This is a genomic window from Streptomyces sp. NPDC049585 (assembly GCF_040675615.1).
Taxonomy (GTDB): domain Bacteria; phylum Actinomycetota; class Actinomycetes; order Streptomycetales; family Streptomycetaceae; genus Streptomyces; species Streptomyces luteosporeus.
The window spans coordinates 1-112,093 of sequence record NZ_JBFAPE010000011.1 but is presented as its reverse complement, the minus strand read 5'-3'; the positions used below and the strand labels follow the sequence as shown (position 1 = coordinate 112,093).

Here is a 112,093-nt window from a genome sequence, read left to right as displayed (position 1 = left end):
CTGCGCACTCGCCACCGGCGAACGCAGCGCGCCGACGCGCACCCGCCCGCCCAGCAGCCGCAGCGACGTGTCCAACTCCAGGCACACCCGCACCTCTTCGCGCCCCGTACGGGCCGCCTCCATCCATGTGAGCTGCGCCGGATCGTCCACCATCACCGTCACCGCGCCCGCCAGCTTCGCATCGCCCGTCAGCTCCGCGAACCCGGCGCGATCGGCGGACGGATAGGCCACCAGCACGTCCTCGACGCCCGAACGCGCCAGCCACAGCGCCTCCGCGAGCGTGTACGCCATCACCCCGGCGAACCCCTCGCGCGCCAGCACCCGCTCCAGCAGCGCCCGGCAGCGCACCGACTTGCTCGCCACCCGCACCGGCTTCCCACCGGCCCGGCGCACCAGATCGGCGGCATTCGCGTCGAACGCCCGCAGATCCACCACCGCGAGCGGAGCGTCCAGATGCGCGGTGGCCTTGTCGAGACGTGCTCGCTCGGACGACATGGCGCGCAGCCTGCCAGAGCACGCCGGGCCTGGGTAGAGGCGGCGCCTCGGGTGAATGGCAGGCCCCGCACCGGGCACCGTAAAGTGGCGCGCACGCCGCGGCCTTGCCAGGCCGGGGCGCATGTCCGGCATAGGGCGGTTCAGTACTCATTTCAGGGGTTGCGACGAGCCGGCTGACGAGGGGAAGCGCAGGGTGAGCACCGAAGCGGAGCCGTCTGCCGTGCCGTCTGCCACTGGGCTTCCCGTACGACCGGCACCGGTGCCGCGCCGGCCGGCCGCCGCGCCGGTGACGCCCGAGCTGCCGCCCCAGCCGACGGCGGCGCACGCGGCTGCGCCGGTGGCGCCAGCCCCGGGGCGCCCCCTTGGAACGCCGGCTCCGCCGGCGGCTTCGGCCGCGACGGCCACGTACCCGACGGCGCCGGTGACGCCACCGCCAGGGCGGCTGCCCGGAGCACCGGTTCCGCCGGCGACGCACGCGACTGCGCCGGGGACCGCGACGCCCGGGAGTTCGGCCGCGACGGCCACGCAGCCGGGGGCGCACGCGTCTGGGCCGGGACGAGCAACGCCCGGGAGTTCGGCCGCGACGGCCACGCAGCCGGCTGTGCCGGGACGGGTCCCCGGTGCCGTTCAGGCGGTTGTCCCGGCCTCGTCGTGCACGGTCGCACGCGAACCGGTTCCGCACGCTGCCGCGCCGGCGTCCACGACGCCGAGCCCGGCTGGGCCGCACCCTGTTGCATCGCCAGCCGCGCCGCCTGCGGCCGTGCCGTCTGCCGCTGGGCTTCCTGTACGACCGGAACCGGGCCAGCGCCGGCCCGCCGTCCCGCCGTCGGCGCGGGCCGCTTCGGCCGCGACGGCCACGCACCCGGCTGCGCCGGTGGCGCCATCTCCAGGGCGGCCCCCTGGACCGCCGGCTCCGCCCGCGGCCATGGCCGCGCGGCCGGGCCACCCCCAAGGGGTGCCCGGCGCCGTGGTGCCGCCGCAGCCCGCCGTCCCGCCCGCGGCCGCGCTCCCCGCGTACGGGAAGCCGCAACCCGAAGCCGCTCTCGCCCCGCCCCCCGCAGGGGATCGGCGGCGGGGAGTTCTCGGGGTCGCCCTGTGTCTCGTGCTCGGACTGGGGCTCATCGCCGGGGCCGTCGCCGGGAGTTGCCTGGCCGCCGACGACATGGGCGGCTCGGCCGAGGAGCAGGCGTATGCACGAGGGGCCACCGTCTGGCGCGACGTGCCCGTCGACCGGCTCTTCCCGCCCGCCGTGCACGCCGAGGCGGCCGGGCCCGGCGGGGCCCCGCGCGACTGGAACCGCGTGGGCGTCGCCCCCGACAGCGGCTGCGCCAAGGCCTTCGACCCCCTGCTCGCCAAGGCCCTCGCGCCCGTCGGCTGCAAGCGGCTGCTGCGCGCGACGTACGCCGACGCCACGTCGTCGACCGTCACCACGGTCGGCGTGCTGGTCACCGAGGCCGACGCGCCGACCATGAACGCACTGCGCGACCGCTTCGCCGGCGAGCACCTGGACCGGCGCGCGGACCTGATGCCCCGCCCGTACGCCGTACCGGGCACGCCGGCCGCCGGGTTCGCGGACGGACAGCGGGCCAGCTGGCACATCAGCGTCCTGACGGACGTCCCGGCCGTCGTCTACGCCGTCTCGGGTTTCGCCGACGCCCGCACGGGCGTGGTGCCGCAGCCGGCGGCCGGGGCCGTCGAGCCCGGCGCCACCGAGGTCCCGGCCCAGGCGGGCCTGGGACACGACGCGCGCGCCCTGGCGGACGCGGCCGAACGCGCCTTCCGCGACGCGGCCCACGGGCGCGAGCCGGAGAGCCGGTGACCGCCCGCCGCCGCGCCCTCGCGGCCCTCGCCGGCACGCTCGCCGTGGCCGTGCTGGCCGCACCACCCGCGCGGGCCGATGCGATACGCACGCAGGAGTGGGCACTGGACTCGCTGCGCGTGCAGGACGCATGGCGCACCACCAAGGGCGCCGGCATCACCGTGGCCGTCCTGGACACCGGTGTCGACGAGACCCACCCCGACCTGCGCGGCCGGGTGCTGCCCGGCAAGGACCTGGTCGGCTTCGGAGCCGAGCCGGGCGAGCGGGCCTGGGCACGGCACGGCACGGCCATGGCCGGCATCATCGCCGGCCGCGGGCACGGCGACGGGGACGCCGACGGCGTCGTCGGGGTGGCGCCGCAGGCCCGGATCCTGCCGGTGCGGGTGATCCTCGAGGACGGCGACCCGGCCCGCTCACGGGCCCGCGGGGCCCGCGGCAGCGCCCTGGCCGACGGCATCCGCTGGGCCGCCGACCACGGCGCCGACGTCATCAACCTCTCCCTCGGCGACGACAGCGACACCGCCCACCCCGAGCCGCGCGAGGACGCCGCCGTGCAGTACGCCCTGCGCAAGGGCGCCGTGGTCGTCGCCTCGGCGGGCAACGGCGGCGAGAACGGCGACCACGTCTCGTACCCGGCGGCCTACCCCGGCGTGATCGCGGTGGCCGCCGTCGACCGCTACGGCAACCGCGCCCCCTTCTCCACCCGCCGCTGGTACGCCACCGTCAGCGCCCCCGGCGTCGACGTCGTGATCGCCGATCCGGACCGCCGCTACTACGAGGGCTGGGGCACGAGCGCGGCGGCCGCGTTCGTCTCCGGGACGGTGGCCCTTCTCAAGGCGGCGCGCCCCGGCCTGACGGCGGCCCAGGTGCGGCGCGTTTTGACGGCGACGGCCAAGGACGCGCCCGAGGGAGGCCGCAGCGACGACCTGGGGGCGGGCCTGATCGATCCGGCGGCCGCCCTGGCGCGTGCCCGCGCCCTGCCCGCGGACCCGCCCCCGCCGCCCACCCCCCGCTACTTCGCCGACGGCCCCCACGCCGCCCGCCCCACGACCTCGGCGTTCCGCCTGACGGCGCCGGCGCTCGCGGCCGGCACGGCGGGTGTGCTCCTGCTGTGCACGGCGGGCCTGCTGTGGCGCCGCCGCCGCGCGTAGGCCGTGTCCGGCGGATCTTTGTTACGCGGCCACTACGGCGCCCCGTAGGGGCGCGGGGCGGTGTCGATCTGCGGCTGCCGCCGCGTGGGCGCGATCGGCCCCGGCCGGCCTGCAGCCGACTGGCCACGGTAGCCACCTGCGGGTGCGTCGTGGCTTGTCGCGCAGTTCCCCGCGCCCCTACGGGCCGCAACCGCCGCACGACGGCGGCCCCGTCAGGGGCGCGGGGAACTGCGCGATCAGCCGCCGACGGCCCGCAGTCGACATGGCACCCCGGCATCCCGGGCGAAGCACGGCAATCGCACCGGATACCCTCGGCACGTGGCGCTCAAGAACATTCCCGATCCCGGTTTCTCCGACGACGACGGCTCCGCCGATCCCGCACTGGCCGCGGCGCTGGCCGCCTGGGGGGCCGAGCGTGGTCCGGGGGCCGAGGGGCGGGTGCTGGGGGCGTTGCGGGGGGCGCGGCTGCTGGTGCCCGTGGTGGCGGTGCTCGGGGAGGTCGAGGAGGGCCCGGACGGGCTGAAGCGGGAGAAGACCAGCGACATGGCCGTGCCGACGCTGCAGGCGCCGGACGGCCGACGGGCGCTGCCCGCGTTCACCTCGATGGAGACGCTCCGGCGGTGGCGCGCGGACGCCCGGCCCGTGGCGGTGCCGCTGCACCAGGCGCTGCAGGCCGCCGCGCACGAGAAGGCGGACACGATCGTCCTCGACCTGGCCGGCCCCGTCGCCTACCCGCTGACCGGCCCGGCGCTGCTGGCGCTGGCCGAGGGCCGGGAGAGCGCCGATCCGCTGGCGGACCCGGCCGTGGCCACGGCGCTGCGCGCGGTGCTGGCGGCGTGCCCGGGCGTGCTGCGCGCGTTCCTGGTGGCCTCGGCGGAGGCGGACGGCACGCTGGCCGTCGAGACGGATCCGCAGGCGGCCGCGCCGGAGGTGCTGCGGGCCGTCGCCGAGGGCCTGGCGGCGGACGAGGTGCTGCGCGCCCGGCTCGTACGGGGCCTGGACCTGGCGCTGCTGCCGCCGGGGGCCGGCGGGGCCGGGGAGGCGTTCTACCGCCGCTGAGCGGGCAGGTCTCGGCAGGCGCCCGGAAGGGGATCGTCCGACAATGCGAGGTGGACGGTCCACGAGATCCTCGGGAGGACGCCATGGACGCCCTGAAGAACGTGAAACCGGCCTTTGAGCGCCTCGACCCGGTCACGACCCGCACGATCAGCGCCGAATTCCTCGGTACGGCGCTGCTGGTCTTCTTCGCCGTCGGATCGGTGGTCCTCGCCGCCGACTACATCGGCGTGCTCGGCATCGCGCTGGCCTTCGGCTTCACTCTTCTGGCCCTCGCGTACGCCCTCGGCCCGGTCTCGGGCTGTCACCTGAACCCGTCCGTGACGCTGGGGATGCTGCTGCAGCGCCGGATCTCCCTGCACACGGCGATCGAGTACTGGATCGCGCAGCTGGTGGGCGGGATCGTGGGCGCGGCGGTGCTCTTCCTGCTGGCCAAGCAGGTGCCGGGGCTCAAGACGGACGGCGCCTTCGGCAGCAACGGCTACGGGGACCGCTCGGCGGTGCACCTGGGCGCCGGGGGAGCGTTCCTGGCGGAGGTCGTGATGACCTTCCTGTTCGTCTTCGTGTGGCTGTCGGTGACCCACCGGGTGGCCATGGTGGGCTTCGACGGGCTGGCCGTCGGCTTCGCCCTGGGCGTGGTGCACATCGTGGGCGTGCCGCTGACGGGCACCTCGGTGAACCTGGCCCGCAGCCTGGGGCCGGCGCTCTTCGCGGGCGGCGCGGCGCTCTCGCAGCTGTGGCTGTTCATCGTCGCCCCGCTGATCGGTGCGGCGCTGGCCGCGGGCGCGAACCGGGTGACGCACCCGCCGCACGGCCGGGCCAACGTCGCGGACGACGTCGCCGAGCCGGAGCCGCTGGCCGGCCCGGGGGAGGGGCGGCCGGACCGCCCGCACTTCGGCGGGCGGGCCAATGACGAGGGCGGCCCGGCGACCGGGTCCGGGGGCAACCGCGGTCAGGCGTAGACCGGGCCGGTGAACTTCTCGCCGGGGCCCTGGCCCGGCTCGTCCGGGACGACGGAGGCCTCGCGGAAGGCCAGCTGCAGCGACTTCAGGCCGTCGCGCAGCGGGGCCGCGTGGAAGTTGCTGACCTCGGTGGCGCTGGCGGTGACCAGCCCGGCGAGGGCGGTGATCAGCTTGCGGGCCTCGTCGAGGTCCTTGTGGTCCTCGCCCTCCTCGGCGAGTCCGAGGTTGACCGCCGCCGCGCTCATCAGGTGCACGGCGACCGTGGTGATCACCTCGACGGCGGGCACGTCCGCGATGTCGCGGGTCATGGCGTCGAAGTCGGGGGCCGTGTCCTGTGCCGTGGGCTCGTCGTGGTTACCCGTGGGGCCGGTGGGCGTCGTGTCGCTCATGGGCGACACGATACGTCCCGTAGCCGGATCGGTTCGCCACTGGTTCGCACGCCCGCTCACCAGCTGATAGAGTTGTGCAACGACCGGCTGGACACGTGTGTGACCCACACGGGCCCGGCCCACAAGTGGAGCTCCGATCTCCCACCTCGCCGACCACGGGTCGGCAGGTCTTCCGGTCAGACGGCCGCCATCGTTCCGTACGGACGATGGAGCCGTCCGATGCGCCCCGCGGCATGCCGTGGCGGTGTTCCGGTTTCATGGAGCCCCGCCTGTGCCCGTCGGGGCATTTTTGTTGTGCCGACGCGGTTGGTCTACGTAAAGACGTGACGTGGCTCCCGCGAGGGCGCCGCGTGGTGCTACCGAGGAGGCCCCATCAGCGCCGAGCCCCGCATCAACGACCGGATCCGCGTCCCCGAGGTGCGACTTGTCGGTCCCAGTGGTGAGCAGGTCGGCATCGTGCCGCTTGCCAAGGCACTGGAGCTTGCGCAGGAGTACGACCTCGACCTGGTCGAGGTGGCGGCGAACGCACGCCCGCCGGTCTGCAAGCTCATGGACTACGGGAAGTTCAAGTACGAGTCGGCCATGAAGGCCCGTGAGGCGCGCAAGAACCAGGCGCACACGGTCATCAAGGAGATGAAGCTCCGGCCGAAGATCGACCCGCACGACTACGACACCAAGAAGGGTCACGTCGTCCGGTTCCTCAAGCAGGGCGACAAGGTCAAGATCACGATCATGTTCCGTGGCCGTGAGCAGTCCCGCCCCGAGCTGGGCTACCGACTGCTGCAGCGTCTCGCGGAGGACGTCCAGGACCTGGGTTTCGTCGAGTCGAACCCCAAGCAGGACGGGCGCAACATGATCATGGTCCTCGGTCCGCACAAGAAGAAGACCGAGGCGATGGCCGAGGCCCGCGAGGCGCAGGCCGCCCGCAAGGCGGAGCGCCAGGGCGGTTCCGCCGAGGAGCCCGCAGACGCAGAGGCGTGATCCCGGGGCCGGTTTTTCGGCCCCGGATCGCCCCGGGGTGGTAACGCTCCGGGAAGCAACCCGAACAAGATGACGCTCCAGTGCGCCCCCACCCGGGCCCGGGAGTGCCACCGACGAGGAGAGAACGGCGCTATGCCGAAGAACAAGACGCACAGCGGTGCCAAGAAGCGCTTCAAGGTCACCGGCTCCGGCAAGGTGCTGCGTGAGCGCGCTGGCAAGCGCCACCTGCTCGAGCACAAGTCGTCCCGCCTGACGCGTCGCCTCACGGGCAACGCCGAGATGGCCCCGGCCGACGCCGCGAAGATCAAGAAGCTTCTCGGCAAGTGACGTCCGGCGCCACGGCGCCTGAACGACACACCGGGACCCAATCGTTTCCGGGCCGTGTGAGAACGCACCACGGCCCCGCTACAAGGAGTTAATCAAGTGGCACGCGTCAAGCGCGCAGTCAACGCGCACAAGAAGCGTCGGGCGATCCTCGAGCAGGCCAGCGGCTACCGCGGTCAGCGCTCCCGCCTGTACCGCAAGGCCAAGGAGCAGGTCACCCACTCGCTGGTCTACAACTACAACGACCGCAAGAAGCGCAAGGGCGACTTCCGTCAGCTGTGGATCCAGCGCATCAACGCCGCTGCCCGCCAGAACGGCATGACGTACAACCGCCTCATCCAGGGTCTGAAGGCCGCCAACATCGAGATCGACCGCAAGATGCTGGCCGAGCTCGCTGTCAACGACATGAACGCGTTCGCCGCGCTCGTCGAGGTGGCCCAGAAGGCGCTGCCGGCCGACGTCAACGCCCCGAAGGCCGCCGCCTGATCCGGCGCCCGCGAGGCGTCCAGCGGACCCGCAGGCCCCCGCGGCCTGCGGGTCCGCTGGCGTTCGGCCCCTTTCCGTACCCCGTTCGTCCCAGTGAAGTGAGCCGCCGCCCATGGGCACCCCCGAGCTGATCTCCCCGCGCTCCCCCCGCGTCGTCGCCGCGCGCAAGCTGGCCAAGCGCAGTTCCCGGGTCAAGGAGCGCCGGTTCATCGCCGAGGGCCCGCAGGCGGTGCGCGAGGCCATCGCCCACACCAGCGGTGGCGAGCCGACCCTCGTCGAGCTCTTCGCCACCGTCGAGGCCGCCGAGCGCCACACCGAGATCGTCGAGGCCGCCCGCGCCGCCGGGGTGCGCTTCCACCTCGCCTGCGACGACGTGATCGCCGACCTGTCGCAGACCGTCACCCCCCAGGGCCTGGTCGGCGTCTGCCGCTTCCTGGACTCGCCCTTCGACGAGATCCTCGCCGCCCGCCCCCGCCTGGTGGCCGTCCTGGCCCACGTGCGCGACCCCGGCAACGCCGGCACCGTGCTGCGCTGCGCGGACGCCGCCGGCGCCGACGCCGTCGTGCTCACCGACGCCTCGGTCGACCTGTACAACCCCAAGTCGGTACGGGCCTCCGTCGGCTCCCTGTTCCACCTGCCCGTCGCCGTCGGCGTCCCCGTCGAGCAGGCCGTGCGCGGGCTCAAGGCCGCGGGCGTGCGCATCCTGGCCGCCGACGGCGCCGGCGACCGCGACCTGGACGCCGAGCTCGACCGCGGCGCCATGGGCGACGCCACCGCCTGGATCTTCGGCAACGAGGCCTGGGGCCTGCCCGAGGAGACCCGCGCACTGGCCGACGCGGTCGTGCGGGTGCCGATCCACGGCAAGGCCGAGTCCCTGAACCTCGCCACCGCCGCCGCGGTGTGCCTGTACGCCTCCGCCCGTGCGCAGCGCGCGTCCGGAGGGTGCCGCTCCGTGACCTCCAGCTAGTAGGGTGGCGCTCCGGGGGCTCGGGAGGGGGTGCGGTATGAGGAACGTCAGGACTTCCGGGAGCGCGGTGGTCGGCACCTGTCCGACCGCCTCGTCCGGCGCTCACGGGTCCCTCGCGCCTGCCGTCGTCAGCGCCGACGACCTGCCCGACGGGCTGGTCGTCGCCGACGCCACCGGCCGCGTGACCTGCTTCAACGCCGCCGCCGCGCGGATCACCGCGGTGCGCGCCGCCGACGCGGTCGGCCGGCAGCTGGAGGCCGTGCTGCCCCTGGAGGACCTCGACGGCCGCCGCTGGTGGGCGCTGACCGACCCGTACGGGGGCCTGGCCACCCGCACCGGCCAGCCCGAGCGCAACCTGCTGCTGCCCGGCGGCCGGCAGGTGCTCGTCTCCGCCCGCTACGTGCGCGAGCACCCCGGCGGCCCCGTCGTCCGGCTCGTGGTCCAGCTGCGCGGCACCGAGGCACGCCGGCGCACCGAGCGCAGCCACGCCGAGCTGATCGCCACCGTCGCCCACGAGCTGCGCTCGCCCCTGACCTCCGTCAAGGGCTTCACCGCGACGCTGCTGGCCAAGTGGGAGCGCTTCACCGACGACCAGAAGCAGCTGATGCTGCAGACCGTCGACGCCGACGCCGACCGCGTCACCCGGCTCATCGCCGAGCTGCTCGACATCTCCCGCATCGACTCCGGACGGCTGGAGGTGCGCCGCCAGCCCGTGGACATGGCCGCCGCCGTGCGCCGGCACGTCGAGGCCTACACCCGCGCCGGGCTGCGCCCCGACCGCTTCCGGATCGAGGTCACCGAGCCGCTGCCCGAGCTGTGGGCCGACCCCGACAAGGTCGACCAGGTCCTCGGCAACCTCCTGGAAAACGCCGTGCGCCACGGCGAGGGAGTCGTCACCATAGAGGTGTCACCAGCACAGCTGAAGGCCCGCGCCGCAGGGACGGCGGTCACCGTGAGCGACGAGGGCCCCGGCATTCCGGAGGAAGCCATGGCCCGCGTCTTCACCCGCTTCTGGCGCGGGTCCAAACGCGGCGGCACCGGCCTCGGGCTCTACATCGTCAAGGGCATCGTCGAGGCCCACGGTGGCACGATCACGGTCGGGCGGGCCGCCCGGGGCGGCGCCCAGTTCCGCTTCACGCTGCCGGTGGCCGCCCCGGCGTTCTTCACCCAGGCCTGAGCGGGCCGCGGGCGGGGCCGCAAGCAACGGCCCGCGGGCCCGCCCCACCGCATGGGACCCTTAGACTCGACCTTTGGCACCTTTGGCACCACCTTTGGCCAAGGAAGGGCCGAGCCGCGCAGCGCAGCCAAGCTCCACGCCAGCTAATCGGAAGCACGGGAAGAGATGTCGGCACCCAATAAGTCGTACGACCCTGTCGAGGTCGAGGCACTGAAACCGGAAGAGATCGAGCGCATGCGGGACGAGGCGCTCGCCGCCTTCGCCGCGGCCGCCGACCTCGAAGCCCTCAAGGAGGCCAAGGCCGCCCACATGGGCGACCGCTCCCCGCTCGCCCTCGCCAACCGCGAGATCGGCGCCCTGCCCCCGCAGGCCAAGGCCGACGCCGGCAAGCGCGTGGGCATGGCCCGCGGTGCCGTCACCAAGGCCCTCGCCGCCCGGCAGGCGGAGCTGGAGGCGGAGCGCGACGCGCGCGTCCTGGTCGAGGAGGCGGTGGACGTCACCCTGCCGTACGACCGCGTGCCCACCGGCGCCCGGCACCCGATCACCACGCTCTGTGAGCGCATCGAGGACATCTTCGTGGCCATGGGCTACGAGGTCGCCGAGGGCCCCGAGGTCGAGGCGGAGTGGTTCAACTTCGACGCCCTGAACTTCGAGCCGGACCACCCGGCCCGCGCCATGCAGGACACCTTCTTCGTCCAGGGACGCAACAAGAAGGCCGAGTCCGGCGTGGTCATGCGCACCCACACCTCCCCGGTGCAGGTCCGCTCCATGCTCGACCGCGAGCCCCCCATCTACGTGGTGTGCCCGGGCCGCGTCTACCGCACCGACGAGCTGGACGCCACCCACACCCCCGTCTTCACCCAGGTCGAGCTCCTCGCCATCGACGAGGGCCTGACCATGGCCGACCTCAAGGGCACCATCGAGCACATGGTGCGCTCGCTGTTCGGCGAGGGGCTGACCACGCGGCTGCGCCCGAACTACTTCCCCTTCACCGAGCCGTCGGCCGAGCTGGACATGCAGTGCTATGTCTGCCGCGGCGAGTCGGTGGGCAACCCCGAGCGCCCCTGCCGCACCTGCTCCAGCGAGGGCTGGATCGAGCTGGGCGGCTGCGGCATGGTCAACCCGCGCGTGCTCATCGCCGCGGGCATCGACCCGGAGAAGTACAGCGGCTTCGCCTTCGGGTTCGGCATCGAGCGGATGCTGATGTTCCGCCACAACGTCGAGGACATGCGAGACATGGTCGAGGGTGACGTGCGCTTCACCCGGCCGTTCGGGATGGAGATCTGATGCGCGCCCCGCTTTCCTGGCTGCGGGAATACGTCGACCTGCCGGCGGGCGAGACCGGCCGCGACGTGCAGGCCAAGCTCATCGCCGCCGGCCTGGAGGTCGAGCGCGTCGAGCAGCTCGGCTCCGACATCACCGGCCCCCTCGTCGTCGGCAAGGTCGCCACCATCGAGGAGCTGGAGGGCTTCCGCAAGCCCATCCGCTTCTGCACCGTCGACGTCGGGCAGGCCAACGGCACCGGCGAGCCGCAGGAGATCGTCTGCGGCGCCCGCAACTTCACCGTCGGCGACAAGGTCGTCGTGGCGCTGCCCGGCGCCGTGCTGCCCGGTGACTTCGCCATCGCCGAGCGCAAGACCTACGGCAAGGTCTCGCGCGGCATGATCTGCTCCGGCGACGAGCTGGGCATGGGCGACGACGGCACCCACGGCATCATCGTGCTCTCCCCGGAGCACGAGGTCGGCACCGACGCCATCGAGCTGCTGCAGCTCGTCGACGAGGTCCTCGACATCGCCGTCACCCCCGACCGCGGCTACTGCCTGTCCCTGCGCGGCATCGCCCGCGAGGCCGCCACCGCCTACGGCTTGCCGCTGCGCGACCCGGCCCTGCTGGACGTGCCCGCGCCCAACAGCTACGGCCACCCGGTCACCGTCGCCGACCCCTCCGGCTGCGACCGCTTCACCGCCCGTACGGTCACCGGCATCGACCCCGAGGCCCGCTCCCCGATCTGGCTGCAGCGCCGCCTGCAGAAGGCCGGCATGCGCCCGGTCTCCCTCGCCGTCGACATCACCAACTACGTGATGCTCGAACTGGGCCAGCCCCTGCACGCCTACGACCGCTCCCGCCTGGACGGGGCGATCGGCGTGCGCCGCGCCGAGGCCGGCGAGAAGCTCACCACCCTCGACGGCACCAAGCGTGTGCTGGACGCCGAGGACCTGGTCATCACCGACCAGCGCGGCCCCATCGGCCTCGCCGGCATCATGGGCGGCGCCGACACCGAGATCGCCGACCACGGTGCGGCCCAGGGCTCCACCGAGGTCGTCATCGAGGCCGCGCACTTCGACCCGGTCGCCATCGCCCGGGCCGCCCGCCGGCACAAGCTGTCCTCCGAGGCCTCCCGCCGCTTCGAGCGCGGCGTCGACCCGCAGGCGACCTCCGCGGCCGCCCAGCGCGCCGTCGACCTGCTGGTGCTGCTCGCCGGCGGCACCGCCGAGGCGGGCGTCACCGAGATCGTCGCGCCCAGCGGCCCCCGTACGATCCCGATGCGCGCCGACCACCCCGACCGCGTCGCCGGCGTCGAGTACGGCCGCGAGACCGTGGTGCGCCGCCTGCAGGAGGTCGGCTGCGACGTCTACGGGCAGGACGAGCTGATCGTCACCGTGCCCAGCTGGCGCCCGGACCTCACCGACCCCAACGACCTCGCCGAGGAGGTCATCCGGCTGGAGGGCTACGCCGCCCTGCCGGCCACCCTGCCCAAGCCCCCCGCGGGCCGCGGCCTGACCCACCGGCAGCGGCTGCACCGCCGCACCGGCCGGGCGCTGGCCGGTGCCGGCTACACCGAGGTGCTCAACTACCCCTTCATCGGGGACTGGGCCCTGGACCACCTCGGCCTCGAGGCCGACGACGCCCGCCGCTCCACCGTGCGCCTGGCCAACCCGCTCTCCGAGTCCGAGCCGGCGCTGCGCACCACGCTGCTGCCGGGGCTGTTCGCCGCCCTGCGCCGCAACGACAGCCGTGGCGAGCACGACCTCGCGCTCTTCGAGACCGGCCTGGTCTTCCTGCCCACCGGAGAGGAGGGCGCCGCCGTCCGGCTGCCCGTCGACCGCCGGCCCACCGACGAGGAGGTCGCGGGGCTGAACGCCGCGCTGCCCCGGCAGCCGCGCCACGCGGCCGTCGTCCTCGCCGGCGCCGGTGAGCGCGACGGCTGGTGGGGCAAGGGCCGCCCGGCCACCTGGGCGGAGGCCGTCGAGGCCGCCCGCATCGTCGCCCGCGAGGCCGGTGCCGAGCTGATCGTCCGCCAGGACCAGCAGGCGCCGTTCCACCCGGGTCGCTGCGCCGCGCTGTTCGTCGCCACCGGCGGCGAGGAGGTGCGCGTCGGCGGCGCCGGCGAGCTGCACCCGCGCGTCGTGAAGGCCTTCGGCCTGCCGGAGCGCACCTGCGCGATGGAGATCGACCTGGACGTGCTGGAGCGCGCCGGCACCGGTGCGGTGCAGGCGCCGAAGGTGTCGGCGTTCCCCGTCGCCACCCAGGACGTCGCGCTCGTCGTCGACGCGTCCGTCGCCGCCCGGGACGTCGAGGCCGCCCTGCGCGCCGGCGCCGGCGAGCTCCTGGAGTCGCTGCGCCTGTTCGACGTCTTCACCGGCGCCCAGCTCGGCGCCGGCAAGAAGTCGCTGGCCTACGCGCTGCGCTTCCGCGCCGCGGACCGCACCCTGACCGCCGACGAGGCCAGCGCGGCCCGTGAGGCGGCCGTGCAGGCCGCGGTCGAGCGCACCGGCGCGGTGCTGCGCGGAGCGTAACCACCGCACCCAGCCGTCAGGGGCGCCCCGGATTCCCGGGGCGCCCCTCGGCGTCTCACGCCCCATCAGCGAGGCAGGGTCGGGGCGTCACCCAATGGGGTGGAATCGCTCCCTCAGGTCGTTACTTCCTCCCGCCCCCTCCGTAAGAATCGTGCGCGTCATTGCTGCTTTGGGGGGCCGCCGGCATGATCCGTACGGGAGCACATCGCTGCTGGCGGGGCCTGGTGTTCGCCCTGCCCGGCCTGTGGGTGCTCGGCGTCGTCGCCTGGGAGCTCGCCAGCCCCCTCGGGGCCCGGTTCGTCCAGCTCCTCGCCGCCGCCCCCGCCATCGCCTGCGCCGGCACCGGCCGCCGGCAGTGCGTCGTCCTCGGCGGCGGCTGCGCCCTGTTCGCCCTCGTGCCGCTCGGCCCCACCGGCCGGGCCGACGGCGGCAGCCGGCTCGGCACCTGCTGCGCCATCCTCGCCGTCGTCGCCGCCAGCTACCTCACCACCGGCCGCAGCCGCCGCCTGGCCCAGGAGCTGGAGCGCGTCCGCGAGGTCGCCGCCACCGCCCAGCACGCCCTGCTGCGCCCGCTGCCGCCGCGCCTCGACGGCATCGCGCTGGCCGGCGGCCACCTCTCCGCCAGCCGCGGTGCCCTGATGGGCGGCGACCTGTACGAGGTCCAGGCCACCGCCCACGGGCTGCGGGTGGTGATGGGCGACGTCCGAGGGCACGGCCTGCCCGCCCTGGCCACCGTGGCCGCGCTGCTCGGCAGCTTCCGCGAGGCCGCCCACGACGAGAGCTCCCTGCGCGGGGTGCTGCGCCGCCTGGAGCGCGCCCTGCACCGCCATGTGCGCGACCGGGCCCGTACGGAGCAGGCCGCCCCCGACGCGCACCCGGCCGAGGACTTCGTCACCGTCCTGCTGCTGGAGGTCCGCGAGGACGGCGCTCTCGCGCTGCTCAACTGCGGCCACCCCTGGCCGCACCGGCTGACCTCGGCCCCGGGCGCCGGCCCGCCCCAGGCGGTCGCCCTCGCCCCCGGTGACCCGCTGCCCCCGCTGGGCATGTTCCCGCTGCCCGCCGAGCCGCCGGTGCACACCGCCGAGCGGTTGCTGCCGGGCGAGGTGCTGGTGCTGCACACCGACGGCGCGGAGGACGCCCGCGACGCCACCGGCGCCTTCTTCCCGCTGCCCGACGCGCTCGCCGAGGCCGCCCGCGGCACGGTGGCCGCCCCGGCCGCGGTCGTCGACCACGTCCAGGGCGCCCTGCTGCGGCACACCGGCGGCCTGCTCGCCGACGACTTCGCCCTGCTGGCCCTGCGCAACGACCGCGAGCCCGTGCCCGTACGCGAGCACGAGCCGCCGGCCCGGTCCTGCCTGCGCGGCTGAACGGCGGGCACCACGCAAGGGCCCCTGGCCTGTTCACACCCCGTGCGAACCGATCAGCACTACGCTGATCCCATCGAGCGCACCGGAGGGCAAGCATGGAGCCCAACACACTCCTCGACGCCGTCCTCGACGAGGCGGGAATCTCCCACGCCGGTCTGGCCGCCCACATCAACGCGGCCGGCCGGGCCCGGGGTCTGGCGTTGCGGTACGAACACACCGCGGTGGCCCGCTGGCTCAAGGGACAACGGCCCCGCGGCCAGGTGCCCGACCTGATTTGCGAGGTGCTCGCCGAGCGGGTGCACCGCCCCCTGACGCTCGACGACATAGGGCTGGGCACCCCCGGCACCCCACGTCCCTCCGGCACCCCACTCTCCGGCTTCGTCGACCGCGCCACCGCCCTGTGGCGCTCCGACGAGCAGCAGCGCGAACACGTCGTCCGCGCCCGGGCCGTGACCGGCACCCCCGCCGTCATCCCCGTGTGGGAGTGGGAGAACCCGCCCGAGGACGCCGACGTCTCGCGCCGCGGACCGACCCGCGTCTCCATGGAGGACATCGAGATGCTCCGGGCGGCCCGCACCCACTACGAGCAGATGTACCGCAAGGCCGGTGGCGTCGCGACCCGTTCGCGCGTCGTCGGCTTCCTCAACGCCGAGGCGGCGCCCCTGCTGCGCGGCACCTACTCCGACCCCATGGGCCGCCAGCTGCACCGGGCCACCGGCGGGCTGGTGGCCGTCGCCGGCATCTGCGCCTACGACTCCGACGCGCACGGCCTGGCCCAGCGCTACTTCCACCAGGCCCTGCGGCTGGCCAAGGCCAGCGGCGACCGGGGCCTGGGGGCGTACGTGATCGCGCTGCTGGTCAACCAGTCGCTGTTCATGGGGGAGTACCGGCAGGCGGTCGCCTTCGCCGAGTCGGCGGTGCGCGCCGCCGGCTCCCATCTGACCCCGGCGCTGGCCGCCGACCTCTTCGCCATGCAGGCCAAGGCCTACGCCCGGCTCGGCGACGGCGCCGGCGCGCTGGCCTGCATCCGGCGGGCCGAGGCGGCCGCCGAGCGCATCCACCGCGGCCGGGAACCCGCCGAAACCGGCTACGTCCAGCCCGGCCTGGTGAACGTACAGGTCGCCGAGGCCCTGCTGAGCCTCGGCGACCTCGGGCCCGCCCGTGAGCACGCGGACCGGGCCGTCGACACCCCCGCCCACGACCGGGGCCGTGTCCACCGGCTCGCCATGCTCACGCACATCGAGCTGCGTCAGGGAGACGCGGACAAGGCGGTGGCCACCGCACGGGAGATGACCGAGCAGGCGAGAGGCATGGAATCGCAGCGCTTACGGGACCGGCTCCGTGCGGTGCGCGAGCACCTGGTCGAAAGCGGGTGCGCTGCCACGGCCGAGGCCGCCGAGTTGATCGATGGAGCGTTGCGCGTGCCGTTGTGAGAGGTGCTGTTCGAGACAGCGCCCGGACGGTGGCCACCTCGGCGGAAGGTGGCACACACGTGCGTTGGAAGAATCTCAAGGAGCTGACCGTCTACGAGAACCGCTGGTTCCAGGTCAATCTCGCCGACGTCGAGCTCCCCGACGGCCGCCATCTCGACCACTTCCTCATCCGGCTGCGGCCCGTCGCCGTGGCCACCGTGGTCAACGCGGCCAACGAGGTCCTGCTGCTGTGGCGGCACCGGTTCATCACCGACAACTGGGGCTGGGAGCTCGCGGCCGGCGTGGTCGAGGACGGCGAGGACGTCGCGTGCGCCGCGGCCCGGGAGATGGAGGAGGAGACCGGCTGGCGGCCGGGACCGCTCAAGCACCTGATGTCCGTGGAGCCGTCGAACGGGCTCACCGATGCCCGGCACCACATCTACTGGGCCGACGAGGCGGAGTACATCGGTGACCCGGAGGACGGCTTCGAGTCGGACCGCCGCGAGTGGGTGCCGCTGAAGCTGGTGCCGGACCTCATTGCCCGCGGCGAGGTCCCGGCCGCCAACATGGCGGCGGCGCTGTTGCTGCTGCATCACATTCGGCTGGGCTGATCGTTTGCCCGCGGGCCGTTCGTGGCTGGTCGCGCAGTTCCCCGCGCCCTTGGGACTACCGCCCAACGGCGGCCTGCCAGACGGCCAGCGCCAGCGCAGCGACACCCGTCAGGGCCGCCAGCGACGGCAGGGGCCACCGCGCGTGCTCCAGAGCGCGAACGCGCTCCGTCACGTCGGTGAGGTCACGTTCCGCCTGTTCGCTGCGCTGCGTGAGGAGGGCCAGATGCCCGTCGATGCGTACGACGCCGACATCGAGGCTGCGGCGGAGCTCCGCGAGCTCTGCCGACCTGGCGGCGTGCCCGGGATCGATGGTCACGGTGCGTACCCCTTCCGAAGAGTCCGTGCGTGGTGCCGATGAGGCGAGTCAACCGCGCGGAGCGACGGAACGGGAGCGTGTGCGGGTGGAATGTGCGGGTCACCGGTGCACACCCCGTGTGAAGGCGGGGGTGCGCCGGTGACCCGGTGTGTCCGACGGGGTCGGCTCAGTAGGTGTAGAAGCCGGAGCCGCTCTTGCGACCGAGGCGGCCGGCGTCGACCATGCGCTGCAGCAGCGGGGGAGCGGCGTACAGCGGCTCCTTGTACTCCGTGTACATGCTGTCGGCCACCGAGGCGACCGTGTCGAGGCCGATGAGGTCGGCCAGCTTGAGCGGGCCCATGGGGTGGGCGCAGCCCAGCTCCATGCCGTTGTCGATGTCCTCGCGGCTGGCCATGCCCGACTCGAACATCCGGATCGCGGACAGCAGGTAGGGGATGAGCAGGGCGTTGACGACGAAGCCCGAGCGGTCCTGGGCGCGGATGGCGTGCTTGCCCAGCACCTTGCCGACCAGGGCCTCGGCGCGCCGCAGGGTCTCCTCGCCGGTGGTCAGGGCGGGGATCAGCTCGACGAGCTGCTGCACGGGGGCGGGGTTGAAGAAGTGGATGCCGAGCACCTGGTCGGGGCGGGAGGTGGCCACGGCCAGCTTGACGAGCGGGATGGAGGAGGTGTTCGAGGCCAGGATGGCGTCGGGCCGGGTGACCACCTGGTCGAGGACCTGGAAGATCTCCGTCTTGACCTGCTCGTTCTCCACGACGGCCTCGATGACGAGGTCGCGGTCGGCGAATTCGCCGAGGTCGGTGGTGAAGCTCAGGCGGTCCAGGGCCGCGTCGCGCTCCTCCTCGGTGATCTTGCCGCGTTCGGCGGCCCGGCTCAGGGAGGTGGTCAGGCGGGTCCGGCCCAGCTCCAGCGCCTCGCCGGTGGTCTCCGCGACCTTGACCTCCAGCCCGGCGCGGGCGCACACCTCCGCGATGCCCGCGCCCATCTGGCCGCAGCCCACCACTCCGACGCGTTCGATGTCGGTCACCACATCGTGCCTTTCGCTGATCTTGTCGACCGGCGGGTGGCCGAAGGTCGTCCGGCAGCCGCCTTTGGAAAAGACGTTACTCCGCGGGGCGCGGTGCGCAGGGTGCCGGGTCGGGCATGCTCTGTTCGAACCGATGTGACTCACGTGACAACTACAGGAGAGGACGTGGCCGCATATGGGGCGTATGAGCCGAAGAGGGTTCACGGTGGCCGCCGCGACCGCGATGACGGCGATGCTGGCGAGCGGTGAGGCGGTCGCGCTCGGCGCCCCGGAGGGGAGCGGACGTACGGCGCCGCGGCGGGAGTTCCGCGGGATGTGGGCGGCGACGGTCGTCAACGTCGACTGGCCGTCCAGGCCGGGCCTGCCGCCCGAACGACAACGGGCGGAGCTGCTGGCCCTGTTCGACGCGGCGGTGGCCCGGCGGCTGAACGCCGTCCTGCTGCAGATCCGCCCGACGGCCGACGCCTTCTGGCCCTCGCGCTACGAGCCCTGGTCGGAGTACCTGACCGGCACTCAGGGCCGCTCGCCCGGCTGGGATCCGCTGGCCTTCGCGGTGCGCGAGGCGCACAAGCGCCGCCTGGAACTGCACGGTTGGTTCAACCCGTACCGCATCGCCAACCACACCGACCCCGGCCGCCTGGTGCCCGCCCATCCGGCCCGGGTGCACCCCGAGTGGGTGGTGCCCTACGGCGGCAAGCTCTACTACAACCCCGGCCTGCCCGAGGTGCGCCGCTTCGTGCAGGACGCGATCCTCGACGCCGTGTGGCGCTACGACCTCGACGGCGTGCACTTCGACGACTACTTCTACCCCTATCCCGTGGCCGGGCAGACCTTCGACGACACGCTCGCCTGGCAGCGCTACGGCCACGGCTTCCCCGACCGGGCCGCCTGGCGCCGCGACAACATCGACCGCCTGATCCGGGAGACCGGCCGCCGCATCAAGCAGCGCAAGCGGCACGTGCGCTTCGGCGTCAGCCCCTTCGCCGTCTGGCGCAACCGCACCACCGACCCGCGCGGCTCGGACACCCGGGCGGGCGTGCAGACCTACGACGACCTGCATGCGGACACGCGCACCTGGGTCCGCGAGGGCTGGATCGACTACATCGTGCCGCAGTGCTACTGGCACATCGGCTTCCCGGCCGCCGACTACGCCCGCCTCGTGCCGTGGTGGGCCGAGACCGTGCGCGGCACGGGCGTGCAGCTGTACATCGGCGAGGCGCTGTACCGGGCGGGCGACCCGGCGCAGCCGGCCCCCTGGCAGGACGTGGCCGAGCTCTCCCGGCACCTGACGCTGGCCCGCAGGCACCCCGAGGTGCTCGGCAACGTCTACTTCTCCGCCAAGAACGTGGTCGCGGACCCCATCGGCGCGATGGCGCGCGTGGTGCGGGACCACTACCCGCACCGCGCGCGGCCACCGCGCTGAGCGGCTACTGGTGCCCGGACCCCTTGCGGTGGTCCACCACGGAGTCCGGACCGGGGGACATGATCGTCTCGTGCCCGTTCTCCGCGCGGACGCGGTAGGGAGGGTTCCCCTTCGGGCCCAGCACCTCCACGATCTCCACGACGTGGTCCTGCTGGCCGACCACCCGGCCGTGCACGACCAACCGGTCGCCCTTGCTCGCATGCATCGGCGGTGCCCCTTCCGTCAGACACGTCCTGTCGGTCTCTGTCCAGCCTAGGGCGAGCGGCGGTGCGCAGCGCGTCCGCGGACGGGCGGATCCTCACGAATCCGCGCGCTGGGTCACCACGATGCACACCAGCACCGCCACCGCGGCCAGCGGCGCGGCCGGCGTCAGGTGCTCGCCCAGGAGGGTGACGGACCACAGCAGGGTCAGCAGTGGCTGGGCCAGCTGCAGCTGCCCCGCCCGGGCCACCCCGATCATGGCCATCCCGCGGTACCAGACGGCCATGCCCAGCAGCGTGGAGCCGCCGACGGCCCACAGCAGCCCGGCCACGCTGCGCCCGGTCAGGTGCACCGGCTCGGCCCACAGCGCCGCGCCCGCGCCCACGGCGGCCAGTGGCAGGCAGGCCGCCGCCGCCCAGCACACCACCTGCCAGCCGGGCATCGCCCGGGCCAGCCGGCCGCCCTCGGCGTAGCCGGCCGCGCACACCACCAGGGCCACCAGGAGGTAGAGGTCGGCGGTGGTGGGTGCGCCGCCGCTCTGCTGCAGGGCGAAGCCGGCCACGACGGCCGCGCCCGCCAGGGCCGCCGCCCAGAAGGTCCGCGAGTGCCGGGTACGGAAGCGCACCGCCGCGTACGCCGCCGTGGTCAGGGGCAGCAGGCCCACCACCACCGCGGCGTGCGCGGTCGAGGAGGTGTGCAGCGCGAGCGAGGTCAGCAGGGGATAGCCGAGGAACACCCCGCCGGCGACCACCGCGAACGGCCCCCAATGCCGGCGGTCGGGCACCGGCGCGCGGGTGACGAGCAGGACGACGACCGAGGCGGCGCCGGCCAGCGCGGCGCGCCAGGCCGCCACCGACCAGGGGCCGAGGCCCTCCATGGCCCAGGAGATGGAGGGGAAGGTGAAGGAGAACGCGACCACGCCGAGTGCGGCCAGCAGCGTGCCGGCCCGCACTCCGGGGGCGGCGGTGCTGCGCACCGCTATCGCGTCGGGGTGAATAGCGCTATCTTGTACTGTCATGCGAGACAGTAGCACCGTGGCGGAACTGGCAGGCTTCCTGCGAAAAGAGCTCGACCGCTACTCAGTAGGGGAGAAGCTGCCGTCCAGCCGGGCCCTCGTCGAACGCTTCCGGGCCAGCCCGGTCACCGTCTCCCGGGCCCTGGCCGTCCTCGCCGCCGAGGGCCTGGTCGTCACCCGCCCCGGCGCCGGGGCCTTCCGCGCCGCACCCCGCCCGGCCGCCGTGCGCCCCGCCGACACCCAGTGGCAGCACGTCGCCCTCAGCGCCGAGACGGGGGAGGAGGCGGTGCCGCGGTCCGTGGACTCCTCCGGAGTGCTGCCCTTCCTCGCCGAACCGCCGGCCGGCGTCATCGAGCTCAGCGGCGGCTACCTCCACCCCGGCCTGCAGCCCGAGCGCGAACTGGCCGCCGCCCTCGCCCGCGCCGGCCGCCGCCCCGGCGCCTGGGGCCGCCCGCCCCTGGAAGGCCTGCACGACCTGCGGGCCTGGTTCGCCCGCGAGATCGGCGGCCCCGGCGGCACCCTCGCCCCCTCCGACGTACTGATCACCGCGGGCGGTCAGAGCGCCCTCGCCGTCGCCCTGCGCGCCCTCGCCCCGCCCGGCGCCCCCGTCCTGGTGGAGTCGCCCACCTACCCCGGCATGCTCGCCGCCGCCCGCGCCTTCGGGCTGCGCCCGGTACCCGTGCCCACGGACGGCCACGGGGTGCGCCCCGACCTGCTCGCCGAGGCGTTCCGCGCCAGCGGCGCCCGCGTCTTCGTCTGCCAGCCCCTGCACCAGAACCCCACCGGCACCGTGCTCGCCGCCGACCGCCGCCGCGAGGTCCTGCGCATCGCCCGCGCCGCGGGCGCCTTCGTCGTCGAGGACGACTTCGCCCGCCGCCTCGCCCACGAGGACGCCCCGCCGCTGCCCGCGACGCTGGCCGCCGAGGACCCCGAGGGCGTCGTCGTCCACGTCTGCTCGCTGACCAAGTTCACCTCGCCCAGCCTGCGCGTCGGCGCCCTCGCCGCCCGCGGACCGGTCCTGGAACGCCTGAAGGCCATCCAGATCGTCGACAGCTTCTTCGTCGCCCGCCCCCTGCAGGAGGCCGCCCTGGAACTGGTCGGCTCGCCCTCCTGGGCCCGGCACCGGCGCGCCCTCGCCGCCGAGCTGCGCTCCCGCCGGGAGACGCTGCTGACCGAACTGGCCCGGCAGCTCCCCGAGTTCACGCCCGAGTTCGTGCCGCCCGGCGGCTTCCACGTCTGGGTCCGGCTGCCCGACGGCACCGACGAGGTCGCCCTGGCCGCCGCCGCGCTGCGCGCCGGCGTCGCCGTCACGGCGGGCCGCGCCTTCTACGCCGCCGAATCCCCCGCCCCCCACCTGCGCCTGTGCTTCGCGGCAGCGGCGGGCGCCGGCGAACTGGTCGAAGGGGTACGCCGGCTGGCCCTGGCCCACGCGGGCCGGTGACGCCCAACCCGTACCCGTACCCGTAGTACCTGGGAGCCACCCGCAACATGGCTCCCTGGCGGGGCGCCGGCCGCACGGCCGGCTTCCTACCTTCCGTACCGCACTCGAACGTCCGGTACGGAAAGGACCCCGCCGTGCGCGAACTCGTCCGGCGCATCGACGCCGCCACCCCGCCCGGCCGCGACCGGGCCCTGGACGCCGTGCGCGCGTGGGGCATCCTCGGCGTGGTGCTCGGCCACTGGCTGGTCACCGCCCTGGTCGCCGACGGCGGCACGCTGCACGGCGCCAGCCCCCTGCAGCACCAGCCGCGCCTGGTGCCGCTCTCCTGGATCTTCCAGACCCTCGCCCTGTTCTTCCTCGTCAGCGGCCAGGTCGCCGCGACCGGGTACGCCCGCGCCCGCGAGCGCGGCACGTCGTACCGGCAGTGGATGGGGGCCCGCACGGCCCGCCTGGCGCGACCGGTCGCCGTGCTGCTGGTGGTCTGGGGCGTCGCCGCGTCGGCCATGGCGGCCGGCGGGGTGGATGCGCAGACCCTACGGACCCTGCTGGACCTGGTCCTCTCGCCGCTGTGGTTCCTGCTGGTCCTGACGGGCCTGACGGCGGCGACGCCCCTGGTGGCCCGGCTGCACCCGCTGTGGCCCCTGCTCGTCGTCGCGCTCGTGGACCTGGTGCGGTTCGCACTCGGCGGCCCGGCCTGGCCCGGCTGGCTCACCGTGGCGGCCGGCTGGCTCGTGCCGTACTGCCTGGGCGCCGCCCGCGCCCGGGGCCGGCTGTCCGGGCGGGCGACCGGCTGGACGCTGCTGATCGGCGGTGCGGCCACCACCGTCGCGCTGGTGCTGTGGGCCGGCTACCCGGCCTCCATGGTGGGCGTGCCGGGCGCGGCCGTCTCCAACCTCAACCCGCCCACCCTGGCGGCCGTCGCCTTCGGTGCGGCCCAGTGCGGGGCCGCCCTGCTGCTGCTCGGCCCGCTGCGCCGCGCCCTGCGCCGGCCCGCCGTGTGGGCGGCGGTGGCCCTGCCCAACCTGCGCGCGATGACGGTCTTCCTGTGGCACCAGACGGCCATGATGGCCGTCACCCTCCTCGGCCTGCTCGCCGCCGGGCCGCTGCCCGGACTGCACACCGCACCGGACGGCGCCGCCTGGGTGCTCGCCCGCCTGCTGTGGCTGCCGGTGTTCGCCCTCGCCCTGCTGGGCTGCTGGGCCGTGTTCCGTTCGTACGAGCTCCGCGGCGCCCTGCGCGGCCTCCGTTTGCGGCGGCTGTGACTGAGCGCGACAGATGGCGGTGAACGGCAACTTCGATGGGTGGCCGGGGGGGCGGACGGGCCCCCGACGACTCGCACCAGCAGTCCCCGCGTGCTCGTGGCGAGCCGTGTTCCGGTCTGGGGACTCTCGACCTAACGACGCTGCCTGGGCCGCCGGGCCCTCGGATGGTGCTTCAACGTTCCTGCCCGTACTCGTTGTCCTTGTCGCCAGCGTCCTGCAGCTGCTGGGCGTTCTGCTGCTCCTCCGCGTCGTCCTTGCCATCCTGGTCTGAGAACAGCTGCCTTTTGAGCTTCTGCTGCTCCTGGTACTCGCTGTTCATGCTCATGGTGATGTCCTCCTTGACGTTCGCTTCCCCCGCCTCCGACTCCAGGAACTCACGATCCGGGCGATTCGGCGCTCGCCACTCGGCATCCGGGTGACACGAGCGAGATGGGCGCCGGCCGGACCGGGATACGGTCACAGACCTCTCGCCCAGGAACGTCCTGAACCTGACCGCAGAAGTCCAGGACGGTCAGCGTGCGGCGCTCGGCCAGGCTCTCGAAGCCGTGCCCGCGGCTCGTCGCCCCCCGGCGCGGTCAGCTCGTCGAACGCACAGCGGTGAGACCGCACGCACTCCGGACCAGGCCCCGTCATGCCCCCAGCACACCGCGTGCAACATCACGAGAACGCCGGGTGGGTTCCGAAAAGCTCATTGCATAGATCTGCTGCTGCTTGTATATTCATGCTATCACGGAGGAGGACACCGATGACGGCGATACGGGCGGCAGTGGCCGGAGCGAGCGGATACGCGGGCGGCGAGGTGCTGCGCCTGCTGCTGGGGCACCCCCGCATCAGCATCGGCGCGCTCACCGGCAACTCCCGGGCCGGCCAGGCGCTCGGCACGCTCCAGCCCCACCTGCCGGCACTCGCCGACCGGATCCTGGAGCCGACCGACATCACGGCGCTCGCCGGACACGACGTCGTCTTCCTCGCCCTCCCGCACGGCCACTCCGCGGCCGTCGCCGCCGAACTCGGCGAGGACGTGCTCGTCGTCGACTGCGGCGCGGACTTCCGGCTGAAGGACGCCGGCCAGTGGGAGCGCTTCTACGGCACCCCGCACGCCGGCACCTGGCCCTACGGACTGCCCGAGCTGCCCGGCGCGCGCGCCGCACTGCGCGGCGCCCGGCGCATCGCCGTGCCCGGCTGCTACCCCACCGCCGTCACCCTCGCGCTCTTCCCCGCGTACGCCGCCGGCCTCGCCGCACCCGAGGCCGTGATCGTCGCGGCGTCCGGCACCTCCGGGGCCGGCAAGGCCGCCAAGGAACACCTGCTCGGCAGCGAGGTCATGGGCTCCATGAGCCCCTACGGCGTGGGCGGAGGCCACCGCCACACCCCCGAGATGAGCCAGAACCTCACCGCCGTCGCCGGCGAGGAGGTCACCGTCTCCTTCACCCCCACCCTGGCCCCCATGTCCCGCGGCATCCTCGCCACCTGCAGCGCCAAGGCCCGGCCGGGCGTGAGCGCCGGCGACGTACGGCAGGCGTACGCCAAGGCGTACGGGGACGAGCCGTTCGTCCACCTGCTGCCCGAGGGCCGCTGGCCGGCCACCGCCGCCGTCCAGGGCGCCAACACCGCCCTCGTCCAGGTGGCGCTCGACGAGGCCGCCGGCCGCATCGTCGCCGTCAGCGCCATCGACAACCTCACCAAGGGCACCGCCGGCGGCGCGGTGCAGAGCATGAACATCGCCCTCGGCCTCCCGGAGGAGCTGGGACTGCCGGCGAACGGGGTGGCGCCATGAGCATGCGCCGGGCGCTCGCCACCCTCCTGGCACGGCTCGCGCCGTGCCCGGCCCCCCAGGACACGACGACGGACAAGGAGCATCACCAGTGAGCGTCACGGCAGCCAAGGGCTTCACGGCGGCGGGCATCGCCGCCGGAATCAAGGACAGCGGCAGCCCCGACCTGGCCCTCGTGGTCAACCAGGGCCCCCGCCTGGCCGCCGCGGGCGTCTTCACCGCCAACCGCGTCAAGGCCGCACCCGTCCTGTGGTCCCAGCAGGTGCTCAAGGGAGGCCGGGTCTCCGCCGTCGTCCTCAACTCCGGCGGTGCCAACGCCTGCACCGGCCCCGCGGGCTTCCAGGACACCCACGCCACCGCCGAGAAGGCCGCGGCCGTCCTCGGCCACAGTGCCGCGGAGATCGCCGTCGCCTCCACCGGCCTGATCGGCGTCCGGCTGCCCATGGACGCCCTCCTGCCCGGCATCGAGAAGGCCGCCGCCGAACTGTCCGCCCACGGCGGCGAGAAGGCCGCCATCGCCATCAAGACCACCGACACCGTGCACAAGACCGCCGTCGCCGAGGGCGACGGCTGGACGGTCGGCGGCATGGCCAAGGGCGCGGGCATGCTCGCACCGGGCCTCGCCACCATGCTCGTCGTCCTGACCACCGACGCCGACGTCGAGGCCGCCGGACTGGACGCCGCCCTGCGCGCCGCCACCCGCACCACCTTCGACCGCGTCGACTCCGACGGCTGCATGTCCACCAACGACACCGTCCTGCTGCTGGCCTCCGGCGCCTCCGGCATCACCCCCGAGGCCGGCGCCTTCGCCGAGGCCGTACGCACCGTGTGCGACGACCTGGCCCGCCAGCTGATCGGCGACGCCGAGGGCGCCAGCAAGGACATCCGCATCGAGGTCGTCGGCGCCGCCACCGAGGACGACGCGGTCGAGGTCGGCCGGTCCATCGCCCGCAACAACCTCCTCAAGTGCGCCCTGCACGGCGAGGACCCCAACTGGGGCCGGGTGCTGTCCGCCATCGGCACCACCTCCGCCGCCTTCGACCCCGACAAGCTCAATGTCGCCATCAACGGGGTCTGGGTCTGCCGCGACGGCGCCGCCGGCGAGGACCGCGACCTGGTCGACATGCGCTACCGGGAAGTGCGCATCACCGCCGACCTGGCCGAGGGCACCGAGTCCGCGGTCATCTGGGCCAACGACCTGACCGCCGACTACGTCCACGAGAACAGCGCGTACTCCTCATGACCACGACCGACGCGACCACGACCGACGCGACCACGACCGACGCGACCACGACCGATGCAGCGGGGACGACCCGCAAGCACACCGCCCTGCCCAAGGCGCGCACCCTCGTCGAGGCCCTGCCCTGGCTCACCCGCCACCACGGCAAGACCGTCGTCATCAAGTTCGGCGGCAACGCCATGGTCGACGAGGAGCTCAAGGCCGCCTTCGCCCAGGACGTCGTCTTCCTGCGCCACGCCGGCCTCAAGCCCGTCGTCGTGCACGGCGGCGGCCCCCAGATCAGCGCCCACCTCGACCGGCTGGGCATCCCCTCCGAGTTCAAGGCCGGGCTGCGGGTGACCACGCCCGAGGCGATGGACGCCGTCCGCATGGTGCTCGCCGGCCAGGTGCAGCGCGAACTCGTCGGCCTGCTCAACCGGCACGGCCCCCTCGCCGTCGGCCTCACCGGCGAGGACGCCCACCTGATGACGGCCGTCCAGCACTACGCCCACGTCGACGGCGAACGCGTCGACATCGGGCGGGTCGGCGAGATCAGCGCCATCGACACCGGAGCGGTCACCGCGCTCCTCGACGACGGCCGCATCCCCGTCATCTCCTCCATCGCGGGCGGCGCCGACGGCGTCTACAACGTCAACGCCGACACGGCCGCCGCCGCGCTCGCCGCCGCCCTCGGCGCCGAGACCCTCATGGTCCTCACCGACGTCGAGGGCCTGTACGCCGACTGGCCGCACAGCGACGAGGTCATCAGCCAGCTCACCGCCGGCGAACTCGAGCGGCTGCTGCCCGAGCTGTCCAGCGGCATGGTGCCCAAGATGCAGGGCTGCCTGCACGCCGTGCGCAACGGCGTCACCACCGCGCGCGTGATAGACGGACGGGTCCAGCACGCGATCCTTCTGGAGATCTTCACCGACGAGGGCATCGGCACCATGGTCGTGCCGGACCCCGAGCCCATGGCTGCGCAGCAGGAGGACGCATGAGCAACGCCGACCTGACCACGCGCTGGCAGGGCGCGCTCATGGACAACTACGGCACCCCCCGCATCCCGCTCGTGCGCGGCGAGGGCAGCACCGTGTGGGACGCCGACGGCAAGCGCTACCTCGACTTCGTCGGCGGCATCGCCGTCAACGCCCTCGGCCACGCCCATCCCGCGATCGTCCGGGCCGTCTCCGACCAGATCGCCACCCTCGGCCACGTCTCCAACCTCTTCTGCGCCGAACCCACCGTCCGCCTCGCCGAACGCCTGCTGGAACTCGCCGGCCGCCCCGGCCGCGTCTACTTCGCCAACTCCGGCGCCGAGGCGATCGAGGCCGCCTTCAAGATCGGCCGGCGCACGGGCCGGACCCACATGGTGGCCGCGAGCGGCGGCTTCCACGGCCGCACCCTCGGCGCCCTCGCCCTGACCGGCCAGCCCGCCAAGCAGGAGCCCTTCCTGCCGCTGCCCGGCGACGTCACGCACGTGCCGTACGGCGACGCCGACGCGCTGCGCGCCGCCGTCACGCCCGACACCGCGCTGGTCGTGCTGGAACCGGTGCAGGGCGAGAACGGCGTCGTGGTCCCCCCGGCGGGCTACCTGGCCGCCGCCCGCGAGATCACCACGCGGACGGGGACGCTGCTGGTCCTGGACGAGATCCAGACAGGTGTGGGCCGCACCGGACACTGGTTCGAGCACCTCGCCCAGGGCGTGCAGCCCGACGTCGTCACCCTCGCCAAGGGCCTCGGCGGCGGCCTGCCCATCGGCGCCACCCTCGCCTTCGGGCCCGCCGCCGACCTGCTGACACCTGGTCAGCACGGGTCGACCTTCGGCGGCAACCCCGTTGCCTGCGCCGCCGCCCTCGCCGTCCTCGACACCCTGGCCGCCGACGGCGTCCTCGACCACGTCAAGCGCGTGGGCGCGCTGCTGCGTGACGGAATCACGGCCCTCGGCCACCCGCTGGTCGACCACGTCCGTGGTACAGGCCTGCTGCTGGGTATTGTCCTTGACGAGCCCCTCGCACCGCAGGTGCAGCAGGCGGCCCAGGAAGCCGGCCTGCTGGTGAACGCGGTCGCGCCCGACGTGGTGCGGCTGGCCCCGCCGCTGATCCTCACCGAGGACGAGGCGGAGACGTTCTGCCGGGCGTTGCCGGGCGTCCTGGACGCCGCCGGGGGAGGGGCACACGGGGAACGACGATCCGGAGACTGACGAAAAAGATGACCGAGGCGCAGGAGACCGAGCCGGTCCACGGCGGACAGGCCGTGCCGCAGACCCGCACCGCACGCCACCGCCGGATCGTGGACATCCTCGGCCGGCAGGCCGTCCGGTCGCAGAGCCAGCTCGCCCGGCTGCTCGCCGAGGACGGACTGTCCGTCACCCAGGCCACCCTCTCCCGTGACCTCGACGAACTGGGCGCCGTCAAGATCCGCAACACGGGCGGCGAACTGATCTACGCGGTCCCCTCCGAGGGCGGTGACCGCACCCCGCGCGCCCCCCTCGGCGAATCCGCCACCGAGGCCCGCATGGCCCGCCTGGCCGGCGAGCTCCTCATCTCCGCGGAGGCCTCGGCCAACCTCGTGGTCCTGCGCACGCCCCCGGGCGCCGCCCAGTTCTTCGCCTCGGCCATCGACCAGGCGGGCGTGCACGAGATCATCGGCACGATCGCCGGCGACGACACCGTCCTGCTCATCAGCCGCGACCCCACCGGCGGCCAGGCCCTGGCGGACCACCTGCTGCGCCTGGCCCAGAAGGAACGCTGAACCACGCCGAGGGCTCCGGACCGCGAACCGCGGACCGGAGCCCTCGGTGCATGGTCCCCGTCAACGGAAAGAAGCCCCTGACCTGCGGTTTCCCGCAGGTCAGGGGCTTCTTTCGCACCGTGTCGGGACGGCGGGATTTGAACCCACGACCCCTTGACCCCCAGTCAAGTGCGCTACCAAGCTGCGCCACGTCCCGGTGCCGCGTCCCTCCGGGCGTTTCTTCCCGGTGGGGCGTGCAGGAAGAAAATATCCTGTTCCGCGCTGTGATCCAAATCGGGGGGTCCGGTGGGGGTCAGCTGCGGCGCTTGAAGGTGTCCGTAGGGATGGTGATCTCGCGACCGTTGGCCAGGCGGAGGGTGATGGTGTCGCCGTACTTGTACGTCTCACGGGACGCGAAGGCGTCGTTCTTGGGCCTGGTGAGCAGGTCGCATTCGCCGCGGAACGGGTCGATGATCAGGTACAGAGGAACGCCGAAATGGGCGTATTGCCGCACCTTGATCGCGTAGTCGTTCTTGTCGTTCCTCGACGAGACGATCTCGATCGCCGCCAGAAGGTCCTCGTAGGTGAACGGGTCCGTGGCGTCGTCCTCGACGATCGACACGTCCGGGCAGCGATCGGGTTCTCCGGGGAAGGCGAACTCCACGTCGGAGAAGACGCGGTCTCGCCGCACGCCGGACGCCACGGCGGCGTCGCGGACGTCGAAGATGGTCAGGCTCTGCACGCTGCTCCGCGGCGTCATGATGATCCGGTCCCCCACGGCTTCGATCTTGAAGCCCTTTATCACCGACGCTGCACGGTCGATGGCGTTGTGCAGCCGCTCGGTTTGCACGGTCATGGACAACCTCCCTGGCTGGGCCCATCGATAGTCGCCTCGTAGTCCGGCCTGCCGACATCCACTCGTGACCGATTCACTCTCACGCGCTATTGACGAAACATACGGCGGGGCGCATAGTTATACCTATCAGCGCATGGCAGCACCAGCGCAGCGCACACGCACCGCACCGTGAGGAGAACCCCGTGACCGAGCGCGTCGTACTCGCCTACTCCGGCGGCCTTGACACCTCCGTCGCCATCGGCTGGATCGCCGAGGAGACGGGCGCCGAGGTCATCGCCGTCGCCGTGGACGTCGGCCAGGGCGGCGAGGACCTCGACGTCATCCGCAAGCGCGCGCTCGCCTGCGGGGCGGTCGAGGCCGAGGTCGCGGATGCCAAGGACGAGTTCGCCGAGGAGTACTGCCTGCCGGCGATCAAGGCCAACGCCCTGTACATGGACCGGTACCCGCTGGTCTCCGCCCTCTCGCGGCCCACCATCGTCAAGCACCTGGTCGCCGCCGCGCACAAGCACGGTGCGAGCATCGTGGCGCACGGCTGCACCGGCAAGGGCAACGACCAGGTGCGGTTCGAGGCGGGCATCTCCTCGCTGGCGCCGGAGCTGAAGTGCATCGCCCCCGTCCGGGACTACGCCATGACCCGGGACAAGGCGATCGCCTTCTGCGAGGCCAAGGGCCTGCCGATCGCGACGACCAAGAAGTCGCCGTACTCCATCGACCAGAACGTCTTCGGGCGGGCCGTGGAGACCGGCTTCCTGGAGGACATCTGGAACGCCCCGATCGAGGACGTCTACGACTACACCGCCAACCCCGCCACCCCCCGGGACCCCGACGAGGTGGTCATCACCTTCGACAAGGGTGTCCCCGTGGCGATCGACGGCAAGGCCGTCACCGTCCTGCAGGCCATCCAGCAGCTCAACGACCGGGCCGGTGCCCAGGGCGTCGGGCGGATCGACATGGTCGAGGACCGGCTGGTGGGCATCAAGTCGCGGGAGATCTACGAGGCGCCCGGCGCCATCGCGCTGATCACCGCGCACCAGGAGCTGGAGAGCGTCACGGTCGAGCGCGAGCTCGCCCGCTTCAAGCGGCAGGTCGAGCAGCGGTGGAGCGAGCTGGTCTACGACGGCCTGTGGTTCTCCCCGCTCAAGCGGGCCCTGGACGGCTTCATCGCCGAGGCCAACGAGCACGTCAGCGGCGACATCCGGATGACCCTGCACGGCGGCCGGGCCACGGTGACGGGCCGGAAGTCGGCGCAGTCGCTGTACGACTTCAACCTCGCCACCTACGACACGGGCGACACCTTCGACCAGTCCATGTCCAAGGGCTTCATCGAGATCTTCGGCCTGTCGTCGAAGATCGCGGCCAAGCGGGACCTGGCGTGAGCGAGCAGCAGGAGGTACGCCTGTGGGGCGGCCGGTTCGCCGACGGGCCGGCCGAGGCCCTGGCGAAGCTGTCGGCCTCCGTCCACTTCGACTGGCGGCTCGCCCCGTACGACATCGCCGGCTCCCGGGCCCACGCCCGGGTGCTGCACAAGGCCGGGCTGCTGACGGACGACGAGCTCACCCGCATGATCGAGGGGCTGGGGCTGCTGGAGGCCGATGTGGCCGCCGGCACCTTCACCGGCACCGTCGCCGACGAGGACGTGCACACCGCCCTGGAGCGCGGTCTGCTGGAGCGGCTGGGCCCGGAGCTGGGCGGCAAGCTGCGGGCGGGGCGTTCGCGCAACGACCAGGTGGCCACGCTCTTCCGGATGTACCTGCGCGACCACGCCCGCATCATCGGTGCTCTGATCGCCGACCTGCAGGAGGCGCTGGTGGGCCTGGCCCAGGCGCACGCGGACGTGGCCATGCCCGGGCGTACGCACCTGCAGCACGCCCAGCCGGTCCTCTTCGCGCACCACGTGCTCGCGCACGTGCAGGCGCTGTCGCGGGACGCCGAGCGGCTGCGGCAGTGGGACGAGCGGACGGCCGTCTCGCCGTACGGTTCGGGTGCGCTGGCGGGCAGCAGCCTCGGGCTGGACCCGGAGGCGGTCGCCGCCGACCTCGGCTTCGAGCGCGGCAGCGCGGGCAACTCGATCGACGGCACGGCCGCGCGGGACTTCGTGGCCGAGTTCGCCTTCATCACGGCGATGATCGGCGTCGACCTGTCGCGGATCGCGGAGGAGGTCATCATCTGGAACACGAAGGAGTTCTCCTTCGTGACCCTGCACGACGCCTTCTCCACCGGCTCGTCGATCATGCCGCAGAAGAAGAACCCCGACATCGCCGAGCTGGCGCGCGGCAAGTCGGGCCGGCTGATCGGCAACCTGACCGGGCTGCTGGCCACCCTCAAGGCCCTGCCGCTGGCGTACAACCGCGATCTGCAGGAGGACAAGGAGCCGGTCTTCGACTCCTGCGACCAGCTGGAGGTCCTGCTGCCGGCCTTCACCGGGATGATGGCGACCCTCATCGTCCACCGCGAGCGCATGGAGGAGCTGGCCCCGGCCGGTTTCTCGCTGGCCACCGACATCGCCGAGTGGCTGGTGCGCCGGGGCGTGCCGTTCCGGGTGGCGCACGAGGTCGCCGGCGCCTGCGTCAAGGAGTGCGAGGCGCGCGGCATCGAGCTGGACGAGCTGAGCGACGAGCAGTTCGCGGCGATCTCCCCGCACCTGACGCCCGAGGTCCGCTCGGTGCTGAACGTGCCGGGCGCGCTCGCCTCCCGCAGCGGCCGCGGCGGCACGGCGCCCTCGGCGGTGGCGGTGCAGTTGCAGGAGGTCAAGGCGGACCTCGCGGTGCAGCGTGCGTGGGCGGAGGCCCGGAGGGGCTGATCCCCCGACCGTGTGACATCGATGACCCGATTGAGACATCCATGTCTCATTCGGGTTATCGTTGTTGCATGAGCCTCGACAGAGCACGCGTACTGAAGGAGGCTGCCGCCCTGCTCAGCCGCAAGGGCACCGCCTCCATGGACGAGATCGCCAAGGCGGCCGGAATCAGCCGGGCCACCCTCCACCGCCACTTCGCCGGGCGCGACGCGCTCGTACGGGCCCTGGAGCAGCTGGGCATCGAGCAGTTCGAGCAGGCCCTGGAGCGGGCGCGGCTGGAGGAGGGGGACGCCGCCGAGGCGTTGCGCCGCCTGGTGGTGTGCGCCGAGCCCGTCGCGGGGCTGCTGTCCTTCCTCTACACCGAGAACCAGCTCTTCGAGCTCGAGGTCAACGAGGGCTGGAACCGCCTGGACGCCCGGGTCCAGGCGCTGTTCCTGCGCGGCCAGGAGGAGGGCGCCTTCCGGGTGGACCTCTCACCCGCCTGGCTCACCGACGCGCTGTACGGGCTGATCGCCTCCGGCGCATGGGCCGTGCACGATGGGCGGGTGGCCGCCAAGGACCTCACGCGCGTGATCTGCGAGCTGCTGCTGGGCGGCGCTCGGCGGAGGGCGGAGCGATGAGCGGCGAGATCGGCACCGCCGCCCGCGGTGAGCGCCACGACGCCCGCGAGCGCCGGCCGGGGCGCTGGCTGGCCCTGGCGGTCCTGGCCCTGGCCGTGCTGCTGGTCGCCGTCGACGCCACCGTCCTGGGCCTGGCCACCCCCTTCCTCAGCGAGGACCTGCGCCCCACGGGCACGCAGCTGCTGTGGATCGGCGACGTGTACTCCTTCGTCATCGCCGGTCTGCTGGTGTCCATGGGCAGCCTCGGCGACCGCATCGGCCGCAAGCGGCTGCTGCTGTGCGGCGCGGTGGCCTTCGGCGCGGTCTCCGTGCTGAACGCCTACGCCTCCAGCCCCGAGATGATGATCGCTGCCCGGGCCCTGCTGGGGGTGGCGGGCGCGACGCTGATGCCCTCGACCCTGGCCCTGATCCGAAACATCTTCACCGACCCGCAGGAGCGCAGCCTGGCCATCGGCATCTGGGGTGCCATGGCCTCCGCGGGCGCCGCCGTCGGCCCGGTGGTGGGCGGCTTCCTGCTGGAGAACTTCTGGTGGGGCTCGGTCTTCCTGATCAACCTGCCCGTGATGGCCGTGCTCGTCCTCGTCGGCATCAAGCTCCTGCCGGAGTCCAAGGACCCCGCGCCGGGGCCGTGGGACCTGCCGAGCGTGCTGCTGTCCATGGCCGGCATCGTGGCGGTGGTCTACGCGATCAAGGAGGGTGCCACGCACGGGCTGTCGTGGCAGGTCGCCGGCGTGGCCGCGTGCGGCGTGCTGGCCCTGACCGGCTTCGTCCGGCGGCAGCTCTCGCTGGACGCACCGCTGCTGGACATGCGGCTCTTCCATCACCGGGGCTTCTCCGCCGCGGTTCTGGCGGACCTGCTGACGGTGCTGGGGCTGTCGGGGATGGTCTTCTTCCTCTCCCAGTTCCTCCAGCTCGTCCAGGACCGCAGTCCGCTGGAGGCCGGCCTGGCCGAGCTGCCGGCGGCCATCGGCGCGGTGACGGCCGGCCTGCTCGCGGGCCAGGCCGCCCGCCGGTGGTCGGTGCGCTCGGTGGTGGCCGGCGGGCTGGGCGCGATCGGGCTGGCGCTGGCGGCGCTGATGTGGCTGAGCGCGGGCACCGACTACCCGGTGCTCGGGGCGGTGCTGCTCTTCGTCGGTGTCGGGGCGGGCCTGTCGTTCACCGTCACCGCCGATGTGATCCTCTCCAGCGTGCCCAAGGAGCAGGCCGGTTCGGCCGCGGCGGTCTCCGAGACGGCGTACGAGCTGGGTGCGGCGCTCGGCATCGCGGTGCTCGGCTCGATCGTCACCGGCATCTACCGGGACTTCACGGTGCCCGCCGGCATTCCGCCGGCCTCGGCCGCCGAGGCCCGTGAGTCCCTGGGCGGCGCCGTGGAGTCGGCGGGCGCCCTGCCGGCCGACCTGGGCGACGCGCTGCTGGGCTCGGCGCGCGACGCCTTCGTCGAGGGCCTGCGGATCGCCTCCGGCGTGGGCGCACTGGTGTTGCTGGCGACGGCCGTCGCGGCCTGGTTCCTGCTGCGCGGGCAGCGGCTGGAGGAAGGGTACGGCGGCTGAGCCGAACCGCGATGAGCGGCGCTCGGCTCAGCTGAGCAAACACCACAGGGGCCGGGGTGGGCAACCCCCGGTCCCTGTGATGTTTACCAGCCGGTAACTCTCTTGACGCGGTCCTGACGGCCCGGAGAGCATCACGCCACCGGTCGACAATGTCGAACGCGGTTCGTGACCACTCCTCCCCACTCGTGGCCCGTCCACGCGCCCGAAGGAACCCCCATGCGTCTGCGCACCACAGCCCGGCTCCTGGTCGCCGCGGCGGCGGCCGCCGCCCTGAGCCTGCTGGGCCCCACCGCCGCCCCCGCCTCCGCCTCCGTCCTGGACGTGCCGCCCTCGGGCGCCAACGACTGGTCCTGCAAGCCCGACTCGGCGCACCCGCAGCCCGTCGTCCTGGTCAACGGCACCTTCAAGCTCATGGCCGAGAACTGGGCGAAGCTCTCGCCGAAGCTCAAGGAGGCGGGCTACTGCGTCTTCGCCTTCAACTACGGCCGCCTGGAGACCGCCCCCGTTGCGCAGTCCGCCGCCGAACTGCGCGACTTCGTCGAGGCCGTGCGAGGCGCGACCGGCGCCGCCAAGGTCGACATCGTCGGCCACAGCCAGGGCGGCATGATGCCCCGCTACTACGTGAAGTTCCTCGGCGGCGCCGACAAGGTCGACGACCTCATCGGCATCGTGCCCTCCAACCACGGCACCAAGAACCCGCTGGCCATCCCCACCGGCTACACCTTCTGCCCCGCCTGCCTCGACCAGCGCTGGGGCTCGGACATGCTCGCCGAGCTCAACGAGGGCACCGAGACGCCGGCCGGCCCCGACTACACCGTCGTCACCACCCGCCACGACGAGGTCGTCATCCCCTACACCAGCGCCCTGCTGACCGGGCCCGCCGAGCACCTGACCAACGTCGTGCTCCAGGACACCTGCCCGCTCGACCCCTTCATGCACGACCAGGCCACCAAGGACCCGGTCGTCGCCCAGTGGGTCCTGAACGCCCTCGCACGCAAGGGCCCCGCCGATCCGGGCTTTGAGCCTCGGTGCTTCGGCGGGGCGTGACGCAAACTGCCGCGCGGCGCGTCAGGCGGCCTTGGCCTGGCGCGCCTTGGTGGCGTACATGTCGACGTACTCCTGGCCCGACAGGCGCATGACCTCGCTCATCACCTCGTCGGTGACGGCCCGCAGCACGTAGCGGTCGCGGTCCATGCCCTCGTAGCGGGCGAAGTCCAGCGGCTCGCCGAAGCGCACCGTCACCGGCGCGATGCGCGGCACGCCCTTGCCCGAGGGCTGCACCTTGTCGGTGCCGATCATCGCGAACGGCACCACGGGCGCCCCCGTCATCAGCGCCAGGCGCGCAATGCCCGTCCGGCCGCGGTACAGACGGCCGTCGGGGGAGCGGGTGCCCTCCGGGTAGATGCCGAAGATCTTGCCCTCCTCCAGCACCCGGCGGCCCGTCATCAGCGCGGCCACACCGCCGTTGCCGCCGTCCCGGTCGACCGGGATCATGCCGGAGGTGGTGAAGAACCAGGCCATCAGCCGGCCCTTGAGGCCCGTGCCCTTGACGTACTCGTCCTTGCCGATGAAGTACACCTGCCGCTCGACGACGAGCGAGAGGAACAGCGAGTCGATGAACGTCGTGTGGTTGCCCGCGAGGATGACCGGCCCGCTGCCGGGGATGTGCCGGGCCCCCTCCACCGTGGGGCGGTACAGGACGCGCATCAGCAGTCCGAGGAAAGCCTTGAGCAGGATGCGGGACAACGGACCCTCCGGTCGTGGTGTTCGGTCGGGCGCACACGGGCGCGGTCGAAGACGATACTCGCGGGTACCGTCGGTGCGCACACCTGGTTGACCGACTTGAAACGCAGTGTTGACGTGAGTTTTCACTCCGTTCCGTTTCTCGTCCCCCGAGAAGAAGCCGTACGTACATACGATCAGCCGGCGATGGCAACGGCTGGACAAGGAGAGTTCATGCATCAGGAGCAGCGGCCGGGCAGGCGCACGGTGCTGGGGGCCGCGGCGGCCCTGGGCGCGGGAGCGATGACCCTGGGCGGCGGGGTGGCCCCGGCAGCGGCAGCGGCGCCGGCCCCGGCATCCCGAGGCGGTGGCGGTTCGTACAAGGACCTGCCCGTGCCCACCGTCATCGGCCACCGCGGCGCCTGCGGCTACCGGCCCGAGCACACCCTCGGCTCGTACGAGTACGCGCTCGCCATGGGAGCCGACGTCATAGAACAGGACGTCGTGCCCACCAAGGACGGGCACCTCGTCTGCCGCCACGAGAACGACATCACCGCCACCACGGACGTCGCCTCCCGCCCCGAGTTCGCCTCCCGCAAGACCACCAGGACCGTGGACGGCGAGAAGCACACCGGCTGGTTCACCGAGGACTTCACGCTCGCCGAGCTCAAGACGCTCCGCGCCAAGGAGCGCATTCCCGGCAACCGGCAGCACAACACCCTCTACGACGGGTACTGGCAGGTACCCACGTTCGAAGAGGTGCTCAAGTGGGCCGAGGAACAGGGCCGCAAGCGCGGCCGCCGCATCTGGCTGCACGTGGAGACCAAGCACCCCACCTACTTCCGCAAGGCCGGCCTCGGCCTCGAGGAGCGCCTCGCCAAGCTGCTGCGCCGCTACAACCGCTCCGGCCGCAACGGCTACACCTTCCTGCAGTCCTTCGAACCGAGCAGCCTGCAGCGCCTGGGCCGGCTCGGCATCGACTGCCCCAAGATCCTCCTCCTCGACGACCTGCCCACCCGCCCCTGGGACTTCGTCGAGGCCAAGGACCCGCGCACCGTGGCCGACCTCGTCACCCCCGCCGGTCTGAAGTGGGTCTCCGGCTTCGCCCAGGGCATCGGCCCCTGGCTCAACCTCGTCATCCCGCGCGACAAGGCCGGCAAGCTCACCAAGCCGACGACGCTGGTGCGCGACGCGCATGCGGCGGGCCTGATCCTGCACCCGTACACGATGCGCAACGAGAACTCCTTCCTCCCGGCGGACTTCCAGCGCGGAACGGACCCCAACGCGTACGGCGATGCGTTCGGGGCGTTCACGACGTACTTCGCGACGGGCATCGACGGCATCTTCTCCGACAACCCCGACACGGCGGCGCTGGCGCGGGACGCGCACCGGCGCGGCTGAGCAGCTGGGGGTGCCCCCTTCAGCCCGGCCGGCGTTTGAGGCCACCGGGCGGAGCCCGGTCCGGGGGTGCCAGGGGGCGCAGCCCCGCTGGGAGACGGGGAGAGGGAGGGGCTGGGGAACGGCCCGCCGCAGGCGTCGCCGCCCCGAAAGGGTGAACCCGGTGGCCGGTGGAAACCGGCCACCGGCCGGCCGCGTCACCGCCCCCGTGAACGCCCAAGATCTTCTGACCCGCTACGGCCCGCTGCTCAAAGCGGAGTGCGCCGCCGAAGCCCCCGCAGCCGGCATCGACGCCGCCGACCTGGAGCACGACGTCTGGGTGCGGCTCCTCGACGCGAAGGCCGCCGTCTCGGCGCATGGCTTACGGGCCACCGTCCGCGCCGTCGCCCGCCGTGCCCGGCGCCGGGCACGGCGCGAGGTGCCGTACGCCACCGCCCCCCACGCCGCCACCGCCGCGCCCGGCGTGGAGCAGGCGGTGCTGGACGCCGAGTCCGGCCGGGAGCTGCGGGCGGCCGTGCGCCGGCTGCCCGGCCGCTGTGCGGGTTTGCTGTCTGCGATGTTGTCCCGCAAGGACCCGACCTACCGCGAAATCGCAGGGAAGTTGGGAATCTCACAAGGCTCTTTGGGGCCCATCCGTTCCCGTTGCCTGGGATGCCTGCGCAGAATGCTCATCGCGGAGATTGCCGCTCCTGGCCCTTGGGGAAAGGAGCGTTAACGAACCGAAACAGGGGAGGCAGGCGCACATGGGCATGAGCGTGACCATCTCGGCCGCGGCCGAGGCCGATGCCGAGCGGATCCTCAAACTCCAGTACTTGTGCTACCAGAGCGAGGCGGAGCTCTACGGGGACTATTCGATCGAGCCCCTGACCCAGTCCCTCGACGACCTGCGCGCCGAACTGGGCCGCGGCTGCGTGCTCGTGGCCCGGCTCGGCGAGGAGGTCGTCGGTTCGGTGCGCGCCTCGGTGGGCGCGGACGGCACCGCGGACATCACCGGTCTCATCGTGCACCCGCGGATGCAGCGGCACGGCCTGGGCGGCCGGCTGCTGGCGGCGATCGAGGAGCGGCTGGCGGGGGAGTGGTCCGCCAAGCGCTACCGCCTGGCCACGGGGCAGCGCAACGAGGGCAACCTGCGGCTGTACCGCAGGTGGGGCTACGAGCGCACCGGCACCGAGCAGGTCTCCCGGGTGCTGACGCGCATCACCCTGGAGAAGGACGCCCCGGCCGCCCTGGCCACCACGGCCTGAGCCGCGCGCGGCCTCAGCGCGGCGCCCGGCGCAGCCAGATCATGGCGGTCACCGGCAGGATGACGGGGATGAAGAGGTACCCCATGCCGTAGTCGGACCAGACGGTGGCGTCGGGGAAGGACGAGGGGGCGAGCAGGGTCCACGTCCCCACGATCAGCACCCCGGCCAGCTCGGCGGCGCAGCACACCAGCGCCGCCCTGCGGGCCCGCCGTCCGCCGCGCACCAGCGAGTAGGTGATGAAGGCGTAGACGACGGCGGCCGCCGCCGACAGGACGTAGGCCAGCGGCGCCCGGCCGAAGTCGAGGATCATCTGGACGACGGAGCGGGAGGCGGCCGCCACGGTGAAGACGCCGTAGAGCCAGACCAGCAGCCGGCCCGGGCCGTGCCCGAGGTCGAATCCGGTGCTCTCGGCGGTGTCGCTGGCGCGTACGGGCTCTGCCATGTCAGCCTCCCCAGATGTCGTAGAGCCGCACTTCGAGCACGGCGAGGACCACGGCGCCCGCGGCCACGGTGGCCGAGCCCCAGCGGGTGCGCTCGGCCAGCGACATGAAGCCGGCGGCCGGTACGGCGGCCGCCGCACCCAGCAGGTAGGCCACGAAGATCGTGGTGCCCTGGGCCGGCCGGTCGCCGCCGGTGAGGCGGACGACGCCTATGACGAGCTGCGCCAGGGCGAGCACGGCGACCACGGCCATGCCGATGAAGTGCCAGTCCTTGGTGGATTCGTCGCGCGCGAAGGCGAAGCCGCACCAGGCGGCCAGTGCGAGGGCGGCCAGGCCGGCCGCGAGAGTCAGCGCGTCGATCACCGCGGCCCCCCGGCGGTGCGGGCGTGCGAATGGGGCATGACAGGCATGGGACGACTGTAATGGCCCGGTGCGCCCGGTCCGCGCGCGGGCCCGCGCGTGCCGTGCGGTGTCCATGGGGTGAGCGGCACTGTCCGGTATTCGGACAGGCGTGGCCTGTTCGCACACGCTTCTGTTTTACTTGCCCGCATGACCGCGACGAGCACCCGCATGATTGCGACCGAGGCGAAGATGACGCCCGGCGCTGCGCGTCGCATGTGTCGAATGTGTGACTGCTGAGGGCCCCTGTGCCTCGCGCCCCGAAGCGAGACCCCGTCGATCCCGCCCGGTGACACCCCGGACCCGGATCGCACCGCCCCGCGTCACCCGGCCCCGAGCCCGTGCCCCCGGCGCCCGCAGGGACCGCCCGATGTCGCGTTCCGCAATGCATGCCCGTGCCGGCGCCGTCGTCGCCGCGCACTCGAACAGTGACGGAATCCTTCTGTGATCACCACACAAGGCCTGAGCAAGGTCTACCGCTCACGCGGCCGCGAGGTCACCGCCCTCGACGGCGTCGACCTCCACGTGCGCGAGGGCGAGGTGTACGGCGTCATCGGTCAGAGCGGCGCCGGCAAGTCGACCCTCATCCGCTGCGTCAACCTCCTGGAGCGCCCCACCTCCGGCACGGTCACCGTCGCCGGCCAGGACCTCACCGCGCTCGCCGGCCGCGGCCAGCGGGCGAACGCCGCGCTGCGCACGGCCCGCAGCCGCATCGGCATGGTCTTCCAGCACTTCAACCTGCTCTCCTCGCGCACCGTGCAGGCCAACGTCGAGCTGCCACTGGAGATCCTCGGCCTCGACCGCCGCGAGCGCGAGCGCAAGGCGGTGGAGCTGCTCGACCTCGTCGGCCTCGCCGACAAGGCCCGCGCCTACCCCGGCCAGCTTTCCGGCGGCCAGAAGCAGCGCGTCGGCATCGCCCGCGCCCTGGCCGGCGACCCCAAGGTGCTGCTCTCCGACGAGTCGACCTCCGCGCTCGACCCGGAGACCACCCGCTCCATCCTGACGCTGCTGCGCGACCTCAACCAGCAGCTCGGCCTGACGATCATGCTCATCACCCACGAGATGGACGTCGTCAAGACGATCTGCGACTCCGCCGCCCTGATGAAGGCCGGCCGCGTCGTGGAGTCGGGCACCGTCTCCGAGCTGCTCGCCACCCCCGGCTCCGAGCTCGCCGCCGAGCTGTTCCCCGTCGGCGGCGAGCCCTCCGGGCCCGACCGCACCGTCGTGGACGTCACCTTCCACGGCGAGGCCGCCACCCAGCCGGTCATCTCCCAGCTCTCCCGCACGTACAACATCGACATCTCGATCCTGGGCGCCGCGATGGACACCGTCGCCGGCAAGCAGATCGGCCGGATGCGCATCGAGCTGCCCGGCCGCTTCGAGGAGAACGTCGTCCCCATCGGCTTCCTGCGCGAGCAGGGCCTGCAGGTGGACGTGGCGGACGTGCAGAGCCCGCCCCCCGCCGCCCCGCTCCTGAAGGAAGGTGCCAAGTGACCTGGGCCGAGATGCAGCCCCTGCTGCGCGACGCGTGTCTGGACACCCTCTTCATGGTGTGGTGGTCCACCGTCTACGCCGTCATCGGCGGCCTGCCCCTGGGCCTGCTGCTCGTGCTGACCGACCGGGGCGCGCTGCTGCAGAACGCCGCCGTCAACAAGGTGCTCGGCGCGATCCTCAACCTCGGGCGCTCGCTGCCGTTCATCATCCTCATCGTCTGGCTGATCCCCTTCAGCCGGCTCGTCGTCGGCACCTCCATCGGCCCCAGCGCCGCCGTGGTCGCCCTCGCCATCGGCGCGATCCCCTTCTTCGCCCGCCTGGTCGAGACCGCGGTCCGCGAGGTCGACCACGGGCTGGTCGAGGCCGTCCAGTCGATGGGCGGCGGCACCTGGACGATCATCTTCAAGGTGCTCCTCCCGCAGGCCCTGCCCTCCCTGATCGCCGGCCTGACCACCACCGTCATCACCCTCATCGGCTACTCGGCCATGGCCGGCGCCGTCGGCGGCGGCGGCCTGGGCAACCTCGCCATCACCTACGGCTACCAGCGCCGCGAGGACGCCCTGATGAACATCACCATCGTGCTGCTCATCGTCATCGTCACCGTCGTCCAGATCGCCGGCGACCTCGCCGTACGCCGTCTGGCCTCCCGCGGCGGCCGCCAGGCCGCCCCCGTGGGCCTGCGCCGGCTGCTGCCCGCCCAGCGCACGGCGACCACCACCACCCCGGACCAGGCCGCCCCCGAGGCCGAGGCCGTCCCCACCAAGGCGGCCTGACCGGACCCACCCCCCCACAGACCCGCGAGAGCCCGGACCCTTTGCCGGGCGCACACCCCTCCGGAACACCAGAAACATTCAGCAAGGAAGGCACTCTTCGTGCGTACCACCGCCAAGCTCACCGCCGCCCTCGCGGCCGCCGCCGCCCTCACCCTGGGCGTCACCGCCTGCAGCGCCCCCTCCGACACCTCCTCCGGCTCGTCCAAGAAGGGCAAGGACGCCGACCCCGCGGCCAAGCTCGTCGTGGCCGCCAGCCCCACCCCGCACGGCGACATCCTCAACTTCGTCCGCGACCACCTCGCCGCGAAGGCCGGCCTCAAGCTGGAGGTCAAGGAGTTCAACGACTACGTCCTGCCGAACACCGCCACGCAGAACGGCGAGGTCGACGCGAACTTCTTCCAGCACAAGCCGTACCTCGACGACTTCAACAAGAAGAACAAGACGGACATCGTGCCCGTCGTCAACGTCGAGATCGAGCCGCTCGGCCTGTACTCCAAGAAGGGGAAGAAGGTCGCCGACCTCGGCTCCGGCTCCACCATCGCCGTCCCCAACGACGCCACCAACGAGGGACGCGCCCTGAAGCTGCTCGCCGACAACGGCGTCATCAAGCTCAAGGACGGCGTCGGCGCCGCGGCCCGGCTCTCCGACGTCGAGGACAAGAAGGGCGTCGAGTTCACCGAGCTCGAAGCCGCCCAGATCCCCTCCCGACTCGCCGACGTGGACGCCGCCGTCATCAACGGCAACTTCGCCATCGGCGCCAAGCTCAGCCCCGCCAAGGACGCCATCGCCCTGGAGAAGGCCGACGGCAACCCCTACGCCAACTTCCTCGCGGTGAAGAAGGGCAACGAGGCCGACCCCCGCATCACCAAGCTCGCCCAGCTGCTCAACTCCGACGAGGTGAAGAAGTTCATCCAGGAGAAGTTCAGCAACGGCGCCGTCATCCCCGCCTTCGGCCCCGTCAAGAGCTGACACCTTGTAATCTCGGCCCTCCGTACGGTCGTAAGGCCCCGCGCACACAACACCCCGTGCGCGGGGCCCTGCGCTTGGCACACCCGCCCGCCGATGCTGCATGCTGGTGCACCCGAGCCCCACCCGTACACCCCGAGCCCACCCGCCCCCGGCGTTGGAGCAGCGCATGACATCCACCTTTCCGGACATCTCCATCAGTACGGACCGGCTGGTGCTGCGCCCGTTCGAGGCAGGCGACGTCCCCGCGCTCGCCGAGATGATGAACGACGAGCTCATCACCGCCTGGACCGCCGCCCCTCACCCCTACACCACCGCCGACGCCCGCGACTGGGCCCTGCGCCGCGCCCCCGCCGAACGCTCCACCGGGCGCGGAATCGTCTTTGCGGTCACCGAGTTCCTCACCCACCGCCTCGTGGGCACCCTCCACCTGCGCAACACCGACTGGCGCACCCTGACCACCGAGGTCTCCTACGTCACCGCCCCCTGGGCCCGCGGCGAGGGCTACGCCTGCGAATCCCTCCTCGCGGTCGCCGAGTGGCTCTTCCGCGACCAGCGCTTCCAGCGCCTGGAACTGCGCACCGCCGCCGACAACACCGCCGCCCAGCAGGTCGCCCAGAAGGCCGGCTGCGTCAGCGAGGGCGTCCTGCGCAACGCCTGGATAGGCCGCAGCCGCACCGAAGGTGCCGGCTGGACCGAGATCCGCACCGACCTCATCCTGTGGAGCCTGCTGCCGGAGGACCTCGACGAGGGCGAGGACCACCACCCCGCCGACTGGGACCGCTCCGGCCACCCCTCCCACGCCGCACCCGCCTTCCCCGTCTGGCGCTGACCGGCACCCACGCCGCGCAGCCCCGGCCGCCACCGGCCGGGGTACGCTCGTGCTGCCCGCCCCCACGGGGCCCGACCTGCGACAAGCCCAGGAGACAGACGACGATGGCCGACCGGGTCACGGTGATCGGCTGGGACGGCTCGCCGCTGACGGCCGGGGCCCGCTCGGCCCTCGCCGCCGCCACCCTCGTCGCCGGCGCACCCCACCACCTGGCCCTGCCCGAGGTGCCCGCCGACGCCGAGCGCATCCGCCTCGGCAGCCTCGACCTCGCCGCCCGCCGCATCGCCGCCCACCGCGGCTCCGCCGTCGTCCTCGCCGACGGCGACCCCGGCTTCTTCGGCGTCGTGCGCACCCTGCGCGCCCCCGACTACGGCCTGGAGATCGAGGTCGTCCCCGCCGTCTCCTCCGTTGCTACCGCCTTCGCCCGGGCCGGCATGCCCTGGGACGACGCCCAGGTCGTCGTCGCCCACGCCCGCGACCTGCGCCGCGCCGTCAACGTCTGCCGCGCCCACCCCAAGGTCGCCGTCCTCACCTCCCCCGGCGCCGGCCCCGCCGAACTCGCCCTGCTGCTCGGCGACGTCCACCGCACCTTCGTCATCTGCGAGGAACTGGGCACCGCCCGCGAACAGGTCACCGTCGTCACCTCCGACCGGGCCGCCGACCACGCCTGGCGCGACCCCAACGTCGTCATCGTCATCGGCGGCTCCGGCACCCCGCTCGGCCGCGGTGGCACCTGGATCGCCGGCCGCGACCCCGGCCAGCCCCCGGCCGTACGCGGCTGGGCCCTGCCCGCCCGCGCCTACGACACCACCCTCGGCGAGGGCGAGAGCACCGAACTGCGCGCCGCCCAACTCGCACGCCTCGGCCCCCGCGTGGGCGACCTCGTCTGGGACATCGGCTCCGGCAGCGGCGCCGCCGCCATCGAGGCCGCCCGCTTCGGCGCCGCCGTCATCGCCGTCGACCGCGACCCCGATGCCTGCCGCCGCGCAGCCTCACTCGCCCGCCGCTACGGCACCCAGCTGCAGGTCGTCCACGGCACCGCCCCGCAGATCCTGGAGGAACTTCCCGAACCGGACGTCGTCCGCGTCGGCGGCGGCGGCCCCGCCGTCGTCGCCGCCTGCGCCGACCGCCGCCCCGAACGCATCGTCACCCACGCCGCCACGCGCGACGACGCCGAAGCCGTCGGCCGCGTCCTCGCCGAAGGCGGCTACACGGTGCACTGCACACTGCTCCAGGCAGTGGACTTGGACACAGGCGACTGGACGGAGCGCGAGCGCGCCGTAGCCTTCCTCCTGAGTGGCCGTCGCACCCACCCCTGAGGGCCCCCGGGCCCGTTCGGGGTAGGCTGGCGGATCGTTGTGCCGCCGGTCAGCGGTGTCCGACACCACACCCGCCAATGCCCCGAAGGCCTCACCCTTTTGGCGCGTACAGGGCAGGGTGGCATCGGTGGCACACAACGTGCCGCGAGGCATGGACGCTCGTTGTTGTCTGTGGGCGGCAGCGGTTGGAAGGAGCACTACCGATGGGCGAGGGGTACGCATGACCGACACCGGCCGGTTCCCGGGCGAGGGACAGCCGGAGAACGCAGGCGCGCTGCCCGGGCACACCGCAGACCCTGCCGACACCGCAGCCCCAGCCCCCTACGCCTACCTCGAACCCGACGCCGCGGACGAGGACGACCTGCTGCTCATGCCCGGCGCCCAGGGCGCCTGGAGCGAACAGCCCCCCGCCCAGGGCGGCACCCACGAGACCGGCGGCCGCGACACCGGCTCCGTCGACTTCACCGAGGTCCGCACCCCCCCGGCCGCCGCCCCGCCGCGCCGCCCCCTCCACATGGGCCCGCCCGTCCCGGAGCCGGGCAGCGGCGTCGTCCGCTCCCTCGCCGACCGCGGCCCCGCCGCCCCGCAGCAGCCCGTCGGCACCCCCGCCCCTCCCGTCGGCGGCGTCGAGTACGCCGAGCCCGGCGCGGAGCAGCCGGCGTTCGTACCGCCGCAGCACGCGGGCGACGCGCCCGGCGCCCCCGTCGACGCCACCGCGGGAGCCGGCGTGCCCGCGCAGCGCGCCGCCGACGTCCCCACCGTCGCCCCGGGCGCCGCCCAGGCCCTCGTCGACCGCGTCCTGCCCACGACGGCCCCGGCCGCGCCCGCCCCCGGGCCGGATGACGCCCCGTCGGCGGAGCCCTTCGCCGCCCCCGCCGAACCGGCCGCGGCCCTGCCGCAGGAGGACCCCACCCCGGTGGCACCCCCTGCCTCCGTCGCCCGAGGGATGGGCGTGGGCGCCTTCCTGGACGACCCCGCCGAGCCCGCACAACCGCCGGCGCCGGCCGTTGCGGCCGCCCAGTCCGCCGCGGCTCCGCCGGCGGCCGAGCCTGCCGAGCCCGCGGCTCCCGCCCCGGCCGAGCCCGCCGAGCCCGCCGCCCCGCAGGCTGCGGCACCGGCCGAGGCCGCCGAGGCAGTTGCCGTGGCACCCGCCGCCCCGACTCCGGCCGAGCCCGCCGTCGTCGCGGCACCGGCCGAGGCTGTCGCCGCCGAGGCTGCTCAGCCCGTCGAACCCCAGGCCGCAGCCCAGGCGCCGGCCGGGCCCGGCGAGCCGCAGGCAGCGGACCAGACGCCGGCCGAGGACGTCGCGGCCACCGCCGCGATGTCCGCCGAGCCGCAGGTCGCGGCCTCGGCCGAGTCCGCCGTCGTGGAGGCTGCCGCGCCGGCCGAGGCCCGGCCCGCCGTCCCGGCTCCGGCCGAGCCGGTTGACTCCGTTGCCACCGAGCCGCAGGCCGTGGCTCCGGCCGAGTCCGCCGCCGCGGATGCTGCCGCGCCGGCCGAGGCCCCAACGGCAGCTCCGGCTCCGGCCGAGCCGCAGGCTGCAGTTCCGGCTCCGGCTCCGGCCGAGCCGCAGGCTGCAGTTCCGGCTCCGGCTCCGGCGGAGCCGCAGGCCGCGGCCCCGGCCGAGCCGGTCGAGTCTGCCGCCGTCGCATCGGCGGAACCGCAGGCTGCTGCCGCAGCCCCGACCGAAGCCGCCACCGTTGCGCCCGTCGAGCCGCAGGCCGTGGCCCAGGTCGAGGGCGTTGTCGCCGAGCCCGTCGCGCCGGCCGAGCCCCAGGCCGCGGCCCCCGCCCCGGCCGCGGCCCCCACCGTCGTACCCGCCGAGCCCGCCCCGGCCCCGGCGGCCGACCCCGCGTCGGCGGACGCAGCCGTGCCGGCGGACGTGCCCGCCACGGGCGTTGTGCCCGACCCGGCTGCCGTGCCGGCATCGGTGGACGCGCCCGCGCCGGTCGCCGAGCCCGCACCGGCCGCCGCGGCCGCCCCGGTCATTGACGCTGCGTCGGCAGGCGCAGCCGCACCGGCGGCCGCCGTGCCCGCGTCGGCAGACGCGTCCGCACCGGCCACCGCCCCTGCGTCGGTAGACGCGGTCGCACCGGCGGAGGCGCCCGCCCCGGCCGCCGTGCCCGTATCGGCGGACGCGGCCGCCCCGGTCACCGAGCCCGCGCCGATGGACGCGTCCGTACCGACCACCGCCCCTGCGTCGGCAGACGCGCCCGCCTCGGCCGTCGAGGCCGCACCGGCCACCGAGCCCGCGTCGGCAGACGCACCCGCACCGGCCGTCGAGGCCGCGGCAGACGCGCCCGCCACGGCCGTCGAGGCCGCCCCCGCCACCGACCCCGCGTCGGTAGACGTGACCGCCCCGGTCGCCGTGGCCGCACCGGCCACCGAGCCCGCGTCGGCAGACGCACCCGCCTCGGCCGTCGAGGCCCCGGCAGGCGCGCCCGCCACGGCCGCCGCGGCCGCCCCCGCCACCGACCCCGCGTCGGCAGACGCACCCGCACCGGCCGCCGAGGCCGAGCCGCCCGCCGAAGGGCCCCGTGTGCGGCTCATCGACGAGCCGGACGTCGATGCCACCGCCCAAGCCGGGCCGGAGGCCGTGCCCGTGGCCGTGGCCGCCCCGCCCGCCGGCCCCCCGGCGGAAGGGTTCGGGGACGCCGAGCGTGCCGCCGTGCACCGGGTGATGCGCGAGCGGCGCGACATCCGCAACGGCTTCCGCCCCGACCCCATCCCGCACGAGGTGCTGCTGCGGGTGCTGGAGGCCGCGCACACCGCGCCCAGCGTCGGGCATTCGCAGCCGTGGGACTTCGTCGTCATCCGTTCGGCGGAGACCCGTCGGGCGATGCACGAGCTGGCGACCCGTCAGCGCGAGGCGTACGCCAAGTCGCTGCCCAAGGGCCGGGCCAAGCAGTTCAAGGAAATGAAGATCGAGGCGATCCTCGAGACGCCCGTCAACATCGTCGTCACCGCCGACCCCACCCGGGGCGGCCGGCACACCCTGGGCCGGCACACCCAGCCGCAGATGGCGCCGTACTCCTCCGCCCTGGCCGTCGAGAACCTCTGGCTCGCCGCCCGCGCCGAGGGCCTCGGCGTGGGCTGGGTCAGCTTCTTCGACGAGCGCGAGATGGTGCGTGCCCTCGGTCTGCCCGAGCATCTGGAGGTCGTCGCCTACCTGTGCGTCGGGTACGTCGACGAGTTCCCCGACGAGCCGGAGCTGATGCAGGCCGGCTGGTCGAAGCGCCGTCCGCTGTCGTGGGTGGTGCACGAGGAGGAGTACGGGCGCCGGGCCCTGCCCGGTGAGGAGCCGCACGACCTGCTCGCGGAGACCCTGCGCGGTATCCGTCCGCTGGACGCCAAGGCGCTCGGCGAGGCGTGGGAGCGGCAGAAGCGCATGACGAAGCCGTCGGGCGCGCTCGGCATGCTGGAGATCATTTCGGCGCAGCTGTGCGGCCTGTCCCGCAAGTGCCCGCCGCCGATCCCCGAGCCCGCGGCCGTCGCGATCTTCGCCGGCGACCACGGTGTGCACCACCAGGGCGTCACGGCCTGGCCCCAGGAGGTCACCTCGCAGATGGTGGCCAACTTCCTGGGCGGCGGCGCGGTGTGCAACGCCTTCGCCAATCAGGTGGGGGCCGAGGTGTGCGTGGTCGACGTCGGTGTGGCCTCGGAGCTGCCGACGACGCCGGGGCTGCTGCCGCGCAAGGTCCGGGCCGGTACGAACGACTTCACCACCGGCCCCGCGATGACCCGCGAGGAGGCGCTGCGCGCGGTCGAGGTGGGCATCGAGACCGCCCGCGACCTCGTCACGGCCGGCAACAAGGCCCTGCTCACCGGTGAGATGGGCATCGCCAACACCACGGTGTCCGCGGCGCTCATCTCCGTCTACACCGGCGCCGACCCGGCGGAGATCACCGGGCGGGGCACCGGCATCAACGACGAGATGCACGCCCGCAAGATCGACGTGGTGCGCCGTGCCCTGGAGCTGCACCAGCCCGACCCGGGGGACCCCATCGGCGTCCTCGCGGCCATCGGCGGCCTGGAGCACGCGGCGCTCGTCGGCCTCATCCTCGGCGGCGCGTCGCTGCGTACGCCGGTGATCCTCGACGGTGTCAGCGCCGGTGCCGCGGCCCTCGTGGCCCGGGCCGTCGCGCCGGAGGCGCTGGCCGCGTGCATCGCGGGTCACCGCAGCGCGGAGCCGGGGCACGTGGCGGCGCTGACGAAGCTGGGCCTGCGCCCGCTGGTGGACCTGGACCTGCGCCTCGGCGAGGGCACGGGTGCGCTGCTGGCGCTGCCGGTCGTGCAGAGCGCTGCGCGGGCGATGCACGAGGTGGCGACGTTCGACAAGGCCGGGGTCAGCGAGAAGGCCTGACGCCGGTGCACCGGCCGGTGGGCAATCGTTCTGTCATACGGGACGATTGCCCACCGGCGCGCCGGCCCCCTTAGGGTGTCCCCACCAGCGCATTTGTCAGAGGAGCCCGCACCATGGCAGAGCCTTTGCCCTACCCCGTCGGACTGCGTCTCGCCGGTCGCCGCGTCGTCGTGCTCGGCGGCGGTCAGGTCGCCCAGCGCCGGTTGCCGGGCCTGGTGGCCGCCGGAGCCGACGTGCTCCTCGTCTCGCCCTCCGTCACTCCTTCCGTCGAGGCCATGGTCACGGCGGGCGAGGTGCGTTGGGAGCGCCGCCGGTACCGCGACGGCGACCTCGACGGCGCCTGGTACGCGCTGATCAGCACCGACGACGCCGACGCCAACGCGGCGGCCTCCGCCGAGGCCGAGGCCCGCCGGGTGTGGGCCGTGCGCAGCGACGACGCCGAGGCGGCCACGGCCTGGACGCCCGCCACCGGGCGCGCCGCCGGGGTCACCGTCGCCGTCCTCACCGGGCAGGACCCGCGCCGCTGCGCCGCCGTGCGGGACGCCGTCGTCGAGGGCCTGCGCGACGGAACGCTCGCCGCCCCGCACCACCGGGCCCGGGCCAAGGGCGTCGCCCTGGTCGGCGGCGGTCCCGGCGACCCCGACCTGATCACCGTGCGCGGCCGCCGGCTGCTGGCGGAGGCGGACGTCGTCATCGCCGACCGGCTCGGCCCGCGCGACCTGCTCGACGAACTGCCGCCGCACGTCCAGGTCATCGACGCCGCCAAGATCCCCTACGGCCGGTTCATGGCCCAGGAGGCCATCAACGACGCGCTGATCGAGCACGCCAAGGCGGGCAAGGCCGTGGTGCGCCTCAAGGGCGGCGACCCGTTCGTCTTCGGCCGCGGCATGGAGGAGGTGCAGGCGCTCGCCGAGCACGGCATCCCCTGCACCGTGGTGCCCGGCATCTCCAGCTCCATCAGCGTGCCCGCCGCGGCCGGCATCTCCGTCACGCACCGGGGCCTGGCGCAGGAGTTCACCGTGGTCAGCGGCCACGTGGCCCCCGACGACCCGCGCTCGCGCGTGAACTGGGCCGCCCTGGCCCGGCTCACGGGCACGCTCGTGCTGCTGATGTCCGTCGAGAACATCCCCACCATCGCCGACACCCTCATCGGTCACGGCCGCCCCGCCGGCACGCCCGTCGCCGTCGTCCAGGAAGGCACCACCACCGCCCAGCGCCGCGTGGACGCCACCCTCGCGACGGTGGGGGAGCGGGTGCGGACCGAGGGCATACGCCCGCCCGCCGTCATCGTCATCGGCGAGGTGACGGCGGTCGGCCCGGCCGGACCGAACAGCTGACCTCCACCCATCACCCCACGGACAGACCGGGAAGCACCACAGCATGGCCGAGCTCATCACCATCGACGACCCCGACGACCCCCGCCTGCACGACTACACCGGCCTGACCGACGTCGAACTGCGCCGCCGCCGCGAGCCCGCCGAGGGCCTGTTCATCGCCGAGGGCGAGAAGGTCGTCCGGCGCGCCCTGCAGGCCGGGTACGCCATGCGGTCGATGCTGCTGTCGGCCAAGTGGATCGAGGTGATGCAGGACGTCATCGAGGACTCCGAGGCCCCGGTCTACGTCGTCACGCCGCGGCTGGCCGAGCAGGTGACGGGCTATCACGTCCACCGCGGTGCCCTGGCCTCGATGCAGCGCAGGCCCCTGCCGGCCGCCGGCGACCTGCTGACCACCGCGCGCCGCGTGGTGGTGATGGAACGCGTCAACGACCACACCAACATCGGCGCCATCTTCCGTAGCGCCGCGGCCCTCGGCATGGACGCCGTGCTCCTCTCCCCGGACTGCGCCGACCCCCTCTACCGGCGTTCGGTGAAGGTCTCCATGGGCGCCGTCTTCTCCGTCCCCTACGCCCGGCTGGAGGACTGGCCGCGCGACCTGGACGCCGTACGCGGGGCGGGCTTCAAGGTCCTGGCCCTGACCCCCGACGAGCGCGCCACCTCCATGGACGACGCCGCCCCGCACCGCCTGGAGCGGGTGGCCCTGATGCTGGGCGCCGAGGGCGACGGCCTGACCCCCCGCGCCCTGCGCGCGGCGGACGAATGGGTGCGCATCCCGATGGCCCACGGCGTGGACTCCCTCAACGTGGGCGCCGCGGCGGCGGTGGCCTTCTACGCGGTGACGGCAGGCCGCGCAGCGGCCTGACGGCAGACATGCAGCGCCCCGCAGGGGCGCGGGGAACTGCGCGATCGGCCACGGACGGCCTGCAGCCGACACCGCACCTGCGGGAGCGTCGTGGCTTGTCGCGCCCACGCGGCGGTAGCCGCAGATCGATACCGCCCCGCGCCCCTAACGGGCGCCCCCCACCACCGTCCGGTGGGGCCTGCCCTGGGAGTGGGAGGGGCCCTGGCAGCCCTGGGCCGCCGCGATGCCCAGGGCGACGAGCAGCGTGACCACCACGAAGACGATCAGCCGCTGACGCAGCAGGTTGCGGTCCGGACCCGGACGGCGTGCGCCCGATTTCGTCTGCGCCCCGGAACGGGGTGCTCCGCCGCGGGGCATGGGCCGGGTGGGTGTGGGCCGGCCGCGGCCGGCCGGGGCCGCCTGCGGTGCCGGGCGGCCCGCCGCCGGGCCGGGGCGGGGCGTGGGGGAGCTGCCGGGGCGGCGCTCGGTGCGCTGGCGCTCGTACTCCACCGCCCGGCGGGCCGAGGGTCGGTCGGGCTCGCGGCGCGGCGACGGCGGCCGGCCCTCGCCGATGCCGTGCGCCTCGCGGGCGGCGATCTCCTTCAGCCGCAGGGACAGCTGCAGCGTGCTGGGCCGCTCTTCGGGATCCTTGGCCAGGCAGGCGTGGATGAGCGGGGCGAGCGCGTCGGGGACGGCCATGAGCTGGGGTTCCTCGTGGACCACCCGGTAGAGCATGACCTCGGAACTGCCCTGCCCGAAGGGGGAGTCGGCCGTCGCCGCGTAGGCGAGCGTGGCGCCCAGGGCGAAGACGTCGGTGGCCGGGGTCACCGCGGCGCCCCGGACCTGCTCGGGCGCGAGGAAGCCGGGCGAGCCGACCGCCGTGCCCACGTGCGTGAGCGTGCTGGCCCCGGTGGCCCAGGCGATGCCGAAGTCGATGATCCGCGGGCCTTTGGGGGACAGCAGGATGTTGGAGGGCTTGAGGTCGCGGTGCACGACGCCCGCGTCGTGCACGGCCAGCAGCCCCTCGGCCAACGCGGCGCCGATGGAGGCGGTCTGAGCGGCCGACAGGGGCCCCTCCTCGTTGACCTTGTCGTGCAGCGAGGGCCCGGGCACGTACTGGGTGGCGAACCACGGACGGTCCGCCTCCAGGTCCGCGGCCACCAGCCGCGCCGTGCAGCCGCCGCGGATTCGCCGGGCGGCGGAGACCTCGCGGGCGAAGCGGGAGCGGAACTCCTGGTCCTCCGCCAGGTCGGGGCGGATCACCTTCAGCGCCACGCGCTGCCCGCGCCGGTCCGACCCCAGGTAGACCACGCCCATGCCGCCCGCGCCGAGCCGGCGGTGCAGCCGGAAATTGCCGACGACACGCGGGTCCTCGCGCCGGAGCCGCATCATCGTCATCTTCGTCCCCTACCTCCGGTGGGGCTGCCCCACACAGCTGCCCGGCCTCTGACGTGGCACAGCTTACGGATTGACGGACGGTCGTGCTGCGAGGCCGCGCATGCGTCGGCGACCGGATTGCCCGCCACCGGCCGGTGGCGGCCACGGCCGCGCCCGGCTCCGTACGGGTCGTCGCGCCGGGAACGGCAGGGACGCGACGGCCCGGTGCCCAAGCACCCGGCGGACCAAGGGTTTTGGCCGGTTCCGGCCCCTGCGCGGGGCCGTCCGCCCGGGTGGCGGCCGGAGGGAGTCGAACGTATGACGCGAGGAGGTACGGGCCGGGCCCGGCACCACCGCGCGGGCGGCCGCCGGTGCGGCCGGGAAGTGATCGAATTCACCGGGGGAGGGGCCTCTCCACCCCTGGGAGTACCCCGCCGGGCCGCTGTCATCCTCTCGGAGAACGCCGAGGGGTACGCGGGCATGACGCCGGACCGGGGCGGGCGCGCCTAGGGTGAGGGGCAAGCGACGGGCACGCACACTCGTCCCCCGAGGTCAGGTGCCCGTCGCCCCACACGATGCAGGGGAGACGGAAGGAGCGGAGGATGCCGGACGTGGCGGGGCGCGGGAGCGCCCGGGCGCACGGCCACCGGGCCGTGGACGCCCCCGGCGACGGCTTCCCCCCGCCGTCCCCTCCGACCCGGCACCCGCTCGTCGCGGCCGCCATGGTGCTGCCGCTCGCGGCACTGCTCGCGGTCGTCTTCGGCGGCTGGGACGCCGTGGTCGCACAGGCGTCGTCCGTGGCCGGATCGCTGGGGCGCTGAGCGCCCCGCGGCCCGGGAAGAGCGGCCCGGGCCGGGCGATGCGGCGGACCCCGTGGGGACGGGGGTGCGGCGGACGGCACGACGGGCCGGGTACCTGGGGAGGTACCCGGCCGTCGAGTTCCCGGAGCCGGCAGGAACCATCGGGCCACCGGGCCACCAAAAACGGACCACCAAAAACGGCCCGGGCCGGAGCATGGAGCTCCGGCCCGGGCCGATCGGTGTGCGCGATACTGGGATTGAACCAGTGACCTCTTCCGTGTCAGGGAAGCGCTCTCCCGCTGAGCTAATCGCGCGGGAAGATCCGTGGAGGACCTCGGTGGACGATACTGGGATTGAACCAGTGACCTCTTCCGTGTCAGGGAAGCGCTCTCCCGCTGAGCTAATCGTCCGGGATGCTGCTGGTGCTGCGTGCGCGATACTGGGATTGAACCAGTGACCTCTTCCGTGTCAGGGAAGCGCTCTCCCGCTGAGCTAATCGCGCGGGGAGACCCGTGAAGGTCTCGAGTGGACGATACTGGGATTGAACCAGTGACCTCTTCCGTGTCAGGGAAGCGCTCTCCCGCTGAGCTAATCGTCCTTGGAGGTGGAGACGGGATTTGAACCCGTGTAGACGGCTTTGCAGGCCGTTGCCTCGCCTCTCGGCCACTCCACCAGGAGTGAGGGGGTTCGGGAAGATCCCCCACATCGAGCGGACGACGAGATTCGAACTCGCGACCCTCACCTTGGCAAGGTGATGCTCTACCAACTGAGCCACGTCCGCACCAGCCACCCCGGATCGGATCCGGGAGCTGCCCCGCCGTTTCGCTTCCGCGTCCCGGCGACGTGTTGAACTTTAGCGGATTCCGGCGCCAGCTCAAATTCCGTTTGCCCAGCATGCTGCGCTGATCCTTCCCGGAACGCTCCCCACGGCCCCCGCGCTCCGCCGCCCGGACCCGCCCCGGGGGTGCCCCATAGACTCGATGACGTGCACAGCCTCCCTACTGCGCTCTCCCCGGCGGCCTCCCCGATGGCCCGCTTCGGCGGCCTGCTCGCCACCGATCTGCGCGACGTCACCAGCGACCCGGCGGCCCTGGAATCCAGCGGCTGGTGGGCCGTGGTCGCCGACTTCGAGGGCGGACTGCGCTGCGCCCGCTTCGGCGACGTGCGCCCCGCCCCGCCCCTGCCCGACCCGCAGGCCTGGCGCGGACCCGCGCCCGAGGAGTGGACCAGCTCCCTGGACCGGGACGGCTACGTCGCGGGCGTCCGCCGCATCCGCGAGCACATAGCCGCCGGCGAGGTCTACCAGGCCAACCTCTGCCGCGTGCTGAGCGCGCCGCTGCCCGACCCCGACCGCGCCGACGTCGACGCCCTGACCGCGCTCCTGGCCCACGGCAACCCCGCCCCGTACGCGGGCACCGTGCGCCTGCCCGCCCACGGCATCGAGATCGCCACCGCCTCGCCCGAGCTGTACCTGCGCCGCACCGGCCGCACGGTGGAGTCCGGCCCCATCAAGGGCACCGGCCGCACCGCAGCGGACCTGCTGGAGAAGGACCACGCCGAGAACGTGATGATCGTGGACCTGGTCCGCAACGACCTCGGCCGCGTCTGCGCCACCGGCTCGGTGACCGTGCCCGAGCTGTGCGCGGTCGAACCGCACCCGGGCCTGGTCCACCTGGTCTCCACCGTCCGCGGCGAGCTCGCCGACGGCGCCGGCTGGCCCGAGCTGCTGGCCGGCACCTTCCCGCCCGGCTCCGTCACCGGCGCCCCCAAGGCCAGCGCCCTCGACATCATCGAGGCCCTGGAGACCGCCCCGCGCGGCCCCTACTGCGGCGGCATCGGCTGGGTCGACGCCGACCGCGGCACCGGCGAGCTGGCGGTGGGCATCCGCACCTTCTGGATCGAGCGCACCGCCCCCGGCGGCCCCGTCCTGCGCTTCGGCACCGGCGCCGGCATCACCTGGGGCTCCGACCCCGAGCGCGAGTGGGCCGAGACGGAGCTGAAGGCCGCCCGCCTGCTCGCGATAGCGTCGGGCCGACACCAGCCGGCAGGAGGGACGACACGGTGATGATCTGGTACGACGGCCAGCTCCGCGACGCGGACAGCGCCCGCATCTCGGTCTTCGATCACGGGCTCACGGTGGGCGACGGCGTCTTCGAGACGCTCAAGGCCACCGACGGCCGTGCCTTCGCGATGACCCGCCACCTCGACCGGCTCGCCGCCTCGGCCCACCTGCTGGGGCTGCCCGAGCCCGACCGCGACGAGGTCCGCCGGGCCGCCGACGCCGTCCTCGCCGCCAATCCCATGCCGCTCGGCCGGCTGCGGATCACCTACACCGGCGGCGTCTCCCCCCTCGGCTCCGACCGCGGCACCCTGCGCCCCACCCTCGTCGTCGCCCTCGCCGAGCACACCCCCCGGCCGGCCAGTACCGCCGTCGTCACCGTCCCCTGGACCCGCAACGAGCGCGGCGCCCTGGCCGGGGCCAAGTCCACCTCGTACGCCGAGAACGTCGTCGCCCTGGCCCAGGCCCACCGGCACGCCGCCAGCGAGGCCCTGTTCGCCAACACCGTCGGCGCGCTGTGCGAGGGCACCGGCTCCAATGTCTTCGTCGTCCTCGACGGCGAGCTGCACACCCCGCCGCTGTCCTCCGGCTGCCTGCCCGGCATCACCCGCGCCCTGCTGCTGGAGTGGACCGGCGCCCAGGAGACCGACCTGCCCTTCGACGTCCTGGAGCGGGCCGAGGAGATCCTGCTGACCTCCTCCCTGCGCGACGTCCAGGCCGTGCACACCGTCGACGGCCGCCATCTGCCCGGCGCCCCCGGCCCGGTGACCGCCAAGGCCGTGCACACCTTCGCCGAACGCTCGGCCGCGGACATCGATCCGTAAATCCCCATGACGTGCCGCCCCCGGGCCGGTACAACACCAGCGTGACCACCACGCTGCGCCCCACCGCACCGGAACTGCGCACCGAGGACGGCGGCAGGTCCCGCCGCTACGAGGTGTGCGTCAACAGCCGGCCCGTCGGCAGCCTCACCATCGCCACCGATCCCCGCTTCGGCCCCCGCTTCGGGCGCATAGCGGGGCTCGTCATCGACGAGCGCGACCGGCACCGGGGGCGCGGCACGGTCGCCGCACTGGCCGCGGAGGAGGTGCTGCGCGGCTGGGGCTGCACCCAGGTGTCGGTCGACGTCCCGGCCGTCGCCACCACCGCCCTGGGCCTGGCGGGCGCCCTCGGCTACGTCGAGCGCAGCCGCTCGCTGAACAAGCCGCTCGCCGCCCCGCCCGCCCTGCCGCCCGGCAGCACCGCCCGGCCCCTGGCCGAGGAGGAGTTCGCCGCCTGGCAGGAGCAGAGCCGGGCGCAGTACGCGGCGGAGTGGGCCGGGCGCGGGGTGCCCGCGGAGCAGGCCGCGGCCAAGGCCGAGCGCGACCAGGCGCTGCTCCTGCCACAGGGGAGCACCACGCCCGGCGTCGTGCTGCGTGTCCTGCGCCACGAGGGCACCGACGTGGGCACGCTGTGGCTGGCCGTGCGGGAGGAGGAGGCGTACGTCTTCGAGGTCCGGGTGCCCGCGGCGCACCGCGGCCGGGGGCACGGGCGCACGCTGATGCACCTCGCCGAGCGCGAGGCCCTGGCGGCGGGCGGCCGTGCGATCGCGCTCAGCGTCTTCGCCGGCAACACCGCGGCCCTGCGGCTGTACGAGTCGCTCGGCTACCGGGCGACCGGGTTCGACCTGTACAAGATCCTGCACTGACGGCCCCGGGGGGCCGCCCGGACGATCAGCCCTGCGCCAGCAGCCGGTCGGCGATTTCCTCGACGCGCTCGCGCAGGCCCTCCTGGCTCTGCCCGCCGTCCAGCCGCTCGTCGCCGATGACGTACGTCGGCGTCCCCGTCACCCCGATCGCCCTGCCCTCGGCGTGGTCGGCGTCCACGGTCAGCGTGTGCCGGCCGTCGATCAGCGCCGTGTCGATCTCCTCGGCGTCCAGCCCCAGCTCCCGGGCCACCTCCAGCAGCACCTTCTCGCCGTGCGAGGCCACATCCGCGGTGCGGGCCAGCACCGCCTCCGCGTACGCCCAGCCCTTGCCCTGCTCGGCGGCCTCCTCCGCGGCCTGCGCGGCGGCGTAGGAGTGCTTGTGCTTCTCCAGCGGGAAGTGCCGCAGCCGGATCTCCAGCCGGTCGCCGTAGCGGGCGCGCAGCGCGCGGATGTCCTCCAGGGCCTGGTGGCAGTCGGGGCACTGCAGCTCGCACCAGACGTCCAGCACGACGGGGGAGGTGTGGGTTTCGCTCATGGGGCCAGTCTTCCAGCCGTCGGCGGCCCTCGCGGCCGCGGGCTGCCGCGGCCGTGCGCCGCTGATGCGCCCCTCAGGGGTCCGACGGATATTTCCCCGGCTCGCCCGCGCATCGTGGCCGCCCGGGCGGCGGCAGGTGCACGATGGAAGGACAGCGCCCCCGGGCAGGAGGAGAGACGATGCTGACCTCGACCGTATGCGCCGCGATCTCCGCGGCCGGCCTGGGCATCGCCCTGCTGACCGCCTACCGCCGGCGCTTCCTCGCCGCCACCCGTATCGCGGCCTGGGCCCTGATCCCCGTCGGGCTCGTGCTGACCGGGATCACCGACTGGCTCACCGACCTGGTGCTCAAGCCGACCGTCTGGGTCGGCTTCGGCATCCTCGCGCTGTCCGCCGCGCTGTTCGCGATCAGCCGGGCCGCCGGGCGCCGGCGCTCCCGCCGGGCCGTGGCCGCCGGTGCGCAGCCGCCCGCCGTACCGCCCGCCGCCTCCGCACCCGCTGCTTCCGGACCCGCCGTCTCCGCCCCCGGCGGCACGCGACAGCCCGGGGCCGCCCCCGCCGAGGACTTCTCGGACATCGAAGCGATCCTCAAGAAGCACGGAATCTGACGAACTCCTCCTCACGAGTGACACGTTGGGCCTGTGCCCGACGTGGCTGCGTCATGATCTGGCGGCGATGAACGACGACCCCGCACCGATCGACGACCCCGCACAGCACCTCACCGACGAGCCCCGCGGCTGCCTGTTCGCCCTCTCCCAGCCACCGCTGATGTTCTTCCTGGCCTTCATCGCGACGCTGATCCTGCTGACCGCCGTGCACGACCTCTACCGCTGGTGACGCCGGTACCGCTGGTGACGCCGGCCCGCCCGGGCCTCAGTCCCGGCCGGCCTCGCGGCGGCGCGCCCGGTAGGCGGCCACGTGCAGGCGGTTGCCGCAGGTGCGGCCGTCGCAGTAGCGGCGCGAGCGGTTGCGCGAGAAGTCGACGAAGGCCCGCCCGCAGTCGGGGGCCACACACCGCCGCAGCCGCTCCCGCTCGCCCTCCACCAGCAGGAACGCCAGCGCCATGCCGCCGTCCGCCGCCAGGTGCTCGGCGAGCGAGGCGCCGGGGGCGAAGTAGTGCACGTGCCAGGGGTGGCCGTCGTGGTCGGTGAGCCGGGGAGTGGTGCCTGCCCCGGCCACCAGGGCATTGAGCTGCTCGGCCACCGCGGCGTCGTCCGCCGCGTCGAACGCACGGGCGAAGCGTTCCTGCACGGCCCGTACGGCCGCCAGCTCCGCCTCGCCGAACGCGTCGATGCCGTCGATCCCGTGCCGGGCGACGAACTCCCGCAGCACGGCCGGGCCGTCCCGGCCGGGGCCGGGCTCCGCGCCCAGATCGGTGTTGAGCAGGTCGACGACGCAGTCGAGCGTGCGCCGGGTGTCGTGGTTGACGATCACGGATCGTTCGCTCCCCTGGCCGGTCCGAGGTAGGGCGGCAAATGTTCGACCGCGGGGAGCAGACTCTAGCGGCTCCACAGCGCCACGGCGCCGCCCTCACGCTGTTCGCGTGACGACGGCGCCGTGGCGGGCCGTGAAGCGATGTCCTCCGGCGGAATCCGCCGGCTTCCTCTCACGTCCTGCGCGCGGCCTCCCCGAGTGGGCCGCGCGCCCTTGATCAGCTCCTGCCCGGCATCAGCTTTCGGCCAGGATGTGCGAGAGCTCGGTGTCCAGGTCGAAGTGACGGTGCTCGGTGCCCGGCGGGACGGCGGCGTCGGTCCGCTTCAGGAACGACTCCAGGGCCCGCGCCGGCGCTTCCAGGAGGGCCTCGCCCTCCGGGGAGCTCAGCGCGATGCAGACGACGCCCTGGCCGTGGCTGCGGGACGGCCAGACCCGGACGTCTCCGGTGCCGGTGGGCCGGTGCAGGCCCTCCGCGAGGAGGTCCCGGGCGAAGACCCACTCGACGGTCTCCTCGGCTCCGGTGTGGAAGGTGGCGTGCACGGCATACGGATCGGCCGTGTCGTACCGCAGGCCTGCGGGGACAGGCAGTGACGATTCGCTCGACACAACGAGGCGCAGGTGCAGCTCGCAGCTGACCGTGGTGTTCATAAGCGCCATGGCCTTTCGCTCAGTGTGCGCTCGGGGATTCGCACGTCGGCGAAATCGACATGCCACCTACGGTGCCGTTGTAAACCCCTCTGACCGTTTTGAGGCTGTTCGGATACCTCGGACGGCCCAGTCGCCGCGACGCCGGTACCGCCGATCCGGTGAGATCCGGCACGTCCGGGTACGTTGGGCGCCATGAACGCGGAGAGTGACCAGCACGAGGCCCCCGTCCCCGAGGGCGCCGGGGAGCCCACCCGGGGGCTCGGCTCCCGTGCCCCGCACTTCGTCAGGAGGTCCCGGCCCCTGCACCTGAGCTGGCAGGTCGGCGTCTTCGTCGTCGGCCTCGCCGTCGTCGTCGCCGGCGTGATCATGCTGCCGCTGCCGGGCCCCGGCTGGCTGGTGATCTTCGCCGGCATGGCCATCTGGGCGACCGAGTTCGTCTGGGCCCAGCTCGTGCTGCGCTGGACCAAGCGCAAGGTCACCGAGGCGGCCCAGCGCGCCCTCGACCCCCGGGTGCGCCGCCGCAACATCATCCTGGTGATCTGCGGCCTGGTCGTCGTCGGCGTCCTGGCCGGCTTCTACATCGCCGCCTACGGCCTGCAGCCGCCCTGGCGCGCGGTGCGCTGACCCCGCAGGGGCGGTTCTGCGCACCCTCTGACATGCGGTAATGTTTGCGGTGCGCCCGGGCGATTAGCTCAGCGGGAGAGCGCTTCGTTCACACCGAAGAGGTCACTGGTTCGATCCCAGTATCGCCCACCACGGACCGAGGGTCCGCAAGGGAAGACACCCCCTTGCGGACCCTCGGTCCATTGGTGTGCCCTGGCGTCATGCCGCCCCCGCGCCGCCTGCCCTCACCCCACCACTACCGCTTCCGCGGCCGGTGGATCCTGCCCGCACCCCCCGACGCCGTCTACGCCGCCCTGGAGGACGCCGACGGCTACCCCGCCTGGTGGCCCCAGGTCCGCGAGGTACGCCGCCTCGACGCCGTCACCGGCGTCCTGCGCATCCGCTCCGTCCTGCCCTACGACCTCGTCCTCACCGCCCGCGAGACCCGCCGCGACCCCGGCGAGCGCGCCCTGGAGATCGTCATGTGCGGCGACCTCGACGGCTGGGCCGCCTGGAACGTCGTCCCGCACGGCGCCGGCGGCAGCGCCGCCCGCTTCGAGGAGGACGTCGAGGTGCGCAAACCCCTGCTGCGCCGCCTCGCCGTGCCCTGCCGCCCCCTGTTCACCGCCAACCACGCATGGATGATGCGCGCCGGACACCGCGGCCTGCGCGCCCTGCTGGCGGCCCCGGGCCGGGGGATTTGATGATCGGCCGCCGCGACCTGTATTGTTCACTGCGTTGCCGGGGGAGACCACGGCAGCGGATCCCGGGCGATTAGCTCAGCGGGAGAGCGCTTCGTTCACACCGAAGAGGTCACTGGTTCGATCCCAGTATCGCCCACCGCCACAAGGCCGGTCCGTCAACCGACGGACCGGCCTTGCGCGTTGCCGCACCTCCACAGAGGTGTGCCGAGGGCGGCCTCCTCAGGCCGCGGCCGGCATCAGCGGACGCAGCGGCCACGCCGGATCGCACTCCTCCTCCGAGCCGTTGCGGGCGAACCACGCCTGCAACCCCCGCGCCTGCGCCGCATGCCACACCGCCTGCCGCGCGTGCAGCTCCGCCGGGCTCAGCCGCTCCAGCCGCGAGGCGAAACGCCGCCCCAGAGTCCGCACCACCTCCAGCGCAGCCAGCGCGTCGGCCGCCGCGTCGTGCGCCCCGTGCAGCTCCACCCCGTAGTGGGCGCACAGATCCGTCAGCGTGCGGCGACCCTTGCGGTAGCGGTCCAGGTGGCGGTCCAGCACCCACGGGTCCAGCACGCACAGCGGCGCACCCCCCAGGTACCCCGCCAGCGACGACGCCCGGTGCCGGCGCAACTCCCGGTCCAGCAGCGTCAGGTCGAACGGCGCGTTCATCACCACCAGGGGTATGCCCCGGGCCGCGTGCGCCGCCAGCCCCCGGGCCACCTCCTCCATCACCGGCGCCGGCCAGCGCCCGTGGTGCTGCAGGTGCTCCTCGCTCAACCCGTGTATCGCCGTGGCCTCCTCCGGCACCGGCACCCCCGGATTCACCAGCCACCGCGTGGTCACCGGAGCGGCCCCGGCCTGCGACTGCGTGATGAACGCCGCCGAGACGATCCGGTCCTGTTCCACATCCACACCGGTCGTCTCGGTGTCGAAGGCGGCGAGCGGCCCCTCGAACCAGCACGGCATGACCCAACTCCTCGCATCTGTACCGAACATGGCGTGATTCCCCCTCCCCGCCAGGTGATACCCGGCGGCCACGCCCGGTGAACCGCCGCCGTTTGCCGGGGAGTTCGTCTGGAGACAACACAGATGTACGACCTGTACGAGACAAGGACCGGCGAGCCCGGAAGGCTTTTCGGACATGGCGCTCGCTCAGCCCGACCCCGCCCCCGACCGGACGGCCCCCGGGCACCCCACCATCCCCCGCGGCAGCCTCGCCACCACCGCCTGCATGGAGATCCTCCAAGTCGGCTACCTGCACGCCGTGGCGGCCGCCGCCGGCTGCTCGCTCGCCCAGCCCTACCCCGACAACGGCATCGACTGGCACGTCAGCCACAGCGCCCCCGGTCACACCACCGACGACGAGGTCACCATCAAGGTGCAGCTCAAGAGCACCTACCAGGTGCCGCCCCGACCCGGCCGCACCTTCCCGCTGACCCTGGACAACGACCACCTGGCCAAGCTGGCCCGCACCCCGGTCTCCGTCCACAAGATCCTCGTCGTGATGATCGTGCCCCGCGCCCGCCACGACTGGCTGCTCGCCGGCCACGACCGCCTCGAACTGCGCCACTGCTGCTACTGGACCAACCTCGCCGGCCACCCCGTCACCGGCCGGCGCAGGACCACCGTGCGGATCCCGACCACGCGCGTCTTCGACGACCGCGCCCTGTGCGAGATCATGACCCGGGTCGGGGCGGGAGGGAGACCGTGATGCGCCCGAGCGACGACGCCCGACCCCGCCCCCCGGACCCCGCGGTCCTCGCCACCCTCCTCGCCCGCCACGGCTGGCACCGGCGCGGCGGGCAGCCCGGGCGCTACACCCGCTGGACACCGCCCGCCGGACCCGGCGCCGGCACCAGCCTCCTCGTACCGGACGGCCGCGCCTACCCCGACAGCGCCGACCTGCTCACCGAGGCCCTGGCCGCCCTGGAGCACAGCGCCGCCCCCTCCGCCCGCGCCGTCCTCGCCGCCCTGCACCGCACCGCCGACGAGATCCACTGGTGGCGCGAGGTCCCCGAAACCCGCGCCCCCACCACCGCCTGGAGCGCCCAGGAGGAGCTGCGCACCGGCGCCCGCGCCCTGCTGCTCGCCGCGGCCCGCACCGCCGCCGCCCGCGCCGCCGGCACTCCCACCGGCTTCCACGGCGCCCGCCACCGCCGCCGCGCCGAGGCCGTCCTCGCCGGCCTGCTGACCGGCCCCGTCGACGACGGCCGCGAGCTCGTCGTCCACCTTCCCCTCGCCGACGCCCCGCCCGAGGGCGGCCGGACCCTGGCCACCACCGTGCTGCGCGCCCTGCAGGCCGCCCGGGACGCCACCGACTACCGTCGCGCCACCGGCCGCGGCGACGCCTTCGACGCCGCCGTCGAGGCGGGCGTGTGCCGGGAGCTCACCGACGCCCTCGTCATGCTGGTCAGCGGCACCCAGGGGGTGCGCATCGCCGTCGAGTGGGCCCCGGCCGCCGGCCCGCCCCCCGGCTTCGCCGCCCGACCCGAACCCGTCGAGTTCTCCCCCGGCGACCTGCCCGCCCTGCGCGAGGCCGGCGCCCGCTACGTCCGCACCGAACCCCCGCTGCCCGTCCACCTGACCGCCGCGGTCGTCAGGCTGCGCCGGGAGGGCCCGGACGGCTCCGGCACCGTACGGCTGCGGGTCCTGGCCGGCGCCGAGGTCGACCGGGTACGGGCCACCCTCGGCGAGGACGACTACCGCCTCGCCGGCCACGCCCACCTTGCCGGGGTCCCCGTCACCGTCCGCGGCCGCCTGGAGAGCCGCGGCGGCTTCCGCCGCCTGGCCGACGCCCACGACCTGCTGCCCGCCCGGGTCGACGCGGCCGAGCGGGACCGGCTGCTGAAGTCACTGCACTCCCTCCACGACAACCTCGACACCGACTGACCCCGCGGATGCGCGCCGGGCCACCCCGTAACCGTTTAGCGACCACGGTGCCGGGCTCGGTACGATTCAGGCGCGCAGCGACCGCTGCCGCGCCTCATACGTCAGGAGAGTCCGGTGTCAGACGTCCGTGTGATCATCCAACGCGATTCCGAGCGGGAAGAGCGCGTGGTGACGACGGGCACTACGGCCGCCGACCTCTTCGCCGGCGAGCGCACCGTCGTGGCCGCGCGCATCGCGGGCGAGCTGAAGGACCTCACCCACGTCGTCGCCGACGGCGAGGAGGTCGAGCCCGTCGAGGTCTCCTCCGAGGACGGCCTGAACATCCTGCGCCACTCGACCGCCCACGTCATGGCCCAGGCCGTGCAGGAGCTCTTCCCCGAGGCCAAGCTCGGCATCGGCCCGCCGGTCAAGGACGGCTTCTACTACGACTTCGACGTCGAGAAGCCCTTCACCCCCGACGATCTCAAGCTCATCGAGAAGCGCATGCAGGAGATCGTCAAGCGCGGCCAGAAGTTCGCCCGCCGCGCCGTGACCGACGAGGCCGCCCGCGAGGAGCTGGCCGACGAGCCGTACAAGCTGGAGCTGATCGGCCTCAAGGGCTCCGCCTCCCACGAGGACGGCGCCGACGTGGAGGTGGGCGCCGGCGAGCTCACCATCTACGACAACCTGGACCCGAAGACGGGCGAGCTGTGCTGGCGCGACCTGTGCCGTGGTCCGCACCTGCCGACGACCCGCCTGATCCCGGCGTTCAAGCTGATGCGCAACGCCGCCGCGTACTGGCGGGGCAGCGAGAAGAACCCGATGCTCCAGCGCATCTACGGCACCGCCTGGCCGTCGAAGGACGAGCTCAAGGCGTACCTGGAGTTCCTCGCCGAGGCCGAGAAGCGCGACCACCGCAAGCTCGGCTCCGAGCTCGACCTCTTCTCCGTCCCCGAGCAGATCGGCTCGGGCCTCGCGGTCTTCCACCCCAAGGGCGGCATCATCCGCCGGGTCATGGAGGACTACAGTCGCAAGCGGCACGAGGAGGAGGGCTACGAGTTCGTCTACACCCCGCACGCGACCAAGGGCGCGCTGTTCGAGACCTCGGGCCACCTGGACTGGTACGCCGACGGCATGTACCCGCCCATGCAGCTCGACGAGGGCGTGGACTACTACCTCAAGCCCATGAACTGCCCCATGCACAACCTGATCTTCGACGCGCGGGGGCGTTCGTACCGTGAGCTGCCCCTGAGGTTCTTCGAGTTCGGCACGGTCTACCGGTACGAGAAGTCGGGCGTCGTGCACGGCCTGACCCGGGCCCGCGGCTTCACCCAGGACGACGCGCACATCTACTGCACCCGCGAGCAGATGGGCGAGGAGCTCGACCGCACCCTCACCTTCGTGCTCGACCTGCTGCGCGACTACGGCCTGAACGACTTCTACCTGGAGCTGTCCACCAAGGACCCGGAGAAGTTCGTCGGCTCGGACGAGGCGTGGGAGGAGGCCACCGAGACGCTGCGCAAGGTGGCCGAGAAGCAGGGCCTGGAGCTCGTGGCCGACCCGGGCGGGGCCGCGTTCTACGGTCCGAAGATCTCTGTCCAGGCGAAGGACGCCATCGGCCGCACCTGGCAGATGTCGACCATCCAGCTCGACTTCAACCTGCCCGAGCGCTTCGACCTGGAGTACACGGCGGCGGACGGCAGCAAGCAGCGGCCGGTCATGATCCACCGCGCGCTGTTCGGCTCGATCGAGCGCTTCTTCGCGGTGCTCCTGGAGCACTACGCGGGTGCGTTCCCGGCGTGGCTGGCGCCGGTCCAGGCGATGGGCATCCCGGTCGGCGACGCGCACGTCGAGTACCTGCAGGAGTTCGCCGCCGAGGCGAAGAAGCAGGGTCTGCGGGTGGAGGTCGACGCGTCCTCGGACCGGATGCAGAAGAAGATCAGGAACGCGCAGAAGTCCAAGGTGCCCTTCATGATCATCGTCGGTGACGACGACATGAACGCGGGCACGGTCTCCTTCCGCTACCGCGACGGTTCGCAGAAGAACGGCATCCCGCGCGACGAGGCGCTCGCCGAGATCGCCAAGGCCGTGGCGGACCGCGTCCAGGTCTGACCCGTCCCGGGTTGATCTCAGCCGATGGGCCCCGGAGCGTCGTGGACGCTGCGGGGCCCATATGCTTCACTCCATGACGAGTGAGCCGGAGCAGCAGTTCGGAGTCGGGGCGCCCGATGCGTTCCAGCGCCTGTGGACCCCCCACCGGATGGCGTACATCCAGGGGGAGAACAAGCCCAGCGGTCCCGGCGCAGGGGATGGGTGCCCGTTCTGTTCGATCCCGGCCAAGAGTGACGAGGACGGGCTCGTCGTCGCCCGCGGCGAGCGCGTTTACGCGGTGCTCAACCTCTACCCGTACAACGGCGGGCACATGATGATCGTGCCGTTCCGTCACGTCGCCGACTACACCGATCTGGACGAGGCCGAGACTGCCGAGCTGGCCGACTTCACCAAGCGTGCGATGCAGGCGCTCCGAACGGCTTCTGGGGCCCACGGCTTCAACATCGGCATGAATCAGGGGACGACCGCCGGCGCCGGCATCGCCGCCCACCTCCACCAGCACATCGTTCCCCGTTGGGGCGGCGACACCAATTTCATGCCGGTGGTCGGCCACACCAAAGTGCTGCCCCAGCTCCTCGCCGACACCCGCAAGATGCTCGCCGACGTCTGGCCGAGCGCGTAGCCGGGCAGAAATCGGTCACGGCCCCGACGGGACAGGACACGCCCTACCCAAAAACGGGCAAATCGCACTGATTATTTTTAAAAGGGCTCTAATGGGACGGTGACCTTCCTCCACCGTCGCACCGTGCTGCGCGCGGCCATGGGCAGTGCCCTGGCCGGGGCCGCCGGGACCGCTGCCGCGGGATGCGGCGGTGATCGCTCGGCCGCCGGCCACCGGCCGGGCACGCCGGCGCCCTCCGGTTCGAAGGCCGGCGGCACGGGGGCCGCCGCGCTGCCGGGGGCGCCGCTGATGCTGCCCCGGCTGCCGCCGGGTCTGCCCGTCCAGATCGACCACGGCCCGCGCGGGGCGCGGGCGGTGGCGCTCACCTTCCACGGTGCGGGCGACGCGAAGGCGGCGACGGCCGTGCTGTCGGAGGTCGAACGGGCCGGGGCGCGGATCACCGTGCTGGCCGTGGGCACCTGGCTCGACGCCCAACCGCAGCTGGCCCGGCGGGTGCTGGACGGCGGGCATGAGCTGGGCAACCACACCATGCGTCACCTGAGCATCTGTTCGATGCCGGAGAAGGCCGCCTACGCCGAGATCACCGAGTGCGCCGAGCGGCTGCGCAGGCTCACGGGAGGCATCGGCCGCTGGTTCCGGCCGTCGCGCGCCCGGCGGGCGACCGATCAGGTGGTCCGGCTGGCCCGCCGGGCCGGGTATCCGCACGTCCTGTCGTACGACGTGGACTCGCTCGACTTCACCGACCCGGGCGCCGAGGCGGTCCGGCGTACCGTGTTGAACGCGGTGCGGCCGGGTTCGGTGGTCAGTCTGCACTTCGGGCACGCCGGCACCCTCGCCGCACTGCCCGCGATCCTCGACGGCCTGCACCGCCGCGGCCTGCGTGCGGTGACGACTACGGAGCTGCTGACCCGATGATCCAGTTCTCGCATCACCGCACAGGACGCCTCCGTCCCGGCTACTCCTCCCGCTCCCGCCGCGTCCGCGGGGCCGTGCTGCTCGCGACCGTGTGCGCCCTCCTGGCGGCGGGCTGCGGCAGCGGGGACAACGGGCCGCCGGCGGGGGAGCGGCAGGGCTCGCGCGGCCAGGGCGCGGCCCGGGGTGTCGCCCAGGGCCTGCCGGGCATGCCGCCGCTGCTCGACCCCAACGACCTGTACGCGGCGGACCGGCCGAACGCGCTGTCGCCCGTGGTGAAGGACTTCCCGTCGCGGGTGTACGTGCCGAACACCGAGTCCGACACGGTCAGCGTCATCGACCCCAAGACGTACAAGGTCATCGAGACGATCCCGGTGGGCAACCAGCCGCAGCACGTGGTGCCCTCGTGGGATCTGAAGACGCTGTGGGTCAACAACGACCGCGGTCACACGCTCACGCCGATCGACCCGGCCACCGGCAAGGCGGGCAAGACGGTCGAGGTGCACGACCCGTACAACCTCTACTTCACCCCCGACGGGAAGTACGCCGTGGTGATGGCGTCGATGGACCGGGAGCTGGTCTTCCGGGACGCGCACACCATGAAGCGGGTCCGCACGGAACACGTCAACTGCCTCGGGGTCAACCATGCGGACTTCTCGCCCGACGGGCGGTACTTCATCGTCTCCTGCGAGTTCTCCGGTGAACTCCTGAAGGTCGACACGGCGAAGATGAAGGTGATCGACCAGCAGAAGCTGCCCTTCGACGGGGCCATGCCGCAGGATGTGAAGATCTCGTCCGACGGCAGGACCTGGTACATCGCGGACATGATGGCCGACGGCGTCTGGGTGCTGGACGGGGACAAGTTCACCGAGCCGTGGCTGATGCCCACCGGCAAGGGCGCGCACGGGTTGTACGTCAGCCGCGACTCGAAGTCGATGTACATCTCCAACCGTGGCGAGGGCTCCATCTCGGTGCTCGACCTGCCCAGTCGCAAGCTGGTGAAGAAGTGGGAACTGCCGGACGGCGGCAGCCCCGACATGGGCGGCGTCTCCGCGGACGGCAAGGTGCTGTGGCTGTCGGGCCGCTACAACAGCGAGGTGTACGCCATCGACACCACCGACGGGCACCAGATCGCCCGCATCAAGGTGGGCGACGGCCCGCACGGCCTCGCCGTCTATCCGCAGCCGGGCCGCTACTCGCTCGGCCATACCGGTATCTTCCGCTAACTGTACGACCGTTGGGGGCTGCCCTGCCCCGCCCTCGGCACGGCCCGGATCGTGCAGCGCCCCGTCAGGGGCGCGGGGAACTGCGCGACAAGCCACGACGCGCCCGCAGACGGAGTGCCGTGCTGCGCCCGGACGCCGGTTGGTGCGTCGGCTGCGGGCCGTCGTGGCTGATCGCGCAGTTCCCCGCGCCCCTGACGGGGCTCCTGGCCGGATGCGGCCTACGCGTTGTAGACGTCCGCCCGGCGCGGGGTCGGGTCCTGGACGGCGCCGCTGAGGGTGCCGGCGCGGTTGACGAAGCGCTCGGTGTTCACGCCGTGGTCGGCCAGGACGCGCAGCGCCGCCTGGTGCACGACGCGCAGGACCGGGGTCGCGGCGCGCAGGGCGTCGTCGGCCATGAAGCGGTGCCGCCAGGGCTGGTCCGCCCAGGCGTGGCGCAGCCCGAACGGCTCGGGCAGTACCAGTTTGCCGCCCCAGTACTCCAGCAGCGGCGGGTACCAGGTGAGGGGGGCGCGGGCGGCGAGCCGCACGACCTCCTTGGGCGGGACGACGGCGAGCGTACGGGTGCGGCTCTCCCAGAACTTCAGCACCTTGCGGTAGGTCTGGGTGCGGTTCTTGGGGCCGGCGTTGAAGAGCGAGTGGGTGGGGCCGAGGGCGTGGCCGGTGACCTCGATGCGCAGCGTCTTGTGCAGGACGGTGACGTTGACCAGCAGGGTGATGACGAGCTGGCCGTCCCACAGGACGAACTGCACGCCCAGGTAGTGCCGGTCGCCGCTGCCGAAGTGCTGCTTGTCGCAGATGTCCTGCAGCTGGGTGCCGCGTATCTGGTAGGCGGCGTCCGTGCCGGCGGGCCGGGAGACGGCGCCGGCGCCCTCGCCGATGGGGACGACGACCCAGTGCTCGACCTGCGGGGCGGTCAGGCCGCCGGTGTTGATGGGAGTGCGCTCCAGGAGCTTGAGGTCGTCGTGGACGGCGCGGACGATGTCCCAGCTGCGGAAGGGGGTGATGTCCTTGCCGGGGGTGGCGGGGACGAGGTCCTCGGCGAGCTGCCAGCTGCCCCAGCGGGTGCCCATGCCGAGGATGCCCTTGGGGCCGGCGTAGAAGGCGACGTTGCTGCGCTGTTCGGCGGAGAGCTTGACCAGGTTCTGGCGCAGCGTCTCGGCGGTGCTGTGGCCCGGGTCGCGCGGCACGGCCTCGGGGATCTTGGCGGCGACGGCGCTGCCGCCGACGAGGCCGCTCCAGCGGTCGCGCAGGTCCCTGGCGGTGCGCTCGCACACCGTCTTGGCCAGGTAGCCGCCGATGACGGGCACGATCACCATGGCGCGCACGTACAGGTTGAGCAGGCCCTCGAAGGGCAGTTTGATCAGCAGGACCGCGACGACGATGCCCAGCAGCGTGAGCAGGGCGGTGCCGAGTGCGCCGGCGCGTTTGTCCTGGGCGCCGGCGAGGGTGCGGCGCAGTTGGAAGGCGCCGAGCCAGAGCAGGACGCCGGGCAGGAACAGCAGCCCGCAGACGATCATGATGGCCGTCAGCCGGGTGTCGCGCTCCTTGCGGATGCGGGAGGCCGCCAGGCAGTGCTCGACGATGACCTGCGGCTCCAGTCCGAAGGACTGGATGAGCGGTTTTCGGCCGCTGCCGAGCATGCGGGTTTGCACGGCGCGTGCGAAGGCCTCGCCGAAGTTGGGCTCGAAGAGGGAGATGCGGGCCTTCTTCACTTCCGAGGAGGCCCAGTCGGAGTTGGCCTTCAGCAGCTCGTCGACGGGGCCGTCGCGGTAGGCGGCCGAGGCCAGGGCGAAGGTCGCCGCGGTCTGGCCGGCCCCGCCGGACACCGGGACCTGTGCACCCGGGCTGAAGTCGAACACGTCCCCTGCTGCCACTGCCGCCCCCAATACCGTGCGCTCCGGTTGCGCCGGTCTTCTCCCGACTGCCGCCCAGGTGTTGCGTCATGGGCCGCACGCTCAGCGTAACCGGGCCGGGCGGTGCGTGTCGTGGAGATCTCGAAGCAGTCCGGAAGCCGCCCGCCCCGACAGGGGAGTTGGAGCGGGCGGCCGGTGCCTGCCGTCGGTGGCGCCCGGTGAACTATGCGCTTTCTTCGGCCTGTTCGCGTACGCGCTCGGCGACCTGCGGCGGCATGGGTTCGTGCCGGGCGTAGGAGCGGCTGAAGCGGCCGGTGCCGTGCGACAGCGAGCGCAGGTCCACCGCGTACCGGCCGATCTCGATCTCGGGCACCTCGGCACGTACCAGGGTGCGGCCGGAACCGGACTGCTCCGTGCCCACGACGCGGCCGCGGCGGCCCGACAGGTCGCTCATGACGGGGCCGACGTACTCGTCCGCGACGAGGACCTGGAGCTCGGCGACGGGCTCCAGCAGGTGGATGCGCGCCTCGGCCGCCGCCTCGCGCAGGGCGAGCGCGCCCGCGGTCTGGAACGCGGCGTCGGAGGAGTCCACGGAGTGCGCCTTGCCGTCGAGGAGGGTGACGCGGACGTCGACCAGGGGGTAGCCGGCGGCCACGCCCTTGGCGGCCTGGGCGCGCACGCCCTTCTCGACGGAGGGGATGAACTGCCGGGGCACGGCCCCGCCGACGACCTTGTCGACGAACTCGATGCCGGAGCCGCCGGGCAGGGGCTCGACCTCGATCTCGCAGATCGCGTACTGGCCGTGGCCGCCGGACTGCTTGACGTGCCGGCCCCGGCCGGCCGCCTTGGTGGCGAAGGTCTCCCGCAGCGAGACCTTGTGCGCGACGACGTCGACCTGGACGCCGTAGCGCGAGCGCAGCCGCTCCAGGGCGACGTCGCGGTGCGCCTCGCCCAGGCACCACAGGACGACCTGGTGGGTGCCGGGGTTCTGCTCCAGTCGCATCGTGGGGTCCTCGGCGGCGAGGCGGGCCAGGCCCTGGGAGAGCTTGTCCTCGTCCGCCTTGCTGTGCGCCTGGATGGCGACGGGCAGCAGGGGGTCGGGCATCAGCCACGGCTCCATCAGCAGCGGCTCGTCGCGACCGGAGAGGGTGTCGCCGGTCTCGGCGCGGGTGAGCTTGGCGACGCAGGCGATGTCGCCGGCGACGGCCTGGCTCAACTGGCGCTGCTGTTTGCCGAAGGGGGAGGACAGCGCGCCGATGCGCTCGTCGACGTCGTGGCTCTCGTGGCCGCGCTCCTCCAGGCCGTGGCCGGAGACGTGCACGGTCTCGTCGGGGCGCAGGGTGCCGGAGAAGACGCGCACGAGGGAGATGCGGCCGACGTAGGGGTCGGAGGCGGTCTTGACGACCTCGGCGGCCAGCGGGCCGGCCGGGTCGCAGCTCAGCCGCGGGCGTGCCCGGCCGTCGGGGGTGGTGACGTCGGGGGCGGTGCGTTCCAGGGGGGTGGGGAAACCGCCGGTGATCAGCTCCAGCAACTCGACGGTGCCCAGGCCGTGGCGGGCGCCCTCGGCGGCGGGGGCGGCGGCGAGGACGGGGTGGAAGCTGCCGCGGGCGACCGCGCGCTCGAGGTCCTCGATGAGCGTCTTGACGTCGATGTCCTCGCCGCCGAGGTAGCGGTCCATGAGGGTCTCGTCCTCGCTCTCGGCGATGATGCCCTCGATGAGCCGGTTGCGGGCCTCCTCGATGCGCGGCTGCTCCTCGGGGCCGGGCCCGGACTCGGTCCGGGTGCCGGTGGAGTAGTCGAAGACGCGGCCGGTCAGCAGCCCGATGAGGCCGGTGACCGGGCGGTGGCCGTCGGGGCCCTCGGGCCCGTGCACGGGCAGGTACAGCGGCAGCACGCTCTCGGCGGACTCCCCGCCGAACGCGGTGCGGCAGGCCTCGGTCATCTCCTCGAAGCCGGCGCGGGCCGTCTCCAGGTGGGTGACGACGATGGCGCGCGGCATGCCCACCGCCGCGCACTCCTCCCACACCATGCGGGTGGGGCCGGAGATGCCCTCGGTGCCCTCGGCCGCGGAGACCACGAAGAGGGCGGCGTCCGCCGCGCGCAGTCCGGCGCGCAGCTCGCCGACGAAGTCGGCGTAACCGGGCGTGTCCAGCAGGTTGATCTTGATGCCCTCCCACTCCACGGGCACCAGGGAGAGCTGTACGGAGCGCTGCTGACGGTGTTCGATCTCGTCGTAGTCGGAGAGCGCCGAGCCGTCCTCGACCCGGCCGGCCCGATTGACCGCGCCGGTGGTCAGGGCCAGCGCCTCGACCAGTGTGGTCTTGCCGGAGCCACTGTGGCCGACCAGCACCACGTTGCGGATGCTGCCGGGCCGGTCGGCCGTCACCGCCCTGCCGGCGGCCCCTGGATGCGTACTCGTCTTCTCGCCCATGTGTCTCGCCTTCCGGTCGACACCTGCGGTCCTTCGAGCTTTCCACCGTGGTCACGCTGCGTCCATACGTCGCACGGGGCGCGGCAACCGGGCGTGCACCGGTGCGGTGTCCCGGGGGCGCGTGTGACCTGGGAGGAACGGCGGGGGAGCGACGTGTGCGCGGCGGGGACCGGCCTGCTGGCTACGATGGGCCAGCCGGTGGCCCTCAAGACCACTTGGCCCGCACACGACCCTCCGGGAAGGCCATGCTGAACAAGTACGCGCGTGCGTTCTTCACGCGTGTTCTCACGCCGTTCGCCGCACTGCTCATCCGCCTCGGCGTCAGCCCCGACGCGGTGACCCTCATCGGCACCGGTGGAGTGGTGGCGGGCGCGCTGGCGTTCTATCCCCGGGGCGAGTTCTTCTGGGGCACGGTCGTCATCACGTTGTTCGTCTTCTCCGACCTGGTCGACGGCAACATGGCCCGGCAGCTGGGCCGCTCCAGCCGGTGGGGCGCCTTCCTGGACTCGACCCTGGACCGGGTGGCCGACTCGGCCATCTTCGGCGGCCTGGCCCTGTGGTACGCCGGGCGCGGGGACAGCCTCACGCTGTGTGCGGTTTCGATCTTCTGCCTGGCCAGCGGGCAGGTCGTGTCGTACACCAAGGCGCGTGGCGAGAGCATCGGACTGCCGGTGAACGTCAACGGCCTGGTCGAGCGGGCCGAACGCCTGGTGATCTCCCTGGTGGCCTGCGGCTTCTCCGGACTGCACAAGTTCGGCGTGCCCTACATCGACAAGCTGCTGCCCATCGCCCTGTGGATCGTGGCCGTCGGCAGCCTGGTCACGCTGATCCAGCGCGTGGTGACCGTGCGCCGCGAGTCCGCCGAGGCGGACGCCGTCACCGCGACGGCCGGCGGGGGCGAGGGCGTGTGAAGGAAGAGCTGACCGACGCGCTGTACGGACTGGGCTGGGCGACGGTCAAACGACTGCCCGAGCCGGCGGTCGCCGCCCTGGGCCGGCAGATCGCCGACGCGGCGTGGCGCCGGCGCGGGCGGGGCGTGCTGCGCCTGGAGGCCAATTTGGCCCGGGTGGTCCCGGACGCGGGGCCCGAGCGCCTCGCCGAGCTCTCCCGGGCGGGCATGCGCTCGTACATGCGCTACTGGATGGAGTCCTTCCGGCTGCCGGTGTGGAGCCCGGAGCGCATCCGCAGCGGGATCGACGTCCAGGGCGTGGAGCGGCTCGAGGAGGCCCTGGCCGCCGGCCGGGGCGTGGTGCTGGCCCTGCCGCACATGGGCAACTACGACCTCGCCGGGGCCTGGCTGACCACCGCCATGGGCATTCCCTTCACCACCGTCGCCGAGCGGCTGAGGCCCGAGAAGCTCTACGACCGCTTCGTGGCCTACCGCGAGGGGCTGGGCATGGAGGTCCTGCCGCACGCCGGGGCCGGTGCCTTCGGCACCCTGGCCCGGCGGCTGCGGGCGGGCGGGGCGGTGTGCCTGGTGGCCGACCGCGACCTGTCCTCCTCGGGTATCGAGGTCGACTTCTTCAAGGAGCGGGCGAAGATGCCGGCCGGCCCGGCCGCTCTCGCCGTGCAGACCGGTGCCGCCCTGCTGCCGGTCACCCTCTGGTACGACCGCTCGCCGGTGATGCGCGCCCGGATACACGAGGCCGTCGAGGAGCCGCCCTCGGGCAGCCGGGGCGAGAAGGTCGCCGCGATGACCCAGCAGCTGGCCGACGCCTTCGCCTCCGGTATCGCCGAGCACCCGCACGACTGGCACATGCTCCAGCGGCTCTGGCTCGCCGACCTGGACCCGCGCCCCCGCACCGACGAGAGCTCCGGAACGGAGAAGCCGTGAGGATCGGGATCGTCTGCCCCTACGCCTGGGACGTCCCCGGCGGCGTCCAGTTCCACATCCGCGACCTGGCCGAGCACCTGATCCGGCTCGGTCACGAGGTGTCGGTGCTGGCGCCCGCCGACGACGACACGCCCGTGCCCCCCTTCGTGGTGCCCGCCGGCCGCGCCGTGCCCGTGCCCTACAACGGGTCGGTGGCCCGGCTGAACTTCGGCTTCCTCTCCGCCGCCCGGGTGCGCCGCTGGCTGCACGAGGGCAACTTCGACGTCATCCACATCCACGAGCCCACCTCCCCCTCGCTGGGCCTGCTGGCCTGCTGGGCCGCCCAGGGCCCCATCGTGGCGACCTTCCACACCTCCAACCCGCGCTCGCGCGCCATGATCGCGGCCTATCCCATCCTCCAGCCCGCCCTGGAGAAGATCAGCGCCCGGATCGCGGTGAGCGAGTACGCCCGCCGGACCCTGGTCGAGCACCTGGGCGGTGACGCGGTCGTCATCCCCAACGGCGTCGACGTCGACTTCTTCGCCCGGGCCGAGCCCCGCCCCGAGTGGCAGGGCGACACGATCGGCTTCATCGGCCGCATCGACGAGCCCCGCAAGGGCCTGCCCGTCCTCATGCGGGCCCTGCCGGCGATCCTCGCCGCGCGCCCCGGCACCCGGCTGCTGGTCGCCGGCCGCGGCGACGAGGAGGAGGCGGTCGCCGCCCTGCCCCCGCGGATGCGCGACAGCGTCGAGTTCCTCGGCATGGTCAGCGACGAGGACAAGGCCCGCCTGCTGCGCAGCGTCGATCTGTATGTCGCGCCCAACACCGGCGGCGAGTCCTTCGGCATCATCCTCGTCGAGGCGCTCTCGGCCGGGGCGCCCGTCCTCGCCAGCGACCTGGACGCCTTCGCCCAGGTGCTCGACCACGGCTCGGCCGGGGAACTGTTCGCCAACGAGGACGCCCAGGCCCTGGCCGACGCCGCGGTGCGGCTGCTGGGCGACGCCGACCGGCGCGCCGAGCTGAGCGAGCAGGGCAGCCGGCACGTACGCCGCTTCGACTGGTCGACCGTGGGCGCCGACATCCTCGCCGTCTACGAGACGGTCACCGCCGGGGCGGCCTCCGTGGCCACCGACGAGCGCTCGACCCTGCGCTCCCGCTTCGGCCTGGCCCGCGACTAGGGCCTGCCCGGCGGATCGTGCCGCGCCCCGCAAGCGGCGCCCTGGCTGTCGGCAGTCGCCGGCCCGGGGCGCGGGGCGGACGGGGCGAACAGGGATATCCCGTGCCGCGCCCGGAACGCCCGGCTTCCGCGCACGGTCACGACCACGACCACGGCCAGCAGCGTCAGCGACTGGAACCTGCCGATGACCGGCACCGCGTCCACGGGCAGGGTCAGGGCCTCGACGGTGCTCAGCACCGCGTCCAGGAGCTGGCCTGCGGCCCACAGCAGCGTCAGCCGCCGCAGCGCGGAACGGAACTCCGGGCGCTCCTGCCAGGCCAGCTCCGCAGCGCAGGCGCCGTCCGGCCCGCGCAACCGCTCCCCGAACCGGAAGGCGAAGGGGCGTGCCGCCCACAAGGTGCCCAGGATCCACAGGCCCAGCACGGCGGGCAGACCGGCGTCCTTCAGCAACAGCACCCGTGGGCTGCCGCTGATCAGCGACGTGCCCGCCGAGACCAGCAGCAGGGCCACGATCAGCAGGTCGAAGACCTCCGCGCGGCGTGTGCGCACGGCCTGCGCCACCGCGTGCCCGGCCGGCACGACACTGCTGAGCAGCAGGGCCTGCCACTGGGCCATGCCGCCGGCGCGCAGGACGTAGTACAGGGCGAGCGGCAGCGCGATGCTGATCGCCAGCGGGGCGAGCAGCGGACGCAGCGTGCGCGTCAACGAGACCGGCGCCGCACCCGGCGGCGTGCCCGGGGCGGTGCCCGGCACGGGGCTGTCCGGTGTGGTGTCGTCCGGTGTGGTGCGGGGCGTGATGGGCGGTGACATGAGTGCCTCCCGGCGGTCCGGCGTCCTGCCCACGACGCTAGGCGCCGGGCAGGTGGAGCCGGATCGGCGCACGGGTGGAACACCGGGTGGAGAGTGCCGCCCCGCCCCTCTCCACCCCCCTCCGTCCCCGGGTGGAGCACCGCGCCCGGAGGGTAACGTGACCCGCCGTGAGCACAATGATCTGGATCGCGGTGGCCCTCGTCGTCATCGGCATCTACCTGAGCTGGACCGCCGGCCGGCTCGACCGGCTGCACAGCCGCATCGACGCCGCGCGGGCCGCCCTGGACGCCCAGCTCCTGCGGCGCGCCTCGGTCGCCCAGGAGCTCGCCACCGCCGGCGTCCTCGATCCGGCCGCCTCCATCGTGCTCTACCAGGCCTCGCACGCCGCCCGGCAGGCCGAGGAGGAGCACCGCGAGGTCGCCGAGAGCGAGCTCAGCCAGGCCCTGCGCGCGGTCTTCGCCGAGGCCCAGCAGGTCGACGAGGTGCACCGGGCGCCCGGCGGCGACGAGTCGCTGCAGGAGCTGACCCAGGCCGTGCGCAGGGTGCCCATGGCCCGCCGGTTCCACAACGACGCGGTCCGCGCGGCCAGGGCGCTGCGCCGGCACCGCAAGGTCCGCTGGTTCCGCCTGGCCGGTCACGCACCGTTCCCGATGGCGTTCGAGATGGACGACGAGCCGCCCCTCGCCCTGACCGACCGGACCGGTCGCTGAGCCGGGCGGGGCGCCTCGGGAGCCACCGACCTCGAATTGGCTCTTTTTCCCCGGTCGAGCAGGCCGCTTTCATGAGGCTGCAGTAGTAACGGCCCTTGAGTAGCGAGGTCACATCGTGTCCACCACCAGCACGTCGTCCATTGCCCCCGGCGCCCCGGAGACCGGCACCGCGCGCGTCAAGCGCGGCATGGCCGAGCAGCTCAAGGGCGGCGTGATCATGGACGTCGTCACGCCGGAGCAGGCGAAGATCGCCGAGGACGCCGGCGCGGTCGCGGTCATGGCCCTGGAGCGGGTCCCCGCCGACATCCGCAAGGACGGCGGCGTCGCCCGCATGTCCGACCCGGACATGATCGAAGGCATCATCGACGCCGTCTCGATCCCGGTCATGGCCAAGTCCCGCATCGGCCACTTCGTCGAGGCCCAGGTCCTGCAGTCCCTCGGCGTCGACTACATCGACGAGTCCGAGGTCCTCACCCCGGCGGACGAGGTCAACCACTCCGACAAGTGGGCGTTCACCACCCCCTTCGTCTGCGGTGCCACCAACCTGGGAGAGGCCCTGCGCCGCATCGCCGAGGGCGCGGCCATGATCCGTTCCAAGGGCGAGGCCGGCACCGGCAACGTCGTCGAGGCCGTCCGCCACCTGCGCCAGATCAAGAACGAGATCGCCAAGCTGCGCGGCTTCGACAACCACGAGCTGTACGCGGCCGCCAAGGAGCTGCGCGCCCCCTACGAGCTCGTCAAGGAGGTCGCCGAGCTCGGCAAGCTGCCGGTCGTGCTGTTCTCCGCGGGCGGCGTGGCCACCCCGGCCGACGCGGCGCTGATGCGCCAGCTCGGTGCCGAGGGCGTCTTCGTCGGCTCCGGCATCTTCAAGTCCGGCGACCCGGCCAAGCGCGCCGCCGCCATCGTGAAGGCCACCACCTTCTACGACGACCCGAAGGTCATCGCGGACGCCTCCCGCAACCTGGGCGAGGCCATGGTCGGCATCAACTGCGACACCCTTCCCGAGGCCGAGCGGTACGCCAAGCGCGGCTGGTGACACAGCTCTTCCTCCGGTGGGCGGTCCGCGGCACGTCGCGGGCCGCCCACGGTCCGTACCACCGGCGTGAAGCCGTCCCATGTGAGAGGTAGCCCCACCGTGTCCACCCCCACCATCGGTGTCCTCGCCCTGCAGGGCGACGTCCGCGAGCACCTGGTCGCCCTCGCCGCCGCCGACGCGGTGGCCCGGCCGGTGCGCCGTCCCGAGGAACTCGCCGAGGTCGACGGCCTGGTGATCCCCGGTGGCGAGTCCACCACGATGTCCAAGCTCGCCGTCATCTTCGGCATGCTCCAGCCGCTGCGCGAGCGGGTGCAGGCCGGCATGCCCGTCTACGGCACCTGCGCCGGCATGATCATGCTGGCCGACAAGATCCTGGACGGCCGCGAGGACCAGGAGACCCTCGGCGGCATCGACATGATCGTGCGCCGCAACGCCTTCGGCCGCCAGAACGAGTCCTTCGAGGCGTCCATCGAGATGGACGGCATCGAGGGCGGCCCCGTGGAGGGCGTCTTCATCCGCGCCCCCTGGGTCGAGTCCACCGGCGCCCGCACCGAGGTCCTCGCCACCTACGACGGCCACACCGTCGCCGTCCGGCAGGGGAACGTGCTGGCCACCTCCTTCCACCCGGAACTCACCGGCGACCACCGGGTGCACGGGCTCTTCGTCGAGATGGTGCGCGCGGCCCAGTCCTGAGATCCCGGTAGGATCTCTGTCATTCGTTACGCAATCGGTTACGCGAAGAAGGAGACAGGCGGATGTCCGGCCACTCTAAATGGGCTACGACGAAGCACAAGAAGGCCGTGATCGATGCCAAGCGCGGCAAGCTCTTCGCGAAGCTGATCAAGAACATCGAGGTCGCGGCCCGCATGGGCGGCGTCGACCTCGACGGCAACCCGACGCTCTACGACGCCGTCCAGAAGGCGAAGAAGCAGTCGGTCCCGAACAAGAACATCGACTCCGCGATCAAGCGCGGTGGCGGTCTCGAGGCCGGCGGCGCCGACTACGAGACGATCATGTACGAGGGCTACGGCCCCAACGGCGTCGCGGTGCTCATCGAGTGCCTCACCGACAACCGCAACCGTGCCGCCTCCGACGTGCGCGTCGCCATGACCCGCAACGGCGGTTCCATGGCCGACCCGGGCTCGGTCTCCTACCTGTTCAACCGCAAGGGCGTCATCATCGTCCCCAAGGGCGAGCTCACCGAGGACGACGTCCTCGGCGCGGTCCTCGACGCCGGTGCCGAGGAGGTCAACGACCTCGGCGAGAACTTCGAGATCCTCAGCGAGGCCACCGACCTCGTCGCGGTGCGCACCGCGCTGCAGGAGGCCGGCATCGACTACGACTCCGCCGAGGCCAACTTCGTCCCCACCATGCAGGTGGAGCTCGACGAGGACGCCGCGCGCAAGATCTTCAAGCTGATCGACGCGCTCGAGGACAGCGACGACGTCCAGAACGTCTTCGCCAACTTCGACGTCTCCGACGAGGTCATGGCGAAGGTCGACGCCTGATCCGGCCGACAGGCCGGCTGCGACGGGCCGACGGGACACCCCCGTCGGCCCGTCGCTTTGTCAGTGCCGGCCGATAGCCTGCTTTCCGCAGGTGAACGGCCGACCGGAGGGAGGGGCACGATGAGGGTGCTGGGCGTGGACCCGGGCCTGACACGATGCGGCATCGGCGTCGTCGAGGGCACGGCCGGCCGGCCGCTGCGCATGCTCGGCGTCGGCGTCGTGCGCACGGACGCCGACGCGGACACCGCCGAGCGCCTCGTCCTCATCGAGCGCGGCATCGAGGAATGGCTCGACACCCACCGGCCCGAATACGTCGCCGTGGAGCGGGTCTTCAGCCAGCACAACGTCCGTACGGTCATGGGCACCGCCCAGGCCAGCGCGGTCGCCATGCTGTGCGCCGCCCGGCGCGGACTGCCCGTCGCCCTGCACACCCCCAGCGAGGTCAAGGCCGCCGTCACCGGCTCCGGTCGGGCCGACAAGGCCCAGGTCGGCTCCATGGTCACCCGCCTGCTGCGGCTCGATGCGCCCCCGAAGCCCGCCGACGCCGCCGACGCCCTGGCCCTGGCCATCTGCCACATCTGGCGGGCCCCCGCGGCCGGCCGCCTCCAGCAGCTCGCCGCCGCCCAGCGCCGCGCCGGCGCCCCCGTACGACTCCCGAAGGGCACCCGATGATCGCCTTCGTCTCCGGGCCGGTCGCGGCCCTCGCCCCCGACACCGCCGTCGTCGAGGTCGGCGGCGTCGGCATGGCCGTCCAGTGCACCCCCGGCACGCTCGCACAGCTCCGACTCGGCGAACCGGCCCGGCTCGCCACGTCCCTCGTCGTCCGCGAGGACTCGCTGACGCTGTACGGCTTCGCCGACGACGACGAACGCCAGACGTTCGAGCTGCTGCAGACCGCGAGCGGGGTCGGGCCGCGGCTCGCGCAGGCCATGCTGGCCGTGCACAGCCCCGACGCACTGCGGCGGGCCGTGGCGGGTGGGGACGAGAAGGCACTGACCGCTGTGCCGGGCATCGGGAAGAAGGGTGCGCAGAAGCTGCTGCTGGAGCTGAAGGACCGGCTGGGGGCGCCGGTGGGGACGGCGCCGTCCGCCGCTCCTGCGGCCGCCGCGAGCAGTTGGCGGGAGCAGCTCCACGCGGCGCTCGTGGGCCTGGGCTATGCGGCGCGCGAGGCGGACGAGGCGGTGGACGCCGTGGCGCCGCAGGCGGAGGCGGCGGAGGGCACGCCGCAGGTGGGACAGCTGTTGCGGGCGGCGTTGCAGACGCTGAACCGGGCGCGCTGACGGGCGGGTTCTCCCCGCCCCGCCGCAGGCGCACCCGCACCCATGACCAAGCAACCGTGAGGAACCTCGTGAACTGGGACGACGATCGTCTCGTCGGCACCGTCGCCGACGGGGAGGACCGGGCCGTCGAGGCCGCGCTGCGGCCGAAGGACCTGGGGGAGTTCGTCGGGCAGGAGCGCGTGCGCGAGCAGCTCGACCTGGTCCTCAAGGCCGCCCGCGCGCGCGGGGCGACCGCCGACCACGTCCTGCTCTCCGGCGCCCCGGGCCTGGGCAAGACCACCCTCTCCATGATCATCGCGGCCGAGATGGGCGCGCCCATCCGCATCACGTCCGGCCCCGCCATCCAGCACGCCGGGGATCTGGCCGCGATCCTGTCCTCGCTCACCGAGGGCGAGGTCCTCTTCCTGGACGAGATCCACCGCATGTCCCGGCCCGCCGAGGAGATGCTGTACATGGCCATGGAGGACTTCCGCGTCGACGTCATCGTGGGCAAGGGTCCGGGCGCCACGGCCATCCCCCTGGAGCTGCCACCCTTCACCCTGGTGGGTGCCACCACGCGGGCCGGGCTGCTGCCGCCGCCGCTGCGGGACCGTTTCGGGTTCACCGGGCACATGGAGTTCTACGCCCCCGCCGAGCTGGAGCGCGTCGTGCACCGTTCGGCCCGTCTGCTGGACGTGGAGATAGAGGGTGAGGGCGCCGCCGAGATCGCCGGCCGCTCCCGCGGCACGCCCCGCATCGCCAACCGGCTGCTGCGCCGGGTGCGCGACTACGCCCAGGTCAAGGGCGACGGTGTGATCACGCAGCGGACGGCCGCCCAGGCGCTGGAGGTGTACGAGGTCGACGCCCGCGGCCTGGACCGGCTGGACCGTGCCGTGCTGACGGCGCTGCTCAAGCTGTTCGGCGGCGGTCCGGTGGGCCTGTCCACCCTGGCCGTGGCCGTGGGGGAGGAGCGCGAGACGGTGGAGGAGGTCGCCGAGCCGTTCCTGGTGCGGGAGGGGCTGCTGGCCCGTACGCCCCGTGGCCGCATCGCCACACCGGCGGCCTGGGAGCACATGGGAATGACGCCGCCGCAGCAGGCCGGCCCCGGCGGGGGCGGTGCGGGGCAGCAGGGCCTCTTCGGGCAGTGACGGCGCGGGGGCTGGTCCGGTCAGGAACCGGGGTGCCATGCTGGGCGTTGTTCCATTCGTGCGGACTCGCTTAGACTCCGCCGATGCCGTCCGAATAGGAACGGCATTACCACCCCCGTAGACCAGGCCGCACCCCCAAAGCGGTCGTGTGAAGGAAACCCCGTCCCGTGAATATCGTGAGTCTCCTGCCGTTCATCGTGCTCATCGGGGCCATGTTCCTGATGACGCGGTCGGCCAAGAACAAGCAGCGCCAGGCCCAGCAGATGCGCAACCAGATGCAGCCCGGCACCGGTGTCCGGACGATCGGCGGGATGTACGCCACCGTCAAGGAGCTCCACGAGGACACGGTCCTCCTCGAGGTCGCCCCGGGCGTCCACGCCATCTACGCGAAGAACGCCATCGGCGCCGTCCTCGAGGACGCCGAGTACAACCGCATCGTCCACGGCCTGGAGCCGGAGGACACCCCGGTGGTGCCCGACGACGCCTCCTCGCTGACCGAGGCCGTCGAGACCGGTGAGCCCCGGGTCGAGGGGAAGATCGACCTGCACAAGGGCGCCGAGGAGAAGGCCGAGGACAAGGCCGCCGAGAAGCCCGGCGACGCCACCGAGGCGGAGAAGAAGGACACCAAGGGCGACGGCGACGCCAAGTAACCCCTTTCCGGAACCGCGGAGCACCTCCCCGACGGTGCGCCGCGGTTCCGTTACGGTCTAGGCTCCGGCGGGGGGCAGGTCCCCACAACATTTCGTGGCCGCCCGGCGAAACCCGACGCCGGGCGGTTGGACAGGGAGAAACGACAAGGTGGCAGCACCGAAGAAGGGCCGTAGGTCCCCGGGCGGCCAGGGCAGGCCGGGCAGAGTCCTGGCCTTCATCCTGATCGTCATGGTGGCGCTCACCGGGGGGATGTTCGCCTCCGGGCACACCACGCCTCGCCTGGGCATCGACCTGGCGGGTGGCACCAGCTTCACGCTGGAGGCCAAGAACCAGCCGGGCAAGCCCAACGCGATCAACGAGACCAACCTGAACACCGCCGTCGGCATCATCGAGCGGCGTGTCAACGGTCTCGGCGTCTCGGAGTCCGAGGTGCAGCGGCAGGGCAGCAAGCACATCATCGTGAACATCCCGCGAGGGACGAACGCGAAGCAGGCCCGTCAGCAGGTCGGCACCACCGCCCAGCTCGGCTTCCGGCCCGTGGTGACCACGGCCCCCGGCATCAAGGTGCCGCCCACGCCCGCGCCCAGCCCCAGCGCCTCCGGCAACGGCAAGGCCAAGGACAAGGCGGCCGACAAGACCGGCGACAAGGCGGCCGACCAGGCCGGCGGCGACGCCGCGTCCGACGACAAGACCAAGTCGTCCGGCAAGCCCTCCGCCCCGGCGAGCCCGCAGGGCCGCCCCGTGACCGACGCCCTCAAGGCCGACGGCACCCCGTCGCCCAAGGTCACCGCCACCGCCACGGACGGCAAGAAGACCGACGACGGCAAGAAGGCCGGCGACGCCCCGAAGGACGCCAAGCAGACCCCGGCGCCCACGCCCGCCCCGGCCACGGGTGACATGGCCACCCTGCAGAAGAAGCTCGACGCCCTGGACTGCTCCACCAAGGAGAGCCGCGCCCTGGCGAACGAGGCTGCTTCCGGTGCCAAGCCCACCGACCCGATCGTCGCCTGCCGCAAGGACGGCACCGTCAAGGAGATCCTCGGCCCGGTGGCCGTGGAGGGCGTCACCGTCGACAGCGCCAGCGCCGTCTTCGACAGCCAGAGCGGCAAGGGCTGGATCGTCCAGCTGAAGTTCAACTCCACCGGTGCCAAGAAGTTCGCGCAGGTCACCGGCCAGCTGGCCGCCAAGCCGGCGCCGCAGAACCAGTTCGCGATCGTCCTGGACGGCGAGGTCGTCTCCGACCCGTCCGTCAGCACCTCCATCGGTGGCGGCCAGGCCGAGATCTCCGGCGGCTTCACCCAGCAGAGCGCCCAGGACCTGGCCAACGTCCTGTCCTACGGTGCCCTGCCGCTGTCCTTCGACGTCGTCACCGAGACCACGGTCTCCCCGGCGCTCGGCGGCGAGCAGCTGCGCGCGGGTCTGATCGCCGGTGCGATCGGCCTCGCCCTGGTCATCGTCTACCTGGTGGCGTACTACCGCGGCCTGGCCATCGTGGCCCTGGCGAGCCTCGCGTGCTCCGCGGTGCTCACCTACACGATCATGGTCCTGCTGGGCTCGGCCATCGGCTTCGCGCTGAACCTGCCGGCCGTCTGCGGTGCCATCGTCGCCATCGGCATCACCGCCGACTCCTTCATCGTCTACTTCGAACGCATCCGGGACGAGATCCGCGAAGGCCGCACCCTGCGCCCCGCGGTGGAGCGGGGCTGGCCGCGCGCCCGCCGCACGATCCTGGTCTCCGACTTCGTCTCCTTCCTCGCCGCCGCGGTGCTCTTCATCGTCACCGTCGGCAAGGTGCAGGGCTTCGCGTTCACCCTCGGCCTGACCACGCTGCTCGACGTCGTCGTGGTCTTCCTCTTCACCAAGCCGCTCATGACGCTCCTCGCCCGCCGCAAGTTCTTCGCCAGCGGCCACCCCTGGTCCGGTCTCGACCCCAAGCGGCTCGGCGCCAAGCCGCCGCTGCGGGCCTCCCGCCGCCGCCCCTCCGCCACCGTCGACCCGAAGGAGGCGTGAGATGTCGCGACTCGGCACTCTCGGCGCCCGGCTGTACCGCGGCGAGGTCGGCTACGACTTCGTCGGCAAGCGGAAGATCTGGTACGGCATCTCGATCCTCATCACCATCACGGCCGTCGTCGGCCTGGCGGTGCGCGGCCTGAACATGGGCATCGAGTTCTCCGGCGGCGCGGTCTTCACCACGCCCAAGACCTCGGTCAGCGAGGTCCAGGCCCGGCACACGGCGGAGGAGGCCTCCGGCCACACCGCGGTGGTCCAGAAGCTCGGCGACGGCACCCTGCGCGTCCAGGTCAGCGAGCTCAGCACCGACCAGTCGCGCAAGACCCAGGACGCCCTGGCCAAGAAGCTGGGCATCTCCACCAACAAGGTCAACACCGACATCGTCGGCCCCAGCTGGGGTGAGCAGATCGCCAACAAGGCCTGGTGGGGCCTGGGGATCTTCATGATCCTGGTGGTCGTCTACCTCGCCATCGCCTTCGAGTGGCGCATGGCGCTCGCCGCCCTGGTCGCCCTGATCCACGACCTCACCATCACCGTCGGCATCTACGCGCTCGTCGGCTTCGAGGTCACCCCGGGCACCGTGATCGGTCTGCTGACGATCCTCGGTTACTCGCTCTACGACACCGTCGTCGTCTTCGACGGTCTGAAGGAGAGCGCGAAGGACATCACCAAGCAGACCCGCTTCACCTACAGCGAGATCGCCAACCGCAGCCTCAACGGCACCCTGGTGCGCTCCATCAACACCACCGTGGTGGCGCTGCTGCCGGTCGCCGGCCTGCTGTTCATCGGCGGCGGCTTCCTCGGCGCGGGCATGCTCAACGACATCTCCCTCGCCCTCTTCGTCGGCCTCGCGGCCGGCGCCTACTCCTCGATCTTCATCGCCACCCCGCTGGTCGCCGACCTCAAGGAACGCGACCCGCAGATGAAGGCGCTCACCAAGCGCGTGCGCGCCCGCCGTGCCGCCGACGCCGCCAAGGCCGAGGCCGGTACGGGGAGCGCCGAGGGCGGCGACGACGAGGAGCCGCAGGACGTCGCCGGCCTCGTCGGCCAGCGCCAGGACTCCGCCGGCCGGGGCCGCGGCGGCCGCGGCCGTCCGTCGGGCAAGCGCCGATGAGCGCCGCCCGCGCCGAGCAGGGCCTGCGGGAGCTGCTGCTCGGCCACATCCGCGACGTACCCGACTACCCGAAGCCGGGCGTGGTCTTCAAGGACATCGCCCCGCTGCTCTCCGACGCCCCGGCCTTCGCCGCGCTCACCGACGCGTTCGCGGAGCTGTGCGAGCACTACGCGGTGGACAAGGTCATGGGCCTGGAGGCCCGCGGCTTCATCCTCGGCGCCCCCGTGGCCGTCCGCGCCGGCCGCGGCTTCGTGCCCGTCCGCAAGGCGGGCAAGCTGCCGGGCGAGACGCTGTCCCAGGCCTACGACCTGGAGTACGGCAGCGCCGAGATCGAGATACAGGCCGACGCGCTGGCCGCCGGCGACCGCGTGCTGGTCATCGACGACGTGCTGGCCACCGGCGGCACCGCCGAGGCCTCGCTGGAGCTGATCCGCCGCGCCGGCGCCGAGGTGGCGGGCGTCGCCGTGCTGATGGAGCTCGGCTTCCTGGCCGGCCGGCAGCGGCTGGAGCGGTCCCTGGCCGGGGCCCCGCTGCACGCGCTGATCACGGTCTAGCCCCGCACGGGCGGGCTGGAACGGCCCCCCGGAAACACCCCAGGCGGACACCCCAGGCGGGCACCGGGAAACAACCGGTGCCCGCCCGGTGTTTTCCCGGGCAGACCCCTTGCGGGCTCCTGCAGACCCCTTGCAGGAACCCGGCCGCAGCCCGGCGCGGAGCGCCGTGGTGGCCGGGATCGATACCATGGCAGTCCGGACCTGATCGGGGGGCCGGAACGCTTGAGGGAGTGCTCTTGCCAGACGAGGTCCAGCCGCTCACCGCCGCCCAGCCGGACAAGCCGAGCCCCGACGCCGCGGCGTCCGGCGGCACGCCCCCGGCCCGCCCGGACGCCGCCGCAGGCGGCACGGCCGCCCGGGGCGAGCACACGAGCGCGGGCACCCCGCAGTACCGGACCGCGCCGCAGCCGCCCGCCGGCGCACCGGCCCGGCCCTCGGCCACGCCCGGCCCCGCGCCCCGCACCGGCTCCTCCAGCCGGGTGCGCGCCCGCCTCGCCCGCCTGGGCGTCCAGCGGCAGAGCCCGTACAACCCCGTCCTCGAGCCGCTGCTGCGCATCGTGCGCGGCAACGACCCCAAGGCGGACGCCGGCACCCTGCGCCAGATCGAGCGCGCCTACCAGGTCGCCGAGCGCTGGCACCGCGGCCAGAAGCGCAAGAGCGGCGACCCGTACATCACCCACCCGCTGGCCGTCACCACGATCCTCGCCGAGCTCGGCATGGACCCGGCCACCTTGATGGCCGGCCTCCTGCACGACACCGTCGAGGACACCGAGTACGGCCTGGAGGACCTGCGCCGCGACTTCGGCGACCAGGTCGCCCTGCTCGTCGACGGCGTCACCAAGCTGGACCGGGTGCAGTTCGGCGAGGCCGCCCAGGCCGAGACCGTGCGCAAGATGGTCGTCGCCATGGCCAAGGACCCGCGCGTCCTGGTCATCAAGCTCGCCGACCGCCTGCACAACATGCGCACCATGCGCTACCTCAAGCGGGAGAAGCAGGAGAAGAAGGCCCGCGAGACGCTGGAGATCTACGCCCCGCTGGCGCACCGGCTGGGCATGAACACCATCAAGTGGGAACTGGAGGACCTCGCCTTCGCGATCCTCTACCCCAAGATGTACGACGAGATCGTGCGCCTGGTCGCCGAGCGGGCCCCCAAGCGCGACGAGTACCTGGCCACCGTCATCGACGAGGTCCAGGCCGACCTGCGCGCCGCCCGCATCAAGGCCACCGTCACCGGCCGGCCGAAGCACTACTACAGCGTCTACCAGAAGATGATCGTGCGGGGCCGCGACTTCGCCGAGATCTACGACCTGGTGGGCATCCGCGTCCTCGTCGACACCGTCCGCGACTGCTACGCGGCGCTGGGCACCGTCCATGCCCGGTGGAACCCGGTGCCCGGGCGGTTCAAGGACTACATCGCGATGCCCAAGTTCAACATGTACCAGTCGTTGCACACGACGGTCATAGGACCTTCCGGCAAGCCCGTCGAGCTGCAGATCCGCACCTTCGACATGCACCGCCGGGCCGAGTACGGCATTGCCGCGCACTGGAAGTACAAGCAGGAGGCCGTCGCCGGCGCCTCCAAGATCCGTACCGATGTGCCGCGCACGTCCGGCAAGGACAAGGACGCCATCAACGACATGGCGTGGCTGCGGCAGCTGCTGGACTGGCAGAAGGAGACCGAGGACCCGGGCGAGTTCCTGGAGTCGCTGCGCTTCGACCTCTCGCGCAACGAGGTCTTCGTCTTCACGCCCAAGGGTGACGTCATAGCGCTCCCGGCGGGTGCCACGCCCGTCGACTTCGCCTACGCCGTGCACACCGAGGTCGGCCACCGCACCATAGGCGCGCGGGTCAACGGCCGCCTCGTCCCGCTGGAGTCGACCCTCGACAACGGCGACCTGGTGGAGGTCTTCACCTCCAAGGCCCCCGGAGCGGGGCCCTCCCGCGACTGGTTGGGCTTCGTGAAGTCCCCGCGGGCCCGCAACAAGATCCGTGCCTGGTTCTCCAAGGAACGCCGCGACGAGGCGATCGAGCAGGGCAAGGACGCCATCGCCCGGGCCATGCGCAAGCAGAACCTGCCGATCCAGCGCATCCTCACCGGCGACTCCCTGGTCACCCTCGCGCACGAGATGCGCTACCCCGACATCTCCTCCCTGTACGCAGCGATCGGCGAGGGCCACGTCGCGGCACAGGGCGTGGTGCAAAAACTCGTCCAGGCGCTCGGCGGCGAGGACGCGGCCACCGAGGACATCGAGGAGACCGCCCCCATCCGCGGCCGCTCCAAGCGGCGCACCAGCGCCGACCCGGGCGTGGTGGTCAAGGGCGTCGACGACGTGTGGGTCAAGCTGGCCCGCTGCTGCACCCCGGTGCCCGGGGACCCGATCATCGGCTTCGTCACCCGCGGCAACGGCATCTCGGTGCACCGCGCGGACTGCGTCAACGTCGACTCGCTCTCGCAGCAGCCGGAGCGGATCCTCGACGTGGAGTGGGCGCCCACCCAGTCGTCCGTGTTCCTGGTCGCCATCCAGGTCGAGGCCCTCGACCGCTCCCGGCTGCTGTCGGACGTCACCCGGGTGCTGTCCGACCAGCACGTCAACATCCTCTCGGCGGCCGTGCAGACCTCCCGCGACCGGGTGGCCACCTCGCGCTTCACCTTCGAGATGGGCGACCCCAAGCACCTCGGGCACGTGCTCAAGGCCGTCCGCGGCGTGGAGGGCGTCTACGACGTCTACCGCGTGACGTCGGCGCGCAGGCCGTAACGGCGGGCACCAGGTGGGCATGAGTAAGGGGCTCCGGCACTAGCCGGAGCCCCTTACTCATGTGGGCTCGTGCGGGCTCGGTCAGCCGCCGAACTCCTCAAGACCCTTCAGGGCCTGGTCCAGCAGCGCCTTGCGGCCCTCCAGCTCCTGCGCGAGCTTGTTGGCCTTGGCCTCGTTGCCCGCCGCACGCGCCTTGTCGACCTGCTCCTGCAGCTTGTCGACGGCCGCCTGCAGCTGGCCCGTCAGCCCCGCCGCACGCGCCCGCGCCTCGGGGTTGGTGCGCCGCCACTCGGCCTCCTCGGCCTCCTGGATCGCGCGCTCCACCGCGTGCATCCGACCCTCGATCCGCGGCCGGGCGTCCCGCGGCACGTGGCCGATGGCCTCCCAGCGCTCGTTGATCGACCGGAATGCCGCCCGCGCCGCCTTCAGGTCCGTCACCGGGAGCAGCTTCTCGGCCTCGACGACCAGCTCCTCCTTCAGCGACAGGTTGCCCTGCTGCTCGGCGTCCCGCTCGGCGAAGACCTTGCTGCGGGCCTGGAAGAAGACGTCCTGCGCGCCCCGGAACCGGGCCCACAGCTCGTCCTCGGACTCCCGCTGCGCCCGCCCGGCGGTCTTCCAGTCCGCCATCAGCTCGCGGTAGCGCGCGGCCGTCGGACCCCAGTCCGTCGAGCCCGAGAGCGCCTCGGCCTCGGCGACCAGCTTCTCCTTGATCTTGCGGGCGTCCTCGCGCTGCGCGTCCAGCGAGGCGAAGTGGGCCTTGCGGCGCTTGGAGAACGCCGAGCGGGCGTGCGAGAAGCGGTGCCACAGCTCGTCGTCGGTCTTGCGGTCCAGCCGCGGCAGGCCCTTCCAGGTGTCGACCAGGGAGCGCAGCCGCTCGCCGGCCGACCGCCACTGCTCGCTCGCCGCCAGCTCCTCGGCCTCGGCGACCAGCGCCTCCTTGGCCGTACGGGCCTCCTCGGTCGCCTTGGCCTTGGCCGCCTTGCGCTCCTCGCGGCGCGACTCGACGGCGGCGACCAGCTTGTCCAGCCGCTCCCGCAGCGCGTCGAGGTCGCCCACCGCGTGGTGCTCGTCGACCTGGGTGCGCAGATGATCGATGGCGGTCATCGCGTCCTTGGACGACAGATCGGTGGTCCTGATCCGGCGCTCGAGGAGGCCGATCTCGACGACCAGGCCCTCGTACTTGCGCTCGAAGTAGGCCAACGCCTCCTCGGGAGACCCCGCCTGCCACGAGCCGACGACCTGCTCACCGTCGGCAGTACGCACGTACACGGTCCCCGTCTCGTCGACGCGGCCCCACGGGTCGCTGCTCACAGCGCCTCCTCCACATGATGCCGGGGCCGTGTGCGGCCCGCGCGCATCGTCCACAGTTGTTCCGGGCAGAGCCGCGCCCTGGCCGGTCCGACGGCTTGATCATCCGGGTGCGCAAAGGCCGTCGGAGCAGGCACCCTACACAACGCCAACATAGGCGAACGGCGGCCCGGCTGTCCGTATCCCGCGCGACCGAAATTTCGCCGTCCGGGCGTCAGCTTCTGGTCACCGTCGCCTTGTCGATCACGACGGTGGCGTTCGGCGCGCCGTCCCCGGCGCCCGAGTTCTCGCCCGCGTCGGCGATCTTCTTCAGCGTCTTCATGCCCTCGGGGCCGATCGTGCCGAACGGCGTGTACTGCGGCGGCAGCTGGCTGTCCTGGTACACGAGGAAGAACTGGCTGCCACCGGTGTGCGGCTGGCCGGTGTTCGCCATCGCGACGGTGCCCGCGGGATAGACGTTGCCCTTGAGCCTGGAGTCCTTGAGGTTCTCGTCCTCGATGGTGTAGCCCGGGCCGCCCATGCCGGTGCCCTTCGGGTCACCGCACTGCAGCACGTAGATGCCGGCGGTGGTCAGGCGGTGGCACTTCGAGTGGTCGAAGAAGCCCTCCTTCGCCAGGAAGTCGAAGGAGTTGACCGTATGGGGGGCGTTCGCCGCGTCCAGCTTGAGGTCGATCGTGCCGCAGGTCGTCTTCAGCTCCATCGCGTACGACGCGGACTTGTCGACCGTCATCTCCGGCTCCGACTTCCACGTCTTCGCCGACGGCGAACCCGGAGCGGGCTTGGCGCACGGGTCCGGGCCCTTCTTCGCGGACGGCAGGGCGTCGGGGGAGGCGTCGGCGGCCGTGTTCTTCTTGCCGTCGCCGGAGAACGCCCCGGCCGCGTACGCCCCCGCTCCCGCGGCCAGCACCGCGGCGAGCCCGCCGGCGATCACCGCGTTCCGCAGGCGGGCCTTGCGCCGTGCCGCCTCGCGGCGCTGCTGCTGCCGCTCGAACTTCTCCCGGGCGAGCTGGCGCCGCCGCTGCTCGTTAGTGACCACCGGGTCCTCTCCTCGTGCCGTCTCGTCGCATGTCATGAGCCGCGAATCGCGAGTATCGCCCGTACCGTATACGGGTTCGCGGCGGCAGGAGTGCCGCCGGTAGGCTGCATCCACGACGATCCGGACCGATGGTCCCCGCGCACGGGGGCCGCGGACCGGTCAACCGCCTGTCAGACTTGCCGATCATTAAGGACGAACGTGCTCATTGCCGGGTTCCCCGCCGGAGCCTGGGGGACCAACTGCTACCTGGTCGCCCCGGCCGCCGGCGAGGAGTGCGTGATCATCGACCCGGGCCACCAGGCGGCCCCCGGCGTCGAGGAAGCACTGAAGAAGCATCGGCTCAAGCCCGTCGCCGTCGTCCTCACCCACGGCCACCTCGACCACGTCGCCTCGGTCGTCCCGGTGTGCGGCGCCCACGACGTCCCGGCCTGGATCCACCCCGACGACCGCTACATGATGAGCGACCCGGAGAAGGCCCTGGGCCGCACCATCGGGCAGCCGCTCATGGGCGAGCTGACCATCGGGGAGCCCGACGACCTCAGGGAGCTGTCCGACGGCAGCACGCTGCAGCTCGCCGGCATGGAGCTCACCGTCGCGCATGCGCCCGGCCATACCAAGGGGTCGGTGACCTTCAGGCTGCCGGAGACCTCCGAGATCCCCTCGGTGTTCTTCTCCGGCGACCTGCTGTTCGCCGGCTCCATCGGACGCACCGACCTGCCCGGCGGTGACCACGGCGAGATGCTCCGGTCGCTGGCACGCGTGTGCCTGCCCCTGGACGACTCGACCGTGGTGCTGTCCGGCCACGGCCCCCAGACGACCATCGGCCGTGAGCGCGCCACCAACCCTTACCTGCGTGAGGTGGCCGCCGGCTTCGGAGCCGGATCCCCGGCTCCGCGACGAGGAATGTGACGAGAGTTCCGTGAGCACCTTCAAGGCCCCCAAGGGCACCTACGACCTCCTTCCCCCCGACTCGGCGATCTACCTCGCCGTGCGCGAGGCGATCTCCGCGCCGCTCAAGCGGGCCGGCTACGGCTACGTGGAGACCCCGGGCTTCGAGCAGGTCGAGCTGTTCTCCCGCGGCGTCGGCGAGTCCACCGACATCGTGACCAAGGAGATGTACACCCTCACCACCCGCGGCGGCGACCAGCTCGCCCTGCGCCCCGAGGGCACCGCCTCCGTCCTGCGCGCCGCGCTGGAGGCCAACCTCCACAAGGCCGGCAACCTGCCGGTCAAGCTCTGGTACTCCGGCTCGTACTACCGCTACGAGCGCCCCCAGGCCGGCCGCTACCGCCACTTCTCCCAGGTCGGCGCGGAGGCCATCGGCGCGGAGGACCCCGCCCTCGACGCCGAGCTGATCATCCTGGCCGTCGACGCCTACCGCTCGCTCGGCCTGAAGAACTTCCGCCTGCTGCTGAACTCGCTCGGCGACCAGGAGTGCCGCCCCGCCTACCGGGCCGCCCTGCAGGACTTCCTGCGCGGCCTGGACCTGGACGAGGACACCCGCCGCCGCATCGACATCAACCCGCTGCGCGTCCTCGACGACAAGCGCGAGGCCGTCCAGAAGCAGCTCGTCGGCGCCCCCATGCTGCGCGACCACCTGTGCGAGGCGTGCAAGGAGTACCACGAGCAGGTCCGCGAGCTGCTGACCGCCGCCGGTGTCGCCTTCGAGGACGACCCCAAGCTGGTCCGCGGCCTGGACTACTACACCCGCACCACCTTCGAGTTCGTCCACGACGGCCTCGGCTCGCAGTCCGCGGTCGGCGGCGGCGGCCGCTACGACGGCCTCTCCGAGATGATCGGCGGCCCCGCGCTGCCGTCCGTCGGCTGGGCGCTCGGCGTCGACCGCACGGTGCTGGCCCTCAAGGCCGAGGGCATCGAGCTCGAACTGCCCGCGGCCACCCAGGTCTTCGCCGTGCCGCTGGGCGAGGAGGCCCGCCGGGTGCTCTTCGGCACGGTCACCGAGCTGCGCCGGGCAGGCGTCGCCACCGACTTCGCCTTCGGCGGCAAGGGCCTGAAGAACGCCATGAAGTCCGCCAACCGCTCGGGTGCCCGCTTCGCGCTCGTCGCCGGCGAACGGGACCTGGCCGAGGGCGTGGTGCAGCTGAAGGATCTGGAGAGCGGCGAGCAGAAGGCCGTGCCCCTCGAGACCGTTGTGAGTGAAGTCCTTTCGGCCCAAGGCTGATTCACAGGCTGCTGGTGCAGAATGGGCGGCAACGGCCTACTGATGGGATCGACAGCGCTATGACCACTTCGGCACTCGACCGCTCCGACACCGACGACGCGGGGCCGGACGTCCCCGCCACCGGAGCGGTGGGCGCCAGCCGTGCGTTCGCGTGGTTGCTGGTGATCACCGGTGCCGCCGGGCTGCTGGCCTCGTGGGTCATCACGATCGACAAGCTCAAGATCCTCGAGGCCAAGGTCGCCGGTACGACCTTCACCCCCGGCTGCAGCCTCAACCCCATCGTCTCCTGCGGAAACATCATGGAGAGCGCCCAGGCCAAGGCGTTCGGGTTCCCGAACCCGATGATCGGCCTGGTCGCCTACTCCGTGATCATCGCGGTGGGCATGGGGCTGTTCGCCGGGGCCCGCTACCGCCGCTGGTACTGGCTGGGCATGGAGGCCGGCTGCCTCTTCGGCGTCGGCTTCGTCACGTGGCTGCAGTACCAGTCGCTGTACGTCATCGGCTCGCTGTGCCTGTGGTGCTGCCTGGCCTGGGTCGCCACCATCGTCATGTTCTGGTACGTCACGCTGCAGAACATCCGGCACCGCTTCATCCGGGTGCCCGAGGGCCTGCGCCGCGGCCTGCTGGAGTTCCACTGGGTCGTGCCGGTGCTGTGGATCGGCGTGATCGGCATGCTGATCCTCACCAAGTGGTGGTGGTTCTGGACGGGCGGCACCGCCTGATCGCCGGGCACCTGGCGCGATCGGGCGGTGGTGTCAGAGGCAGGGCTTAGGGTTTCGGTGTGGAGCCCGACCTGTTCACCGCAGCCGCAGAGGACCGCCAGGAGAAGGACCCGGCGGCCAGCCCCCTGGCCGTCCGCATGCGTCCCCGCACCCTCGACGAGGTCGTCGGGCAGGGGCATCTCCTGCGGCCCGGCTCGCCGCTGCGCCGCCTTGTCGGGGAGGGCAGCGGCGGCCCCGCCGGCCCCTCCTCGGTGATCCTCTGGGGCCCGCCCGGCACCGGCAAGACGACCCTGGCCTACGTCGTCAGCCAGGCCACCCACAAGCGCTTCGTGGAGCTCTCCGCGATCACCGCGGGCGTCAAGGAGGTCCGGGCCGTCATCGACGGCGCCCGCCGCGCCTCGGGCGGCTACGGCAAGGAGACCGTCCTCTTCCTCGACGAGATCCACCGCTTCAGCAAGGCCCAGCAGGACTCCCTGCTGCCCGCCGTGGAGAACCGCTGGGTCACCCTCATCGCGGCCACCACGGAGAACCCCTACTTCTCGATCATCTCGCCGCTGCTCTCGCGCTCCCTGCTGCTGACCCTGCAGGCCCTGACCGACGACGACCTGCGCGGCCTGATCCACCGCGCCCTCACCGACGAGCGGGGGCTCGGCGGGGCGGTCACGCTCCCCGAGGACACCGAGGCCCACCTGCTGCGCATCGCCGGCGGGGACGCGCGCCGGGCGCTGACCGCCCTGGAGGCGGGCGCCGGCTCGGCCCTCGCCCAGGGCGAGGCGGTGATCACCCTGGAGACGCTGGAGGCCGCGGTCGACCGCGCGGCGGTGAAGTACGACCGGGCCGGTGACCAGCACTACGACGTGGCCAGCGCGCTGATCAAGTCCATCCGCGGCTCGGACGTCGACGCCACGCTGCACTATCTGGCGCGCATGATCGAGGCGGGGGAGGACCCGCGGTTCATCGCCCGCCGACTGATGATCTCCGCCAGCGAGGACATCGGGCTGGCCGACCCCACCGCGCTGCAGACGGCCGTCGCGGGGGCCCAGGCCGTGGCGATGATCGGCTTCCCCGAGGCGCGGATCATCCTGAGCCAGGTCGCGGTGGCGCTGGCCCTGGCCCCGAAGTCCAACGCCGCGTACCTGGCGATCGACGCGGCGCTGGCGGACGTACGGGCGGGCCTGGCCGGCCCCGTCCCCGCGCACCTGCGGGACAGCCACTACAAGGGCGCCCAGAAGCTGGGGCACGGGCAGGGGTACGTCTATCCGCACGACGTGCCGGGCGGGATCGCGGCGCAGCAGTACGCGCCGGACGCGGTGCACGGCAAGCGGTACTACGAGCCGACGCGGTACGGGGCGGAGGCGCGCTACGCGGACGTGGTGGAGCGGGTCCGCTCCCGCCTGCGGGGCGAGCCGCAGGGGGAGTAGCCCGGCCCCGGCCGCCGGCGCCGCTACAGGCCGGCGGAGGCGAAGAGGCGGTGCATCTCGGTGCGCAGGGCGCGGATGTCGCCCACGGGGTGGGGGAACTCGAAGCGGGCGTCCACGTGGCCGCTGCCGCCCGCGAAGGTGAAGCGCACCCGCAGGCCGAAGCGGTCCAGGGCCAGCGGCACCGCCGAGGCGCACCCGGGCATGTCCAGCAGCGCGGCCAGCGCCCGTACCTGGTCGTCGTGGCCCACGTGCAGGTGCTGCAGCAGTTCCGCCTCGTACGCGGCCAGCGGGTCGGCCGAGGCGCGGGCGAAGTCCTCGGGGGCGACGGATTGCGCGCCCCACAGGTCGTCGACGTACGCTGCGGTCGGCTCCAGCCGCAGGACGCCGTCGGCGCAGGTGAGCCGGCCGGTGATGCGGGCCCGGCCGCGGATGCGGTCGCGCACGGCGACCGGGGCGACGTCGACGAGTTCGAGCACCGCGGTGGTGGTCCCGCCGAGGTGGCCACTGCCCAGCAGGATCTCGCCGCTGCGGCCCACGGAGCGCGGCTCCAGCACGTGCAGCGCCTCCGCCGCGGGGGCCCCTGGAATCAGCAGGGCCGCGGAGCATGTACTCTGTACGAGAGTTCGTGTGCGTTCGGCTGCTGACGGCATCCGGGCGATCTCAAGTCCGCTGGGACGCGGCTGACCACGATCTGATCGGACCTCCGTCACGTTGACGCCCTCTGGAGCGTCGGATCCCTTTGTGGATCCCTTCGTGCTGTCCGTGATGTGACTGGTGTTCCCCGGACGAGACATGCGATCTCCTTGAGTAAGGTAAGCCTAACCTAACTTATCAACGGAGGTCTGGAGAACGTGCCTAACCAGTCGCGTCCCAAGGTCAAGAAGTCTCGTGCGCTCGGCATTGCGCTGACCCCGAAGGCCGTCAAGTACTTCGAGGCCCGCCCCTACCCGCCGGGCGAGCACGGCCGTGGCCGCAAGCAGAACTCGGACTACAAGGTCCGTCTGCTCGAGAAGCAGCGTCTGCGCGCCCAGTACGACATCAGCGAGAAGCAGATGGCGCGCGCCTACGACCGCGCCAAGAAGGCCGAGGGCAAGACCGGCGAGGCGCTGGTCGTCGAGCTCGAGCGTCGTCTCGACGCCCTGGTCCTGCGTTCGGGCATCGCCCGCACCATCTACCAGGCCCGCCAGATGGTCGTCCACGGCCACCTCGAGGTCAACGGCAAGAAGGTCGACAAGCCGTCCTTCCGCGTCCGTCCGAACGACGTCGTGATGGTCCGCGAGCGCAGCCGCGCCAAGGCCCTCTTCGAGACGGCCCGCGCCGGTGGCTTCGCCGCCGACGGCGAGACCCCGCGCTACCTCCAGGTCAACCTGGCTGCGCTGGCCTTCCGCCTGGACCGCGAGCCGAACCGCAAGGAGATCCCGGTCATCTGCGACGAGCAGCTGGTCGTCGAGTACTACGCCCGCTGACGCGGACGTAGGGACTTCCTTCTTCGCCCTGCCCGCCGACTTCGCCCGCCCCTGCGGCGGCGAGCCGGCGGGCTTGCGCGTTCACGGAGCCGGACGCGCCTACGGCCCGGTAATGCGGTACGGGCCGGTGCGCCCGGCGCGATAAGGTCGGTACGACCAGTAGTGACGTGCAACAGCTAGGGAGCGGTGCAGCGTGTCCGGTGGAGAGGTGGCCGGGATCCTCGTGGCCGTCTTCTGGGCGATCCTCGTGTCGTTCATCGCGCTGGCCCTGGTGCGGCTCGCGCAGACGCTCAAGGCCGCCACCCGGCTGGTCTCCGACATCTCCGAGCAGGCCGTGCCCCTGCTCGCCGACGCCTCCGCGACCGTCCGCTCGGCGAACCACCAGCTCGCCCGCGTCGACTCGATCACCGCGGACGTCCAGGAGGTCACCGCGAACGCCTCCGCGCTGTCCTCCACCGTCTCCACCGCCTTCGGCGGGCCCCTGGTCAAGGTCGCCGCGTTCAGCTACGGCGTGCGCCGCGCGATCGGCCGCAAGGCCGCGCCCGAGGCACAGCAGCAGAGCACCGTTCTCGCCGGCCGGACGCTCCCGTCCGCCCGGCGCGGCGGCCGCCGTACCCGTGGGAAGGGCTGACCCAGAAATGTTCCGCCGCGCCTTCTGGTTCACCACCGGTGTAGCAGCCGGTGTGTGGGCCACCACCAAGGTCAACCGCAAGCTGGCCAAGCTCACTCCGGAGAGCCTGGCCCTGCAGGCGGCGGACCGGGCGGTCGTCGCCGGCCGCAAGGTCAAGCTCTTCGCACTCGACGTGCGCGACGGCATGGCGCACCGTGAAGAGGCGCTCAAGGAGGCGCTCGGTCTGAACGCCGCGCCCCCCGAGCCCCATGCACTGCCCGAGCAGCGCCGCCTGGTCGCGCTCGAACCGCCCCACCCCCACCACACGCTCACCCGGAAAGAGGACCACTGATGGAGTCGGCTGAAATCCGCAGGCGCTGGCTGCGCTTCTTCGAGGAGCGCGGGCACACCGTCGTGCCGTCGGCGTCGCTCATCGCGGACGACCCGACCCTGCTGCTGGTCAACGCGGGCATGGTGCCCTTCAAGCCGTACTTCCTCGGCGAGGTGAAGCCCTCCTTCAGCCGCGCCACCAGCGTGCAGAAGTGCGTGCGCACGCCGGACATCGAGGAGGTCGGCAAGACCACCCGGCACGGCACGTTCTTCCAGATGTGCGGCAACTTCTCCTTCGGCGACTACTTCAAGGAAGGCGCGATCAAGTACGCCTGGGAGCTGCTGACGACTCCCGTGGCGGACGGCGGCTACGGCCTGGAGCCGGAGAAGCTCTGGATCACCGTCTACCTGGACGACGACGAGGCCGAGCGCATCTGGCGCGACGTCGTCGGCGTGCCCGCCCAGCGCATCCAGCGCCTGGGCAAGAAGGAGAACTTCTGGTCCATGGGCGTGCCCGGCCCCTGCGGCCCGTGCTCCGAGATCAACTACGACCGGGGCCCGGAGTTCGGTATCGAGGGCGGCCCGGCCGTCAACGACGAGCGCTACGTGGAGATCTGGAACCTGGTCTTCATGCAGTACGAGCGCGGCGCCGGCGAGGGCAAGGAGGACTTCCCGATCCTCGGCGACCTGCCCGCCCAGAACATCGACACCGGCCTCGGCCTCGAGCGCCTGGCGATGATCCTGCAGGGCGTGCAGAACATGTACGAGACCGACACCCTGCGCGTCGTGATCGACAAGGCCACCGAGCTGACCGGCGTCCGCTACGGCGCCACCAAGGACACCGACGTCTCCCTGCGCGTGGTCGCCGACCACCTGCGCACCTCGACGATGCTCATCGGCGACGGCGTCACCCCCGGCAACGAGGGCCGCGGCTACGTGCTGCGCCGCATCATGCGCCGCGCCATCCGCAACATGCGCATGCTGGGCGCCACCGGCCCGGTCGTCGCCGAGCTGCTCGACGTCGTCATCCGCACGATGGGCCAGCAGTACCCGGAGCTGATCACCGACCGCTCGCGCATCGAGACCGTCGCGCTCGCCGAGGAGGCCGCCTTCCTCAAGACGCTCAAGGCCGGCACCAACATCCTCGACACCGCCGTCACCGAGACCAAGGCCGCCGGCGGCACGGTCCTCGCCGGCGACAAGGCGTTCCTGCTCCACGACACCTGGGGCTTCCCGATCGACCTCACCCTCGAGATGGCCGCCGAGCAGGGCCTGAAGGTGGACGAGGACGGCTTCCGCCGCCTGATGAAGGAGCAGCGGGAGCGGGCCAAGGCCGACGCCAAGGCCAAGAAGACCGGCCACGCCGACCTGTCCGCCTACCGCGAGGTGGCCGACACCGCCGGTGCCACCGACTTCACCGGCTACACCCTCACCGAGGGCGAGTCGACCGTCGTCGGCCTGCTCGTCGACGGCCTGCCCTCGCCGGCCGCCTCCGAGGGCGACGAGGTCGAGGTCGTCCTCGACCGCACCCCCTTCTACGCCGAGGGCGGCGGTCAGCTCGCCGACACCGGCCGCATCAAGCTGGACAACGGCGCCGTCATCGAGATCCGCGACGTCCAGAAGCCCGTCCCGGGCGTCCACGTCCACAAGGGCGTCGTCCAGGTCGGCGAGGTCACCGTCGGTGCCTCGGCCTACGCCGCGATCGACGTCCGGCGCCGCCGCGCCATCGCCCGCGCCCACAGCGCCACCCACCTCACCCACCAGGCGCTGCGCGACGCCCTGGGCCCGACGGCCGCCCAGGCCGGTTCGGAGAACTCCCCGGGCCGCTTCCGCTTCGACTTCGGCTCGCCGACCGCCGTGCCCGGCAGCGTGCTGACCGACGTCGAGCAGCGCATCAACGAGGTCCTCTCCCGCGAGCTGGACGTCCAGGCCGAGGTGATGAGCCTGGAGGACGCCAAGAAGCAGGGCGCCATCGCCGAGTTCGGCGAGAAGTACGGCGAGCGCGTGCGCGTGGTGACCATCGGCGACTTCTCCAAGGAGCTGTGCGGCGGCACGCACGTGCACAACACCTCCCAGCTGGGTCTGGTCAAGCTGCTGGGCGAGTCCTCCATCGGCTCGGGCGTCCGCCGTGTCGAGGCCCTCGTCGGTGCCGACGCCTACAACTTCCTGGCCAAGGAGCACACGGTCGTCGCCCAGCTCACCGAGCTGGTCAAGGGCCGCCCGGAGGAGCTGCCGGAGAAGATCTCGGGCATGCTCGCCAAGCTCAAGGAGGCCGAGAAGGAGATCGAGCGCTTCCGCGCCGAGAAGGTCCTGCAGGCCGCGGCCGGCCTGGCCGAGGGCGCCAAGGACCTCCACGGCATCGCCTTCGTCGCCGGCAGGGTGCCGGACGGCACCGGCGCCGACGACCTGCGCAAGCTGGTGCTGGACGTGCGCGGGCGCATCACCGGCGGCCGCCCGGCCGTCGTGGCCCTGTTCACCGTGGCGAACGGCCGCCCGCTGACCGTCATCGCCACCAACGAGGCCGCCCGCGAGCGCGGCCTGAAGGCCGGCGACCTGGTCCGCACCGCGGCCAAGACCCTCGGCGGCGGTGGCGGCGGCAAGCCGGACGTCGCCCAGGGCGGCGGCCAGAACCCCGAGGCCGTCGACGAGGCCGTCGCCGCCGTCGAGCGCCTCGTCGCAGAAGCGGCCTGAGGCCGTGCGACGCGGCAGGCGCATCGCCGTGGACGTCGGGGACGCCCGGATCGGGGTCGCCTCGTGCGACCCCGACGGGATCCTCGCCACCCCGGTCGAGACCGTGCCCGGACGCGACATCCCGCAGGCCCACAAGCGGCTGGTGGCGATCGTCGCGGAGTACGAGCCCCTCGAGGTCGTCGTCGGTCTGCCCCGCTCCCTCAAAGGGGGGGAGGGGCCGGCCGCGGCCAAGGTCCGCACCTTCGCCAAGGAGATGGCCCGGCGCATCGCGCCGGTGCCCGTCCGGCTGGTCGACGAGCGGATGACGACGGTCACCGCGACCCAGGGGCTGCGTGCCTCGGGCGTCAGCTCGAAGAAGGGGCGCTCGGTCGTCGACCAGGCGGCCGCCGTGGTGATCCTGCAGAACGCCCTGGAGACCGAGAAGGTCTCCGGGCGTCCGCCGGGGGAGACCGTCGAAGTGGTCATCTGATCGCAATACGGTAACGTTCCGCGCGACATGGCAGCTGTTCGAATGCCTTCCGGGCAGGACCAGGCATCGGACTCTCGCGCTCACCGAGCGCCCAACGGCTGCCGCTGTGCGGCTCTAGGGGACAGATGACTGAGTACGGCCGGGGTTCCGGCTCCCAACCGTGGCACCCCGAGGATCCCCTGTACGGGGACCAGGGGTACCACGGGCAGCAGTACGGGCAGCAGCCGGCGCAGCCCCACCACCCCGGTCCGCAGCAGCAGTACGGCGGCTGGGACCCCTCGCAGGGCGCGGGGGGTCCCTACCCCGCCGGCCACGGCGACCCCTACACGAGCCACGGCTCCAACACCACCACGTACGACGGTCAGCAGGGCGCCTATTACGACCAGGCGAACTCGGCCGGCCAGCCCGGCGGTTACCCCCAGCAGCACATGCCTCAGCAGCACATCCCCCAGCAGCCGCACGCCCCCCAGCAGGCCCATGTGCCCCAGCAGCCGTACGCCGGGGAACAGCACGGCCCGCATGACACCGGGGCGCACCCGGCACCGGTCCCGCCCGCGCAGGAGCCCTGGCACACCGAGCCCGGCGAGGAGCGGATCTCCCTCTTCGACGACCCCGCCGACGAGCCGGTGCCCGGCGACGAACCGGAGCCCGCCACCGAGGAGCGCGGCCGCGAGCGCCGCGGCAAGGGCAAGGGACGCGACAAGGGGCGCGAGAAGAAGAACAAGCGCCGCAGCGGTACCGCCTGCCTGCTGGTCGCCGTGGTCCTCGTCGGTGGCGTGGGCGGTGGCGGCTACCTCGCCTACGACTACTGGCAGACCCACTACGGCGCCGCGCCCGACTACGACGGCGAGGGCACCGGCCAGGTCCAGGTCGAGATCCCCAAGGGCGCCTCCCTGACCCAGATGGGCCAGGTTCTGGAGAAGGCCGGCGTGGTCAAGAGCGTCGGCGCCTTCACCGAGGCGGCGGCCAAGGCGTCCATCCAGCCGGGCACGTACAGCCTGCACAAGGAGATGTCCGGCAAGGCGGCCGTCGCGATGATGACGAACTCCGCCAACTTCCTCGTCATCGCCGAGGGCCTGCGCGCCGGCGAGGTCTACGCGACGATCGACAAGAAGCTGGGGATCCCGGCGGGCACCACCAAGAACGTCGCCCGCAGCCAGGCGAAGAACCTCGGCCTGCCCGAGTGGGCGGGCGGCGAGTCCAGCATCAAGGACCCCCTGGAGGGCTTCCTCTTCCCCTCGCAGTACAGCGCGGGCAAGGGCACCAAGCCCGAGGACGTCCTGCGCCAGATGGTCGCCCGGGCCAAGGAGAACTACGACAAGCAGGACGTCGTCGGCAAGGCCCAGCAGCTCGGCCTGAAGTCGCCGCTGCAGGTGATCACCGTCGCCAGCCTCGTCCAGGCCGAGGGCCGCTACAAGCACGACTTCGACAAGGTCTCCCGCGTCATCTACAACCGGCTCAAGCCGGACAACAAGGAGACCTACGGCCTGCTCGACTTCGACTCCACGGTCAACTACGCCAAGAACACCAGCACGCTGGACACCGGCGCCGTCAGCGACCTGCGGAAGTTCAACGACCCGTACAACACCTACAAGATCAAGGGCCTGCCCCCCGGCCCCATCGACAACCCGGGCCTGGAGGCGCTGAAGTCCGCCCTCAACCCGGCGGCCGGCCCCTGGTACTACTTCGTGTCGATCAACGAGAACGAGACGCTGTTCGCCGTGACCAACGAGGAGCACAACAAGAACCGGCAGCGCTACGAGCAGGAGAGCAAGCAGAAGAAGGCGGCCGCCCGATGACAGCCCGGCGCCGGGCCGCCGTCCTCGGCTCGCCCATCGCGCACTCGCTCTCGCCCGTGCTGCACCGTGCCGCCTACGCGGAGCTGGGCCTGGCGGAGTGGACGTACGACCGCTTCGAGGTGGACGAGGCCGCCCTGCCCTGCTTCGTCGAGACGCTCGACGACACCTGGGCCGGGCTGTCGCTGACCATGCCCCTCAAGCGGGCCGTCATCCCCCTGCTCGACGAGATCAGCCCCACCGCCGAGGCCGTCGAGGCCGTCAACACCCTCGTGCTCACCGGCGACGGCCGGCGCCTGGGCGAGAACACCGACATCCCCGGCCTGATCGCGGCCCTGAGCGAGCGGGGCGTGGAGAAGGTGGAGTCCGCCGCCGTCCTCGGCGCCGGCGCCACCGCCTCCTCCGCCCTCGCCGCCCTCGCCCGCATCTGCACCGGCGAGGTCACCGCGTACGTCCGCAGCCCCGAGCGCGCCGCCGAGATGCGGCACTGGGGCGAGCGGCTCGGCGTGCCCGTCCGCACGGCGGACTGGTCCCGCGCCGGCGAGGCCCTGGGCGCCCCGCTGGTCGTCTCCACCACGCCGGCCGGCGCCACCGACGCCCTGGCCGTAGCCGTGCCCGAGCGGCCCGGGACGCTCTTCGACGTGCTGTACGAGCCCTGGCCCACCCCGCTGGCCGCCGCCTGGAGCGCCCGCGGCGGCGCCGTCCTGGGCGGCCTGGACCTCCTGGTGCACCAGGCCGTGCTGCAGGTCGAGCTCATGACCGGCCGCGCCCCGGCCCCCCTGGCCGCCATGCGCGCCGCCGGCGAGGCGGCGCTGGCGGCGCGGGGGACCTGACGGATCCTGCAGCGGACGCCCGCATTCCGTACCGATCCGTCCGTACCGTGGACCTGTGCCGGGACCACCGGCGGCTCGTGGGAGGATCGGAACGAGCATTTCGCATGGCCATGGCTACTGAGGAGCACCGTTGAGCAGGTTGCGCTGGCTGACCGCGGGGGAGTCGCACGGCCCCGCACTGGTTGCGACGCTGGAGGGTCTGCCCGCCGGCGTGCCGATCACCACCGAGATGGTGGCGGACCACCTGGCGCGGCGGCGACTGGGCTATGGACGCGGTGCTCGCATGAAGTTCGAGCGCGACGAGGTCACCTTCCTCGGCGGCGTCCGGCACGGCCTGACCCTGGGCTCCCCGGTGGCGGTCATGGTGGGCAACACCGAGTGGCCCAAGTGGGAGAAGGTCATGGCCGCCGATCCGGTGGACCCGGCCGAGCTCGCCGACCTGGCACGTAATGCGCCGCTGACGCGGCCGCGTCCGGGGCATGCGGACCTGGCAGGCATGCAGAAGTACGACCTGCAGGATGCCCGCCCGATCCTGGAGCGCGCCTCCGCCCGGGAGACCGCCGCCCGCGTCGCGCTCGGCGCCGTGGCCCGCTCCTTCCTGAAGGAGACGGCCGGCATCGAGATCGTCTCCCACGTCGTCGAGCTCGCCTCCGCCAAGGCTCCCTACGGCGTGTACCCCACCCCCGCCGACGTCGAGCGGCTGGATGCCGACCCGGTGCGCTGCCTCGACCAGGACGCGAGCAAGGCGATGGTCGCCGAGATCGACCAGGCCCACAAGGACGGCGACACCCTCGGTGGCGTCGTCGAGGTCCTCGCCTACGGCGTCCCCGTCGGCCTGGGCTCGCACGTCCACTGGGACCGTCGCCTGGACGCGCGCCTCGCGGCCGCGCTGATGGGTATTCAGGCGATCAAGGGCGTCGAGGTCGGCGACGGCTTCGAGCTGGCCCGCGTGCCCGGGTCCAAGGCGCACGACGAGATCGTCGCCACCGAGGACGGCATCCGCCGCGCCTCCGGCCGCTCCGGCGGCACCGAGGGCGGTCTGACCACGGGCGAGCTGCTGCGCGTCCGCGCCGCCATGAAGCCCATCGCCACCGTCCCGCGCGCCCTGCGCACCGTGGACGTCACCACCGGCGAGCCGGCCGCGGCCCACCACCAGCGCTCCGACGTCTGCGCCGTACCGGCCGCCGGCATCGTCGCCGAGGCCATGGTCGCCCTCGTCCTGGCCGACGCGGTGGTCGAGAAGTTCGGCGGCGACAGCGTCGGCGAGACCCGCCGCAACGTCCGCGGATACCTCGACAACCTGGCCATCAAGTGACCCCGCCGCCGCTCGTCGTCCTGGTGGGCCCGCCCGGCGCGGGCAAGTCCACCATCGGCGCCCTGCTCGCCGAGCGGCTGGGCACCGGCTACCGGGACACCGACGCCGACATCGAGGCCACCGCGGGCAAGCCCATCCCGGAGATCTTCATCGACGAGGGCGAGCCGCACTTCCGCGCACTGGAGCGGCAGGCCGTGCGTGCCGCCGTGGCCGAGCACCCCGGCGTGCTCGCCCTCGGCGGCGGCGCCGTCATGGACGAGGGCACCCGGGCCCTGCTCAAGGGCCTGCCGGTGGTCTTCCTCGACGTCGACCTGGCCGATGCCGTGCGCCGCGTCGGCCTGGACGCCCCGCGCCCGCTGCTGGCCGTCAACCCGCGCAAGCGCTGGCGCGAGCTGATGGAGCAGCGCCGGCCGCTGTACACCGAGGTGGCCACCGCCGTCGTCACCACCGGCGGGCGCACCCCGGACGAGGTCGCCGACGCCGTCACCGAGGCGCTGGCGCTGCGGCCCGCGCCCACCACCGACACCACTGAATCCCCGCAGTGAGGAACGCATGACCGACGCCCCCACCCGCATCCAGGTCGCCGGCAGCGCGGGCACCGACCCGTACGAGGTCCTGGTCGGCCACCAGCTGCTCGGTGAGCTGCCCGGCCTGATCGGGCCGCAGGCCAAGCGCGTGGCCGTGCTGCACCCCGAGGCCCTCGCCGCCACCGGCGAGGCGCTGCGCGAGGACCTCGCCGCGCAGGGCTTCGAGACGATCGCGATCCAGCTGCCCAACGCCGAGGAGGCCAAGACCGCCGAGGTCGCCGCCTACTGCTGGAAGGCGCTGGGCCAGTCCAAGTTCACCCGCACCGACGTCATCGTCGGCGTGGGCGGCGGCGCCACCACCGACCTCGCCGGGTTCGTGGCCGCCACCTGGCTGCGGGGCGTGCGCTGGATCGCGGTGCCGACGACCGTTCTGGGCATGGTCGACGCCGCCGTGGGCGGCAAGACCGGCATCAACACCGCCGAGGGCAAGAACCTGGTCGGCGCCTTCCACCCGCCCGCCGGTGTGCTGTGCGACCTGGCCGCGCTGGAGTCGCTGCCCGTCAACGACTACGTCAGCGGCCTCGCCGAGATCATCAAGGCCGGCTTCATCGCCGACCCGGTCATCCTCGACCTCATCGAGGCCGACCCGCAGGCCGCCCGTACGCCGCACGGCCCGCATGCCGCCGAGCTCATCGAGCGGGCGATCCGGGTCAAGGCCGAGGTCGTCTCCGGCGACCTCAAGGAGTCCGGCCGCCGCGAGATCCTCAACTACGGCCACACCCTCGCCCACGCCATCGAGAAGAACGAGCGCTACAACTGGCGCCACGGCGCCGCCGTGGCCGTCGGCATGGTCTTCGCCGCCGAACTCGGCCGTATCGCCGGGCGCCTGGACGACGCGACCGCCGACCGGCACCGGGCCGTCCTCGCATCCGTCGGCCTGCCGGTGACCTACCGCGGCGACCAGTGGCCCCGGCTGCTGGAGACCATGAAGGTCGACAAGAAGTCGCGCGGCGACCGCCTGCGCTTCATCGTCCTCGACGGCCTGGCCAAGCCCACCGTGCTGGAGGGCCCGGACCCGGCCATGCTGCTGGCCGCGCACGCGGAGATCGCGGCGTGAGCGCGCGCCGTGTTCTCGTCCTCAACGGCCCCAACCTCGGGCGCCTCGGCTCCCGCGAACCCGACGTCTACGGCTCGACGTCCTACAAGGGACTCGTCGAGGCGTGCACCCGGCTCGGCGCCGAGCTCGGCTTCGAGGTCGAGGTGCGCGAGACCAACGACGAGGGCGAGATGGTGCGCTGGCTCCACGAGGCGGCCGACGGCTCCGTGCCGGTCGTCATCAACCCCGGGGCGTTCACGCACTACTCGTACGCGATGCGGGACGCCGCGGCGCAGCGGACGGCACCGCTGATCGAGGTGCACATCTCCAACCCCTATGCCCGGGAGGAGTTCCGTCACACGTCGGTGATCGCGGCGGTGGCGAGCGGTACGGTGGCCGGGTTCGGGATCGGCTCCTACCGCCTCGCGCTGCGCGCGCTGGCGGAGGAACTCGCCGCCTGACGCGCTCGTTGTCCTCGAACGCCGGACGGGCTGACACGTCAGCCCGTCCGGCATGTCGGGACCGGGTCGCAAGGAACCACCGCACGAAAACGGAGCGTGCCACAGAGATGCAGCAGCCCGTGGGGCCGTCGTTGCCTCCCGCCCATCCGCCGATGCCGGCCGTGCCGCCGGCGGACGCGACCACCGCCGCCGTGGCGGTGCTGCTCATCGGGCCCGCCGGGGCGGGCAAGACCACCGTCGCCCGGTACTGGGCGGACACCCGCCGGGTGCCGACGGCCCACATCAGCCTGGACGACGTCCGCGAGTGGGTGCGCTCCGGTTTCGCCGACCCGCAGTCGGGCTGGAACGAGCACTCCGAGGCGCAGTACCGCCTGGCCCGCCGCACCTGCGGCTTCGCCGCCCGCAACTTCCTGGCCAACGGCATCTCCTGCATCATCGACGACGCCGTCTTCCCCGACTGGCCCGCCGTCGGCCTCGGCGGCTGGAAGCGGCACGTGGGCCCGGGCCTGCTGCCGGTGGTGCTGCTGCCGGGCCTGGAGGTGGTGCTGGAGCGCAATGCGGAGCGCACCGGCAACCGCCGCCTCGGCGACGAGGAGGTCGCCCGGATCCACGGCCGCATGGCCGGCTGGTACGGCTCGGGGCTGCCGATCATCGACAATTCGCAGCAGGACGTCGCCACCACGGCCCGCCTGATCGACGAGGTCGTGGCCCGGGCGCTGACCACCTGGTAACCGCTCGTCCGGAGGCGCTGGAGGAGCCGGACGGCGCCGCCGAACGTACGCTCGGAGGCATGTCCGAGGTGTACGCGGCCCGGCGCGCCCGGCTGCGCGAGCGCTGTGCCGCGGGCGGCAGCGAGGCCGCCCTGGTCACCGGCGGCGCCAACGTCCGGTATCTGACGGGCGGCGCTCCGCCCGGCGCCGCGCTGCTCCTCGTTCCCGGGCACGATGTGCTGGTGTGCGCGGGGGATCCGTTCGCCGACGTCACCGGTGCCGGCAGGCCCGCCGACGACCTGCCCGTCCTGGTGCTTCCCTCGCCGGAGGGCGATCCGGCGGTGGCCGCCGCCGAGCGGGCGGTGGAGAGCGGGGTGCGGTCACTGGCCGTGGAGGAGCACCATCTGACCGTCTCCCGGCACCGTGCCGTGGTCTCCGTGGCGGCCCGGACGCGCCTGGTGGACCTGGGCCCGGCCGTGGAGCAGCAGCGGGTGGTCAAGGACGACGAGGAGATCTCCTCCCTGCGTATCGCGGCGGAGATCGCCGACCAGGCGCTCGGCGAGCTGCTGGAGTCGATCCTGGTGGGCCGCACGGAGCGGCACCTGGCGCTGGAGCTGGAGCGGCGGCTGATCGACCACGGCGCGGACGGGGCGGCCTTCGCCACCTCGGTGGGCAGCGGCCCGCACTCCGGGCGGTGCGGCCATGTGCCCACCGACCGCAGGGTGGAGGAGGGGGATTTCCTGAGCGTCTGCCTGGGGGCGGACTATCGTGGATACCGGAGCGAGATCGCTCGTACGTTCGTCATCGGCGCCTCGCCGGCGGACTGGCAGATCGAGCTGTACGAGCAGGTCTTCGCCGCCCAGCGCGCGGGTCGTGAGGCCCTGGTGCCGGGCGCGGCCTACCGGGATGTGGACCGCGCGGCGCGTACCGTGCTGGAGGCCGCAGGCCACGGGGAGCGCGTGGGGCCCCGCATCGGCCACGGCGTGGGACTCGAAAACGACGAGGACCCTCGGCTGGCACCGTCGGCCATGGGTAAACTGGACGCTTGCGTGCCGGTCACCGTAGATCCGGGAGTCCACCTCCCGGGGCGGGGCGGCGTCCGGATCGATGACACGCTCGTCGTCCGCCCCGAGGCGGACGGCGGACCCGAGCTACTCACCATCACGACCAAAGAGCTGCTCGCGCTCTAGCGGGGCGCACCGCACTTTCTGGTTCCACCAGTCCAGGAGATTCCGCAACCGTGGCATCCACGAACGACCTCAAGAACGGCATGGTGCTCAAGCTCGAAGGCGGCCAGCTCTGGTCCGTCGTCGAGTTCCAGCACGTCAAGCCCGGCAAGGGCCCCGCCTTCGTCCGTACGAAGCTGAAGAACGTGCTCTCCGGCAAGGTCGTCGACAAGACCTTCAACGCCGGCGTCAAGGTCGAGACGGCCAACGTCGACAAGCGCGGTATGCAGTTCTCGTACATGGACGGCGAGTACTTCGTGTTCATGGACATGGACACGTACGACCAGCTGCACATCGACCGCAAGACCGTCGGTGACGCCGCCAACTTCCTGATCGAGGGCTTCGAGGCCGTCGTCGCGCAGAACGAGGGCTCCGTGCTCTACGTCGAGCTGCCGGCCGCCGTCGAGCTGGTCATCCAGGAGACCGAGCCGGGTGTCCAGGGCGACCGCTCCACCGGTGGCACCAAGCCCGCCACGCTGGAGACCGGCTACGAGATCCAGGTCCCCCTCTTCATCACCACGGGTGAGAAGGTCAAGGTCGACACCCGTACCGGCGATTACCTCGGTCGGGTGAACAGCTAACCGTGTCCGCCCGTAGCAAGGCCCGTAAGCGCGCCTTCCAGATCCTCTTCGAGGCCGACCAGCGGGGCAGCGCCGTGCGGGACGTCCTCGCGGACTGGATCCGGCACGCGCGGTCCGACGACCGCCAGCCGCCGGTGAACCCGTACACGATGCAGCTGGTCGAGGGGTACGCCGAGCGCGCCCCCCGCATCGACGAGCTGATCGCCACCTACGCGATCGACTGGGACCTGGACCGGATGCCGGCCGCGGACCGCAGCATCGTGCGGCTCGGCGCGTACGAGCTGATCTGGGAGGACGAGACCCCGGACGCGGTGGCGATCGACGAGGCCGTGGAGCTGGCCAAGGAGTTCTCGACCGACGAGTCGCCCGCCTTCGTCAACGGTCTCCTCGGCCGCTTCAAGGAGCTCAAGCCGAGCCTGCGGCGCGACGGCAGCTGACCCGCGCGCACACCGCACACACACCAACGCCGTGGGGGGGGGAACCCGGTGGTTTGACGCCCCCCCGCGGGGGGGTGTGTGGTGTGTTTATGCCAATGGTAAGGGGGCCGCGTGGGGGTCGGCGCCGATC

At 72.9% G+C, this 112,093-nt stretch carries 108 protein-coding genes and 9 tRNA genes (1 of these 117 cut by a window edge); 88 read left to right on the top strand and 29 right to left on the bottom strand.

From position 1 onward, the window contains the following. Positions 1-504 carry the beginning of an alanine racemase gene (locus AB0K17_RS14955; protein ID WP_365983190.1) on the bottom strand. Its footprint begins 693 nt before the window's first position, so the window shows 504 of its 1,197 coding nt (coding positions 1-504); it begins with the start codon at positions 502-504; the stop codon falls past the left edge of the window. Positions 505-1,597: 1,093 nt separating this feature from the next. Here AB0K17_RS14955 and AB0K17_RS14950 point away from each other — a divergent pair. From AB0K17_RS14950 to AB0K17_RS14935, 4 genes are all read left to right on the top strand, one after another. Then, positions 1,598-2,314: a hypothetical protein gene (locus AB0K17_RS14950; protein ID WP_365966417.1), complete on the top strand. Its 717-nt coding sequence runs from the start codon at positions 1,598-1,600 to the stop codon at positions 2,312-2,314. Continuing rightward, positions 2,311-3,465 (top strand): type VII secretion-associated serine protease mycosin, encoded by a 1,155-nt coding sequence (gene mycP / locus AB0K17_RS14945; protein WP_365983154.1) that lies wholly within the window; start codon positions 2,311-2,313, stop codon positions 3,463-3,465. Before AB0K17_RS14950 ends, mycP begins: the two co-directional genes overlap by 4 nt. Before the next feature lie 318 nt (positions 3,466-3,783). Further along, entirely contained in the window at positions 3,784-4,524 is a 741-nt protein-coding gene (locus tag AB0K17_RS14940) for an SseB family protein (protein WP_365966419.1), read from the top strand. A gap of 83 nt (positions 4,525-4,607) precedes the next feature. Continuing rightward, entirely contained in the window at positions 4,608-5,483 is an 876-nt protein-coding gene (locus tag AB0K17_RS14935) for an aquaporin (RefSeq protein ID WP_365966420.1), read from the top strand. Here AB0K17_RS14935 and AB0K17_RS14930 read toward each other — a convergent pair. Further along, on the bottom strand, positions 5,474-5,791 hold the full coding sequence (locus AB0K17_RS14930; RefSeq protein ID WP_365966452.1) for a DUF1844 domain-containing protein: 318 nt from the start codon (positions 5,789-5,791) through the stop codon (positions 5,474-5,476). The genes AB0K17_RS14935 and AB0K17_RS14930 overlap by 10 nt on opposite strands. 453 nt (positions 5,792-6,244) lie before the next feature. Here AB0K17_RS14930 and infC point away from each other — a divergent pair, with 453 nt between their 5' ends. The 10 genes from infC (at position 6,245) to AB0K17_RS14880 (ending at position 16,994) form a co-directional block, all read left to right on the top strand. Next, positions 6,245-6,853: a translation initiation factor IF-3 gene (infC, locus tag AB0K17_RS14925; protein ID WP_365966453.1), complete on the top strand. Its 609-nt coding sequence runs from the start codon at positions 6,245-6,247 to the stop codon at positions 6,851-6,853. A gap of 132 nt (positions 6,854-6,985) precedes the next feature. Beyond that, on the top strand, positions 6,986-7,180 hold the full coding sequence (gene rpmI / locus AB0K17_RS14920) for a 50S ribosomal protein L35 (protein WP_099202169.1): 195 nt from the start codon (positions 6,986-6,988) through the stop codon (positions 7,178-7,180). A 96-nt stretch (positions 7,181-7,276) separates the two neighbouring features. Continuing rightward, positions 7,277-7,663: a 50S ribosomal protein L20 gene (rplT, locus tag AB0K17_RS14915; protein ID WP_344434214.1), complete on the top strand. Its 387-nt coding sequence runs from the start codon at positions 7,277-7,279 to the stop codon at positions 7,661-7,663. A 112-nt stretch (positions 7,664-7,775) separates the two neighbouring features. Beyond that, positions 7,776-8,630 carry an RNA methyltransferase gene (locus AB0K17_RS14910; protein ID WP_344434213.1) on the top strand — a complete coding sequence of 285 codons (855 nt, stop codon included), beginning with the start codon at positions 7,776-7,778 and terminating at the stop codon, positions 8,628-8,630. A 37-nt stretch (positions 8,631-8,667) separates the two neighbouring features. After that, positions 8,668-9,807 (top strand): ATP-binding protein, encoded by a 1,140-nt coding sequence (locus tag AB0K17_RS14905; RefSeq protein WP_361747993.1) that lies wholly within the window; start codon positions 8,668-8,670, stop codon positions 9,805-9,807. 165 nt (positions 9,808-9,972) lie between these two features. Continuing rightward, complete coding sequence (pheS, locus tag AB0K17_RS14900; protein ID WP_365966421.1) at positions 9,973-11,094, top strand: phenylalanine--tRNA ligase subunit alpha; 1,122 nt, start codon at positions 9,973-9,975, stop codon at positions 11,092-11,094. Continuing rightward, on the top strand, positions 11,094-13,604 hold the full coding sequence (gene pheT, locus AB0K17_RS14895; protein WP_365966422.1) for a phenylalanine--tRNA ligase subunit beta: 2,511 nt from the start codon (positions 11,094-11,096) through the stop codon (positions 13,602-13,604). Before pheS ends, pheT begins: the two co-directional genes overlap by 1 nt. Before the next feature lie 185 nt (positions 13,605-13,789). Continuing rightward, positions 13,790-14,971 (top strand): PP2C family protein-serine/threonine phosphatase, encoded by a 1,182-nt coding sequence (locus AB0K17_RS14890; RefSeq protein WP_365983153.1) that lies wholly within the window; start codon positions 13,790-13,792, stop codon positions 14,969-14,971. Between the two features lie 95 nt (positions 14,972-15,066). Then, complete coding sequence (locus AB0K17_RS14885) at positions 15,067-16,404, top strand: transcriptional regulator (protein WP_365966424.1); 1,338 nt, start codon at positions 15,067-15,069, stop codon at positions 16,402-16,404. A gap of 59 nt (positions 16,405-16,463) precedes the next feature. Then, positions 16,464-16,994, top strand: a complete 531-nt coding sequence (locus tag AB0K17_RS14880; RefSeq protein WP_365966425.1) for an NUDIX hydrolase — start codon at positions 16,464-16,466, stop codon at positions 16,992-16,994. 55 nt (positions 16,995-17,049) lie between these two features. On the opposite strand, the gene AB0K17_RS14875 is transcribed toward AB0K17_RS14880, so the two are convergent. Further along, positions 17,050-17,310: a hypothetical protein gene (locus AB0K17_RS14875; protein ID WP_365966426.1), complete on the bottom strand. Its 261-nt coding sequence runs from the start codon at positions 17,308-17,310 to the stop codon at positions 17,050-17,052. A 166-nt stretch (positions 17,311-17,476) separates the two neighbouring features. Then, the gene (locus tag AB0K17_RS14870; protein WP_365966427.1) at positions 17,477-18,334 is read right to left on the bottom strand and encodes a 3-hydroxybutyryl-CoA dehydrogenase; all 858 of its coding nucleotides are present in this window, start codon (positions 18,332-18,334) and stop codon (positions 17,477-17,479) included. A gap of 175 nt (positions 18,335-18,509) precedes the next feature. Here AB0K17_RS14870 and AB0K17_RS14865 point away from each other — a divergent pair, with 175 nt between their 5' ends. Further along, positions 18,510-19,757, top strand: a complete 1,248-nt coding sequence (locus AB0K17_RS14865; protein ID WP_365966428.1) for a family 10 glycosylhydrolase — start codon at positions 18,510-18,512, stop codon at positions 19,755-19,757. A gap of 4 nt (positions 19,758-19,761) precedes the next feature. On the opposite strand, the gene AB0K17_RS14860 is transcribed toward AB0K17_RS14865, so the two are convergent. Both AB0K17_RS14860 and AB0K17_RS14855 read right to left on the bottom strand, forming a co-directional pair. Then, on the bottom strand, positions 19,762-19,962 hold the full coding sequence (locus tag AB0K17_RS14860) for a DUF1918 domain-containing protein (RefSeq protein ID WP_365966429.1): 201 nt from the start codon (positions 19,960-19,962) through the stop codon (positions 19,762-19,764). Positions 19,963-20,055: 93 nt separating this feature from the next. Continuing rightward, positions 20,056-20,976, bottom strand: a complete 921-nt coding sequence (locus AB0K17_RS14855) for a DMT family transporter (RefSeq protein ID WP_365983152.1) — start codon at positions 20,974-20,976, stop codon at positions 20,056-20,058. Between AB0K17_RS14855 and AB0K17_RS14850 the strand changes: the two genes are divergently transcribed. Further along, complete coding sequence (locus AB0K17_RS14850) at positions 20,975-22,414, top strand: PLP-dependent aminotransferase family protein (protein WP_365983151.1); 1,440 nt, start codon at positions 20,975-20,977, stop codon at positions 22,412-22,414. The genes AB0K17_RS14855 and AB0K17_RS14850 overlap by 2 nt on opposite strands. Positions 22,415-22,548: 134 nt before the next feature. Then, positions 22,549-23,676 (top strand): acyltransferase, encoded by a 1,128-nt coding sequence (locus tag AB0K17_RS14845; RefSeq protein WP_365983150.1) that lies wholly within the window; start codon positions 22,549-22,551, stop codon positions 23,674-23,676. Between the two features lie 172 nt (positions 23,677-23,848). On the opposite strand, the gene AB0K17_RS14840 is transcribed toward AB0K17_RS14845, so the two are convergent. After that, on the bottom strand, positions 23,849-24,001 hold the full coding sequence (locus AB0K17_RS14840) for a hypothetical protein (RefSeq protein ID WP_365983149.1): 153 nt from the start codon (positions 23,999-24,001) through the stop codon (positions 23,849-23,851). A 420-nt stretch (positions 24,002-24,421) separates the two neighbouring features. Here AB0K17_RS14840 and argC point away from each other — a divergent pair, with 420 nt between their 5' ends. From argC to AB0K17_RS14815, 5 genes are all read left to right on the top strand, one after another. Beyond that, on the top strand, positions 24,422-25,453 hold the full coding sequence (argC, locus tag AB0K17_RS14835; RefSeq protein ID WP_365966434.1) for an N-acetyl-gamma-glutamyl-phosphate reductase: 1,032 nt from the start codon (positions 24,422-24,424) through the stop codon (positions 25,451-25,453). Between the two features lie 88 nt (positions 25,454-25,541). Beyond that, a complete protein-coding gene (gene argJ / locus AB0K17_RS14830; RefSeq protein WP_365966435.1) occupies positions 25,542-26,693 on the top strand; it encodes a bifunctional glutamate N-acetyltransferase/amino-acid acetyltransferase ArgJ in 1,152 nt (383 codons plus the stop codon). Further along, positions 26,690-27,667 (top strand): acetylglutamate kinase, encoded by a 978-nt coding sequence (gene argB / locus AB0K17_RS14825; protein WP_365966436.1) that lies wholly within the window; start codon positions 26,690-26,692, stop codon positions 27,665-27,667. The genes argJ and argB overlap by 4 nt, the downstream gene beginning before the upstream one ends. Next, on the top strand, positions 27,664-28,869 hold the full coding sequence (locus AB0K17_RS14820) for an acetylornithine transaminase (RefSeq protein ID WP_365966437.1): 1,206 nt from the start codon (positions 27,664-27,666) through the stop codon (positions 28,867-28,869). Before argB ends, AB0K17_RS14820 begins: the two co-directional genes overlap by 4 nt. A gap of 8 nt (positions 28,870-28,877) precedes the next feature. Continuing rightward, on the top strand, positions 28,878-29,420 hold the full coding sequence (locus AB0K17_RS14815) for an arginine repressor (RefSeq protein ID WP_365966438.1): 543 nt from the start codon (positions 28,878-28,880) through the stop codon (positions 29,418-29,420). A gap of 122 nt (positions 29,421-29,542) precedes the next feature. On the opposite strand, the gene AB0K17_RS14810 is transcribed toward AB0K17_RS14815, so the two are convergent. Beyond that, positions 29,543-29,616, bottom strand: a tRNA-Pro gene (locus AB0K17_RS14810). A 96-nt stretch (positions 29,617-29,712) separates the two neighbouring features. Further along, entirely contained in the window at positions 29,713-30,255 is a 543-nt protein-coding gene (locus tag AB0K17_RS14805; RefSeq protein WP_365966454.1) for a Uma2 family endonuclease, read from the bottom strand. Positions 30,256-30,437: 182 nt separating this feature from the next. Here AB0K17_RS14805 and AB0K17_RS14800 point away from each other — a divergent pair, with 182 nt between their 5' ends. From AB0K17_RS14800 to AB0K17_RS14780, 5 genes are all read left to right on the top strand, one after another. Further along, positions 30,438-31,631, top strand: a complete 1,194-nt coding sequence (locus AB0K17_RS14800; protein ID WP_365966439.1) for an argininosuccinate synthase — start codon at positions 30,438-30,440, stop codon at positions 31,629-31,631. Then, positions 31,628-33,055 carry an argininosuccinate lyase gene (gene argH, locus AB0K17_RS14795; protein WP_365983148.1) on the top strand — a complete coding sequence of 476 codons (1,428 nt, stop codon included), beginning with the start codon at positions 31,628-31,630 and terminating at the stop codon, positions 33,053-33,055. Before AB0K17_RS14800 ends, argH begins: the two co-directional genes overlap by 4 nt. 68 nt (positions 33,056-33,123) lie before the next feature. Further along, a complete protein-coding gene (locus AB0K17_RS14790; protein WP_365983147.1) occupies positions 33,124-33,672 on the top strand; it encodes a helix-turn-helix domain-containing protein in 549 nt (182 codons plus the stop codon). Beyond that, a complete protein-coding gene (locus AB0K17_RS14785) occupies positions 33,669-35,222 on the top strand; it encodes an MFS transporter (protein ID WP_365966442.1) in 1,554 nt (517 codons plus the stop codon). Before AB0K17_RS14790 ends, AB0K17_RS14785 begins: the two co-directional genes overlap by 4 nt. A gap of 216 nt (positions 35,223-35,438) precedes the next feature. Continuing rightward, the gene (locus AB0K17_RS14780) at positions 35,439-36,269 is read left to right on the top strand and encodes an alpha/beta fold hydrolase (RefSeq protein ID WP_365966443.1); all 831 of its coding nucleotides are present in this window, start codon (positions 35,439-35,441) and stop codon (positions 36,267-36,269) included. A gap of 21 nt (positions 36,270-36,290) precedes the next feature. On the opposite strand, the gene AB0K17_RS14775 is transcribed toward AB0K17_RS14780, so the two are convergent. After that, positions 36,291-36,968 carry a lysophospholipid acyltransferase family protein gene (locus AB0K17_RS14775; RefSeq protein ID WP_365966444.1) on the bottom strand — a complete coding sequence of 226 codons (678 nt, stop codon included), beginning with the start codon at positions 36,966-36,968 and terminating at the stop codon, positions 36,291-36,293. Between the two features lie 210 nt (positions 36,969-37,178). Between AB0K17_RS14775 and AB0K17_RS14770 the strand changes: the two genes are divergently transcribed. From AB0K17_RS14770 to AB0K17_RS14760, 3 genes are all read left to right on the top strand, one after another. After that, positions 37,179-38,345 carry a glycerophosphodiester phosphodiesterase gene (locus AB0K17_RS14770; RefSeq protein WP_365966445.1) on the top strand — a complete coding sequence of 389 codons (1,167 nt, stop codon included), beginning with the start codon at positions 37,179-37,181 and terminating at the stop codon, positions 38,343-38,345. A gap of 205 nt (positions 38,346-38,550) precedes the next feature. Next, on the top strand, positions 38,551-39,057 hold the full coding sequence (locus tag AB0K17_RS14765; RefSeq protein WP_365983189.1) for a sigma-70 family RNA polymerase sigma factor: 507 nt from the start codon (positions 38,551-38,553) through the stop codon (positions 39,055-39,057). A 28-nt stretch (positions 39,058-39,085) separates the two neighbouring features. Further along, positions 39,086-39,586 carry a GNAT family N-acetyltransferase gene (locus AB0K17_RS14760; RefSeq protein WP_365968260.1) on the top strand — a complete coding sequence of 167 codons (501 nt, stop codon included), beginning with the start codon at positions 39,086-39,088 and terminating at the stop codon, positions 39,584-39,586. 13 nt (positions 39,587-39,599) lie between these two features. On the opposite strand, the gene AB0K17_RS14755 is transcribed toward AB0K17_RS14760, so the two are convergent. Both AB0K17_RS14755 and AB0K17_RS14750 read right to left on the bottom strand, forming a co-directional pair. Further along, positions 39,600-40,028 carry a hypothetical protein gene (locus AB0K17_RS14755; RefSeq protein ID WP_365983146.1) on the bottom strand — a complete coding sequence of 143 codons (429 nt, stop codon included), beginning with the start codon at positions 40,026-40,028 and terminating at the stop codon, positions 39,600-39,602. Between the two features lies 1 nt (position 40,029). Continuing rightward, positions 40,030-40,389: a hypothetical protein gene (locus AB0K17_RS14750; protein ID WP_365983145.1), complete on the bottom strand. Its 360-nt coding sequence runs from the start codon at positions 40,387-40,389 to the stop codon at positions 40,030-40,032. Between the two features lie 480 nt (positions 40,390-40,869). Here AB0K17_RS14750 and AB0K17_RS14745 point away from each other — a divergent pair, with 480 nt between their 5' ends. The 8 genes from AB0K17_RS14745 to AB0K17_RS14710 all read left to right on the top strand — a co-directional run bounded on the left by AB0K17_RS14745 (position 40,870) and on the right by AB0K17_RS14710 (position 52,371). Beyond that, a complete protein-coding gene (locus tag AB0K17_RS14745) occupies positions 40,870-41,919 on the top strand; it encodes an ATP-binding cassette domain-containing protein (protein ID WP_365968257.1) in 1,050 nt (349 codons plus the stop codon). Next, positions 41,916-42,692 (top strand): methionine ABC transporter permease, encoded by a 777-nt coding sequence (locus AB0K17_RS14740; protein ID WP_365983144.1) that lies wholly within the window; start codon positions 41,916-41,918, stop codon positions 42,690-42,692. Before AB0K17_RS14745 ends, AB0K17_RS14740 begins: the two co-directional genes overlap by 4 nt. Before the next feature lie 99 nt (positions 42,693-42,791). After that, complete coding sequence (locus AB0K17_RS14735) at positions 42,792-43,661, top strand: MetQ/NlpA family ABC transporter substrate-binding protein (protein WP_365968255.1); 870 nt, start codon at positions 42,792-42,794, stop codon at positions 43,659-43,661. Positions 43,662-43,827: 166 nt separating this feature from the next. Then, positions 43,828-44,490: a GNAT family N-acetyltransferase gene (locus tag AB0K17_RS14730; protein ID WP_365968254.1), complete on the top strand. Its 663-nt coding sequence runs from the start codon at positions 43,828-43,830 to the stop codon at positions 44,488-44,490. A 104-nt stretch (positions 44,491-44,594) separates the two neighbouring features. Continuing rightward, positions 44,595-45,809 (top strand): precorrin-6y C5,15-methyltransferase (decarboxylating) subunit CbiE, encoded by a 1,215-nt coding sequence (gene cbiE / locus AB0K17_RS14725; RefSeq protein ID WP_365983143.1) that lies wholly within the window; start codon positions 44,595-44,597, stop codon positions 45,807-45,809. 220 nt (positions 45,810-46,029) lie between these two features. Next, positions 46,030-50,172 (top strand): nicotinate-nucleotide--dimethylbenzimidazole phosphoribosyltransferase, encoded by a 4,143-nt coding sequence (gene cobT, locus AB0K17_RS14720; RefSeq protein WP_365983142.1) that lies wholly within the window; start codon positions 46,030-46,032, stop codon positions 50,170-50,172. Between the two features lie 113 nt (positions 50,173-50,285). Further along, complete coding sequence (cobA, locus tag AB0K17_RS14715) at positions 50,286-51,509, top strand: uroporphyrinogen-III C-methyltransferase (protein WP_365983141.1); 1,224 nt, start codon at positions 50,286-50,288, stop codon at positions 51,507-51,509. Positions 51,510-51,552: 43 nt separating this feature from the next. Next, positions 51,553-52,371 carry an RNA methyltransferase gene (locus AB0K17_RS14710; RefSeq protein WP_365983140.1) on the top strand — a complete coding sequence of 273 codons (819 nt, stop codon included), beginning with the start codon at positions 51,553-51,555 and terminating at the stop codon, positions 52,369-52,371. 144 nt (positions 52,372-52,515) lie between these two features. Here AB0K17_RS14710 and AB0K17_RS14705 read toward each other — a convergent pair whose 3' ends face one another. After that, a complete protein-coding gene (locus AB0K17_RS14705; RefSeq protein WP_365968249.1) occupies positions 52,516-53,748 on the bottom strand; it encodes a protein kinase in 1,233 nt (410 codons plus the stop codon). A gap of 581 nt (positions 53,749-54,329) precedes the next feature. Between AB0K17_RS14705 and AB0K17_RS14700 the strand changes: the two genes are divergently transcribed. Continuing rightward, the gene (locus tag AB0K17_RS14700) at positions 54,330-54,548 is read left to right on the top strand and encodes a hypothetical protein (RefSeq protein ID WP_365968248.1); all 219 of its coding nucleotides are present in this window, start codon (positions 54,330-54,332) and stop codon (positions 54,546-54,548) included. A 221-nt stretch (positions 54,549-54,769) separates the two neighbouring features. Here the strand turns inward: AB0K17_RS14700 and AB0K17_RS14695 are convergent. From AB0K17_RS14695 to AB0K17_RS14670, 6 genes are all read right to left on the bottom strand, one after another. Further along, positions 54,770-54,841 (bottom strand) — tRNA-Val (locus AB0K17_RS14695). Between the two features lie 24 nt (positions 54,842-54,865). Beyond that, positions 54,866-54,937 (bottom strand) — tRNA-Val (locus AB0K17_RS14690). A 20-nt stretch (positions 54,938-54,957) separates the two neighbouring features. Continuing rightward, a tRNA-Val gene (locus AB0K17_RS14685) sits at positions 54,958-55,029 on the bottom strand. Between the two features lie 24 nt (positions 55,030-55,053). Beyond that, positions 55,054-55,125, bottom strand: a tRNA-Val gene (locus AB0K17_RS14680). A 1-nt stretch (position 55,126) separates the two neighbouring features. Then, a tRNA-Cys gene (locus AB0K17_RS14675) sits at positions 55,127-55,200 on the bottom strand. A gap of 35 nt (positions 55,201-55,235) precedes the next feature. Continuing rightward, positions 55,236-55,308: transfer RNA gene (locus tag AB0K17_RS14670), tRNA-Gly, on the bottom strand. 246 nt (positions 55,309-55,554) lie between these two features. On the opposite strand from AB0K17_RS14670, the gene AB0K17_RS14665 reads away from it, so the two are divergent. The 3 genes from AB0K17_RS14665 to AB0K17_RS14655 are packed head-to-tail and all read left to right on the top strand — an operon-like array spanning position 55,555 to position 58,273. Then, entirely contained in the window at positions 55,555-56,592 is a 1,038-nt protein-coding gene (locus tag AB0K17_RS14665) for a chorismate-binding protein (protein ID WP_365968262.1), read from the top strand. Beyond that, a complete protein-coding gene (locus AB0K17_RS14660; protein WP_365983139.1) occupies positions 56,589-57,410 on the top strand; it encodes an aminodeoxychorismate lyase in 822 nt (273 codons plus the stop codon). Before AB0K17_RS14665 ends, AB0K17_RS14660 begins: the two co-directional genes overlap by 4 nt. Before the next feature lie 41 nt (positions 57,411-57,451). Beyond that, positions 57,452-58,273 (top strand): GNAT family N-acetyltransferase, encoded by an 822-nt coding sequence (locus tag AB0K17_RS14655; protein ID WP_365968246.1) that lies wholly within the window; start codon positions 57,452-57,454, stop codon positions 58,271-58,273. Between the two features lie 25 nt (positions 58,274-58,298). Here the strand turns inward: AB0K17_RS14655 and AB0K17_RS14650 are convergent, their stop codons facing one another. Next, positions 58,299-58,808 (bottom strand): DsbA family protein, encoded by a 510-nt coding sequence (locus AB0K17_RS14650; protein WP_365983138.1) that lies wholly within the window; start codon positions 58,806-58,808, stop codon positions 58,299-58,301. A gap of 179 nt (positions 58,809-58,987) precedes the next feature. On the opposite strand from AB0K17_RS14650, the gene AB0K17_RS14645 reads away from it, so the two are divergent. Together AB0K17_RS14645 and AB0K17_RS14640 are read left to right on the top strand one after the other, a co-directional pair. Further along, positions 58,988-59,416: a hypothetical protein gene (locus AB0K17_RS14645; protein WP_365968244.1), complete on the top strand. Its 429-nt coding sequence runs from the start codon at positions 58,988-58,990 to the stop codon at positions 59,414-59,416. A 67-nt stretch (positions 59,417-59,483) separates the two neighbouring features. Continuing rightward, entirely contained in the window at positions 59,484-59,645 is a 162-nt protein-coding gene (locus tag AB0K17_RS14640; protein ID WP_365968243.1) for a hypothetical protein, read from the top strand. 36 nt (positions 59,646-59,681) lie between these two features. Here AB0K17_RS14640 and AB0K17_RS14635 read toward each other — a convergent pair whose 3' ends face one another. Both AB0K17_RS14635 and AB0K17_RS14630 read right to left on the bottom strand, forming a co-directional pair. After that, positions 59,682-60,242 (bottom strand): CGNR zinc finger domain-containing protein, encoded by a 561-nt coding sequence (locus AB0K17_RS14635; protein WP_365968242.1) that lies wholly within the window; start codon positions 60,240-60,242, stop codon positions 59,682-59,684. A 234-nt stretch (positions 60,243-60,476) separates the two neighbouring features. Then, positions 60,477-60,890: an SsgA family sporulation/cell division regulator gene (locus AB0K17_RS14630; RefSeq protein WP_003959770.1), complete on the bottom strand. Its 414-nt coding sequence runs from the start codon at positions 60,888-60,890 to the stop codon at positions 60,477-60,479. 192 nt (positions 60,891-61,082) lie between these two features. Here AB0K17_RS14630 and AB0K17_RS14625 point away from each other — a divergent pair, with 192 nt between their 5' ends. The 4 genes from AB0K17_RS14625 (at position 61,083) to AB0K17_RS14610 (ending at position 62,333) form a co-directional block, all read left to right on the top strand. Continuing rightward, a complete protein-coding gene (locus AB0K17_RS14625) occupies positions 61,083-61,514 on the top strand; it encodes a TIGR02611 family protein (RefSeq protein ID WP_365968241.1) in 432 nt (143 codons plus the stop codon). Between the two features lie 57 nt (positions 61,515-61,571). Beyond that, positions 61,572-61,646: transfer RNA gene (locus AB0K17_RS14620), tRNA-Val, on the top strand. 68 nt (positions 61,647-61,714) lie between these two features. Then, positions 61,715-62,197, top strand: a complete 483-nt coding sequence (locus AB0K17_RS14615) for an SRPBCC family protein (protein ID WP_365968240.1) — start codon at positions 61,715-61,717, stop codon at positions 62,195-62,197. 64 nt (positions 62,198-62,261) lie between these two features. Beyond that, a tRNA-Val gene (locus AB0K17_RS14610) sits at positions 62,262-62,333 on the top strand. A gap of 83 nt (positions 62,334-62,416) precedes the next feature. On the opposite strand, the gene AB0K17_RS14605 is transcribed toward AB0K17_RS14610, so the two are convergent. Then, on the bottom strand, positions 62,417-63,142 hold the full coding sequence (locus tag AB0K17_RS14605) for a 3'-5' exonuclease (protein ID WP_365968239.1): 726 nt from the start codon (positions 63,140-63,142) through the stop codon (positions 62,417-62,419). 175 nt (positions 63,143-63,317) lie between these two features. Between AB0K17_RS14605 and AB0K17_RS14600 the strand changes: the two genes are divergently transcribed. The 6 genes from AB0K17_RS14600 to AB0K17_RS14575 all read left to right on the top strand — a co-directional run bounded on the left by AB0K17_RS14600 (position 63,318) and on the right by AB0K17_RS14575 (position 69,916). Next, positions 63,318-63,887, top strand: coding sequence for a DUF4365 domain-containing protein (locus AB0K17_RS14600; RefSeq protein ID WP_365968238.1), 570 nt, complete (start codon positions 63,318-63,320; stop codon positions 63,885-63,887). Then, the gene (locus AB0K17_RS14595; protein WP_365968237.1) at positions 63,887-65,065 is read left to right on the top strand and encodes a hypothetical protein; all 1,179 of its coding nucleotides are present in this window, start codon (positions 63,887-63,889) and stop codon (positions 65,063-65,065) included. The genes AB0K17_RS14600 and AB0K17_RS14595 overlap by 1 nt, the downstream gene beginning before the upstream one ends. A gap of 114 nt (positions 65,066-65,179) precedes the next feature. Next, positions 65,180-67,156: a threonine--tRNA ligase gene (gene thrS / locus AB0K17_RS14590; RefSeq protein ID WP_365968236.1), complete on the top strand. Its 1,977-nt coding sequence runs from the start codon at positions 65,180-65,182 to the stop codon at positions 67,154-67,156. A 61-nt stretch (positions 67,157-67,217) separates the two neighbouring features. Continuing rightward, positions 67,218-67,778 (top strand): HIT domain-containing protein, encoded by a 561-nt coding sequence (locus AB0K17_RS14585; protein ID WP_365968235.1) that lies wholly within the window; start codon positions 67,218-67,220, stop codon positions 67,776-67,778. Positions 67,779-67,877: 99 nt separating this feature from the next. After that, complete coding sequence (locus AB0K17_RS14580; RefSeq protein ID WP_365968234.1) at positions 67,878-68,693, top strand: polysaccharide deacetylase family protein; 816 nt, start codon at positions 67,878-67,880, stop codon at positions 68,691-68,693. After that, positions 68,690-69,916 (top strand): YncE family protein, encoded by a 1,227-nt coding sequence (locus AB0K17_RS14575; protein WP_365968233.1) that lies wholly within the window; start codon positions 68,690-68,692, stop codon positions 69,914-69,916. The genes AB0K17_RS14580 and AB0K17_RS14575 overlap by 4 nt, the downstream gene beginning before the upstream one ends. A 218-nt stretch (positions 69,917-70,134) precedes the next feature. On the opposite strand, the gene AB0K17_RS14570 is transcribed toward AB0K17_RS14575, so the two are convergent. Both AB0K17_RS14570 and AB0K17_RS14565 read right to left on the bottom strand, forming a co-directional pair. Further along, on the bottom strand, positions 70,135-71,790 hold the full coding sequence (locus AB0K17_RS14570; RefSeq protein WP_365968232.1) for a hypothetical protein: 1,656 nt from the start codon (positions 71,788-71,790) through the stop codon (positions 70,135-70,137). Between the two features lie 202 nt (positions 71,791-71,992). Next, on the bottom strand, positions 71,993-74,200 hold the full coding sequence (locus AB0K17_RS14565; RefSeq protein ID WP_365968231.1) for an elongation factor G-like protein EF-G2: 2,208 nt from the start codon (positions 74,198-74,200) through the stop codon (positions 71,993-71,995). A 245-nt stretch (positions 74,201-74,445) separates the two neighbouring features. On the opposite strand from AB0K17_RS14565, the gene pgsA reads away from it, so the two are divergent. From pgsA to AB0K17_RS14550, 3 genes are read left to right on the top strand one after another with little or no spacing between them, the layout of a single operon-like run. Further along, a complete protein-coding gene (gene pgsA, locus AB0K17_RS14560) occupies positions 74,446-75,111 on the top strand; it encodes a phosphatidylinositol phosphate synthase (protein WP_365968230.1) in 666 nt (221 codons plus the stop codon). Then, positions 75,108-76,034 carry a phosphatidylinositol mannoside acyltransferase gene (locus tag AB0K17_RS14555; RefSeq protein WP_365983137.1) on the top strand — a complete coding sequence of 309 codons (927 nt, stop codon included), beginning with the start codon at positions 75,108-75,110 and terminating at the stop codon, positions 76,032-76,034. The genes pgsA and AB0K17_RS14555 overlap by 4 nt, the downstream gene beginning before the upstream one ends. Then, positions 76,031-77,191 (top strand): glycosyltransferase family 4 protein, encoded by a 1,161-nt coding sequence (locus tag AB0K17_RS14550; RefSeq protein ID WP_365983136.1) that lies wholly within the window; start codon positions 76,031-76,033, stop codon positions 77,189-77,191. Before AB0K17_RS14555 ends, AB0K17_RS14550 begins: the two co-directional genes overlap by 4 nt. On the opposite strand, the gene AB0K17_RS14545 is transcribed toward AB0K17_RS14550, so the two are convergent. Next, positions 77,188-78,000: a VC0807 family protein gene (locus tag AB0K17_RS14545; RefSeq protein ID WP_365983135.1), complete on the bottom strand. Its 813-nt coding sequence runs from the start codon at positions 77,998-78,000 to the stop codon at positions 77,188-77,190. The genes AB0K17_RS14550 and AB0K17_RS14545 overlap by 4 nt on opposite strands. Before the next feature lie 176 nt (positions 78,001-78,176). On the opposite strand from AB0K17_RS14545, the gene AB0K17_RS14540 reads away from it, so the two are divergent. From AB0K17_RS14540 to AB0K17_RS14485, 12 genes are all read left to right on the top strand, one after another. After that, positions 78,177-78,710, top strand: a complete 534-nt coding sequence (locus tag AB0K17_RS14540; protein ID WP_365968261.1) for a hypothetical protein — start codon at positions 78,177-78,179, stop codon at positions 78,708-78,710. A 115-nt stretch (positions 78,711-78,825) separates the two neighbouring features. Beyond that, positions 78,826-79,746, top strand: a complete 921-nt coding sequence (gene pdxS, locus AB0K17_RS14535; RefSeq protein WP_365968226.1) for a pyridoxal 5'-phosphate synthase lyase subunit PdxS — start codon at positions 78,826-78,828, stop codon at positions 79,744-79,746. A gap of 99 nt (positions 79,747-79,845) precedes the next feature. Beyond that, positions 79,846-80,439, top strand: coding sequence for a pyridoxal 5'-phosphate synthase glutaminase subunit PdxT (gene pdxT, locus AB0K17_RS14530; RefSeq protein WP_365968225.1), 594 nt, complete (start codon positions 79,846-79,848; stop codon positions 80,437-80,439). A gap of 62 nt (positions 80,440-80,501) precedes the next feature. Continuing rightward, the gene (locus AB0K17_RS14525) at positions 80,502-81,254 is read left to right on the top strand and encodes a YebC/PmpR family DNA-binding transcriptional regulator (protein WP_344434140.1); all 753 of its coding nucleotides are present in this window, start codon (positions 80,502-80,504) and stop codon (positions 81,252-81,254) included. Between the two features lie 120 nt (positions 81,255-81,374). Beyond that, positions 81,375-81,926: a crossover junction endodeoxyribonuclease RuvC gene (gene ruvC, locus AB0K17_RS14520; protein ID WP_365968224.1), complete on the top strand. Its 552-nt coding sequence runs from the start codon at positions 81,375-81,377 to the stop codon at positions 81,924-81,926. Continuing rightward, on the top strand, positions 81,923-82,534 hold the full coding sequence (ruvA, locus tag AB0K17_RS14515; protein ID WP_365968223.1) for a Holliday junction branch migration protein RuvA: 612 nt from the start codon (positions 81,923-81,925) through the stop codon (positions 82,532-82,534). Before ruvC ends, ruvA begins: the two co-directional genes overlap by 4 nt. A gap of 56 nt (positions 82,535-82,590) precedes the next feature. Further along, positions 82,591-83,661: a Holliday junction branch migration DNA helicase RuvB gene (gene ruvB, locus AB0K17_RS14510; protein WP_365968222.1), complete on the top strand. Its 1,071-nt coding sequence runs from the start codon at positions 82,591-82,593 to the stop codon at positions 83,659-83,661. A 167-nt stretch (positions 83,662-83,828) separates the two neighbouring features. Then, positions 83,829-84,311: a preprotein translocase subunit YajC gene (yajC, locus tag AB0K17_RS14505; protein WP_365968221.1), complete on the top strand. Its 483-nt coding sequence runs from the start codon at positions 83,829-83,831 to the stop codon at positions 84,309-84,311. Positions 84,312-84,459: 148 nt separating this feature from the next. Beyond that, positions 84,460-86,322 carry a protein translocase subunit SecD gene (gene secD / locus AB0K17_RS14500; protein ID WP_365968220.1) on the top strand — a complete coding sequence of 621 codons (1,863 nt, stop codon included), beginning with the start codon at positions 84,460-84,462 and terminating at the stop codon, positions 86,320-86,322. A gap of 1 nt (position 86,323) precedes the next feature. Then, the gene (gene secF, locus AB0K17_RS14495) at positions 86,324-87,436 is read left to right on the top strand and encodes a protein translocase subunit SecF (protein WP_365968219.1); all 1,113 of its coding nucleotides are present in this window, start codon (positions 86,324-86,326) and stop codon (positions 87,434-87,436) included. Beyond that, complete coding sequence (locus AB0K17_RS14490) at positions 87,433-87,990, top strand: adenine phosphoribosyltransferase (protein ID WP_365968218.1); 558 nt, start codon at positions 87,433-87,435, stop codon at positions 87,988-87,990. The genes secF and AB0K17_RS14490 overlap by 4 nt, the downstream gene beginning before the upstream one ends. A 236-nt stretch (positions 87,991-88,226) precedes the next feature. Further along, positions 88,227-90,746 (top strand): bifunctional (p)ppGpp synthetase/guanosine-3',5'-bis(diphosphate) 3'-pyrophosphohydrolase, encoded by a 2,520-nt coding sequence (locus AB0K17_RS14485; RefSeq protein WP_365968217.1) that lies wholly within the window; start codon positions 88,227-88,229, stop codon positions 90,744-90,746. A gap of 81 nt (positions 90,747-90,827) precedes the next feature. Here the strand turns inward: AB0K17_RS14485 and AB0K17_RS14480 are convergent, their stop codons facing one another. Both AB0K17_RS14480 and AB0K17_RS14475 read right to left on the bottom strand, forming a co-directional pair. Beyond that, positions 90,828-92,057 (bottom strand): DUF349 domain-containing protein, encoded by a 1,230-nt coding sequence (locus AB0K17_RS14480; protein WP_365968216.1) that lies wholly within the window; start codon positions 92,055-92,057, stop codon positions 90,828-90,830. 211 nt (positions 92,058-92,268) lie between these two features. Next, positions 92,269-93,090, bottom strand: a complete 822-nt coding sequence (locus tag AB0K17_RS14475) for a peptidylprolyl isomerase (RefSeq protein ID WP_365968215.1) — start codon at positions 93,088-93,090, stop codon at positions 92,269-92,271. A 198-nt stretch (positions 93,091-93,288) separates the two neighbouring features. Here AB0K17_RS14475 and AB0K17_RS14470 point away from each other — a divergent pair, with 198 nt between their 5' ends. From AB0K17_RS14470 to AB0K17_RS14455, 4 genes are read left to right on the top strand one after another with little or no spacing between them, the layout of a single operon-like run. Next, positions 93,289-93,999 carry an MBL fold metallo-hydrolase gene (locus AB0K17_RS14470; protein ID WP_365968214.1) on the top strand — a complete coding sequence of 237 codons (711 nt, stop codon included), beginning with the start codon at positions 93,289-93,291 and terminating at the stop codon, positions 93,997-93,999. Between the two features lie 10 nt (positions 94,000-94,009). After that, positions 94,010-95,272 carry a histidine--tRNA ligase gene (hisS, locus tag AB0K17_RS14465; RefSeq protein ID WP_365968213.1) on the top strand — a complete coding sequence of 421 codons (1,263 nt, stop codon included), beginning with the start codon at positions 94,010-94,012 and terminating at the stop codon, positions 95,270-95,272. 59 nt (positions 95,273-95,331) lie between these two features. Next, positions 95,332-95,994: a vitamin K epoxide reductase family protein gene (locus AB0K17_RS14460; RefSeq protein WP_365968212.1), complete on the top strand. Its 663-nt coding sequence runs from the start codon at positions 95,332-95,334 to the stop codon at positions 95,992-95,994. 59 nt (positions 95,995-96,053) lie between these two features. Beyond that, on the top strand, positions 96,054-97,415 hold the full coding sequence (locus AB0K17_RS14455; RefSeq protein WP_365968211.1) for a replication-associated recombination protein A: 1,362 nt from the start codon (positions 96,054-96,056) through the stop codon (positions 97,413-97,415). A gap of 23 nt (positions 97,416-97,438) precedes the next feature. Here the strand turns inward: AB0K17_RS14455 and AB0K17_RS14450 are convergent, their stop codons facing one another. Next, positions 97,439-98,065, bottom strand: a complete 627-nt coding sequence (locus AB0K17_RS14450; RefSeq protein ID WP_365968210.1) for a DUF2470 domain-containing protein — start codon at positions 98,063-98,065, stop codon at positions 97,439-97,441. Between the two features lie 201 nt (positions 98,066-98,266). Between AB0K17_RS14450 and rpsD the strand changes: the two genes are divergently transcribed. The 15 genes from rpsD (at position 98,267) to nusB (ending at position 111,963) form a co-directional block, all read left to right on the top strand. Next, positions 98,267-98,881: a 30S ribosomal protein S4 gene (gene rpsD / locus AB0K17_RS14445; RefSeq protein ID WP_365968209.1), complete on the top strand. Its 615-nt coding sequence runs from the start codon at positions 98,267-98,269 to the stop codon at positions 98,879-98,881. Positions 98,882-99,074: 193 nt separating this feature from the next. Further along, complete coding sequence (locus AB0K17_RS14440) at positions 99,075-99,512, top strand: DUF948 domain-containing protein (protein ID WP_344434121.1); 438 nt, start codon at positions 99,075-99,077, stop codon at positions 99,510-99,512. Positions 99,513-99,519: 7 nt separating this feature from the next. Next, positions 99,520-99,843 carry a DUF6167 family protein gene (locus tag AB0K17_RS14435; RefSeq protein ID WP_365983134.1) on the top strand — a complete coding sequence of 108 codons (324 nt, stop codon included), beginning with the start codon at positions 99,520-99,522 and terminating at the stop codon, positions 99,841-99,843. Further along, positions 99,843-102,512: an alanine--tRNA ligase gene (gene alaS, locus AB0K17_RS14430; RefSeq protein WP_365968208.1), complete on the top strand. Its 2,670-nt coding sequence runs from the start codon at positions 99,843-99,845 to the stop codon at positions 102,510-102,512. Before AB0K17_RS14435 ends, alaS begins: the two co-directional genes overlap by 1 nt. A gap of 4 nt (positions 102,513-102,516) precedes the next feature. Continuing rightward, positions 102,517-102,981 (top strand): Holliday junction resolvase RuvX, encoded by a 465-nt coding sequence (gene ruvX, locus AB0K17_RS14425; RefSeq protein ID WP_344434118.1) that lies wholly within the window; start codon positions 102,517-102,519, stop codon positions 102,979-102,981. Positions 102,982-103,106: 125 nt separating this feature from the next. After that, complete coding sequence (gene mltG, locus AB0K17_RS14420; protein WP_365968207.1) at positions 103,107-104,780, top strand: endolytic transglycosylase MltG; 1,674 nt, start codon at positions 103,107-103,109, stop codon at positions 104,778-104,780. Then, the gene (locus AB0K17_RS14415; RefSeq protein ID WP_365968206.1) at positions 104,777-105,610 is read left to right on the top strand and encodes a shikimate dehydrogenase; all 834 of its coding nucleotides are present in this window, start codon (positions 104,777-104,779) and stop codon (positions 105,608-105,610) included. The genes mltG and AB0K17_RS14415 overlap by 4 nt, the downstream gene beginning before the upstream one ends. 130 nt (positions 105,611-105,740) lie before the next feature. Continuing rightward, positions 105,741-106,925, top strand: coding sequence for a chorismate synthase (aroC, locus tag AB0K17_RS14410; protein WP_365968205.1), 1,185 nt, complete (start codon positions 105,741-105,743; stop codon positions 106,923-106,925). Beyond that, positions 106,922-107,470, top strand: a complete 549-nt coding sequence (locus AB0K17_RS14405) for a shikimate kinase (RefSeq protein WP_365968204.1) — start codon at positions 106,922-106,924, stop codon at positions 107,468-107,470. Before aroC ends, AB0K17_RS14405 begins: the two co-directional genes overlap by 4 nt. Positions 107,471-107,477: 7 nt before the next feature. Continuing rightward, positions 107,478-108,569, top strand: a complete 1,092-nt coding sequence (gene aroB, locus AB0K17_RS14400) for a 3-dehydroquinate synthase (protein WP_365968203.1) — start codon at positions 107,478-107,480, stop codon at positions 108,567-108,569. Further along, positions 108,566-109,009, top strand: coding sequence for a type II 3-dehydroquinate dehydratase (aroQ, locus tag AB0K17_RS14395; protein WP_365968202.1), 444 nt, complete (start codon positions 108,566-108,568; stop codon positions 109,007-109,009). The genes aroB and aroQ overlap by 4 nt, the downstream gene beginning before the upstream one ends. 107 nt (positions 109,010-109,116) lie before the next feature. Next, positions 109,117-109,740, top strand: coding sequence for an AAA family ATPase (locus tag AB0K17_RS14390; protein WP_365968201.1), 624 nt, complete (start codon positions 109,117-109,119; stop codon positions 109,738-109,740). 59 nt (positions 109,741-109,799) lie between these two features. Next, positions 109,800-110,909, top strand: coding sequence for a M24 family metallopeptidase (locus tag AB0K17_RS14385; RefSeq protein ID WP_365968200.1), 1,110 nt, complete (start codon positions 109,800-109,802; stop codon positions 110,907-110,909). Positions 110,910-110,959: 50 nt separating this feature from the next. Next, positions 110,960-111,526: an elongation factor P gene (gene efp, locus AB0K17_RS14380; protein WP_365968199.1), complete on the top strand. Its 567-nt coding sequence runs from the start codon at positions 110,960-110,962 to the stop codon at positions 111,524-111,526. 2 nt (positions 111,527-111,528) lie between these two features. Continuing rightward, the gene (gene nusB / locus AB0K17_RS14375) at positions 111,529-111,963 is read left to right on the top strand and encodes a transcription antitermination factor NusB (protein ID WP_365968198.1); all 435 of its coding nucleotides are present in this window, start codon (positions 111,529-111,531) and stop codon (positions 111,961-111,963) included. Positions 111,964-112,093 lie beyond the last annotated feature (130 nt).

What these genes read in the sequence shown, in the direction of transcription:
- AB0K17_RS14935 (WP_365966420.1), top strand. Translation starts at nt 4,608, where the DNA reads ATGGACGCCCTGAAGAACGTGAAACCGGCCTTTGAGCGCCTCGACCCG.
- AB0K17_RS14930 (WP_365966452.1), bottom strand. Translation starts at nt 5,791, where the DNA reads ATGACCCGCGACATCGCGGACGTGCCCGCCGTCGAGGTGATCACCACG.
- rpmI (WP_099202169.1), top strand. Translation starts at nt 6,986, where the DNA reads ATGCCGAAGAACAAGACGCACAGCGGTGCCAAGAAGCGCTTCAAGGTC.
- AB0K17_RS14910 (WP_344434213.1), top strand. Translation starts at nt 7,776, where the DNA reads ATGGGCACCCCCGAGCTGATCTCCCCGCGCTCCCCCCGCGTCGTCGCC.
- AB0K17_RS14905 (WP_361747993.1), top strand. Translation starts at nt 8,668, where the DNA reads ATGAGGAACGTCAGGACTTCCGGGAGCGCGGTGGTCGGCACCTGTCCG.
- pheS (WP_365966421.1), top strand. Translation starts at nt 9,973, where the DNA reads ATGTCGGCACCCAATAAGTCGTACGACCCTGTCGAGGTCGAGGCACTG.
- pheT (WP_365966422.1), top strand. Translation starts at nt 11,094, where the DNA reads ATGCGCGCCCCGCTTTCCTGGCTGCGGGAATACGTCGACCTGCCGGCG.
- AB0K17_RS14890 (WP_365983153.1), top strand. Translation starts at nt 13,790, where the DNA reads ATGATCCGTACGGGAGCACATCGCTGCTGGCGGGGCCTGGTGTTCGCC.
- AB0K17_RS14885 (WP_365966424.1), top strand. Translation starts at nt 15,067, where the DNA reads ATGGAGCCCAACACACTCCTCGACGCCGTCCTCGACGAGGCGGGAATC.
- AB0K17_RS14865 (WP_365966428.1), top strand. Translation starts at nt 18,510, where the DNA reads ATGGGGCGTATGAGCCGAAGAGGGTTCACGGTGGCCGCCGCGACCGCG.
- AB0K17_RS14860 (WP_365966429.1), bottom strand. Translation starts at nt 19,962, where the DNA reads ATGCATGCGAGCAAGGGCGACCGGTTGGTCGTGCACGGCCGGGTGGTC.
- AB0K17_RS14850 (WP_365983151.1), top strand. Translation starts at nt 20,975, where the DNA reads ATGCGAGACAGTAGCACCGTGGCGGAACTGGCAGGCTTCCTGCGAAAA.
- AB0K17_RS14855 (WP_365983152.1), bottom strand. Translation starts at nt 20,976, where the DNA reads ATGACAGTACAAGATAGCGCTATTCACCCCGACGCGATAGCGGTGCGC.
- AB0K17_RS14840 (WP_365983149.1), bottom strand. Translation starts at nt 24,001, where the DNA reads ATGAGCATGAACAGCGAGTACCAGGAGCAGCAGAAGCTCAAAAGGCAG.
- argC (WP_365966434.1), top strand. Translation starts at nt 24,422, where the DNA reads ATGACGGCGATACGGGCGGCAGTGGCCGGAGCGAGCGGATACGCGGGC.
- argB (WP_365966436.1), top strand. Translation starts at nt 26,690, where the DNA reads ATGACCACGACCGACGCGACCACGACCGACGCGACCACGACCGACGCG.
- AB0K17_RS14820 (WP_365966437.1), top strand. Translation starts at nt 27,664, where the DNA reads ATGAGCAACGCCGACCTGACCACGCGCTGGCAGGGCGCGCTCATGGAC.
- AB0K17_RS14815 (WP_365966438.1), top strand. Translation starts at nt 28,878, where the DNA reads ATGACCGAGGCGCAGGAGACCGAGCCGGTCCACGGCGGACAGGCCGTG.
- AB0K17_RS14805 (WP_365966454.1), bottom strand. Translation starts at nt 30,255, where the DNA reads ATGACCGTGCAAACCGAGCGGCTGCACAACGCCATCGACCGTGCAGCG.
- AB0K17_RS14790 (WP_365983147.1), top strand. Translation starts at nt 33,124, where the DNA reads ATGAGCCTCGACAGAGCACGCGTACTGAAGGAGGCTGCCGCCCTGCTC.
- AB0K17_RS14785 (WP_365966442.1), top strand. Translation starts at nt 33,669, where the DNA reads ATGAGCGGCGAGATCGGCACCGCCGCCCGCGGTGAGCGCCACGACGCC.
- AB0K17_RS14780 (WP_365966443.1), top strand. Translation starts at nt 35,439, where the DNA reads ATGCGTCTGCGCACCACAGCCCGGCTCCTGGTCGCCGCGGCGGCGGCC.
- AB0K17_RS14770 (WP_365966445.1), top strand. Translation starts at nt 37,179, where the DNA reads ATGCATCAGGAGCAGCGGCCGGGCAGGCGCACGGTGCTGGGGGCCGCG.
- AB0K17_RS14760 (WP_365968260.1), top strand. Translation starts at nt 39,086, where the DNA reads ATGGGCATGAGCGTGACCATCTCGGCCGCGGCCGAGGCCGATGCCGAG.
- AB0K17_RS14755 (WP_365983146.1), bottom strand. Translation starts at nt 40,028, where the DNA reads ATGGCAGAGCCCGTACGCGCCAGCGACACCGCCGAGAGCACCGGATTC.
- AB0K17_RS14730 (WP_365968254.1), top strand. Translation starts at nt 43,828, where the DNA reads ATGACATCCACCTTTCCGGACATCTCCATCAGTACGGACCGGCTGGTG.
- cbiE (WP_365983143.1), top strand. Translation starts at nt 44,595, where the DNA reads ATGGCCGACCGGGTCACGGTGATCGGCTGGGACGGCTCGCCGCTGACG.
- cobT (WP_365983142.1), top strand. Translation starts at nt 46,030, where the DNA reads ATGACCGACACCGGCCGGTTCCCGGGCGAGGGACAGCCGGAGAACGCA.
- cobA (WP_365983141.1), top strand. Translation starts at nt 50,286, where the DNA reads ATGGCAGAGCCTTTGCCCTACCCCGTCGGACTGCGTCTCGCCGGTCGC.
- AB0K17_RS14710 (WP_365983140.1), top strand. Translation starts at nt 51,553, where the DNA reads ATGGCCGAGCTCATCACCATCGACGACCCCGACGACCCCCGCCTGCAC.
- AB0K17_RS14705 (WP_365968249.1), bottom strand. Translation starts at nt 53,748, where the DNA reads ATGACGATGATGCGGCTCCGGCGCGAGGACCCGCGTGTCGTCGGCAAT.
- AB0K17_RS14700 (WP_365968248.1), top strand. Translation starts at nt 54,330, where the DNA reads ATGCCGGACGTGGCGGGGCGCGGGAGCGCCCGGGCGCACGGCCACCGG.
- AB0K17_RS14665 (WP_365968262.1), top strand. Translation starts at nt 55,555, where the DNA reads ATGGCCCGCTTCGGCGGCCTGCTCGCCACCGATCTGCGCGACGTCACC.
- AB0K17_RS14650 (WP_365983138.1), bottom strand. Translation starts at nt 58,808, where the DNA reads ATGAGCGAAACCCACACCTCCCCCGTCGTGCTGGACGTCTGGTGCGAG.
- AB0K17_RS14645 (WP_365968244.1), top strand. Translation starts at nt 58,988, where the DNA reads ATGCTGACCTCGACCGTATGCGCCGCGATCTCCGCGGCCGGCCTGGGC.
- AB0K17_RS14640 (WP_365968243.1), top strand. Translation starts at nt 59,484, where the DNA reads ATGAACGACGACCCCGCACCGATCGACGACCCCGCACAGCACCTCACC.
- AB0K17_RS14630 (WP_003959770.1), bottom strand. Translation starts at nt 60,890, where the DNA reads ATGAACACCACGGTCAGCTGCGAGCTGCACCTGCGCCTCGTTGTGTCG.
- AB0K17_RS14625 (WP_365968241.1), top strand. Translation starts at nt 61,083, where the DNA reads ATGAACGCGGAGAGTGACCAGCACGAGGCCCCCGTCCCCGAGGGCGCC.
- AB0K17_RS14615 (WP_365968240.1), top strand. Translation starts at nt 61,715, where the DNA reads ATGCCGCCCCCGCGCCGCCTGCCCTCACCCCACCACTACCGCTTCCGC.
- AB0K17_RS14605 (WP_365968239.1), bottom strand. Translation starts at nt 63,142, where the DNA reads ATGCCGTGCTGGTTCGAGGGGCCGCTCGCCGCCTTCGACACCGAGACG.
- AB0K17_RS14600 (WP_365968238.1), top strand. Translation starts at nt 63,318, where the DNA reads ATGGCGCTCGCTCAGCCCGACCCCGCCCCCGACCGGACGGCCCCCGGG.
- AB0K17_RS14595 (WP_365968237.1), top strand. Translation starts at nt 63,887, where the DNA reads ATGCGCCCGAGCGACGACGCCCGACCCCGCCCCCCGGACCCCGCGGTC.
- AB0K17_RS14585 (WP_365968235.1), top strand. Translation starts at nt 67,218, where the DNA reads ATGCTTCACTCCATGACGAGTGAGCCGGAGCAGCAGTTCGGAGTCGGG.
- AB0K17_RS14575 (WP_365968233.1), top strand. Translation starts at nt 68,690, where the DNA reads ATGATCCAGTTCTCGCATCACCGCACAGGACGCCTCCGTCCCGGCTAC.
- AB0K17_RS14565 (WP_365968231.1), bottom strand. Translation starts at nt 74,200, where the DNA reads ATGGGCGAGAAGACGAGTACGCATCCAGGGGCCGCCGGCAGGGCGGTG.
- pgsA (WP_365968230.1), top strand. Translation starts at nt 74,446, where the DNA reads ATGCTGAACAAGTACGCGCGTGCGTTCTTCACGCGTGTTCTCACGCCG.
- AB0K17_RS14545 (WP_365983135.1), bottom strand. Translation starts at nt 78,000, where the DNA reads ATGTCACCGCCCATCACGCCCCGCACCACACCGGACGACACCACACCG.
- AB0K17_RS14540 (WP_365968261.1), top strand. Translation starts at nt 78,177, where the DNA reads ATGATCTGGATCGCGGTGGCCCTCGTCGTCATCGGCATCTACCTGAGC.
- AB0K17_RS14525 (WP_344434140.1), top strand. Translation starts at nt 80,502, where the DNA reads ATGTCCGGCCACTCTAAATGGGCTACGACGAAGCACAAGAAGGCCGTG.
- ruvC (WP_365968224.1), top strand. Translation starts at nt 81,375, where the DNA reads ATGAGGGTGCTGGGCGTGGACCCGGGCCTGACACGATGCGGCATCGGC.
- ruvA (WP_365968223.1), top strand. Translation starts at nt 81,923, where the DNA reads ATGATCGCCTTCGTCTCCGGGCCGGTCGCGGCCCTCGCCCCCGACACC.
- secF (WP_365968219.1), top strand. Translation starts at nt 86,324, where the DNA reads ATGTCGCGACTCGGCACTCTCGGCGCCCGGCTGTACCGCGGCGAGGTC.
- AB0K17_RS14490 (WP_365968218.1), top strand. Translation starts at nt 87,433, where the DNA reads ATGAGCGCCGCCCGCGCCGAGCAGGGCCTGCGGGAGCTGCTGCTCGGC.
- AB0K17_RS14460 (WP_365968212.1), top strand. Translation starts at nt 95,332, where the DNA reads ATGACCACTTCGGCACTCGACCGCTCCGACACCGACGACGCGGGGCCG.
- AB0K17_RS14450 (WP_365968210.1), bottom strand. Translation starts at nt 98,065, where the DNA reads ATGCCGTCAGCAGCCGAACGCACACGAACTCTCGTACAGAGTACATGC.
- AB0K17_RS14435 (WP_365983134.1), top strand. Translation starts at nt 99,520, where the DNA reads ATGTTCCGCCGCGCCTTCTGGTTCACCACCGGTGTAGCAGCCGGTGTG.
- alaS (WP_365968208.1), top strand. Translation starts at nt 99,843, where the DNA reads ATGGAGTCGGCTGAAATCCGCAGGCGCTGGCTGCGCTTCTTCGAGGAG.
- mltG (WP_365968207.1), top strand. Translation starts at nt 103,107, where the DNA reads ATGACTGAGTACGGCCGGGGTTCCGGCTCCCAACCGTGGCACCCCGAG.
- AB0K17_RS14415 (WP_365968206.1), top strand. Translation starts at nt 104,777, where the DNA reads ATGACAGCCCGGCGCCGGGCCGCCGTCCTCGGCTCGCCCATCGCGCAC.
- aroB (WP_365968203.1), top strand. Translation starts at nt 107,478, where the DNA reads ATGACCGACGCCCCCACCCGCATCCAGGTCGCCGGCAGCGCGGGCACC.
- AB0K17_RS14390 (WP_365968201.1), top strand. Translation starts at nt 109,117, where the DNA reads ATGCAGCAGCCCGTGGGGCCGTCGTTGCCTCCCGCCCATCCGCCGATG.
- AB0K17_RS14385 (WP_365968200.1), top strand. Translation starts at nt 109,800, where the DNA reads ATGTCCGAGGTGTACGCGGCCCGGCGCGCCCGGCTGCGCGAGCGCTGT.